Origin of the sequence: Dokdonia pacifica (assembly GCF_900188275.1) — a bacterium.
Lineage (GTDB): Bacteria > Bacteroidota > Bacteroidia > Flavobacteriales > Flavobacteriaceae > Dokdonia > Dokdonia pacifica.
The window spans coordinates 461,371-576,713 of record NZ_FZNY01000002.1; the positions used below are offsets into that span (position 1 = coordinate 461,371).

The 115,343-nt window shown below is 33.9% G+C and carries 101 protein-coding genes and 1 tRNA gene (2 of these 102 only partly in view); 56 read left to right on the forward strand and 46 right to left on the reverse strand.

Features of this window, described 5'->3' with window-relative positions; genetic code table 11:
- The 4 genes from CHB80_RS09265 to CHB80_RS09280 form a co-directional block, all read left to right on the forward strand.
- On the forward strand, window positions 1–1,646 hold the 3' portion of the coding sequence (locus tag CHB80_RS09265) for an ATP-dependent Clp protease ATP-binding subunit (protein WP_089371161.1). It extends 904 nt beyond the left edge of the window; the window shows 1,646 of its 2,550 coding nt (coding positions 905–2,550); its start codon lies off the left edge, out of view; the stop codon is at window positions 1,644–1,646.
- 1 nt (window position 1,647) lies between these two features.
- Window positions 1,648–2,043, forward strand: a complete 396-nt coding sequence (locus CHB80_RS09270; RefSeq protein ID WP_089371162.1) for a PLDc N-terminal domain-containing protein — start codon at window positions 1,648–1,650, stop codon at window positions 2,041–2,043.
- Window positions 2,044–2,118: 75 nt separating this feature from the next.
- The gene (locus CHB80_RS09275) at window positions 2,119–2,499 is read left to right on the forward strand and encodes a hypothetical protein (RefSeq protein WP_143337086.1); all 381 of its coding nucleotides are present in this window, start codon (window positions 2,119–2,121) and stop codon (window positions 2,497–2,499) included.
- 170 nt (window positions 2,500–2,669) lie between these two features.
- Entirely contained in the window at window positions 2,670–3,041 is a 372-nt protein-coding gene (locus tag CHB80_RS09280; protein WP_089371164.1) for a DUF7793 family protein, read from the forward strand.
- Here the strand turns inward: CHB80_RS09280 and hutH are convergent.
- The 4 genes from hutH to CHB80_RS09300 form a co-directional block, all read right to left on the reverse strand.
- Window positions 3,034–4,545 carry a histidine ammonia-lyase gene (hutH, locus tag CHB80_RS09285; RefSeq protein ID WP_089371165.1) on the reverse strand — a complete coding sequence of 504 codons (1,512 nt, stop codon included), beginning with the start codon at window positions 4,543–4,545 and terminating at the stop codon, window positions 3,034–3,036. The two genes, CHB80_RS09280 and hutH, sit on opposite strands and share 8 nt — an antisense overlap.
- Window positions 4,546–4,701: 156 nt before the next feature.
- Window positions 4,702–6,000: an amidohydrolase family protein gene (locus CHB80_RS09290; RefSeq protein ID WP_089371166.1), complete on the reverse strand. Its 1,299-nt coding sequence runs from the start codon at window positions 5,998–6,000 to the stop codon at window positions 4,702–4,704.
- A 4-nt stretch (window positions 6,001–6,004) separates the two neighbouring features.
- Window positions 6,005–8,971 (reverse strand): amidohydrolase family protein, encoded by a 2,967-nt coding sequence (locus CHB80_RS09295; protein ID WP_089371167.1) that lies wholly within the window; start codon window positions 8,969–8,971, stop codon window positions 6,005–6,007.
- Window positions 8,972–9,403: 432 nt separating this feature from the next.
- A complete protein-coding gene (locus tag CHB80_RS09300; protein WP_089371336.1) occupies window positions 9,404–10,480 on the reverse strand; it encodes a DUF3810 domain-containing protein in 1,077 nt (358 codons plus the stop codon).
- Window positions 10,481–10,893: 413 nt separating this feature from the next.
- Between CHB80_RS09300 and CHB80_RS09305 the strand changes: the two genes are divergently transcribed.
- The 7 genes from CHB80_RS09305 (at window position 10,894) to CHB80_RS09335 (ending at window position 17,098) form a co-directional block, all read left to right on the forward strand.
- Complete coding sequence (locus tag CHB80_RS09305) at window positions 10,894–11,343, forward strand: hypothetical protein (RefSeq protein ID WP_218823085.1); 450 nt, start codon at window positions 10,894–10,896, stop codon at window positions 11,341–11,343.
- A 215-nt stretch (window positions 11,344–11,558) separates the two neighbouring features.
- On the forward strand, window positions 11,559–12,341 hold the full coding sequence (locus tag CHB80_RS09310) for a hypothetical protein (protein ID WP_089371168.1): 783 nt from the start codon (window positions 11,559–11,561) through the stop codon (window positions 12,339–12,341).
- 143 nt (window positions 12,342–12,484) lie between these two features.
- Window positions 12,485–13,045 (forward strand): hypothetical protein, encoded by a 561-nt coding sequence (locus CHB80_RS09315; protein WP_089371169.1) that lies wholly within the window; start codon window positions 12,485–12,487, stop codon window positions 13,043–13,045.
- Between the two features lie 144 nt (window positions 13,046–13,189).
- On the forward strand, window positions 13,190–13,783 hold the full coding sequence (locus CHB80_RS09320; RefSeq protein WP_143337087.1) for an FEKKY domain-containing protein: 594 nt from the start codon (window positions 13,190–13,192) through the stop codon (window positions 13,781–13,783).
- 169 nt (window positions 13,784–13,952) lie between these two features.
- The gene (locus CHB80_RS09325; protein WP_089371171.1) at window positions 13,953–14,744 is read left to right on the forward strand and encodes a methyltransferase domain-containing protein; all 792 of its coding nucleotides are present in this window, start codon (window positions 13,953–13,955) and stop codon (window positions 14,742–14,744) included.
- 72 nt (window positions 14,745–14,816) lie between these two features.
- Window positions 14,817–15,482: a hypothetical protein gene (locus CHB80_RS09330; RefSeq protein ID WP_089371172.1), complete on the forward strand. Its 666-nt coding sequence runs from the start codon at window positions 14,817–14,819 to the stop codon at window positions 15,480–15,482.
- A gap of 152 nt (window positions 15,483–15,634) precedes the next feature.
- Complete coding sequence (locus CHB80_RS09335) at window positions 15,635–17,098, forward strand: sodium:solute symporter (RefSeq protein ID WP_089371173.1); 1,464 nt, start codon at window positions 15,635–15,637, stop codon at window positions 17,096–17,098.
- Here CHB80_RS09335 and CHB80_RS09340 read toward each other — a convergent pair.
- Window positions 17,069–17,452, reverse strand: coding sequence for a CoA-binding protein (locus CHB80_RS09340; protein WP_089371338.1), 384 nt, complete (start codon window positions 17,450–17,452; stop codon window positions 17,069–17,071). The genes CHB80_RS09335 and CHB80_RS09340 overlap by 30 nt on opposite strands.
- A 419-nt stretch (window positions 17,453–17,871) precedes the next feature.
- Here CHB80_RS09340 and CHB80_RS09345 point away from each other — a divergent pair, with 419 nt between their 5' ends.
- From CHB80_RS09345 to CHB80_RS09365, 5 genes are all read left to right on the forward strand, one after another.
- Window positions 17,872–18,795, forward strand: a complete 924-nt coding sequence (locus CHB80_RS09345) for a pyridoxamine 5'-phosphate oxidase family protein (RefSeq protein WP_089371174.1) — start codon at window positions 17,872–17,874, stop codon at window positions 18,793–18,795.
- 297 nt (window positions 18,796–19,092) lie between these two features.
- Window positions 19,093–19,557: a (2Fe-2S)-binding protein gene (locus CHB80_RS09350; RefSeq protein WP_089371175.1), complete on the forward strand. Its 465-nt coding sequence runs from the start codon at window positions 19,093–19,095 to the stop codon at window positions 19,555–19,557.
- A 25-nt stretch (window positions 19,558–19,582) separates the two neighbouring features.
- A complete protein-coding gene (locus tag CHB80_RS09355; protein WP_089371176.1) occupies window positions 19,583–21,838 on the forward strand; it encodes a xanthine dehydrogenase family protein molybdopterin-binding subunit in 2,256 nt (751 codons plus the stop codon).
- 186 nt (window positions 21,839–22,024) lie between these two features.
- The gene (locus CHB80_RS09360) at window positions 22,025–23,047 is read left to right on the forward strand and encodes an XdhC family protein (RefSeq protein WP_089371177.1); all 1,023 of its coding nucleotides are present in this window, start codon (window positions 22,025–22,027) and stop codon (window positions 23,045–23,047) included.
- Complete coding sequence (locus tag CHB80_RS09365) at window positions 23,019–23,636, forward strand: nucleotidyltransferase family protein (RefSeq protein ID WP_143337088.1); 618 nt, start codon at window positions 23,019–23,021, stop codon at window positions 23,634–23,636. The genes CHB80_RS09360 and CHB80_RS09365 overlap by 29 nt, the downstream gene beginning before the upstream one ends.
- Here the strand turns inward: CHB80_RS09365 and moaA are convergent.
- The 10 genes from moaA to CHB80_RS09415 form a co-directional block, all read right to left on the reverse strand.
- Complete coding sequence (moaA, locus tag CHB80_RS09370) at window positions 23,620–24,627, reverse strand: GTP 3',8-cyclase MoaA (protein ID WP_089371179.1); 1,008 nt, start codon at window positions 24,625–24,627, stop codon at window positions 23,620–23,622. The genes CHB80_RS09365 and moaA overlap by 17 nt on opposite strands.
- Window positions 24,624–25,532, reverse strand: coding sequence for a bifunctional molybdenum cofactor biosynthesis protein MoaC/MoaB (moaCB, locus tag CHB80_RS09375; RefSeq protein WP_089371180.1), 909 nt, complete (start codon window positions 25,530–25,532; stop codon window positions 24,624–24,626). Before moaCB ends, moaA begins: the two co-directional genes overlap by 4 nt.
- Before the next feature lies 1 nt (window position 25,533).
- Window positions 25,534–25,977 carry a molybdenum cofactor biosynthesis protein MoaE gene (locus CHB80_RS09380; RefSeq protein WP_089371181.1) on the reverse strand — a complete coding sequence of 148 codons (444 nt, stop codon included), beginning with the start codon at window positions 25,975–25,977 and terminating at the stop codon, window positions 25,534–25,536.
- Entirely contained in the window at window positions 25,974–27,044 is a 1,071-nt protein-coding gene (gene moeB / locus CHB80_RS09385) for a HesA/MoeB/ThiF family protein (protein WP_089371182.1), read from the reverse strand. Before moeB ends, CHB80_RS09380 begins: the two co-directional genes overlap by 4 nt.
- A complete protein-coding gene (locus CHB80_RS09390) occupies window positions 27,044–27,277 on the reverse strand; it encodes a MoaD/ThiS family protein (RefSeq protein WP_143337089.1) in 234 nt (77 codons plus the stop codon). The genes moeB and CHB80_RS09390 overlap by 1 nt, the downstream gene beginning before the upstream one ends.
- A 1-nt stretch (window position 27,278) precedes the next feature.
- Window positions 27,279–28,022 (reverse strand): sulfite exporter TauE/SafE family protein, encoded by a 744-nt coding sequence (locus CHB80_RS09395; protein ID WP_089371184.1) that lies wholly within the window; start codon window positions 28,020–28,022, stop codon window positions 27,279–27,281.
- Window positions 28,013–28,357 carry a winged helix-turn-helix domain-containing protein gene (locus tag CHB80_RS09400; protein WP_089371185.1) on the reverse strand — a complete coding sequence of 115 codons (345 nt, stop codon included), beginning with the start codon at window positions 28,355–28,357 and terminating at the stop codon, window positions 28,013–28,015. The genes CHB80_RS09395 and CHB80_RS09400 overlap by 10 nt, the downstream gene beginning before the upstream one ends.
- Entirely contained in the window at window positions 28,341–29,543 is a 1,203-nt protein-coding gene (locus CHB80_RS09405) for a molybdopterin molybdotransferase MoeA (RefSeq protein ID WP_089371186.1), read from the reverse strand. The genes CHB80_RS09400 and CHB80_RS09405 overlap by 17 nt, the downstream gene beginning before the upstream one ends.
- A gap of 722 nt (window positions 29,544–30,265) precedes the next feature.
- Window positions 30,266–30,889 (reverse strand): trimeric intracellular cation channel family protein, encoded by a 624-nt coding sequence (locus CHB80_RS09410; RefSeq protein WP_089371187.1) that lies wholly within the window; start codon window positions 30,887–30,889, stop codon window positions 30,266–30,268.
- Entirely contained in the window at window positions 30,889–31,611 is a 723-nt protein-coding gene (locus CHB80_RS09415; RefSeq protein ID WP_089371188.1) for an RDD family protein, read from the reverse strand. The genes CHB80_RS09410 and CHB80_RS09415 overlap by 1 nt, the downstream gene beginning before the upstream one ends.
- A gap of 35 nt (window positions 31,612–31,646) precedes the next feature.
- Here CHB80_RS09415 and CHB80_RS09420 point away from each other — a divergent pair, with 35 nt between their 5' ends.
- From CHB80_RS09420 to CHB80_RS09470, 11 genes are all read left to right on the forward strand, one after another.
- On the forward strand, window positions 31,647–32,645 hold the full coding sequence (locus tag CHB80_RS09420; RefSeq protein ID WP_089371189.1) for a stage II sporulation protein M: 999 nt from the start codon (window positions 31,647–31,649) through the stop codon (window positions 32,643–32,645).
- Window positions 32,642–33,574: a hypothetical protein gene (locus CHB80_RS09425; RefSeq protein WP_089371190.1), complete on the forward strand. Its 933-nt coding sequence runs from the start codon at window positions 32,642–32,644 to the stop codon at window positions 33,572–33,574. Before CHB80_RS09420 ends, CHB80_RS09425 begins: the two co-directional genes overlap by 4 nt.
- 14 nt (window positions 33,575–33,588) lie before the next feature.
- The gene (locus CHB80_RS09430; RefSeq protein WP_179218124.1) at window positions 33,589–34,353 is read left to right on the forward strand and encodes a DUF4129 domain-containing protein; all 765 of its coding nucleotides are present in this window, start codon (window positions 33,589–33,591) and stop codon (window positions 34,351–34,353) included.
- The gene (locus CHB80_RS09435; RefSeq protein WP_089371192.1) at window positions 34,350–35,564 is read left to right on the forward strand and encodes a DUF4350 domain-containing protein; all 1,215 of its coding nucleotides are present in this window, start codon (window positions 34,350–34,352) and stop codon (window positions 35,562–35,564) included. Before CHB80_RS09430 ends, CHB80_RS09435 begins: the two co-directional genes overlap by 4 nt.
- 2 nt (window positions 35,565–35,566) lie before the next feature.
- Window positions 35,567–36,658, forward strand: coding sequence for an AAA family ATPase (locus tag CHB80_RS09440; RefSeq protein ID WP_089371193.1), 1,092 nt, complete (start codon window positions 35,567–35,569; stop codon window positions 36,656–36,658).
- Window position 36,659: 1 nt separating this feature from the next.
- Window positions 36,660–38,000: a DUF58 domain-containing protein gene (locus tag CHB80_RS09445; RefSeq protein ID WP_089371194.1), complete on the forward strand. Its 1,341-nt coding sequence runs from the start codon at window positions 36,660–36,662 to the stop codon at window positions 37,998–38,000.
- A 99-nt stretch (window positions 38,001–38,099) separates the two neighbouring features.
- Entirely contained in the window at window positions 38,100–39,530 is a 1,431-nt protein-coding gene (locus tag CHB80_RS09450; protein ID WP_089371195.1) for a Kelch repeat-containing protein, read from the forward strand.
- 6 nt (window positions 39,531–39,536) lie between these two features.
- Window positions 39,537–40,535, forward strand: coding sequence for a M64 family metallopeptidase (locus CHB80_RS09455; protein ID WP_089371196.1), 999 nt, complete (start codon window positions 39,537–39,539; stop codon window positions 40,533–40,535).
- A 140-nt stretch (window positions 40,536–40,675) separates the two neighbouring features.
- On the forward strand, window positions 40,676–42,019 hold the full coding sequence (gene purB / locus CHB80_RS09460; RefSeq protein WP_089371197.1) for an adenylosuccinate lyase: 1,344 nt from the start codon (window positions 40,676–40,678) through the stop codon (window positions 42,017–42,019).
- Window positions 42,019–42,258: a hypothetical protein gene (locus CHB80_RS09465; protein WP_089371198.1), complete on the forward strand. Its 240-nt coding sequence runs from the start codon at window positions 42,019–42,021 to the stop codon at window positions 42,256–42,258. Before purB ends, CHB80_RS09465 begins: the two co-directional genes overlap by 1 nt.
- 76 nt (window positions 42,259–42,334) lie before the next feature.
- A complete protein-coding gene (locus tag CHB80_RS09470) occupies window positions 42,335–42,853 on the forward strand; it encodes an OmpH family outer membrane protein (protein ID WP_089371199.1) in 519 nt (172 codons plus the stop codon).
- A gap of 224 nt (window positions 42,854–43,077) precedes the next feature.
- Here the strand turns inward: CHB80_RS09470 and CHB80_RS09475 are convergent, their stop codons facing one another.
- The gene (locus tag CHB80_RS09475; RefSeq protein WP_089371200.1) at window positions 43,078–43,464 is read right to left on the reverse strand and encodes a pyrophosphohydrolase domain-containing protein; all 387 of its coding nucleotides are present in this window, start codon (window positions 43,462–43,464) and stop codon (window positions 43,078–43,080) included.
- A 166-nt stretch (window positions 43,465–43,630) separates the two neighbouring features.
- On the opposite strand from CHB80_RS09475, the gene CHB80_RS09480 reads away from it, so the two are divergent.
- The 6 genes from CHB80_RS09480 (at window position 43,631) to CHB80_RS09505 (ending at window position 48,437) form a co-directional block, all read left to right on the forward strand.
- Window positions 43,631–43,819: a hypothetical protein gene (locus CHB80_RS09480; protein WP_089371201.1), complete on the forward strand. Its 189-nt coding sequence runs from the start codon at window positions 43,631–43,633 to the stop codon at window positions 43,817–43,819.
- 154 nt (window positions 43,820–43,973) lie between these two features.
- The gene (locus CHB80_RS09485; protein ID WP_089371202.1) at window positions 43,974–44,759 is read left to right on the forward strand and encodes a hypothetical protein; all 786 of its coding nucleotides are present in this window, start codon (window positions 43,974–43,976) and stop codon (window positions 44,757–44,759) included.
- 73 nt (window positions 44,760–44,832) lie between these two features.
- Complete coding sequence (locus tag CHB80_RS09490) at window positions 44,833–46,614, forward strand: sensor histidine kinase (RefSeq protein WP_089371203.1); 1,782 nt, start codon at window positions 44,833–44,835, stop codon at window positions 46,612–46,614.
- Between the two features lie 38 nt (window positions 46,615–46,652).
- Window positions 46,653–47,282 carry a response regulator transcription factor gene (locus CHB80_RS09495; RefSeq protein ID WP_089371204.1) on the forward strand — a complete coding sequence of 210 codons (630 nt, stop codon included), beginning with the start codon at window positions 46,653–46,655 and terminating at the stop codon, window positions 47,280–47,282.
- Between the two features lie 228 nt (window positions 47,283–47,510).
- Entirely contained in the window at window positions 47,511–47,927 is a 417-nt protein-coding gene (locus CHB80_RS09500; RefSeq protein WP_089371205.1) for a hypothetical protein, read from the forward strand.
- Between the two features lie 135 nt (window positions 47,928–48,062).
- Window positions 48,063–48,437 (forward strand): response regulator transcription factor, encoded by a 375-nt coding sequence (locus tag CHB80_RS09505; RefSeq protein ID WP_089371206.1) that lies wholly within the window; start codon window positions 48,063–48,065, stop codon window positions 48,435–48,437.
- 221 nt (window positions 48,438–48,658) lie between these two features.
- Here the strand turns inward: CHB80_RS09505 and glyA are convergent, their stop codons facing one another.
- Window positions 48,659–49,933, reverse strand: a complete 1,275-nt coding sequence (glyA, locus tag CHB80_RS09510; protein ID WP_089371207.1) for a serine hydroxymethyltransferase — start codon at window positions 49,931–49,933, stop codon at window positions 48,659–48,661.
- 113 nt (window positions 49,934–50,046) lie between these two features.
- Between glyA and fahA the strand changes: the two genes are divergently transcribed.
- Window positions 50,047–51,339: a fumarylacetoacetase gene (gene fahA, locus CHB80_RS09515; RefSeq protein ID WP_089371208.1), complete on the forward strand. Its 1,293-nt coding sequence runs from the start codon at window positions 50,047–50,049 to the stop codon at window positions 51,337–51,339.
- Window positions 51,340–51,766: 427 nt separating this feature from the next.
- Here the strand turns inward: fahA and CHB80_RS09520 are convergent, their stop codons facing one another.
- Both CHB80_RS09520 and CHB80_RS09525 read right to left on the reverse strand, forming a co-directional pair.
- Complete coding sequence (locus CHB80_RS09520) at window positions 51,767–53,110, reverse strand: sensor histidine kinase (RefSeq protein WP_089371209.1); 1,344 nt, start codon at window positions 53,108–53,110, stop codon at window positions 51,767–51,769.
- Entirely contained in the window at window positions 53,100–54,452 is a 1,353-nt protein-coding gene (locus CHB80_RS09525; protein WP_089371210.1) for a sigma-54-dependent transcriptional regulator, read from the reverse strand. Before CHB80_RS09525 ends, CHB80_RS09520 begins: the two co-directional genes overlap by 11 nt.
- 196 nt (window positions 54,453–54,648) lie before the next feature.
- Between CHB80_RS09525 and CHB80_RS09530 the strand changes: the two genes are divergently transcribed.
- From CHB80_RS09530 to CHB80_RS09590, 13 genes are all read left to right on the forward strand, one after another.
- Window positions 54,649–55,899 (forward strand): efflux RND transporter periplasmic adaptor subunit, encoded by a 1,251-nt coding sequence (locus CHB80_RS09530; protein ID WP_089371339.1) that lies wholly within the window; start codon window positions 54,649–54,651, stop codon window positions 55,897–55,899.
- Window positions 55,900–55,957: 58 nt separating this feature from the next.
- Window positions 55,958–56,635, forward strand: coding sequence for an ABC transporter ATP-binding protein (locus CHB80_RS09535; RefSeq protein ID WP_089371211.1), 678 nt, complete (start codon window positions 55,958–55,960; stop codon window positions 56,633–56,635).
- Between the two features lie 68 nt (window positions 56,636–56,703).
- Window positions 56,704–59,139 (forward strand): ABC transporter permease, encoded by a 2,436-nt coding sequence (locus CHB80_RS09540; protein ID WP_089371212.1) that lies wholly within the window; start codon window positions 56,704–56,706, stop codon window positions 59,137–59,139.
- Window positions 59,140–59,183: 44 nt separating this feature from the next.
- Window positions 59,184–61,583, forward strand: a complete 2,400-nt coding sequence (locus tag CHB80_RS09545; protein ID WP_089371213.1) for an ABC transporter permease — start codon at window positions 59,184–59,186, stop codon at window positions 61,581–61,583.
- 23 nt (window positions 61,584–61,606) lie between these two features.
- Window positions 61,607–64,021 (forward strand): ABC transporter permease, encoded by a 2,415-nt coding sequence (locus tag CHB80_RS09550; protein ID WP_089371214.1) that lies wholly within the window; start codon window positions 61,607–61,609, stop codon window positions 64,019–64,021.
- Window positions 64,022–64,023: 2 nt separating this feature from the next.
- Window positions 64,024–66,402, forward strand: coding sequence for an ABC transporter permease (locus tag CHB80_RS09555; RefSeq protein WP_089371215.1), 2,379 nt, complete (start codon window positions 64,024–64,026; stop codon window positions 66,400–66,402).
- A gap of 66 nt (window positions 66,403–66,468) precedes the next feature.
- A complete protein-coding gene (locus CHB80_RS09560) occupies window positions 66,469–68,874 on the forward strand; it encodes an ABC transporter permease (RefSeq protein ID WP_308489153.1) in 2,406 nt (801 codons plus the stop codon).
- A 29-nt stretch (window positions 68,875–68,903) separates the two neighbouring features.
- Window positions 68,904–71,303: an ABC transporter permease gene (locus CHB80_RS09565; RefSeq protein WP_089371217.1), complete on the forward strand. Its 2,400-nt coding sequence runs from the start codon at window positions 68,904–68,906 to the stop codon at window positions 71,301–71,303.
- Window positions 71,304–71,379: 76 nt separating this feature from the next.
- A complete protein-coding gene (locus CHB80_RS09570; protein ID WP_089371218.1) occupies window positions 71,380–73,776 on the forward strand; it encodes an ABC transporter permease in 2,397 nt (798 codons plus the stop codon).
- Between the two features lie 192 nt (window positions 73,777–73,968).
- Window positions 73,969–76,323, forward strand: coding sequence for an ABC transporter permease (locus tag CHB80_RS09575; protein ID WP_089371219.1), 2,355 nt, complete (start codon window positions 73,969–73,971; stop codon window positions 76,321–76,323).
- A gap of 28 nt (window positions 76,324–76,351) precedes the next feature.
- Window positions 76,352–77,095 (forward strand): GIN domain-containing protein, encoded by a 744-nt coding sequence (locus CHB80_RS09580; protein WP_089371220.1) that lies wholly within the window; start codon window positions 76,352–76,354, stop codon window positions 77,093–77,095.
- A 14-nt stretch (window positions 77,096–77,109) separates the two neighbouring features.
- On the forward strand, window positions 77,110–77,787 hold the full coding sequence (locus CHB80_RS09585) for an ABC transporter ATP-binding protein (protein ID WP_089371221.1): 678 nt from the start codon (window positions 77,110–77,112) through the stop codon (window positions 77,785–77,787).
- A gap of 10 nt (window positions 77,788–77,797) precedes the next feature.
- Window positions 77,798–79,219: a TolC family protein gene (locus tag CHB80_RS09590; protein ID WP_089371222.1), complete on the forward strand. Its 1,422-nt coding sequence runs from the start codon at window positions 77,798–77,800 to the stop codon at window positions 79,217–79,219.
- A 227-nt stretch (window positions 79,220–79,446) separates the two neighbouring features.
- Here the strand turns inward: CHB80_RS09590 and CHB80_RS09595 are convergent, their stop codons facing one another.
- The 6 genes from CHB80_RS09595 to CHB80_RS24945 form a co-directional block, all read right to left on the reverse strand.
- Window positions 79,447–79,770 (reverse strand): hypothetical protein, encoded by a 324-nt coding sequence (locus CHB80_RS09595; protein WP_089371223.1) that lies wholly within the window; start codon window positions 79,768–79,770, stop codon window positions 79,447–79,449.
- A 201-nt stretch (window positions 79,771–79,971) separates the two neighbouring features.
- Complete coding sequence (locus tag CHB80_RS09600) at window positions 79,972–80,721, reverse strand: LytR/AlgR family response regulator transcription factor (RefSeq protein ID WP_089371224.1); 750 nt, start codon at window positions 80,719–80,721, stop codon at window positions 79,972–79,974.
- Window positions 80,714–82,453 carry a tetratricopeptide repeat-containing sensor histidine kinase gene (locus tag CHB80_RS09605; protein ID WP_089371225.1) on the reverse strand — a complete coding sequence of 580 codons (1,740 nt, stop codon included), beginning with the start codon at window positions 82,451–82,453 and terminating at the stop codon, window positions 80,714–80,716. Before CHB80_RS09605 ends, CHB80_RS09600 begins: the two co-directional genes overlap by 8 nt.
- A gap of 95 nt (window positions 82,454–82,548) precedes the next feature.
- A complete protein-coding gene (locus tag CHB80_RS09610; protein ID WP_089371226.1) occupies window positions 82,549–82,989 on the reverse strand; it encodes a hypothetical protein in 441 nt (146 codons plus the stop codon).
- A gap of 79 nt (window positions 82,990–83,068) precedes the next feature.
- A complete protein-coding gene (locus CHB80_RS09615; RefSeq protein ID WP_089371227.1) occupies window positions 83,069–83,494 on the reverse strand; it encodes a hypothetical protein in 426 nt (141 codons plus the stop codon).
- Between the two features lie 336 nt (window positions 83,495–83,830).
- Complete coding sequence (locus CHB80_RS24945) at window positions 83,831–84,295, reverse strand: hypothetical protein (protein WP_229746851.1); 465 nt, start codon at window positions 84,293–84,295, stop codon at window positions 83,831–83,833.
- Window positions 84,296–84,586: 291 nt separating this feature from the next.
- Between CHB80_RS24945 and CHB80_RS09625 the strand changes: the two genes are divergently transcribed.
- Both CHB80_RS09625 and CHB80_RS09630 read left to right on the forward strand, forming a co-directional pair.
- Window positions 84,587–86,200, forward strand: coding sequence for a M14 family metallopeptidase (locus CHB80_RS09625; RefSeq protein ID WP_089371228.1), 1,614 nt, complete (start codon window positions 84,587–84,589; stop codon window positions 86,198–86,200).
- A 9-nt stretch (window positions 86,201–86,209) separates the two neighbouring features.
- Window positions 86,210–87,943, forward strand: a complete 1,734-nt coding sequence (locus CHB80_RS09630; RefSeq protein ID WP_089371229.1) for a M14 family metallopeptidase — start codon at window positions 86,210–86,212, stop codon at window positions 87,941–87,943.
- 526 nt (window positions 87,944–88,469) lie between these two features.
- Here CHB80_RS09630 and CHB80_RS09635 read toward each other — a convergent pair.
- Together CHB80_RS09635 and CHB80_RS09640 are read right to left on the reverse strand one after the other, a co-directional pair.
- Window positions 88,470–88,982 (reverse strand): alpha-ketoglutarate-dependent dioxygenase AlkB family protein, encoded by a 513-nt coding sequence (locus CHB80_RS09635; protein WP_089371230.1) that lies wholly within the window; start codon window positions 88,980–88,982, stop codon window positions 88,470–88,472.
- Window positions 88,983–88,989: 7 nt separating this feature from the next.
- On the reverse strand, window positions 88,990–89,502 hold the full coding sequence (locus CHB80_RS09640) for an adenine phosphoribosyltransferase (RefSeq protein WP_089371231.1): 513 nt from the start codon (window positions 89,500–89,502) through the stop codon (window positions 88,990–88,992).
- 93 nt (window positions 89,503–89,595) lie between these two features.
- Here CHB80_RS09640 and CHB80_RS09645 point away from each other — a divergent pair.
- Window positions 89,596–89,669: transfer RNA gene (locus CHB80_RS09645), tRNA-Arg, on the forward strand.
- Between the two features lie 128 nt (window positions 89,670–89,797).
- A complete protein-coding gene (locus CHB80_RS09650) occupies window positions 89,798–90,007 on the forward strand; it encodes a hypothetical protein (RefSeq protein ID WP_089371232.1) in 210 nt (69 codons plus the stop codon).
- On the opposite strand, the gene CHB80_RS09655 is transcribed toward CHB80_RS09650, so the two are convergent.
- Window positions 90,008–92,896, reverse strand: coding sequence for a type I restriction endonuclease subunit R (locus CHB80_RS09655; RefSeq protein ID WP_089371233.1), 2,889 nt, complete (start codon window positions 92,894–92,896; stop codon window positions 90,008–90,010).
- Window positions 92,897–92,986: 90 nt separating this feature from the next.
- Here CHB80_RS09655 and CHB80_RS09660 point away from each other — a divergent pair, with 90 nt between their 5' ends.
- Window positions 92,987–94,111, forward strand: a complete 1,125-nt coding sequence (locus CHB80_RS09660) for a hypothetical protein (RefSeq protein WP_089371234.1) — start codon at window positions 92,987–92,989, stop codon at window positions 94,109–94,111.
- A gap of 5 nt (window positions 94,112–94,116) precedes the next feature.
- The gene (locus CHB80_RS09665; protein ID WP_089371235.1) at window positions 94,117–94,497 is read left to right on the forward strand and encodes a hypothetical protein; all 381 of its coding nucleotides are present in this window, start codon (window positions 94,117–94,119) and stop codon (window positions 94,495–94,497) included.
- A 29-nt stretch (window positions 94,498–94,526) separates the two neighbouring features.
- Here CHB80_RS09665 and CHB80_RS09670 read toward each other — a convergent pair whose 3' ends face one another.
- From CHB80_RS09670 to CHB80_RS09685, 4 genes are all read right to left on the reverse strand, one after another.
- Window positions 94,527–95,699 carry a restriction endonuclease subunit S gene (locus tag CHB80_RS09670; protein ID WP_089371236.1) on the reverse strand — a complete coding sequence of 391 codons (1,173 nt, stop codon included), beginning with the start codon at window positions 95,697–95,699 and terminating at the stop codon, window positions 94,527–94,529.
- Between the two features lie 119 nt (window positions 95,700–95,818).
- Complete coding sequence (locus tag CHB80_RS09675; protein ID WP_089371237.1) at window positions 95,819–97,387, reverse strand: type I restriction-modification system subunit M; 1,569 nt, start codon at window positions 97,385–97,387, stop codon at window positions 95,819–95,821.
- The gene (locus CHB80_RS09680; protein ID WP_179218125.1) at window positions 97,353–97,583 is read right to left on the reverse strand and encodes a helix-turn-helix domain-containing protein; all 231 of its coding nucleotides are present in this window, start codon (window positions 97,581–97,583) and stop codon (window positions 97,353–97,355) included. The genes CHB80_RS09675 and CHB80_RS09680 overlap by 35 nt, the downstream gene beginning before the upstream one ends.
- Window positions 97,584–97,971: 388 nt before the next feature.
- Window positions 97,972–98,448, reverse strand: a complete 477-nt coding sequence (locus CHB80_RS09685; RefSeq protein WP_089371239.1) for a hypothetical protein — start codon at window positions 98,446–98,448, stop codon at window positions 97,972–97,974.
- A 101-nt stretch (window positions 98,449–98,549) separates the two neighbouring features.
- On the opposite strand from CHB80_RS09685, the gene CHB80_RS09690 reads away from it, so the two are divergent.
- Window positions 98,550–98,801: a helix-turn-helix domain-containing protein gene (locus CHB80_RS09690; protein WP_143337090.1), complete on the forward strand. Its 252-nt coding sequence runs from the start codon at window positions 98,550–98,552 to the stop codon at window positions 98,799–98,801.
- Between the two features lie 19 nt (window positions 98,802–98,820).
- Here the strand turns inward: CHB80_RS09690 and CHB80_RS09695 are convergent, their stop codons facing one another.
- The 7 genes from CHB80_RS09695 to CHB80_RS09725 form a co-directional block, all read right to left on the reverse strand.
- Complete coding sequence (locus tag CHB80_RS09695) at window positions 98,821–99,126, reverse strand: hypothetical protein (RefSeq protein ID WP_089371241.1); 306 nt, start codon at window positions 99,124–99,126, stop codon at window positions 98,821–98,823.
- Window positions 99,116–99,574: a hypothetical protein gene (locus tag CHB80_RS09700; protein WP_089371242.1), complete on the reverse strand. Its 459-nt coding sequence runs from the start codon at window positions 99,572–99,574 to the stop codon at window positions 99,116–99,118. The genes CHB80_RS09695 and CHB80_RS09700 overlap by 11 nt, the downstream gene beginning before the upstream one ends.
- Entirely contained in the window at window positions 99,561–100,151 is a 591-nt protein-coding gene (locus tag CHB80_RS09705) for a hypothetical protein (RefSeq protein WP_089371243.1), read from the reverse strand. The genes CHB80_RS09700 and CHB80_RS09705 overlap by 14 nt, the downstream gene beginning before the upstream one ends.
- A 205-nt stretch (window positions 100,152–100,356) precedes the next feature.
- Window positions 100,357–100,629, reverse strand: a complete 273-nt coding sequence (locus tag CHB80_RS25135) for a helix-turn-helix domain-containing protein (protein WP_089371244.1) — start codon at window positions 100,627–100,629, stop codon at window positions 100,357–100,359.
- A gap of 454 nt (window positions 100,630–101,083) precedes the next feature.
- A complete protein-coding gene (locus CHB80_RS09715) occupies window positions 101,084–102,424 on the reverse strand; it encodes a tyrosine-type recombinase/integrase (protein WP_179218126.1) in 1,341 nt (446 codons plus the stop codon).
- 500 nt (window positions 102,425–102,924) lie between these two features.
- A complete protein-coding gene (locus tag CHB80_RS09720; protein ID WP_089371246.1) occupies window positions 102,925–105,099 on the reverse strand; it encodes a peptidase domain-containing ABC transporter in 2,175 nt (724 codons plus the stop codon).
- A gap of 104 nt (window positions 105,100–105,203) precedes the next feature.
- Window positions 105,204–105,821 carry a hypothetical protein gene (locus tag CHB80_RS09725; protein ID WP_143337092.1) on the reverse strand — a complete coding sequence of 206 codons (618 nt, stop codon included), beginning with the start codon at window positions 105,819–105,821 and terminating at the stop codon, window positions 105,204–105,206.
- Between the two features lie 1,036 nt (window positions 105,822–106,857).
- On the opposite strand from CHB80_RS09725, the gene CHB80_RS25005 reads away from it, so the two are divergent.
- Window positions 106,858–106,992 (forward strand): hypothetical protein, encoded by a 135-nt coding sequence (locus CHB80_RS25005; RefSeq protein WP_262486174.1) that lies wholly within the window; start codon window positions 106,858–106,860, stop codon window positions 106,990–106,992.
- Between the two features lie 26 nt (window positions 106,993–107,018).
- Here the strand turns inward: CHB80_RS25005 and CHB80_RS09730 are convergent, their stop codons facing one another.
- A complete protein-coding gene (locus CHB80_RS09730; RefSeq protein ID WP_089371248.1) occupies window positions 107,019–107,555 on the reverse strand; it encodes a DUF4252 domain-containing protein in 537 nt (178 codons plus the stop codon).
- A gap of 73 nt (window positions 107,556–107,628) precedes the next feature.
- Window positions 107,629–108,717 (reverse strand): BamA/TamA family outer membrane protein, encoded by a 1,089-nt coding sequence (locus CHB80_RS09735; RefSeq protein ID WP_229746850.1) that lies wholly within the window; start codon window positions 108,715–108,717, stop codon window positions 107,629–107,631.
- Between the two features lie 360 nt (window positions 108,718–109,077).
- On the opposite strand from CHB80_RS09735, the gene CHB80_RS25010 reads away from it, so the two are divergent.
- On the forward strand, window positions 109,078–109,209 hold the full coding sequence (locus CHB80_RS25010) for a hypothetical protein (RefSeq protein ID WP_262486175.1): 132 nt from the start codon (window positions 109,078–109,080) through the stop codon (window positions 109,207–109,209).
- 64 nt (window positions 109,210–109,273) lie between these two features.
- Here the strand turns inward: CHB80_RS25010 and CHB80_RS09740 are convergent, their stop codons facing one another.
- The 5 genes from CHB80_RS09740 to CHB80_RS09760 all read right to left on the reverse strand — a co-directional run.
- Window positions 109,274–111,022, reverse strand: coding sequence for a hypothetical protein (locus CHB80_RS09740; RefSeq protein ID WP_089371250.1), 1,749 nt, complete (start codon window positions 111,020–111,022; stop codon window positions 109,274–109,276).
- 113 nt (window positions 111,023–111,135) lie between these two features.
- Complete coding sequence (locus CHB80_RS09745; RefSeq protein ID WP_089371251.1) at window positions 111,136–111,942, reverse strand: DNA alkylation repair protein; 807 nt, start codon at window positions 111,940–111,942, stop codon at window positions 111,136–111,138.
- A gap of 81 nt (window positions 111,943–112,023) precedes the next feature.
- Window positions 112,024–112,977, reverse strand: a complete 954-nt coding sequence (locus tag CHB80_RS09750; RefSeq protein WP_143337093.1) for a hypothetical protein — start codon at window positions 112,975–112,977, stop codon at window positions 112,024–112,026.
- Window positions 112,978–112,980: 3 nt separating this feature from the next.
- Window positions 112,981–114,417 carry an MBOAT family O-acyltransferase gene (locus CHB80_RS09755; protein ID WP_089371253.1) on the reverse strand — a complete coding sequence of 479 codons (1,437 nt, stop codon included), beginning with the start codon at window positions 114,415–114,417 and terminating at the stop codon, window positions 112,981–112,983.
- Between the two features lie 63 nt (window positions 114,418–114,480).
- Window positions 114,481–115,343, reverse strand: the end of a protein-coding gene (locus tag CHB80_RS09760) for a GumC family protein (protein ID WP_089371254.1). 1,498 nt of this gene lie beyond the right edge of the window; only the last 863 of its 2,361 coding nucleotides appear in the window; its start codon lies off the right edge, out of view — the gene reads right to left on this strand; it ends in the stop codon at window positions 114,481–114,483.

The following is a 115,343-nucleotide window of genomic DNA, read 5'->3' on the forward strand; positions in this document are numbered from 1 at the left end:
AGAATGATGATATTATTCTTTTTATAGATGAAATCCATACCATTGTAGGAGCTGGTGGCGCAACAGGGTCATTAGATGCTTCCAATATGTTTAAACCTGCACTCGCTCGAGGCGAAATACAATGTGTGGGTGCAACAACTTTAGATGAGTTTAGACAACATATCGAAAAAGACGGAGCTTTAGAGCGTCGTTTCCAAAAAGTAATTGTCGAGCCTACTACTGTAGAAGAAACGATAGAGATTCTTCAAAATATAAAAGAAAAGTATGAAGAGCATCATAATGTAACCTATACAGACGATGCTATCGAAGCTTGTGTAAAACTTACTAATCGATATATGACAGATCGATTTTTACCAGACAAAGCTATTGATGCATTAGATGAAGCGGGTTCTCGTGTACACATTACAAATATTGATGTTCCTAAAAAGATTCTAGAATTAGAAAATAAACTAGAAGAAGTTCGTGAGCTTAAGACTACGGTTGTAAAAAAGCAAAAGTATGAAGAGGCTGCTAAACTACGTGATGATGAGAAAAATCTTGAAAAAGAACTTTCTGTAGCACAAGAACGTTGGGAGGAAGAATCAAAACTTCATAAAGAAACCGTATCGGAATCTAATGTTGCCGATGTGGTGAGTATGATGACAGGAATTCCTGTAAATCGTATTGCGCAAACAGAAAGTAATAAACTAGCAGATCTCCCTGATACAATTAAAAGTAATGTTATAGGGCAAGATGAAGCTGTTGCTAAAGTTGCCAAAGCAATACAACGTAATCGCGCTGGATTAAAAGATCCTAATAAACCTATTGGTTCATTTATATTCTTAGGTCAGACGGGAGTTGGAAAAACACAACTTGCAAAAGTTCTTGCAAAAGAATTATTTGACAATGAAGATTCTCTTATTCGTATTGATATGAGTGAGTATATGGAGAAATTTGCCATCTCAAGATTAGTTGGAGCACCTCCAGGATACGTAGGTTATGAAGAAGGCGGACAACTTACAGAAAAAGTACGCAGAAAGCCATATGCAGTAGTATTACTAGATGAAATTGAAAAAGCACATCCAGATGTGTTTAATATGCTACTTCAAGTACTTGATGATGGATACTTAACTGACTCGTTAGGACGTAAAATTGATTTTAGAAATACCATCATTATTATGACCTCAAATATTGGAGCTCGTAAGCTCAAAGACTTTGGTCAAGGTGTTGGATTTGGAACATCTACTCGTAAAAATCAAGCAGACGAAAATGCAAAAAGTGTTATCCAAAATGCACTTAAAAAAGCATTTGCACCTGAGTTCTTAAATCGTGTTGATGATGTAGTTGTCTTTAATGCATTAGAAAGAGAACATATTCATAAGATTATAGATATTGAACTTGCTAAACTATTTATACGTATTAAAGATCTTGGATATGATCTTACCTTAACCGATGCTGCTAAAGATTATATTAGTGACAAAGGATTTGATAAAGACTATGGAGCGAGACCTCTTAAAAGAGCAATTCAAAAATATATTGAAGATGCACTAGCAGAAGAGATCATCACTTCAAAACTAGAAGAAGGTGATAGTATCACTATGGATTTAGATAAGAAAACTGAAGAGCTTACTATTTCTATAAAAAAGGCTACAGCCACAGAATCATAACATGAAGCTATCAAAAGCACAAAAAATAGGAATAGGCATACTAACGTTTATGCCTATTCTTTGTTTTATAGGATATATTATTTCATTCGTTTCCATATTTTTTGGTGCTTTTAGCCACCCATCTGATTTTGAATCTGATGTGCCTCCCGACACCTTTTTTGCAGGCTTTGGACTTGCAATGATATTTATGATATTAATGCTCATTTTTGGACTTACGGCACTTATTATGCATCTCATACATGTAAGCAAAAACCAAAAACTTAAAAGTCAAAATAACGGGCAGTTAATATGGATTTTGATTATTATACTCGCAAACGGTATTGGTGGTATTGTATACTATTTTATGGAGATACTTCCAGATCCTAAAGAAGCATTAACACCATCTGAAGAAGGGTAAAATAGTTATCCGTTTTTAAATTCAATAATTTATTTTTTTGCATCTTTGCATCATAGAAATATAAGTCCCCCTCTTATGTTGAAACAGTACGACTTAGACATATGTACAATGTCTATTTATGAGAATTATGTAATCAACCAGATCAAAGAAGGTGTTCATCTGGAAATAGATCATGTAGAATCTCTTGAAAAACTCATAAATAAACATATCAATTATCAACCTTTTGTATACATCTCCTTTCGTAAAAATTCATATTCATTTGATCCTCTAGTTCATCATAGTATCAATAATATTAAGAATTTAAAAACTTTTATCATTATTACTGATGATAAAGCAAAACTAAATATTGTTGAATTTGAAAAACGATTTTCTGAAAAAAACTTACTCGTAGTAGAAAGTCTTGATGAGGCAATTTCCTGTGTTAATGAAATTTTCAATAAAGTAAAATCTGCTTAAAATTTCATAGTTATTTAAGCACATTACATACAAAAACTAACAACCATTAGCTAAAAAATAATGATATGTAATTGATTACTAATCTTCTGAAAAATTGATTTGATTTTTAATTTATTTTACACGAGATTAGCGATAAATTAAGTTGTTAACCCCCCTAACGAATAACAAATTTGAATACTATCGAAACCGATTTTGACTTTGGAAAAGTCAAAATACAAGATGATATTGTGATTGCCGAAATGAAAGAAGGCATTACTTTTGACATCAACTATAACACTGAGTTTCTAAAATTTTGTAAAGACCATTTTAAAGGAAAAACCTACGGTTATATTTCAAACAGAATACATTCCTATTCAGTAAATCCAACAGTATATATTGATACCGCAAAAAACTCCAACATACGAGCAATTGCAGTAGTATCTTCAGATCCTATAAACAAAGGAAATGCTAATATAGAACGTCAATTCTTTGAGCACCCTTTTGAAGTTTTTAGCACTTTAGAGCAAGCAATTGCATGGATGAACGAAACTTTATCTAACTGAATAACACTTCAGTATCTACTTGAATAGAATTCATAAATTCCTTTGTTTTATGAATATCTGTAGAGAACACCCTATCTTTTGTTGCAAAAGGAACTTCTGTTCTATATGCATTAATCATTGATTCTAGAAAAGGAGAGGTCTTTGAAGGTGCTCTAAAATGTAGTGCTTGTGATGCATTAAGTAATTCTATAGCTAGAATTGTTTCTATATTTTCTACTACTTTGTAGAGCTTTGTTGCTGCATTTGCTCCCATACTTACGTGATCTTCTTGGCCATTTGATGAAACAATAGAATCTACACTTGCTGGTGTTGCCAATTGTTTATTTTGACTCACAATACTAGCAGCAGTATATTGAGGAATCATCATTCCGCTATGAAGTCCTGGATTATCAACTAAGAAAGGAGGTAAATCACGAAGACCACTAATAAGCTGGTAAGTTCTTCGTTCACTGATGCTTCCTATTTCTGACATAGCAATCGCTAGAAAATCTAACGCTAGTGCCAAAGGTTGTCCATGAAAGTTACCACCACTTATAATTTTGTCTTCTACAGCAAAAATATTAGGGTTATCAGTAACACTATTCATTTCTGTTTTAAATGTATTAGATGCATATAAAATGGCATCTTTAGTAGCTCCATGTACCTGAGGAATACATCTAAATGAATATGGGTCTTGTACGTTTTCTTTTTCTGTTTTTGCAATCTCACTATCGGCTAGGAATTCTTGTACACGCTCGGCAGTCTTAATTTGCCCTCTATGTGGTCGTACATAATGTACCAAAGGATCAAATGGAGAGAGGTTACAATTAAAAGCATCTATAGAGATGGCTCCAATCATATCTGCCAGATATGACAGTTTATGGCATTTCAAAAGTGCATCTAATCCATAAGCTACCATAAACTGAGTCCCGTTTAGTAGAGCTAAACCTTCTTTAGATTTTAACTTTATAGGACTTAATTGATGTCTTTCTAATACCGCTTTCGCGAAAGCGGGCTCATCGCCCTCCCATACCATTCCTTCTCCAATTAACGGTAAGGATAAATGTGCTAAGGGAGCAAGGTCTCCACTAGCTCCTAATGACCCTTGTGTATAAATCACAGGAAGAATATCTAGATTATAAAAATCAATAAGACGCTCTACCGTATCTATGTGCACGCCACTATGACCGTAACTTAATGATTGTACTTTTAATAAAATCATCAACTTTACAATAGACTTAGGTACATAGTCACCAGTTCCACATGCATGCGAACGCATTAAATTTTCTTGTAACTGCGTAAGGTGTTCATTTTTTATAGCAACATTACATAAACTACCAAAACCCGTATTAATACCATAAAAGGGTTTAGAGTTTCCTTCTATCTTCTTATCTAAATAAGCTCTAGATGCATTAATATTATGACGACTTTCTTCGCTTAACGCAAGGAGTTTGTTTTCTTGTAGAATCGTAGAAATTGTAGCCAGATCTAGGATTGCACTACTTATGTAATGAGTATCTCGCATAAAAAAGATTAGGTTTTAAAAGCATTGCAATTACGTAAAAATAAATAGCAATTACTAGTCGTTAAACAAAGTTATGTAACACACTCATATACAGCTATATAAAAAAAGCGATTACGTTGTAGTAATCGCTCTTAAAATTAAGCTATTATGTAGCTGTTATTTCTTGATTTCTACTTTTTTAGCATAACGCTTCCAAAGCCTTGTTTGATGTGTTTCTAAACTTATATCTCTACCTTGAATAAATGCTCTTGACACTTGGTTTCCTCTCATATCTAGTGCATTTCCTTCACTTATAAACAGTGTGGCATCTTTACCTACTTCTAGTGTTCCAGCAGTAGTCTCTACTCCTAGTATCTTTGCAGCATTCTCTGTAATGAGTTGTAATGCATCTGCGTCACTCATTCCAAACTGCGTTACTTGTCCTGCATAAAATGGAAGGTTACGCACTTGCCAGTATTCTCCATCATATCCTAACGTTACAAGTACGCCTGCATCTGTTAGTAATTTAGGAAGTTTATAAGGTAAGTCATAATCATGATCATCCATAGCTGGTAAGTCCTGTACTCTTTGTAAAACCACAGAAATATTGTTTGCCTTTAGCTCGGCAGCTACTTTGTAAGACTGGTAACCTCCCACAAGAATAACATGTTCAATATTCATTTCGTTTTTAAAGGCGATGACATCCCGTATTTGACGTTCATCATTAGCACTTATAAATAAGCGTTGACTCCCATCAAAAACACCTTTCATCGCTTCAAAAGGAAGGTTTACATCACTAGTTCCTTTTGCGTATGCTTTTGCATTATTCATAAAGGTTTTTAGTTCGTCGATATCTTTTGGATAGTTTTTGTTTGCTTTAAATCCAGGATCTTCGCCTAACCACCATCTTCCTCTAGTCATACTAGATGGCCAGTTTACATAAATACCATCATCTGCTTTTACAGCTGCATCTTCCCAATTCCATGCATCTAATTGTACCACAGAAGAAGTTCCTGAAATTCGACCACCTAATGGACGTATTTGTGCCATCAGCACCCCATTAGGTCGCATACTTTCTACCACTTTAGATTCTGCATTATACGCTATTAAAGAACGTACATGCGGAATCATATTTCCAATTTCATCATCGTCATTAGAAGGGCGTACAGCGCCTACTTCTACGAGTCCCAATGTAGTATTGGTTGCTATAAATCCTGGGTACACATGTTTTCCTTGTGCATTGATTACAGTACCACGTTGTCCTATCTTAGTAGTTGCGGCATCTGCACATACAGTAATTTTACCATTTTCAATGATCAAGATGGCATTATCGATCACAGTCCCATTTCCTATATGCGCTGTAGCTCCTACAATAGTATATACTTCTGTTTGAGCAGGCGCTGGAGTTTGTTGTCCTATTACTACCGAAGCGATCAATACGAACGCTATCGTTATATATTTTGTTAGTGCTCTCATAATATTAATGTATCGTTTCTGTAGTGTCACAATGTAAACGCTGTTTTTCTTTACTCTTTGCAGGTTGCGTTTTTAAACCTTTCTTCTTTTCAGCTAGCATCATCTCAATTAATTTGCTCTTTTCTGCTTTTACATCTTTACGTAATTGCAAATCTCTATTGATATCAAAGTAAACGGTTCCTTCAATAATGGTTTGTTCTGCTTTTGCTTTGATAGATAATGGATGATCTGACCATACGACTACATCTCCATCTTTACCTACTTTAATACTTCCTGTACGATCATCTAAATGAAGTAGTTTTGCAGGGTTTAATGTCACCATTTTCCATGCATCTTCTTCAGAGATTCCTCCGTACTTTACAATTTTACCTGCTTCTTGATTTAAACGTCTTGACATCTCTCCATCATCACTATTAATAGCGACAACTACTCCTGCATTATGCATAATAGCTGCATTATAAGGAATAGCATCATTTACTTCATACTTATATGCCCACCAATCTGAGAATGTAGATCCTCCTACACCATGTGCCGCCATTTTATCGGCTACTTTATACCCTTCTAAGATGTGTGTAAATGTGTTAATTCTAAAATTAAAACGATCTGCTACTTTCATAAGCATATTAATTTCACTCTGTACATATGAGTGACAAGAGATATAACGCTCTTCATTAAGAATATCTACCACAGTTTCCATTTCTTCATCAAAACGGTATGGTTTTCCGCTATTCTTTTGTGCTTCATATTCTTTAGCTCTTGTAAAATAGTCTACAAATACTTGCTCTACTCCCATACGTGTTTGTGGGAAACGACTAAAACTTTGCCAGTTAGATTGTTTTACGTTTTCTCCAAGTGCAAACTTGATAAACTTCTTGTCTTCTAAAAGCATCTCATCTATAGAAGCACCCCATTTTAATTTCATTACAGCTGACTGCCCTCCTATTGGATTTGCCGATCCGTGTAATAATTGGATAGAAGTTACACCTCCTGCTAAGTTTCTATAAATATCACTATCATCAGGGTTAATCACATCAGACATACGAACTTCGGCTGTTGAGTTATGTCCTGCTTCATTAATCGCAAAAGCAGCAATATGTGAATGCTCATCTATAATTCCAGAAGTAACGTGCTTACCTGTACCATCTATAACTCTAGCTCTACCAGCGGAAAGGTTCTTCCCTACTTTGCTAATCTTACCGTCTTTAATTAATACATCTGTATTTTCTAAAACCCCATCGGCTTCATTGGTCCAAACTGTCGCATTTTTAATTAAAATATCTTCTTGATTGGGTTGTTGTTCAAATCCAAAGGCAATGTTAGGATAGGTCATTGACATGATTACCGGAGCTTTATCATCATCCTTTTTCTTATCCTTTCCTTTTTTATCATCTTCAGCGGCTACTCTTGCAGCACTTACAGATTCTTCATCACCATTAGGCAATACTGCTTTTCCAGTAAATCGATCATTGATCACTTGACCTACAAGGCGTACAAATTTATTCCCTCTTCCTGGGAAGGTTAGGTTTACCCAGCCGTTTGCATATTTACCTTCGCTCTTTATATCATCATCACCATCTTTAAGTATAAATCCTGCTTTTCCTCCTGTAGAGTTTTTTACTGCAAGTGTATATGAAGTACCAGCCATACGCATAGTATACGTACCATCAATATCTACAGTATTCATATCTTTTACGACTGTTTTCTGTCCTTGAACCCAGTGTTCATATAATTTGGTTTTAGCTTCAAAAAGCTCACCAGAAGTAATCATAAAATTTGCCCAAGCACCACTTTTTAAACTTCCTATCTCATTACTCTTTCCGAGTAATTGTGCAGGAACAGTTGTCAAGGCAGCTAATGCTTTTTCTTTTGAAAGTCCATGTTTAATAGCTTTCATTAATTGCCCTTTAAACTCTTTTGGTGATTTTAACTTAAAAGTAGTCAGGGCAAAAGGAATTCCGTTGGTTTCAAACTGCTTAGGATTGGTAGGAGCTTGATTCCAGTGACGCATATCTGCTAAGTCTATATATGCTGCAGCATATGGATCTTCTACATCATAGGCATTTGGGAAATCTAACGGAAGAATAAAAGTTCTATTTAATTTTTTAATATCTGCAATTCGTTTGTACTCATTGCCACCAGCAACAATGACATAATTCAATCCAAATTGATCGCCTATTCCGTCAATACGTATGGCATCATACACATCATCGCCTTCAAAGAATTGTGGCAGTGATTTATTTCGCGTAAGCGCTTCCAAAGAAAGATCCTTTGTATTTACATTTCCTTTTTCATACCAATCTAAATCGTGATGTAACTGACGCATTAAAGACATTGCACCCATTTTTGAAGTTGGGTAAGATTGTCTTGAGGTATTACTTTTATCAAAAGAGAAGTATTGTGCAATATTTTGATCAAGCACTCTATTTGCTGTATTGCCTTCTGAATTAAGAGCGATTAATGCTCCAGTACCTCTTGCAATTCCATCATGTTGATGTGTTGCAACAACTGCAAACCCAGCTTCGATGTATGCTTTTGCATCTTTACTACTGTATTCAAAATCATCTATTCCTTGTACTTCTGAACGGATATGGTCATTCCAATAATACCCCTCTCGAGTATTGTCATATTGAGACCCACGACCGCCACCGCCAGCTCGTTTTGGTTTTTTAATACCAAAATTGGTATACATATCTATAAAAGAAGGGTAAATATGCTTTCCAGACAGATCCACAGTAATTGCATTTGCAGGGACTGAAACTGATTTTCCTACACGCACTACTTTTCCATCCTGAACGACTAGTGTTCCGTTTTTGATGGTTTCTGTAGGTGAAGTGTGAATGGTAGCATTTGTGAAGACTGTGTAATTTTCATTTTTAGACTTTACACCGTCATTGGCAGGGAAATAGTCTTGCCCGTACATAACGAACGAACAAAAAACTAATCCTGCTAAGAGGATTTTTTTTAGAAACATAGTATTTAGTGATTATTTAGTCTTTAAAGATACGTGCATCCGTAGGGCTCAGCCTTGTTAATTAAGAGTTTTTTAACATCAAATACATCGCGATGAATCGACAATATCTTGTGGTACTAAAAAATGTATGAAATGATGATGGGGAAACAAAATGATCGCATTGTAATACACACGCCTACTGAAAAAGAAATTCAGTACTATGAGAAGATAAAAAAGTTAACAAAAGACTAAAATTGCTTTCTTGCCTTTTTATTTCTACTACTTCTAAAGTTACGGCTACCTTTTGTTATGTAACTAACTAATGTCATAGCTACAGAGACTAATATAACTGCAATGATTATCTCGTATGCTTCACTTGGTAAATTCATACTTTAAATATACAAAAATATACTGACATCTTCAGGAAATAGTTATCTGAGTAACGATAACTTATTATAAAGCCGAAGGAAAAGATTTATTATAGTTTACTAATAAAGCAACCATATAGCTATAGCTTTTGATTCCTGCTGGTTGATTATTTGCTTTTAAATAATTACTATAAAACAGCTTAAATACAGGTTCTAATGGATTGTCCATTTCATTCCAAAAATCACTGGCTTCTTTATAGTTTTTAAAAATACCGGGATGGATTTGATCGCGTAGTTCTTCTGCTAGCTCGCTATCGCGGCGAAAAACATCATTGAAGCAATACCGTAGGGCGAAGATGCTTCCTGCATATTGAAAATAGGCATTCTCATTATTAATACTCGCTAAAACGCCTACGAAATTGGCTTCATTTTCTTTGGCATAACCTAATTGATGGGCTTGCTCATGACAACTAATTACCGCATGCCTATAATTAGGAACGAGGCCATTAATTTGTGCTTCGTTGGTAATAGGATTTAGATACCCGCTATAGCCCATTACCGAAAGTGGGTAACTCAATAGAGAGACTTTAATACTTTTAGGAGGATAATCTAATGTTGGGAATTGAGATTGTAATGCGCCATAGCCATGTACCGTTTGATCAAAAATCTCCGACTGTGATAAAGGTACCGTTACTTTTATAGTATCATTGGCTGCGAGCTGACTATGAAGTGCATTGCTTTTTGCGATGAGTTTCTGGGTGAGTGTTACTAATTCTTCTGTGGTATATTCACTCTCTATACCTAATGATTCGTGTAATGGAAGTCGGTAATAATTCATTCCCCATAACAAATGAAACGCCCCATAAACTATAGAAGCTATAGCTAACGTGCGAACTGCAAAAGATTTCCAAGTACGGAAACGCCTTTTAAATAAAAGTACAATCTCTCTGAGTATGATCACAATTAATGTAGCATACATCAGATCTCCAAATGAAAATGGCAACCACCCAAATACATACCGAAATCCTTTTGAGATAATAGGATACAACCCATTACTATAATAATTTTCTATAAAGTCAGGAAATAATGCCAGTATACGCACAACACCCATCTGAACAAATAAGAAAAGACCAATAATAAGGAGCGTGCGATTTTTTTTCATTGTGATAAAAGTAAGGAAAAGGAATTTGAAATTGAAGTCAAAACTGAAAATGAAAATAAACAGCATTTTAAATTTTAACCTGTTTCAAGTTCAAGGTTTCAGGTGATAAGTGAGGAAGTATAATAGTATGGTACTCTTAAATAAAAACGCTATATCACTCCTTTACTATTTCTTTTTACGCTTTCGCGAAAGCATACGATTATCTGTTATCTTCTTTTAGAGTCTTTACGACTCTTGAGGCAATTACACTTCTTGACAATTGATACATTTCATGTAATTATAAACAAACGTTGATAACAGATACACAACAATGACGTGATGCCTAAAAACAGCTATAAATGTGAGTGTTATATGTTTTTATAGTATTTTAGGTGATGATATACACTAGTTGTGTGTAATTAAATAAAAAAATCATGGGAATATTTGACAATCTTTTTGGTGGTAACAAAAAGAAGAGTGAGCAGCCAAAGCCAGAACTTAGGTTAGAGTATAATATCATGAACAATATAACATTAGAGACTTGTGATAAATATTCAAATCAAGAGAATTACAAATTGATTGAAAACGGCATTTATAAAGACCTAAAAGATGAAGATGACGCCAATTATAGAATGACCATTTCCTACGAACTTGACTCGGATAATAGTCAATATCCTTTAGAGGATATTTTGGATAAATTCTACTTACATGTTTCCGACTTTTTGGAGTCTGAGAATGATTCTGATTCAAATAAAGTCAAACAAGAATTGGGCGGGACTTTAGATGGCATTAAAAATGCTCAAGAAATCATCGGAAAGAAGATTTACAATCAAGACTTTTTGGACGAAGATGGACAGATAAGAGTAAATTTAAAAATTGAATAAAAAACTACACACAACAACGTGTATAAAACATCGCTAATAATTGCTAAACCGAAAGGGTTATATATCTATTAAATTCGCCAAATTCTTAATTTGTCTTTTTGATAATAGAAAAAATAAAAAACATAAATAGCTGGTTTTGGTTAACCCGAGAAATTAGTGTCTTTATATACACTACATTTCATACACAAAACAGTTATGTGCCATTAAACAAAAGAATGAAAAAAAAGTATACGATAGGTGGAAATTACCAAGTTAATGGTAATACAGAAAAAGAGTTTGAAATAGAATATGACAATCTTCCTGAGAACGAAGAAAACAACAACAAGCTATTGAACTTGCTTAACCATCCTTGGCGACTAATCAAAGAAGGAGGGAAATTAGGTGTAAATGGAATAAAACGTTTTATTACTGTATTGTTTTTATTTGCTTTTTCGAATACTATATTGTTTTTCTATGCTATTAGTCGATTATTCTCAACAGATTTTGAGTTTATGAAACTCTTGTTTGTCTTACTTGTACTAATCATTGGATTAGCAATCACAATCTACTCAACATACAGAACATATCAATATGTGGTTATTGACACTATCAGAGTGATTTATGAAAATTTGTCATCATTTTTTCATAAGATAAGCGAATTAATAATCGATAAAGTAGAGGTTTTATTTCAAGGTAAAATTGACCTGACAGACAATCAACTTACTAAAGCGCTAGATTTTGGAAAAATGGTAAATTCCAAATACCCAAAAACTCCTAAATTTTTGAGAAAAGGAATCATTCTAATTTTAAATAAAATTCCATTTGTAGGAATGCTAATTGACCTAAAAGAAGAGATTTTAAAAGGTAATAAAATTGAAGCAAGTAATAAACTTTATAATAAAATGGACGGGTTCATTTCAAACTCAATATTTGGAAATAATAATACGAAATGGGTTTGGTGGCTACTACCTGTAAATATTATAATCATATTCGTTTTGATAAAATTAAAAATAGGATAAAACGCTACACAACAATGGCTATAAGTAATCATTCTAGTTGGTTAAGACAAGTAACTTTTCTTACTTTTAACTAAATTCCGTTAAATCGGGAAAAACAAAAACAAAAAACGCTACTACTCATACACGAGACCGTTACCTACAATATGAAAAAACAACTCACATTTTTAATCGGAATTTTAATTTGCTTTGTTTCTTGCAACTTTTCGGAGAAGGAAAAAAAAGCGGAAATAAAAATTACTAAACCAATTGTCGAGGAGAAAAGTAAAAAAAATATTGAAGAACAGAAAAAGGAAAATTATCAATTTGTTGAAAATGACAGTATAGCTCATTTATGGCAATCTGAATTGGAATCATTGACTAAAAGTTTCTCGGGCTTCATAGTCAAGACTAAACTAAAACAAAACAACCACGATGAAACTCAAACCGACACGATAAAAACTTTGACTTTTGACAAATCCATTATTGAAGTTTATTCAACAGATGGATTTTATGCAGTTTGGTCAGCGGACATTAAGAATTCAGAATTGCCAATTTGGTCTTATGTCAAAGTTGGAATGAAAAAATATCAATTGGAGAAAACATTAGCTAACCGACTAAAATCTGATACAATCAGACTTGGAAATTTAGAGCAAACATCCGTTTTTGAATTCTATTTTAGTGATGACGAACTTGACCAAGTGAAATTTGAAGGATATGTGGATTAAAATACTGTAGGTAACAATGGCTATAATTCATTGTGGTTTTGTGCCACACCAAAATAAAAGTATAAATCAACGGCCGATTTCTAAGCGGAATAATCCTGCGGATGATTCCACAACAAAATCATACACCAGACCGTTGTAAAACATTTGAAGAAAAAATTGAACATATCGAAATTACTAACAAATCTGACCCTTATTTTGATTTGCGGAATGAGTTATGGACAAATTGAAATAAGAGGAAAAGTGATATCCGAATATACTAAAGAGCCAATTTGGACTGGTTACGAAATTAAACCAAACATAGAAAAACACCCTATTAGTTATTCAAGTGAAGATGGCTCATATCTGATAGAATATTTAGAACCGAACAAAGAATACGAAATAATATTGTTAGTTTATGGTTACGAAAAGCCTCTAAAATACATCGTTAAAACTAATAACGGAATAACCTATAAAGATTTTCTAATTGAGCCAAATTGCAATTGGAAAACAAAAGCTCAAAATGATTGGGATACCTCAAAGGCTCAATTTTTACTTTTCGGTTCAATAGCACCAATTATGAATACTAAAGCTGATGATAGTTTTGAGAAAAAATATGGAATTGAATATTTTGATTTTGGATGCCAACCGCCAACTTTTGAATGCATAATTATGTATAATGAAAAGATAGCAGAATTGATGGATGAAAAGTACGGAAAAACGTGGCGAGATAAAGCCAGAAAAGACATAATTGGGTTATAAAAAACGTTTTAAAACAACGTATATGACTCATAGTTAATTACTTGCTTAATCTAAGTTAAAGCATAATTGTAAGTCCGCCAAATTTTTAAATTTGGCTCGTGCTTAACCGAAAATAATCGCTAATTCACACGCTACAAGCCATATACAAGACCATTAGTAAGATAGTAAAATGAACGACACAACAACAAAATGGAAGCCAGATCTCTACAATGAAAAACATGCATTTGTGTATCATTATGGAGAACATCTTATAAAACTACTTGATCCCAAAAAAGACGAAAGAATTTTAGATCTAGGATGTGGTTCTGGGCAATTGACATTTCAAATAAATGAGTTTGCAAAAGAAACCATTGGGATAGATCAATCTGCCGAAATGATTTCTGATGCCAAATCAAAATTTCCTTCTATTGAATTTCAAGTAGGAAATGCAAGTCATTTCAAATTCAATAAAAAATTTGACTCCATTTTTTCAAACGCTACGCTTCATTGGGTAAAAGAGCACAAAAATGCTATACAATGTATGTATGAAAATTTGAACCCAAATGGTAAAATTGTTGTAGAATTTGGAGGCAAAGGAAATGTACAAACTATAGTCAACCAATTGCGAAGCTCTTTAGCAGATAGAGGTTACACACAACAATCACATCTAGATGTATGGTACTTTCCATCCATTGGAGAATATACAACCGAGCTAGAAGCAGCTGGTTTTAGAGTCGTTCAGGCAACACATTATGACAGACCCACCGAACTTGCAGATGAGCATTCTGGAATAAAAGATTGGATTTCTATGTTTGCCGAGCGCTTTTTTATAGGAGTTCCCGAACATCACATTGAAGATATTAAGAACGAAGTGCAAGAAAAAATGAAAGACCAATGCCTCATCAATGGAAAATGGTACGCTGACTATAAAAGAATTAGAATTGTGGCATTAAAAGAAATATCAGATACAAGTAATCCATAGTTATAACTACGATAAAACCCTATATTAGCATAGAACAAATTATAATTAATGTTTATAAAAACACGATTAATAATGAGAAAAAAAAGTGTTATTGAATTATTAGACTATGCATCAGAACAAATTATTGAACTTGAAAATAAAATAAAAACTGGTTCGGTTGATCGTGTTTTAATTAAAAATGTTTTAGAAAATTTAAGAAGTGCATTAGATTATGTTGCTCATGATATAAGTGATAAACTAAGTTCTCCAAATTCTAGAGTTTATTTTCCTTATGCGAAAAATTTAAATGAATTTGAACGTTCTGTTAAAAGAAATTTGCCAAATCTTGATAAAGAATTTCCAGATATATATAATATAATTAAATCTATTCAGCCTTTTGAGAGTAGTTCAAATTGGCTTATCCTAGTTTGTGGTCTTGTTAACGCTGCTAAGCATCATAACCTCAATGAGATTGAAGAAAAAGATATAATTCATGGATTTATGGGAGGCGGAATGCATCTATCTAATGTTGGAAGTTTTAATATCAAAAATGCAAAGTTAAATGGCTTAAATATAAAATCTATAGTTGTTAAAGAAGGTGAATTAGAAGAGTTAATTCTTGATAATTTTTCTGAATTAGTTTTTTTAAAAAAATCTTTAGTTACATTTTTAGGTGAAGAACATGAAATTTGTGAATTTTTAAAATATGGTCATTCAAATATTAAAAAAATAAGTAATGATATTTATAACTTTATATAATTTTTAAATGAATGATATCTAAGAATAGAGCATATGAAAAATAAAAGAAAAAGATCTAGTAATACATTTTGAATTTTGCCTACTAACTATTCGGGAAATGATAATAGTTACACCTCAAAAACCCTATATTAGCATAGAACAAATTAGAGTTTATGCAACCCTATCAAATCTTACTTCTTATTGCTGGTTACTTCGGTGTACTGATGCTCATTAGTTATCTCACAGGAAAAAGTGGGTCTAATTCAGATTTCTTTAAAGCTGGAAAACAATCTCCTTGGTATCTAGTTGCTTTTGGAATGATTGGGGCATCCCTTTCTGGTGTAACCTTTATATCTGTACCCGGTTGGATTGAAGCATCGAGCTTTAGCTATTTTCAGGTGGTATTAGGATATACCGTTGGATATGCAGTAATAGGATTGGTCTTACTCCCACTCTATTACAAACTCAACTTAACGTCTATTTATACCTATTTAGAAAGTAGGTTTGGAAATGCATCCTATAAAACTGGCGCTTCCTTCTTTTTATTGAGTCGTATTATAGGTGCTAGTTTTAGATTATATCTCGTAGCTAACGTATTACAGCTGTTAGTCTTTGATAAAATGTCTTTTTTCGGAGATGAAGGCGTTCCATTTTGGGTCACTGTCACCATTACCATTTTATTGATCTGGTTGTATACATTTAAAGCCGGAATCAAAACCATCGTATGGACAGATACACTTCAAACTCTATTTATGCTCGTTGCTGTAGGCGTAGCGATTTATTATGTCTCTGAAGAAATGGGGCTTTCTGGAGGAGAGATCATGAGTTTTGTATCAGATAGCGATTTATCACAAGTATTCTTTTTTGATGATTGGAAAAGCGGGGATTACTTCTTTAAACAATTCTTATCAGGAGCCTTTATTGCGATCGTAATGACAGGACTGGATCAAGATATGATGCAAAAAAACCTCACCTGTCATAATCTTGAAGACGCTAAAAAGAATATGTTTTGGTTTACCATTGTACTTACCGTAGTAAATATGGTCTTCTTAGTACTAGGTGTATTATTGACCGTATATGCTGCACAAAATGGTATCGATGCTCATAAAGACGATCTCTTCCCTACCATTGCTGTAGAAAGTGGTTTAGGAGTAGGTCTAGCCATTGTATTCTTATTAGGGCTCATTGCCGCTGCCTATTCTAGTGCCGATAGTGCATTAACTTCCCTTACAACATCTTTCAGTATAGATATACTAGATATTGAAAAGAAACACGACGCAAAAGCACAAGTGCGCATTCGTAAACGCATTCATATATTAATGTCTATCATTTTAGTAGTTGTTATCATTGTTTTTAAATACGTTATTGCAAATGAAAGTGTCATTAAAAACGTATTTACCTTTGCAGGATACACCTATGGTCCTTTATTAGGACTCTATGCCTTTGGGCTTTTTACCAAATGGAAGGTAAAAGATGCTATTGTTCCTGCAATTGCCATTGCTTCCCCTATCCTAGCCTATTTGATTAGTTATCTCTGTAAAAAATATGCTGGATTTGATTTCGGATTCTTTATCCTTATTCTCAACGGAGCGCTTACCTTTTTAGGTTTAGTATTGATTCGTACCCAAAAGAACTAAGGTACACGCAACTTCAAAATTGATATTATTTTCTTTAAGAAGTTTATAAAACTCAGGATTCTCTGTTCCTGGATTAAAGATCACTCGTTTCGGTTGTAATGATACCACATAGTCCATGTACTGATGTTGATGCTTGGGACCTATGTATAAAGTAACCGTATCAATTTTATTTTTATGTGTTTCCGCTTTCGCGAAAGCGGACTCAAACGTAATCACCTCTTGACCATCTATAGTCCCTGATCGCAGTCCTACCGCAATAACTGGATGATTATATTTTTGTAAACGTTGTACCGCAAGATGCGAATATCGAATAGATTTTAGAGAGGCTCCAAGAACGAGCGTAGGCTTAATTATCATAAAACAAAGTTAAAAAATTAAAACACTGTAACAGTATAGAAAATTAGTCGTCTATAGAGTATAAAGTTAACTTTATTGGTTAGACATCTTTTAATTCGTTTTGATGGTTAGTGTTAATTAGAAGTACTGTCTACCACAAAATCCCAGGGTTCCGGACTCTGGGATTTTATTTTTAAATAACTTAAGTTTCACTACAATCAAAATGCGCTAAAACTATATAAATCAGCATAAAAAATTTCTTTTTGTATAGTTTTATTTTACCTAAAAACATATATTTAAAGTACCTACTTTAAACAAATCGCATCGTAATCTCTACCTAAATTTTAAATAATTTATGTAAACAATCAAAGGTTTTACGACTCCTACTAGTATAACTTCGTGATACGGTTTGGATATAACACAAATGAGACGATACTATGGATACTATTTTAAATGAAGGCGAAAAAACGGTACAACGGTTAGCAGGTGTAGAAAAAGAAGGGGCTCGTGTTGCAAGATTAGCTATTAAAAATAGAATAACTCCTGGTCTTTTTCCATATATACAAGGATTACCATTAGCATTTGTAGGCAGTACTGATGCTAAAGGACAACTCTGGTCTTCTTTACTCATTGGTGATATTGGATTTATAGAGGTACCCCACATTCATGAAGTACGTTTTCATATTCCAAAAATTAAAAGCGATACGTCAGATATTTTTTTTAAAAATAGCGTAACAAATGCTAGTGTAGGCATTATGTTTAAAGACCCTTCAGAACGCATACGGTATCGTGTCAATGGTACTGTCATTGAAGCTACAGAGGAGATCATTCGTATTAAAGTAATAGAAGCTTACGGAAATTGCCCTAAATATATCCAAGCTTGTAATATATCTGATATAGAAAGTACTTCTTACTCAGATACTACATCTATACAAGATCAAGCTTTAGGTAACTACGAAAAAGAATGGATTCGCAACGCAGATACTTTTTATATTGCCACACGTGGTTTAGATGGCAGAGCTGATGCATCTCACAGAGGAGGTAATCCTGGTTTTGTAGAGATTATGCCAGATGGAACTCTTAAAATTCCAGATTACTACGGAAATAATATGTTCAATAGCTTAGGGAATATTTATGAAAACCCAAATACAGGGTTACTCTTTGTTAATTTTGAATCTGGAGAAACGCTTCAAATCACTGGAAAAGGAAAAATTCTTTTTGATCAAACAACACCTGGTGATATTGAAAAAAGTGGAAGCACAGGACGTTTTTGGCTTTTTTCTCCAAAACAATGGATCTACACTAAAAACCACCATAAAGCACAATGGGATTTTATAGATTATTCTCCCTATAATCCATAAAATAACACCTTCACTGTATATTCAAGAATACAAAACTATTTTAAAAATAGATTTTCTAGTAATTTATTACTTGATACATTATACCTTTTGAAGGTATCACATTAAAACAACTTCTAGTCTCAAAAGAAGGGTGTCATAAATAAATAGAGTCTTCAATAAATAAAGAATTAGGATATATTGAATCTTACTATTTTTATATCTGATAAACTCTATATCAATGTTAAGGTTTAAAAGACTGATCAAACAAAACGTTATTTTCACTAACTTTAAGATCTTTAATCAAAATAACAAGCAGTTATGGCAACATATAATCTTAAGATTAATGGTAAAAAACATCAAGTAGATGTTGATGAAAGCACACCACTACTATGGGTTTTAAGAGATCATCTTGGAATGGTCGGAACAAAGTTTGGTTGTGGAGTAGCACAGTGTGGAGCTTGTACAGTTCATATTGATGGGAATGCTACAAGATCTTGCGTTACACCTGTTTCTGTGGCTTCAGAATATACCATAACGACCATCGAGGGTATTTCTGAAAACGGAGATCATCCTGTTCAAAAAGCTTGGATTGAACACGATGTTCCACAATGTGGATATTGTCAAGCTGGACAGATTATGAGCGCAACAGCATTACTTAAAAATAATCCATCACCCACAGATGAAGATATAGATAATGCTATGAGTGGGAATATATGTCGTTGTGGCACCTACACGCGTATCAAAAAAGCAATTAAAACTGCATCTAACACAAACCTTAGCTAAGGAAGTTTAACCTAAAATAGTAAAAATGAGCACAACAAAGACAACATTAGGAAGACGTTCTTTTCTTAAGAATGTATCACTTGCCGGAGGTGGATTGGTCATTGGATTTAGCTGGCTAGCTTCTTGTAAAGAAGCTCCTGAAGCTAAAGCTATGGGTATTGAAATGCCTAAAGAATGGTTTGAACTTAATGGCTTTCTTAAAATAGGAGACAATGGTATTGTGACTATTATGTCACCAAATCCAGAAATTGGTCAAAACGTAAAAACCTCAATGCCTATGCTCGTTGCAGAAGAGCTAGACATAGATTGGGCAAATGTTATCGTAGAGCAAGCACCTCTTAATACAGATATTTTCACACGACAAGTTGCAGGAGGTAGTCAATCCATACGTGCATCATGGGAGCCTATGCGTAAAGCTGGTGCCACTGCAAGACAAATGCTAAAACAAGCAGCTGCAGATACTTGGGAAGTACCAGTAAGTGAAATAAAAACCAAAGAAGGGGTACTTATTCATGAAGCAAGTGGTAAAAAAGCAAGTTATGGAGAAATGGCCTCAAAAGCAGCAACATTAGAAGTACCTGAAGAAGTAGTTTTAAAAGAGAAAGCAAATTTCTCTATTATTGGTACTTCCAAAAAGAATGTAGACGGAAAAAAGATTGTAACTGGACAACCACTCTATGGTATAGATACCCAACGTGAGGGAATGAAAATTGCAATGATCGTACAACCTCCTGCCTTTGGAATGCAACTCAAATCCATAGACGATACGGAAGCCAAAAAAATGCCAGGTATCACTAATGTCTTAGTTATAGATGCCTATGTTGACGATCAAAAAATAGGTTTCTTTGATCAAGCTGCATTTCCAAAAATGGCTGTTGTTGTAGGAGATACTACTTGGCAAGTAATGCAAGCCAAAAAAGCGCTCAATGTAACGTGGGAAATGGCACCAGAATATGCAAAAGAGATAAGTGCTTTTGGACGTACCTTCAATGTAAAACGCCCTGTTGGGCTTGAAAACACAAACGATCACATCAAAGCAATGCAACAGGTAAATTCGCAAAAGATCACACTTGCGCGGAAAGATGGGAATCCTGAAAAAGCATTTAAAAATGCTGATCGTGTTATTGAACGAAGTTATTCGTGTCCATTTCTTGCTCACAACACCATGGAACCCATGAATTTCTTTGCAAACGTGACCAATGATAAAGCTGAACTTATGGGACCTATACAAACTCCTGAAGCTATGGAGCATAGTATTTCAGAACGTTTGGATATGCCTTTAGAGAATATTGATATTAAGATGACGCGTATGGGAGGCGGTTTTGGAAGAAGACTCTACGGCCATTTTCTAGTAGAAGCAGCAGTAATCTCTAAAGAAATAGGGGCTCCGGTAAAACTACAATATTCTCGTGAAGATGATATGACCAATGGTGTATATCGCCCTGCATATTATGCAACGTACAAAGCAGCACTAGATGTAAATAATAACCTTATAGGATTTCATGTAATTGCTGGAGGGATTCCAGAAAGTCCGCTGGCAGCAAATCGCTTTCCTGCAGGAGCTATAGATAACTATCTTGCAGAAACCTGGTCTATAGACTCCAATATTACAACAGGAGCCTTTAGAGCACCAAGATCTAATTTTATTGCAGGTGCAGAACAAAGCTTTCTTGACGAACTTGCCGAAGAAATGGGGAAAGATCCTTTTGATTTAAGACTAGAGCTTTTAGAAAAAGCGAAGAATAATCCCGTAGGAGAAAATAATGATTATGATGCTGCTCGTTATGCAGGCGTACTTGAACTCGTAAGAAAAACATCTAATTGGGATTCTGATACCTCTAAAAATCGAGGTGTTTCTGCATACTTTTGTCATAACTCTTATGTAGCACAAGTATTAGATCTCGAAATAGAAAATAACCAACCTAAAATCAAGGATGTATACTGTGCAGTAGATTGTGGTATTGTTGTCAATCCTGATGCTGCTACAAACCTTGTAGAAGGAGGTATCGTAGACGGTATAGGCCATGCAATGTATAGTTCTTTAACCTTTAAAGATGGAAAGCCAGATCAAAAGAATTTTGATACCTATCGACTCATAAGACACAATGAAGCTCCAGAAAATATCAAAGTTGATTTTGTACAAAGTGATACAGACCCAACAGGACTTGGCGAACCTCCATTCCCTCCTATTATGGGCGCTGTAGCAAATGCATTGTATAAAGCTACAGGGACTAGACATTATCATCAACCATTTATGGGAAGTCAAGAATTTAAAGGATAAATAGATACAACCCATTTAATTTTAATACATAAAAATCTTCCTCAAAGCTTTGGCTTTGAGGAAGATTTTTCAAAGTCAACCACCTTAGAACAAGCCCACGAAGTATTCGTAAGGAAGTAACTTTTAAATTTCGAGGAAAATCTCGGAGTATTTAGATCTCGATTATCGAGCAAAAATCGCACAGTAATGACCCATGAATTTAAAAAACTTATCAAGACTGCCTTGCAATGGCAACTCGATGATGTAAAAATTGTGCTAGCTACAGTAGTATCGTTGCAAGGTTCATCGTACAGAAGACCTGGTGTTCGGATGCTTATCAATGATCGTGGTGAATTAATGGGTGCTGTGAGTGGTGGCTGTGTAGAAAAGGAAGTGGTACATCAAGCACAATCCGTCTTTGAAACTCAGCAAGCTAAAACAATGGCATATGATGGTAGATTCAGGTTGGGATGTGAAGGAATTATTTATATTCTAATTGAGCCATTTTATGTTGATTCCGCTTTCGCGAAAGCGTTTACTGAAACATTACAATCTCGAACTACATTTTATTGCCAAAGTTATTACACATTAGATGGCATTGGAGAGCAACTAGAACATACAACTATGGGTTCTCTTGTTGAAATAAATGGTCATAAAATGCCCTTACATCCTAATGCAAAAATTGATACTGGACTTATCCATTTTAAACAAAAATTCCCTCCTATTTTTCAACTGTATATTTTTGGAGCAGAACACGATGCCGTAGCCCTTTGCTCAATGGCAATTAACGTAGGTTGGGAGGTGCATATTATCGCATCCCCAGATGCACAAAAAACAATTCATTATTTTCCAGGTGCAAGTAGTTTAAGTACCCCTATAATTGAACATCTAGATACGTCAAAAATTGACAAAAACACAGCCGTTGTTTTAATGACGCATAGTTTTAATAAAGATGTACAATATCTTATTGCTTTAAGAGAGACAAGGCCTGCCTATTTTGGAATGTTAGGCCCTTCTCATAGAAGAGAGCGCCTTTTTAATGAATTTTTAGAACGATTTCCAGACACCGATCCTACATTTATTGAAAAGATACACGGTCCTGCTGGAGTGAATATCGGTGCAGAAAGTGCGCCAGAAATCGCCATATCTATCATAGCAGAAATCTTAACAATACTAAGAAACCAAAAACCTATTTCTCTTCGTGAAAAAGCAGGAACCATCCATGAGTAATATCGCAATATTACTACTTGCCGCTGGCGCTTCTCGTCGGATGGGACAAGCCAAACAACTTATGGCTTGGCAAGATACTTCCCTTGTTGAACATCAAATAAAAACGCTACTTCCTACAGGAGCTTCTATTCATATTGTTTTGGGTGCGTATGCCGAAAAAATACGACCACTCATTTCTGATTTTTCTGTTACCATATATGAAAACCCTCATTGGGAAAAAGGAATGGGTACGTCTCTTGCTTTTGGAGTTCAACACATTCTAAAAAACACGACAAATACCGCTGGAATATTAATTGCATTGGTAGATCAACCGCTGCTTAAAACTTCTCATTTCAAAACATTGATCGATACGTTTACACCTAATCAACGCCAAATCATTTGTTCTACATCTGATAAGGGTTGGTCAGGGCCTCCCATTATATTTGATCGATGTTACTTTGAAGAACTCATGAAACAAGAAGGTGATCATGGAGCTAAAAATGTAACCAAAAAACATAAAAAGGCAATTACATTTTTAACATTAGGATCTGTATTAGAAGATGTTGATACACCTCAAGCTTTCGCGAAAGCGATTACCCGCCAATTCTAATCATACTGCGATTTTCTGTATGCTCTTTTGGATCATTAAATTGTTCTGGAGTATTTAATCCGCCTCGCATTTTATGCTTTCCTAACATGGCTTTTTGCACTATAGGTCTAATGTCTTTTCCTGCTCTTAAAGGAGTGAGTAAATCACTTTCGGTTGTTGAAAAAAGACAATTTTTGAGTTGTCCATTGGCAGTAAGTCGTACTCGGTTACAACTGTCGCAAAATGGGTTGGTGACTGTACTTATAATTCCAAACGTACCTTTGTATCCTGCAACTTTATAGTTTTTAGCAGTATCATTTGGCGCATCAGGGAGTCTTATTAAATCTTCTTTTGTAAAAGCGGTATGTAATGTATCCAAAATCTCTTTTAAAGAAACTGTCTTCTCTCGGTTCCAACTATTACCATCAAAAGGCATAAACTCAATAAACCGAACATTTACTGGGTACTTCTTTGTAAATTCTATAAAATCAATAATCTCATTATCATTGACACCTTTCATCAAGACTACATTCACTTTTACATTAAAATCTGCTTCTATAAGTTTAAAGATATTTTCATATACTTTATCAAAATAATTACGAAAAGTGATTTTTTTAAATTTAGCAGTATCTAAGGTATCTAAACTCAAATTAATAGTAGAGACACCACATGCTTTTAAAAGATCAATATGACGATCAATACTTACACCGTTACTTGTTATAGATAATGCTACTGGAAGTGTAGCAAGACTCGTTAGTATTTCTGGGAAATCCTTACGCACTAGAGGTTCTCCTCCTGTAAGTCGTATTTTATCAACACCTTCATTTACAAATAGCTGTGCAATCTCAAAGAGTTCTTCGGCATTCATCAAATGCGCATTAGGAGTTAAAGGTACACCATCAACTGGCATACAGTACGAACAACGCAAATTGCAACGTTCTGTAAGAGAAATACGCAAATAATTATGTTTTCTACCAAATGTATCTGTGAGTATGTGTTGTGGTTCTATCATGAATGGGTAGCGCCTTTTAAAATATCAAAAAGATGTAAAATAGCTGGAAAAACAGCTTGCATCGATTCTCTTGCTCCTGCTGTTGAACCTGGTAATGCCATGACTAATGTTTCTCCCACCATACCAGCAACACTTCTAGAAAGCATGGCATATGCCATACGATCCTGTCCATATCTTCGTATGGTTTCTTCAATACCTGGAATAGTTCTGTCTAACAATGGTTTTAATGCTTCGGGTGTTTGGTCTCTAGTAGAAAGTCCTGTTCCTCCAGTATAAATCACTATAGATGTTCCTTGAGATACTTGTTGTTTTAACTGTTTTTGGATGGCATCAATTTCATCAGGAATCACAGTGTACTCTTGAATAGATACATCATACTTTTTAAGTTCTTCTATTATAGTTTTTCCTGATCTATCTTCTTTCTTACCATCTGAAATGGAATCTGAACAAACAATCACAGAAGCTGTTATATTCTTGTTCTTTAATGTATAATCCGATTTGCCTCCTTTTTTTGACAGCAATTTTATCGTATTAATTTCAATACCTTTATCTATAGGTTTTAACATATCATAGAGATTCAGAGCAACAACGCTTGCGCCATGCATGGCTTCAACCTCAACACCTGTTTTATAAATAGTTTTTATGGTACAAGAGATTTGAATATTTAATCCATTTATCTCATATGAAATTCCTGTGTATTCAATGGGTAAAGGATGACAGTCAGGAAGAATTTCTGGTGTCTTTTTTACTGCTAGAAGTCCAGCAGCTCTACTCATTTCAAAAACATTGCCTTTAGGTACAGTATTGTTTTCGATAGCATCTATTGTTTCTTGTTTACTTACAGAAACAATCGCTTGTGCGGTAGCAATACGAAGCGTATTACTTTTATGTGTGATATCAACCATGTTACTTATTTACTTTCCATTGATGTGTTTCATCTTCAAAAATCTCTTTTCCAAAAATGGGCACTTTTGCTTTGATCTCATTGACCAAAAACGGCAATGATTCAAAAACGCCTTCTCGATGTCCAGAAGATACAAATACAAAAAAACAGAGTTCTCCTACTCCTACTCTTCCAATACTATGGTAGATGTGCATGCAGTGTACAGGAAATTTTTCAAAAACGGTTTCCCGTATTTCGTGACAAACTGCATTAGCCATTTCTTGTTGTGCTGAAAATTCGATAGCAGTTACTTTTTTGCCATCGATCTCATCTGCGCGAACTTGCCCTAAGAAGATATCGTGAGCACCTATTCCTGTTTTGGATTGATGATTGGCAATAGATTGTGCAATCTTCTCTGGAGGAATAGCGCCTTCTATAAAAATGTTTTTTACTTTATATTCTTTCATATTTGTTGATGTATCCAATATTTTAATTCATTTGCTCCTTCGCTCAGTGCAACACAGTTTGAAATCTGTTGTTCTTCCAATAAATCAATAGCTTTTTTTGCACGTACTCCTGACTGACAAAAAATAATTTTTTTTGTTGTTTTTGGAATAGTATGTATCTCGTCTAAAAGTGATGAAAGGGGTATTTTTTTTAATCCAGGAAATTCAAATTGTGGTTGTTCATGATCTTCACGAACATCAATCCAACACACACCTTCATCGGTGAGATTCATTTCAGATAAAGAAACAGATGCTATTGTTATGCAATCTCGAGTAGTTATTAATTCCAATTCTTCAGTGTAAATTGATTGGATAATTTTATCATTTCTTTCTATTTCAATGACACGTCTATCATTTGTCAATACATTTATATACAACAATTTACCAGAAAGCACATCGCCTATCCCTAATACAATTTTTAGGACTTCTGTAGCTTGCATGATTCCTATTTGACCTGGTAAAACTCCTAAAACTCCTATCTCATTACAGTTTGGTACTTCTCCTGATTTAGGAGGTTCTGGAAAAAGACATCTATAAGATGGACCTTGCTTATAATTAAAAACAGAAACTTGACCTTCATATTTGTATAAAGAACCATATACCAGTGGTTTTTGTAGTTTACAACACGCGTCATTAAGAAGATAACGGGTTGTAAAATTATCGGTGCCATCTACTACAATATCATAACTAGCTAGAATAGTCAAGCAATTTTCAAGTCCTAATACCTCAGGGTAAATAGTAATGTTTACGTCTTTATTTAAAGACTCTAATCGTTTTTTTGCTACAGCTGCTTTATTTTTTCCAATATCTTTTTCGGTGTATAGTATTTGTCGTTGTAAATTAGAAAGTGAAACGGTATCAAAATCAACAATTCCAAGTGTACCTATCCCAGCGGCAACAAGGTATTTCAATACAGGGCATCCCAAACCTCCAGCACCTATAACAAGTACTTTAGCTTTGGTCAACTTCTGTTGTCCTTCTATACCTACTTCTGTAAGGCTAATATGTCGTGCATAGCGTTCGTTCATTATCCACCAGAAAAGGGAGGGAAAATATCCACGTCAAATGCTGTGAGTATTTCGTTTCCTTTTATTATTTTATTGTTTTGTGCTAATTGGTATACGTTTTCGCGAAAGCGTATATCTAATCCTTCAAGTTCTTGTTTTAAGGCTTCGGCAGTATTAGAAGTCACTGTAATTGTTTCTTCCTTTTTGCCAAAAAGTTCGGTCAAACGACCGTGATATTTTAAAGTAAGTTTCATATTAAAAAAATAACAACTTCATGGAGGCACTCACAAGTACTACTCCTAAACAATATTCTAAAATGCGATTATTCCATTTACGGCTACCTAAATAGCCTCCTGCAAGACCTCCTAGAACGGCAATAAACACCATAATGCCAGCTACAGGAAGTAAGGTTACTCCGCTACTAAACTGACCAAGAAGTCCTGAAAATGAGTTTACCCAAATAAACAATGCGGAAACAGCTGCCGCTTCTTTCATATTCCCCCAATGCAACAGTAGTATAATAGGGGTCAAAATGATACCTCCTCCAATACCAATAAGTCCGGAAAAAAAACCAACCATAAGTCCCAAAATAAGGGCCTGTAGAAATTTGACTGTCTTTAATTCACGATGTTTATGTGTGCGTTTCCAGAAAATACGAGCGATTGCAAATAGCAATAAAAATCCTAGTATTTTCTTATACAACAAGGGTTCTACGGTTATTGTTCCACCTATAAAAGCTGCTGGAATGGAGCTAATAGCAAAAGGGACAAATAGTTCTTTTTTAAAATGTCCTGCTTTATAATAATGATAAAATGCAATACCAGCTACAAAGAGATTAAGTAAAAGTGCTGTTTGTTTCATCATTGTATTGGGAAAGCTAAAAAGTGCCATTAAAGCCAGATATCCACTTGCTCCTCCATGTCCAACACTAGCATACAAAAATGATACTACTGGGAGTATTAGCAAAAACACAATCCATATGGAGGTTTCTATTCCCATAATTCTGAATGTGCATTCAATTGTTTTTGTAAAAGAAGTTCGGTTTGACTCATAAGTTCTTTAAAGAAAACGAGTAATTTCATTCCGTAAGGAGTTACATAGGCGCCTCCTCCTCCTGCGCCTCCTTTTTGTAAACGGACCACTTCGTGATTTGCGAGCGTATTAATCTGATGAATTAACCGCCATGCCTTTCTATAAGAAATGCCTGTTTCGCGAGAGGCGCCAGATAGTGAACTTGTTTTCTCTATAGCCATAAGCAACTGTACATGGCCTTTACCCATCCATTTATCGCCATTTATCTCAATCCAGATTCTATTTCTAATTTGAACTTCCATAGGGTAAGATTAAGGTTTCTACTAAGTTTCCTTTGTCTACTTTTTTTATTTCTTCAGGGATACAAACCAATGCATTTGCGGCTGCAAAACTAATGACTGTAGATGAGCTCTGATGATCTAGAATTTCTACTGAATTTTTATGAACTCTCGCTTTGAGAAATAACGTTTTATTAAATCTATTTTCAAAGGGTTCTGAAATAGGTAATTGAACACGCATTAATCCAGAATGTGAATTCCCAACGAATCTATCAATGAATTCAATGACATACACATAGAAGCACGTTAATGTAGAAGCAGGGTTCCCTGGAAGTGCAAATACGTATGTCGTATCTTTTTTACCAAAAAATAGTGGTTTCCCTGGCTTTTGCAATACTTTATAAAATAATTGTTTGACGTCTAGATTTTGCAATGCAGTGCCTACAAAATCATAATCTCCTACAGAAATGCCTCCAGAAATTAATACAATATCCGAGGCTATCAAAGCGTCATGTATAATCGTTTCAGTGTCTTTTAAAGTATCTTTTGCATAATGTACAGAGACTCTCTGGATTCCCTGTTGATGCAATGCTGCTTTTAAAACTTCACTATTACTCTCATATATTTGCCCCTCTTTTAATGAATTTCCTGTGGTCACTAATTCGTTTCCGGTAACAATAATGGTGACTTTAGGGGTTTCATACACCTGCACTTTTTCAATTCCTAAGCTTTTAAGTAGTCCGATAGATACTGGAGTCATGTAATGTCCTTTAGGTAAGGCGTTGCTTCCTTTTGAAATTTGGCTCCCAATGGCTCTCATATGCTGTCCAACTAGGGGTGCAAAATCAATAATAAGTTCAGTATTCTTTACTATAGACTTTTCTTGCATGACAACAGCATCTGCATTATCTGGGATCATTGCTCCAGTAAAAATTCTAACGGCATCACCAGGCTTCATTTTAAGATTGATAGCATCGCCCGCTTTTATTTCACCTATAAGGTTATAGGATGTTGCGGTGTTTTCGCTTTCGCGAAAGCGTACTGCATATCCATCCATATTAGATTGTTTAAATGGAGGTAAATTAATAGGAGCATCTATATGTGTTGCCAAAATGAACCCCAAGGCATCCTCTACGCGAAGTGTTTGCTTCTTCTTAGAAGCAAAATTTTGTTCTCTAATTTGTTGTATGGCTTGATGTACCGATATCATATAAAAGCGTTATGCACACACGAATATAACGAAAAAATTTATTAAATATGATCATTAAACATCAACTTATACACTTCAATAATTTACTCACTAACAAATAGTTACATGTAATATCGAGTTAAATAATTGTTAATCATTCTATGGAAATAAAACTTCAAGTAAACAATAGTGTCTATATAAGTAATAGATCCAAATTTCAAAAAGAGATTTATAAATTAGTTAGAGATGAGTAGGCATCTTTTAATTTGTTTTGATGGTTAGTGTTAATTAGAAGTACTGTCTACCACAAAATCCCAGGGTTCCGGACTCTGGGATTTTATTTTTTCAAATCAATCAAAAACAAATAGTTAGCTTATTTTCAGGTTAAATAATTGTTAATCTTGTTAACAAACTGAAATTTTGGCGAAGTAATTGCGTCTATAATAGTAACAATCAGAAATTGATGAAGAACATTTTTATAAATTATTTGAATTAGCCTTCTTACATTATAAAAATTACTCAAAATATACTTGATTGAATTAAGCTAAATATAAGAGCCCTCTATACCAAGAGGGCTTTTTTTATGGAATCATTTTCCAGATACCTATTCTGAAAATGCGATATACGCTTTAACGCTTCGCTCTCCTGATGGTCCTGAACCTACCTTCCGACAGATAAGTCTCACAAGTTCGCTTTCGCGAAAGCGTATGTATATCAATACTACTATATATTGGCATTAGTATTTACGAAGAAGGCACTTCTTTTTTATACAATCTTGGTAATTTCCATTTAAAAACAACCGCTAGAATACGAATTGTAATAATCACAGAACCAGAAATAATCATGGCTAAAGTTTGAGATACTTCAAATCTATAAAGCACCAAATAGGTTACAGCACCCACAATACAAGCTGTTGCATATATTTCTTTATGAAAAATAATAGGAATTTCATTACACAGAATATCTCGTAATACACCACCAAAACAGGCAGATATGGTGCCTAATATCACACAAATAAGCGGATCTAAACCAAATGCAAGACTTACCTGCACACCAGTAATGGTATATAAGCCTATTCCTATCGTATCAAATAAAAATAAGGAACGCCTAAAGTATTTAAGCTTACTTCTAAAAAGCACTGCAAATACAGCTGTAGCAAAAATAACAGTAGGAAATACTTGATCTTGCATCCATGTAACAGGTGTTTTTCCAATAAGCACATCTCGCAAGGTACCGCCGCCTATAGAGGTTATAAGCGCTATAATAAGGATTCCAAATGCATCCATACGCTTATTCATAGCTGTTAAAACCCCAGAAATAGCAAAAGCAATAGTTCCTAAGATATCAATAAGCGTTATGATTTCCATTATTGCTGTGTGTAGTAGTTATAATCTGAAATCACGCGATCTACAAATTCAATATTAGATTCTTCTGGCTGAACACCCATTTTCTTTTTTAATCTTTCTGCGAGCAAAATAATCACATTATGATGATTATTACGCTTTGCATCAACAAACAATGTTTTTATAGTTTGTACATCTCTATCTGTAAACACAGTAACCTGAGGATAGGTAGGCACATAATCAAGAGGTAAGGTAACCAACAAGCTCTCTGATAGATTGACTCTTTTTTTCTGACTGATTACTGTTGTTCTAGCCGCTCTATCTCCTATTCGTTGTCCTTTCTCACTTAATAATATACTCACCACCGCAATTCCGCCAGTAGTAGCTAGAATGTCTATCGTACGCATAATCCAACGTATTAAGAAGCTTCCAAATCCAGGTTTTGAACCGTCTAGTTTTACAACTCGTAGTTTCATTGCTGATTTTCCTGGAGTTTTACCATCCCAAAAGGATTCAAAAAATAAGTGATACAAAAAAGGAGGTAATCCAATAATTAAATAATACGTCCATAAATCTCTACCATCAATAAGGTCAACATCTAAAGCCGAAAAAATAAGAGCTATAAATATATAATAGGCTACTATAATTAGAAAATCAATCAAGAATGCGAGTATTCTATCCCCTATTCCTGCTACATTTTGATAAATACTTACATTTTGAGCTGTTTCTATTTGAAAATTATCCATTTATTCTCTTTCTTTACTTTCTAATTTTTTATTAAATGCGTGAAGCGGCTTTTGTTAAGCAAAATAAGGATAAATGGTTGAAGTTTGAAAATGTTATCAATAACAAAAGTCAAATACATCCCGATGAACTCTCCAGTCTCTATATAGAAATAACTGATCATCTCAGTTATGCTCAGACTTTCTACCCTGGTAGTAAGACTTTAGACTACCTTAATTATATCGCATCACAATCGCATCAAATCATTTATAAAAGTAAAAAAGAGTCTAGTAAACGCTTTATTACATTTTTTACCAAGGAGTTTCCTCTTTTGATGTACCAATATCAAAAACAACTTCTTATTGCTTTTTTAGTATTTATGCTATTTACAATCATAGGTGCCTACAGTGCCGCAAATGACGGAGCATTTGTTAGATCAATTCTAGGTGATGGCTATGTAAATATGACACTAGAAAACATAGAGAAAGGTGATCCAATGGGAGTTTATAAAGAACAAGGGGAGTTTAATATGTTTTTAGGAATTACTATCAATAATATTAGATTTGCTTTAATCACCTATATCTTGGGAACTATTTTTTCTATAGGTAGTCTTGTAAAAATTATGGAAACTGGAATTATGTTAGGTAGTTTTCAGTATTTTTTCTTTACAAAAGGTTTAGGATGGGAATCTGTACGAACTATATGGATACATGGAACCATCGAAATCTCTGTTATCATTATTGCTGGATGCGCAGGAATGGTTTTAGGGAATAGCATTATGTTTCCCAAAACATATACACGTCTAGAATCCTTTATAAGAGGTGTTAAAAATAGCTTGAAAATTATAGTGAGTACCATTCCATTTTTTATTATTGCCGGTTTCTTAGAAGGATATGTAACCCGCCATACAGAAATGCCAGATTGGTTAGCCATACTTATCATAGGAGGTTCACTCGCTCTCATTGTTTTTTATTACGTGATTTATCCAAGACAGTTATATAAAAAACAACAAAATAACCATTTACACATTCCAAAAATTCCTACCATAAACGAATGATACCAACCCAAAATTATATAGAATTCAAACGTAAAAGAGAGTTTGGAGATATTATTACAGATACTTTTAAATTTTTGCGCCAAAATTTTAAAATGATATTTAAAATTCTAGCTAAGACAGCTGGAATTCCTTTTGTGTTTTTTGTAGTAGCTCAAGTATATTATAATACCCTCACCTTCTCTACAGCATTTATTCAAAGTAGCAATGCCTTTGGCGCTTTTGAAGTGACATCGATACTTGTAAGTGCTATATTTATGTACGTGTTTTTATTTTTATATTTCTCATTTTTATTTACAGGAGTTTCGTGTATAATAAAGTCATATATCATAAATAATGGGGTCATAAAAGAAACAGAGGCAATTGATAATATCCGCGCAAAAATAGGTGGTACATTACTTGCTGGGATTGCAAAGTTTTTCATTCTAGCGCTTGGGTATATTATCTGTTTTATTCCTGGAATTTATTTTTCTGTACCATTATATTTATTATTTGCCGTTTTTATTTTTGAAAACAAGAATGTCTCTGATGCACTTGGTAGAACATTTGATTTAGTAAAAGAAGAATGGTGGATAACCTTTTTTACAATGTTCTTAATAGGACTTATATGGTATGTTGCCAGTTTTGTGGCTAGCCTACCAGCATTGATTTATGTTTGGTTCCAAACATTTACATCTATACAAGAAATATCATATACAGAACCTGATGAAATGTTTGACATTGTATCTGTTATTATCACTTCTATATCAGCAGCAATACAGTATATTATGTATGTTATTGTTCCTATAGGAGCATCATTTGTGTATTATAATCTAAATGAACGTAAACATCAAACAGGTACGCTAGAAAGAATAAATTCTATTGGAGCATCTGATGAAGAGGAAGATGACATGACCAATGGTAGTAGTAATGGTAATTTTGGTAGATTATAATGAAGCAGAGCATTGTGTGTCTTTTCATTTTTTTAAGTTCGCTTTGCGCGAAAAGCAGCTATGCTGCACTACCGTATGTACCCACTCTTATACAAGAAAGTACTGATACTGAGATTTCACAAGAACTTCAAAAAGATACGTCTCCACTCTCTCCAATTACACTTGATAAAAATAAAATAGAAGAATATCAAAATGATGAAGATTTTAACTATGTAGAAGTTTTTGAAGAAGATACTAGATGGAATAATATCAAACAATGGTTTTATGATATTCTGAGTAGTATCTTTGATTGGATATTTGAAGATCAAGAAAAAGCTGTAGGAGCTTTGTCTACCTTTATTAGGCTATTACCTTACATTATTGGAGGCATCTTACTTATTCTAGCTATATGGGCATTTTCAAAAATGGATAGTGGTGAGATACTATTCAATAAAAAACCTGCATCCCAAGCATTCATGTCTGATGATGAAGAGCTTATCAAACACGAAGATATCCAATCACTTATTGACAAAGCAATTGCTGCTGGAAACCATAGACTTGCCATACGATTTTATTATTTACATGTACTTCAGAAAATGAGTGGAAAAGAGTTAATAGATTGGCAAGTGCAAAAAACAAATCACGAATACATTTATGAGGTAAAAGACCAAAATGTACGCAAACAATTTAGACGTGTCACAGATATCTATGATTATATCTGGTACGGAAATTTTGAAGTAGATGCACAATCATTTGAAAAAGCACAATCTTCATTTTTAACATTAACAAACACACTATGAGTAAAACATTCAAAATACTTGTTGGTGTGTTATTAATGCTTATTGCGGCACTTGTCTTTTTAGAGTCTAGTCAGAAAGACCCTGTAAATTGGTTTAGTAGCTATGCAACAAAAGATAAAATACCATATGGTACTTTTGTACTTTATAATACTCTTAAAGAAGCTAGAGGCGCTGATGATTTTAAAGAAATATCAAGACCTCCCTATGAATTTCTATCTGATAGCAACCATCAAAAAGGAACCTATTTTTTTGTAAATGATTATATCAGTTTTGATGAAATCGAAGCCTTGCAATTATTAGATTGGGTAGCTCGTGGCAATACATTGTATATAGGAGCACGTGGTATAGGGAAAACTATTTTGGATACACTCTCCTTAGAAACCGATTCTTATTATCAATTAGATAACTTAGATAGAAAGCCTTTATTAGAACTTGCGCATCCTGACCTTGTAACAAAAGTTCCTTATGCCTTAGATCGAGATATACAGACTTCCTATTTTGAAGAGGTAGATACTCTTAATACATATGTTTTAGGAATGTACGACTATAGAAAAGATGAAGACACGCTCTCATTAAATGCTCCTAAAGTACATTTTATAAAACAAGCCTTTGAAGAAGGAACTATTGTAATACATCTTATGCCTGATGTATTTACCAACTATTTCATGCTTCATAATACCAATTACACATACACCGAGGCTGCTTTAAAATATCTTCCCGAAGAAGGACCCATTTTCTGGGACAACCACTATAAGAATGGGAAAACGCTACAAACCTCTCGTTTACGTTATTTATTAAGTAATAGGTATTTTAAATGGGCCTATTATATGCTTATTATTGGTGTAATTCTTTGGATATTCTTTGAAGGAAAACGTAAACAAAGAGCTATACCAATTATAAAACCGTTACCAAACCAAACACTTGCTTTTACAAAAACTATTGCAGGAATGTATTATGAAAAGCAAGATCATAAAAGTATTGCTTTGCATCAAATCAATCACTTTATGGAATACATAAGAGAGCACTATTTATTACAGACTTCAGATAGAGGACTTGATTTTATAGGAAGATTGGCTTCAAAATCTAATAATACGCAAGAAGACACAAAACGACTCATGGATTACATTACTGCCATTGGTCAGAAATATCCAATTACACAAGAAGAATTATTAAAATTAAATAAGCTTATAGAAGCTTTTAAAACTAAATAAACATGGACGACGTAACAGGAACTGGAACACCAGAAGATGGAAAAGAAAACACGCCATTACCACAAGATACTCCTTCGGCAACTCCAGAAGAAATTATAGAAGATACAACGAGTACTCAAGAGAATCTTACGTTTACGAATAGAATTCCGTTAGAAGAATTACGTAATGCTGCAGATAAAATACGAGAAGAGCTTGCAAAAATTATTGTAGGACAATCTGAGTTTATAGAACTTCTTATTGTTGCATTACTTTCTGATGGTCATGTACTTATAGAAGGGGTTCCTGGAATTGCAAAAACAGTAACTGCCAAACTATTTTCAAAAACGCTTGACACACAATTTAGTCGTTTGCAATTCACACCAGACTTAATGCCAAGTGATGTATTAGGAACGTCTGTACTAAACATGAAAACGAGTGATTTTGAATTCAAAAAAGGACCTATCTTTTCTAATATTGTTCTTATTGATGAGATCAATCGTGCGCCTGCCAAAACTCAAGCGGCATTATTTGAAGTTATGGAAGAACGTCAAATAACTATAGACGGTATACGTTATCCAATGGATCCTCCGTTTATGGTATTAGCAACTCAAAATCCCGTAGAGCAAGAAGGAACTTATGCACTTCCTGAGGCACAATTAGATCGTTTTCTATTTAAAATTAAAGTAGACTACCCTTCATTAGAAGAAGAAGTATCTATCTTAAAAAATCACCATGATCGTAAAGGTGTTATTGCAAAAGATACTATTAATGCAGTATTAAACCCTACAAAACTAGCGACCTTCAGAGAACAGACGCAAGCTGTTATGATTGAGGAAAAAATCCTTAATTATATTGCAGAAATTGTGATGAGCTCTCGTAAGCATCCGCATTTATATTTAGGAGGTTCTCCTCGTGCATCTTTAGCTATTATGAATGCAGCCAAGGCATTTGCAGCAATCGCTGGTCGTGACTTTGTAATTCCAGAAGATGTAAAGCGTGCCGTAGTACCTGTAATGCGTCATCGTATTATTCTATCTCCAGAAAGAGAAATGGAAGGAATGACACCTGAACAAGTAATTGATATGATTGTACAATCCATAGAAATCCCTAGATAGATTGGCACTTATTCGTTTTATAAAATCTTTATTTGTACGACATAGAATTTTCTATGTAATCGCCATTATTGGGGCACTTTACCTTATTTCAAATTGGTTTCATTTTCTATTTCCAATAACAAACCTTTTATGCTTAGGGCTTGCTGTTATATTTTTTATAGATTGCTTGGTCCTTTTTCGCGGAAGCGAACCCATAAAAGCGCAACGATTACTACCTGAAAAATTTTCAAATAGTGATTTAAATGAACTTAGTGTAAATATTCAAAACAAATATCCCTTTGAAATTACGGTAACCATTATAGATGAAATCCCTGTACAATTTCAAAAAAGAGATTTTAAAAAAACATTTCAAATTCCTGCAAAATCAAACCAAGAATATGTCTATAAGTTACGCCCTGTAGAGCGTGGTGAGTATGTATTTGGACATCTTAATGTATATGTAAGTAGTCCGATTGGTATTGTAAAAAGACGTTATCGCTTTGAAAAAGATCAAATGGTAAAGGTGTATCCTTCATTTATTCAAATGAAAAAGTATTCCTTTCTTGCTCTAGATAATAGACTCACGCTGTATGGTATGAAAAAAATACGTCGTATTGGACATACCATGGAGTTTGAGCAAATCAAAGATTATGTAATAGGTGATGATGTACGTACTATTAACTGGAAAGCTACCGCAAAAAGAGCAAGCCTAATGGTTAATCAATACCAGGATGAAAAGGCACAACCTATTTATACGATTATAGATGCGAGCCGAACTATGAAAATGCCATTTGATGGTCTTACCCTACTCGATTATGCGATTAATAGTACACTAGCCTTTTCTAATATTGCACTTAAGAAAAAAGATAAAGTAGGACTGATCTCTTTTGCCGAAAATATAAAGAATCATGTTCCGGCAAGTAGTAAAAAAACACATCTTAATACAATTCTAGAAGTATTATATAATACCAATACAAAATTTTTAGATAGTGATTTTAGCACGTTGTATACACAAATCAAACGTAAGGTTACACAACGTAGTTTACTACTTCTATACACCAATTTTGAACATATTTCATCTTTAGAAAGGCAACTCATTTATTTAAAAGCGCTTTCGCGAAAACATGTATTGGTGGTTATCTTTTTTCAGAATACAGAACTGGACGAGTTATTACATACAAAAGCAGAAGATCTGGAGACGGTTTATCACAAAACCATTGCTCAAAAAACAGATTATGATAAAAAAGTAATGGCAAAAACACTTGCAAAATATGGTATCCAAACCATTTTAACCAAACCTGAAGATCTTACCGTCAATACTATAAATAAGTATCTAGAAATCAAAGCAAAAGGGCTTATCTAATTTATTTTGTTTTCTAGTTTTCAAAAAATTCTTTTAAAAAAAACGCAACCTTTTTCTTGTAATTCAGATAAGTAGGTATAACAACTTATTTCTTGAATTATGAAAAACCCTTTAATATATTTTACAAGTTTATTACTAATTATCAGTAGTTTTTATAGCTGTCAAAACGACGATGACACTACCATAGATCCGACTACTACTACACCAGAAACACTAGATGTAGCAACGATTATCGAAGTAATAACTAACAATAGTTCTGATGGAGTTTGGGAAATTGAACAAGCACTATTAGTGAAACAAAATAATAACAATGTTACCCTTACAGGAAGTTATGTTGTAAGAGATGATGTATTTACATTTACAGAAGGTGCAAATCAAACCATTCAACTTCATTGGAAAAAAGGATATGATATCAATCTGCAAGCTCAAAATACGCTAGAAGCAGGTACAGATAGAAATGCATCTTCAGAAAATTTTGTAATAAACATAGATGCTGAAACTGGTATTCTTTCCACTCCAGATAATAGAATAACAGGAAATTATGTTCAGGAATCTGGTGAGATCACACTTATCATTGGTGCTGTAAATTCTAATGATACATTAAACCTAAACATGAATCCTAAAAATCAATCTGAGTACCTAAGCATTCCTACAACCCTATCAGATCCACAAGAATTATTCAGTTTTAGTACAGGAGTCCCTAGAGTAGGTTTTAAAGTATCTCAATCACAAAACAGTCTCTACATTACTAATAGAAATGATCTAGAAGGATTAGGAGCTCAACAAGCGTTTAAATATGATTTAAGTAATCATACTGCAACTTCTATTGAGTTTACACTACAAGATTTTGCAACTAAAAACATTGAATTTATAGATGGAAAAGTTCTAAGTCTAGGAGGAGCTAGATTTCAAGCATTAGACTATGAATTAACAGGCGTAGAATCATTTATTGAAATAGACCCATTTACCACACTCATATTTAATGGTACAGCTTCTTTAGACGATACCGTTTATACCTTTGGAAATTATGATAATAGTAATATCATTTCAACATGGCGCATAGGGGATGCCAGTACACAACCATTAGCAACCATACCAGCTCCATCTGATATCGCTTTTATGGATGGTGAAGTTATTGATCAGGTCTTATATATATTTGGAGGTTGGGATTCAGAATTTGATGGATCTGACACTTTATATACATATCATATAGATACTGGAGCTCAAAATCAGATACAACTTCCTGTTATCATTCAACAAGCCTACACATCTACTGTAGAAAACCTTATATATGTATTAGGAGTAAAACCATTTAACAGTGAACAAAATCAACAAAAAGTTTTTGGAGTTTATAATACGCTAGATAGCAGTTTTGAAGAAATAAGTACAGATAACTTGGATGTCATTTTAGTAAATAAGAATATTGAACAATTTCAAGTTACTGGTAATAAGGTATATTTTGTAACTTCAGAAAATCTTGGCGCACCCAATGGTTATACTAACAGCGTATATGAAGCTACTTTAAACTAATCATTTATGAAAACAATAAAAATCCTTTTTGTAATTGCTATCGCCCTAAGTATGTATGCATGCTCTGGAGATGACAATGATCGTTTTAAGCCTGTTCTTGCCGAAGATGTTACATTTTTTGAAGATGGTGAAGTAGAAATGCTTTTTGAAAATGCAGGACCAAATGGTATTACGATGGTATTTATAGGTGATGGTTATGTAAAAGAAGATTTAGGAGAAATCTATGGCAGTTATAGAGCCGATGCCGAGCGTTATTTTGACTACCTCTTTAGCAGAGAACCATTTGCTAGCTATCAAGAACACTTTAATGCCGCTATCATATATACAGAATCACAATCACGCACTATTCCAGAAAACGAAAGTGTAGATAGTACTGCACTTGGATCCTATGCATACGAAGGATGGACCGGTAGAGACTTCTATGCTTCTGATTATGATAAACTCGATTTTTATAAAAACAAATTACCCATAGGATACCGAAACAATAGCAATATTTTAATAGTTCTGAATGGACGTGGTGGTGGGAATGCGTGTTTTGGGTGTGATGTTGCACACTCAGGAAGTACTTCCCAATTTACAATGGTACATGAAGTAGGACATTCTTTTGGTGGATTAGGTGATGAATATGAATTACAAAATCAAACCACTCCAAATGTCTCTTTTATTCCTAATCTAGATAATACAGATGACCTCTCTCAAATCAAATGGAGTCATTTTATTGACCTTCCAGGCTATGCAAATGTAGGAGCATATGAAGGGGGTGGTTATGTATCTGAAGGAGTATGGAGACCACAAAATGAAAGTATTATGAGAGGTGGCAGTAGTATATTTGCCGACCTCTTTAATGCCCCTAGTAGAGAGACTATTGTAAAAAGAATTTATGAAATACGCGGAATTCCATATGATTTTGAAACATTTTTAGCAAATGATGTGGTCACTAGATCGGCAATTTCTACCCAAGGAAAATCCGTAAACACACAAGTTCTCTATGGATGCATGCATTAGATTAGCCATAAATTGATGTAAAAAGGATGTTAAGAGATGAACATCCTTTTTTTATGAACATATCCTAACTTTTTATAGGTTATAATTCTTATGCTATCATAGTGTTTTTTATCTTTGCCCCTTATTTAAAACTACATCATATGTCGTTGTCACATTTACAAGCCATCTCACCTATTGATGGTCGTTATGCATCAAAAACAGAATCGCTTGTACCCTTCTTTTCTGAAGAAGCACTTATAAAGTATCGAGTTAAAGTAGAAATAGAATACTTTATCGCACTATGTGAATTACCATTACCCCAATTAGAAAGTATTGATAAACATTCTTATATCGCTTTACGCGAAATATACTCAGACTTTACTACCCAAGATGCACAAGCTATCAAAGACATTGAAAAGACAACCAATCATGATGTAAAAGCTGTTGAATATTTTATCAAACAAAAATTTGATACCCTTCATCTTGCAGAATATAAAGAATTCATTCACTTCGGGCTTACCTCTCAAGACATTAATAATACAGCAATTCCATTAAGTCTTAAAGATGCTGTAAACCAAGTGTATATTCCACAATTATTAGAAGTTGTAGATCACTTAAAACAACTAGTAGATGAATGGAGTTCTATCTCATTACTAGCACGTACACACGGACAACCCGCCTCTCCTACTCGTTTAGGAAAGGAAATTGAAGTATTTGTAGTACGTATAGAAGAACAATTGAATCTATTAAATGATATCCCAAGTGCTGCAAAATTTGGTGGTGCTACAGGAAATTTTAATGCTCACAAAGTAGCCTATCCAATGATAGATTGGAAAGCTTTTGGAAATAGTTTTGTACAAGAAACCTTACGCCTACATCACTCCTTCCCTACTACACAAATAGAGCACTATGATCACATGGCTGCATTATTTGATGGCCTAAAGAGAATCAATACCATTATTATTGACCTAAATCGTGATTTCTGGACCTATATCTCTATGGAGTATTTTAAGCAGAAAATCAAAGCAGGAGAAGTAGGTTCTAGTGCAATGCCACATAAAGTAAATCCAATTGATTTTGAAAATAGTGAAGGGAACTTAGGTATTGCAAATGCAATTTTTGAACACCTAGCTGCAAAGCTTCCAGTTTCAAGATTACAACGTGATCTTACTGATAGTACAGTATTACGTAATATAGGAGTACCTATAGGGCATACTGTTATAGGGTTACAATCTACTTTAAAAGGATTAAATAAATTACTCCTTAATGAACAGAAGATAGCACAAGATCTAGAAAACAATTGGGCGGTAGTGGCAGAAGCAATTCAGACGATATTACGTCGTGAAGCCTATCCAAACCCATATGAAGCGCTAAAAGAATTAACACGCGTAAATGAACACATCACGCAAGAATCTATTGCTGCATTCATAGATACCCTTGACGTAAGTGAAGCTATAAAAGGAGAGTTAAAAACAATCACTCCAGAAAACTATACAGGAATTTAATGAGACTTTTAAAACTCATTTGGGATTTTAGAGGCCCTGCAGGTGCACAAACAGCAGTGCATCATGAAAAACATCTGAAAGAGTTCGCTTTCGCGAAAGCGTTAACCACTCAAATCACAGGTGTAGAAGATATTAGCGAGCTTCATAGCATTGCCTACTTGGTCGTTCAGGAAGATGAAATGCGCCCTGTAAGAGACGCTCTAAAACCACACAGAGGACAAGTATACACTGAAAATTAATAGTTCGGCACAGATATTGGTTTCTATCTCATATATTTGCACGCGCGACGCTAAAAAAACTAATAAATTATATACAATGAAGAAAATGATTCTTATCGCATTTGTTGCTCTATTTTCTGCGACAACATTTGCTCAAACCACAAAAGTAGGTACTGTAGATGCCGATTATACGTTATCTCAAATGCCTGAGCTAAAAGGTGCACAAGATGCCCTTAAAGTATACAATCAAGACCTTGAAAAACAATTAGCTGATAAATTAACTAATTATGACAAGGTATATAAAGCTGCAGAAGCTGGCTTTGCTGCAATGACAGATGCAGAGAAAAAAGCAAAACAAGAAGAGCTGGCTACATTAGAAAGCGATATCACAAAATTTCGTAACAACGGAACACAGCTTGTACAATTAAAACAAAACGAATTATTACAACCTCTTTATCAAAAAATTGGTGAGAATGTTGCTATTGTTGCTAAAGAATTAGGATACACTCAAATCCTAAACATTGGAAATAATAATAATTTAGCATACATAGACCCAACGCATGATATTACTTTAAAGGTACTTGCTAAAATGGGAATTACTGTAAAACAAGAATAATCGCTTTACAAAATAACATCAATAAAAAAGCCATTCATAATGAATGGCTTTTTTATGTGATAGAACTACTGTTTGAGTAGATATATCATTTTAAAATAGAGGTTTATATGAGTGCTCTGTATATCTCAATAGTATAAAAAGTACTTTCAATTCCTAATAAAAAAATCACTTTGCAATAAAAAAGTCTATTTTCTATCAACGAGCATCTTGATTGGTCTATACTCTTATTTCTCTAGGATTTCTTTAATATTTGGTTTAAAGTAATTAGGACCTTTTAGCACTTTTCCATCCTCACGATAAATCGGTTTTCCATCTTCTCCTAACTTACTCATATTACTACGTTGAATCTCATTAAAGACTTCTTCTATCTTATCTTGCATTCCATGTTCTATAATGGTACCACATAAGATATATAGCATATCCCCTAAAGCATCTGCTACTTCTACTAAGTCTCCATCATTAGCAGCTTCCAAATATTCTTCGTTTTCTTCCTTCATTAAATTAAAACGAAGTAGATTTTTCTCTTTGGTTAATTGTGCAGTAGGAGTTTCTTCTATTCCTAATCCAAATGCACTGTGAAATTCGTGTACGGCAGCTATTTTGTTCTTCATACTAGTACCCGAGAAGGCGGGTATCCTTTTTTGCCCCTACTCCGACTATGCACTTCGACTAGCTCAGTGCGACACTCAGCATAAATTACGGCGGGTATATTATTAATAATTTGTTCGTAAATATACGAGCTATGTCGTATTTTTGAAGTCTCTAAAATACCACAAAATGTTTAGTACTGGACAGTTGATTTTTGTTATTTTCTTTGTTGTTGCATTTATAGCTTTTATAACCTATTCCTACCGTAAAGATGCTAAACTTCATAAAAAAGAATACAAAGGTTCTCGTTGGATACTTCTAGGATTCATTGGTTTTGTTGCCTTACTTTTTGTCATTAAGTATACACTCAAAGGATAACGTTTTATCGTTATTTATAGTTTTTGATCGATTTTATTTTTTGTACTTGTAAATTTCTCATAGCTTGTTAGGAGAATATACCCGATAATGGGTATACCGACTACTACAATTGTCTATTAGTTTAGCAACATATTAATTATAAACAAAATAAAAAATGGAAAAAGAAAGCAATTCTGATAACCTATTATCTAGTATTGATTATAATAATGATAAAAATTGGCAATTTATAATTGCCAGCCAAAATTATGGAACCACTTATGCTATTTATGCTAAATTCACTATTATAAAAGAGAAAGACGGAGAAACAAGGAGAGAAATTCAATTCAAAATCCGAAACTATAAAGGTCAAATACAATTAGGTATTTATGATGTGATTTTTAACAAAACAAATGGACAAATTGATATTTTAGTACAAGCATTAAATCGTACTAGAACAACAGAATCATATAATTTTAATTTCGAATATAAAATAGGAGACAAAGACAATAGACTTAAAATAGTAAGATATTTAATACCTATGTTTCTTATTGCTCCTAATAAAGAGTTTAGTAAGAAAGACTTAGATTCATTATGCGATAGAGGTAGTGGGATTTTTTGTAAAAAATATAAGTATTTTGATGAAGAAAGAAATAGAGAAACAACATTTATTTGGTATGCAATTTATAAATCGATATTTAATTTTGAAGATGATAATATTATAAATGAATCTTTTTGTGTTTTTTGTGATCAAAAGTATAACTCAAAAGCTTCGCAAATAGCACATAATCATACAGGTATAATTGATACTGAATTTTTTCACGTAGATGGTGATAATTTTGTAATAGCAAAATATGATTATGATGAAGATCCAAAGGATATAGCTCAAAATTTTGATGGTACTTTTACCCTCGCTGGATTTAGATGTAAACAAAGTACCTTAACAGTAGATACAAACAATTAATTACAAATTGAATAAATATTTTTTTTGTTTATTATTTTTAATAGCTATCCATATACACGCACAAGATGTATCTATGGATAGCTATTTACGTTCTTTAAAAAATCAAGAATATACTACTAGTCTACAAAATGCTAGTACTTTTAAAAATGAGAAGAAATCTATTCTTGCAAAAGAACTTATACATCTTATAACTACACGAGAAATAGATAGTATAGACATAAGTAGAATTACAAACGAAGATGATATTATATATCTTCAAACTCTATATAATGCATATGTGTATAGATATCAAGATATTCAAGACAATTTAGAAGCATATAAATTATTTTTAAAGGCACTCAAAATAGCTGAAAATGAAAATAATACTTTAAAAAAACAAAATGCACTTATAGGAATTCTAGATGTTTTTGCTTCTGAAATATTTATAGGTAGTAAAATGTACTTAAACTATTTAGAACAATTCACTGAACTCAATACAGATGTTTATGATGATGTTTTAATTTTCAATTATAATATCATTTTTAGTTCAAAAGCAAATGAGGATTTATGGGTTGAAGATTCTTATATTTCTTTTACTAATGCTTTAGAACAAATTTATAAAAATGTACCAGCTTCACATCCTTTATATACTTATTATTATAGAGAAAAAGCTTTACAAGCTAGACTAAAAGAAGACTTAATATCTTCTAATTCCTATTTTGAAAAAGCTCTAAAAACACTTGAAAATGATACTTATAGAAATGAATTAAAATCTGATATTTTATGGCAAATTGCATTTAATCATTATCAAGATGAAAATTATGAAATTGCCTATGAATATCTCATAAATAAAATTGGATATTCTAAAAAATTAAAAAATCAATTTTACAATGAACGTCTAAAAGCATATATCTTATCAGAAGAAAAAAAATACGATTCCGCATATTATTTTCTCCGAAAGACTATAGATATGGAATATAAAATAGGGTATCAAAACAATTCTTTAGAATCTTCAATTTTATCTGTAGAAAATCAAACTGAAAAACTAAAAAACGATAAGTTAATCATTAATAACCAACGACGTAAAAACCAAAACATAGCTCTAGGATTAGGTGGAAGCCTTGTGGCTGTATCCATCATTGCCTTCTTAGTGTACCGCAACACCAAACGAAAACAACGCATTGCAGAGCAAGATCGCGAACTCCAAATACAGAAAACAGAAACGATTCTGAAGGAGAAAGAAATCGAAACTATTAACGCTATGATTTCTGGACAAGAAAAAGAACGCCTACGACTTGCTAGTGAATTACACGATAATTTAGGAAGTACACTAGCTACGGTTCGTATGCAAGTAGAAAATCTAGAACGCAACCTTGATAAAGTAGATGATCCAAAAGCCCTACTTCAAAAAACCAATGCGCTCGTTAATGAAGCCTACACAAAAGTGCGCTCCATCTCTCATGAACGTAATAGTGGCGTCCTAGCAAAAGATGGGCTCTTACCTGCGATTCAAAAACTAGCAAATACTGTTTCTTCCAATAATAATCTTCAAATAGAAGTACAAGACTTTGGGCTGGAAAATAGAATCGCTAATGAATTAGAAATTACCATTTTTAGAATCATTCAGGAGTTAGTGACTAATATCATTAAACACGCTCAGGCTACAGAGGCTAATATCTCGCTTACCCAACATGACAACGAACTCAACATCATGATTGAGGATAATGGAAAAGGGTTTAAGGTAGGTAAACTCAAAGAAAAAGACGGTATGGGCTTGGGTAGTATAGAAAGACGTGTAGAACACTTAGAAGGTACGATGGAGGTAGATAGTGCTCTAGGTCGTGGTACAAGTATAAGTATAGACATCCCATTATAAGAATACCATTATATTTATAGCATAAATAATACATCCTTATGATTACAGTTGCCATTGCAGAAGATCACCAATCCCTTATAGACGGGATATCATTACTTTTAAAGTATGAAGAAGGTATTTCGATTATTGGAACTTCAAATGATGGTAGGGATCTATTAGATATTGTACGTCTCAAACAACCTAAGGTGGTGATTATGGATATTCGAATGCCTAAACTAGATGGGATTGAGGCCACTAAAATCATCATGAAAGAATTTCCGCATACTAAGGTTATTGCCTTTTCTATGTTTGATCAGGACCAGGCAGTCATACAAATGCGAGATGCAGGAGCCAAAGGGTATATTCTTAAAAATAGCCCGCTAGAAGAGATTTTAAAAGCCATACATGCGGTAATGCAAGGAAAAGTATACTATGATACTGGCATCGATCAAAGACTATTTGATGACGCTTTCGCGAAAGCTAAAACACCAAAATCCGTATTATCAAAAAGTGAACGAGAAATCCTACGCTTAATCGCACAGAATAAAACCTCTTCAGAAATCGCCGATATACGATTTACAGCAGTCTCTACTGTAGAAAAACATCGTAAAAATATGATGCGTAAACTAGGGCTAAGTGGCAAAGGGGAACTTCTTAAATATGCAATAGAAAAAAAATACGATTTTTAAAAAAGTTCATATTACTTTTCTCTTCATACACTATTTGTAATCAACACATTACAAAAATACATACGCTTACCACTTAAAAGTGGTATTCAATTTTCTACTTATAATTTAATAGTGAATTATGGTTTTACCACATAATTTGTATCTTAAAAACGCAAAATACCCTATACTAGGTATTTTTTTAACTAACCATTATAGTTACTTTTAACAAGTAAAAAATTACAACAAACCATGAAAAAAACAATTTTATTTGCCGCGTTTCTTATGTTATCAATCTTCCAAGGATTCTCTCAGGATCGAGATTTCGACGGTCTTTGGGAAGGTGTTATGGAAAAAGAAAATGGAGAAAAATATACCCTCTCTTTATTTATAGAAGATAATAATGTATACGGAGTTACAACCGATAGCGATGGCGATTTAGTAAAAGACAGACAATTTGAGGTACAGATAAGCAAAGGATATGGGGAACAACTAAATTTTTTCTGGATCAACAAAGGGGGAGTTTGGACAGAAACACAGATGTTTTCCCTTTCCTATTCTTCTGGTTCAGAATTGTCTGTTTATCATATGAGACATGTGTCAAATAAATCAGACGAAAAAGACGGAAATACCGATTGGGGATACTTTTCAAAAGGTACTCTTAAATAAAAAGACACAGAAGATCATTAGTGGAAAAGGCGGGTTATTCTTAGTAATAGCCCGCCTTTTATTTTACTAGTACTTTTTCACAAATACCTAGTGATGGGTATTTTATCTTCTCTTTATTCTCTCTAGTTTTAAACTATGAATGTAACCCAAGAAATCATAGCAAATATCGAGCAAGCTTGCTCTCAACATCAGAAATTAAACATACACCAAACGCTTAAAATCATTACAGCATATAGAGCTATTTCTAATGACCCAGAACTCATAGATAAAATACTTCATCTTATTAAAATATATAGTAAACAAGAGCTTTATTCTAATGCCCTATCTGCTAGACAAAATCAAATTTTTAATTTGATTGGACTTGATTTTTCTTCAAAAGAAATTGCAGATATGCTCGCTATTAGTGAAGCTACTGTAAGTACCCATAGAAAAAATATTATTAAAAAACTACAAATCTCAGGTACAGGTGCTTTACAAAAGATGGCATATCAATATCTCCACAAAAAATAGGAGAAACAAATACCCGAAAGAGGGTATGTTTTAATGGGTATAGTATACCTACTTTTAGGTAGTTTACATACCTATATTGCCATGGAAATAGAATTTGCTATTAGTATTACGGTTACCTATGTTTTAATAAAGATAGACTTCTCGCTATCTATAAGTAAAGATCAAACATAAAAGAAGCCCCATTTTGGGGCTTCTTTTATATATAATATCTTATAAAATAATTATGCTACAAATAATGGCTTATCTCCCATCATTGCATTTACTTTAGAAGCAATTGCTTCTAAAGCTGCATCATCTTCATGATTCATGATAGCCTCATCAATAAAGTCTACAATGATTTGCATATCATTTTCTTTAAGACCTCTTGTTGTTATTGCTGCAGTACCTATACGAATACCAGACGTTACAAATGGTGATTTATCATCAAAAGGTACCATGTTTTTATTTACGGTAATATCTGCCTTTCCAAGCGCTGCTTCGGCGGCTTTTCCAGTAATATCTTTATTACGAAGATCAATAAGCATCATGTGATTATCGGTTCCTCCAGAGATAATATCATATCCTTTGGCAACAAATGCAGCAGCCATTACTTCTGCATTTTTCTTTACTTGGATCATATAGTGTAAGAACTCATCGGTGAGCGCTTCTCCAAAAGCAATTGCTTTAGCCGCGATGATGTGTTCTAAAGGCCCTCCTTGATTTCCTGGAAAGATTCCACTATCTAATAGAGAAGACATCATACGTGGTTTTCCGCTTTTAAGTGTAATTCCAAATGGGTTTTCAAAATCTTTTCCCATTAATATTAATCCGCCTCTTGGCCCACGGAGGGTTTTATGAGTGGTTGTCGTTACTACGTGACAATGCGGAATTGGATCTGAGATAATTCCTTTAGCGATCAAACCTGCTGGATGTGCAATATCTGCCATCAAAATAGCATTTACACTATCTGCAATTTCGCGAAAGCGTGCATAATCAATTTCACGAGAATACGCACTAGCACCTGCTATAATCATTTTTGGCTTTTCACGTAAAGCGATCTCTTGTATTTTATCATAATTTAAACGTCCTGTCTCCTTCTCTACTCCATAAAATACAGGATTGTATAAACGTCCTGAAAAATTAACAGGAGATCCATGAGTTAAGTGACCACCATGAGAAAGGTCAAACCCTAAAAAGGTATCTCCAGGCTTTAAACATGCATGAAAAACAGCTGTATTTGCTTGAGATCCTGAATGTGGTTGTACATTAGCATAGGCGGCGCCAAAAAGCTCTTTTGCGCGTTCTATAGCAATCGTTTCTACCTCATCTACTACTTCACAACCACCATAATAACGTTTACCTGGATATCCTTCGGCATATTTATTTGTAAGGACTGATCCGGCGGCTTCCATTACTTGGTCGCTGACAAAATTTTCTGAAGCAATTAATTCTAAGCCATCTAATTGGCGTTCTTTTTCTTCTTGTATTAAATCAAAAATAGCTGTGTCGCGTTGCATAATATATCTTATGTTAAAAAGAGTTGTAAAAATAACATAAAGTCTTTATTGCAGTACTATAAAATCCTATATTTGGGTAGTAAAATTTACTAACATCTTATTAAGAACCATATATGCCACTATCTGCTAACAATCCCTCGATAAAAACTTGGCTAAATACTCCCAAGAATACTGATTTTCCCATTCAAAATATCCCTTTTGGTGTATTCCTAACACGTGATGATGTCATTACCATTGGTACACGTATAGGAGATTATGCTATTGACTTAGGTGCTTTGCATCAGCTAGGTTATTTTGAAGGAATTCCACTTACTGATGATATTTTTCTACAAGACACTCTAAATGATTTTATTGCCGATGGTCGTAAAACATGGCGACTGGTACGTAATCGTATTTCTGAAATTTTTAATGAAAGTAATGACGCTTTACGCGAAAATAAAAAACACCGTGAGACTGTTATTTTTGACATGAGTGAAGTAGAGATGCAGCTTCCTGTACAGATAGGTGATTATACCGATTTTTATTCTAGTATTGAGCATGCTACCAATGTAGGAACCATGTTTAGAGGAGAGGAAAATGCATTGATGCCTAACTGGTTACACTTACCTGTGGCATATCACGGTAGAAGTTCTTCTATCATTCCATCAGGAATTCCTGTACATAGACCACAAGGACAAAAATTACCAAATGGTGCTACAGAGCCTATTTTTGGGCCATCACGTCTGGTAGATTTTGAATTAGAAATGGCATTTATCACCACTGCTGCAAACAATCTAGGAGAATCCATCACAACAAAAGATGCAGAAGAAAACATTTTTGGTTTGGTCTTATTTAATGACTGGAGTGCTCGTGATATTCAAAAATGGGAATATGTACCTTTAGGGCCTTTCTTAGCTAAGAATTTTGCTTCGTCTATCTCTCCTTGGATTGTGACTTTGGATGCCTTAGAGCCTTTTAGAGTAGAGAGTCCTAAACCTAAAAAGGAACTCCTTCCCTATTTACAATATGAAGGAAAGAAAAGTTTTGACATAAAATTAGAAGTAGCTTTACAGCCAGAAGGAAAGAAAGAAACGGTTGTAGCAAAATCTAACTTCAAATATATGTATTGGAATATGAGTCAGCAGTTGGCACATCATACTGTAAATGGATGCCCTGTAAATGCAGGTGATATGATGGGTAGCGGAACATTATCTGGACCTACTCAAGATTCATACGGATCTATGCTAGAATTATCATGGAGAGGGGAACGTCCTGTTCGTTTAGATGAAGGTGGAGATCGTAAGTTTATAGAAGATAATGACACTGTGATTATACGTGGGCATTGTAAAGCAAAAGATACCCCTCGTATCGGTTTTGGTGAAGTATCTACTAAGTTATTACCTGTATTCCAACCGAAAACGAAATAAGACTCTAAAATAAAAAATAACCATTACCAAAACCGTAATGGGTGGTTGTCCTGATAAAAATGTAATTTTTAATACGTTTTTATCAGGACTTTCCGTTTTAAGGAACCTACCAAGCTACTTCTCGTAATCCAACCGAAAACGAAATAAGGTTTCCTAAATATAAAATATATACCCAAAACCATAATGATGGGTAGTTATCATAAAAAAAGAGTACATTTTCTAGTACTCTTTTTTTATAATTTTCTGTTACTCGGATATCAAAAAGCGTAATTTTTAATACGTTTTTATAAGGACTTTCCGTTTTAAGGAACTTAAAAAACTACTTTCTTTTTTAGACTATTACATTTCAAAGTACTAAAACAAATACTTAAATATTTATTTTGGCATTATACGCTTTCGCGAAAGCGTATATCAGATTCACAAAGATTTAAAACACCAAACTAAATACCGAACCTTCCCCTTCAATACTTTTAACGATGATTTTTCCTTTGTGAAGTAACATAATTTGTTTACACAAACTTAAACCAATACCGCTACCCGTTGCTTTACTAGTAAAGAAAGGCACAAATACATTTTCTAAAATATCTTTAGGAATACCAGAGCCGTTGTCAAATACTCTAATAACAATATCTCGGTTTGAATTTTGAGCAGCCTCTACTATTATTTTAGCATTTTCAATTTCTTTACACGCATCGACAGCATTTAATAATAGATTAATTAAAACCTGCTCAATAAGATGTGTATCTATATCTAATTCTAATTTGGGGGTTGCTACTTTAAAATCTATAGCGATATTTTTTGCTTTAATGGATGGCTCCATCAGCAATTGAATATTATTAAACAATTCTGATACTCGAATTCTTTCAAGATTCAAACTTGTTACTTTATTTAAACTACGATATGTTTTTGCAAATTGTAAAAGTCCTTCGCTACGATTTTTAATTGTTTTAATACCAGAGTTAAGATCTTCCAATTCTAATTGCGTGCTTTCAGGTTCTTGAAGTGCAACTTGTAAATTCTGATGAAGTGTATCTGCCAATGAAGAAATTGGAGCAATACTATTCATAATTTCATGGGTCATCACACTCAATAATTTCTTCCAAGATTCTGATTCATTCTTGTTTAGTGTATCATCAATATTCTGAATAACAATAAGCTTAAAGGCCTCTTCTTCTACTTGAAAAACAGTATCAGAAATTAAAATTTTTATAGATTCATTTTTCAATGCAATCGAGATAGAGTCTGGTGCTCTGTGATACATTTCAAAAACAGTAGCAAATAATTCTGGTTTTCTCGTTTCAACAAATCGTACGTTTTTAAAGGTAGGTACATCTAAAATCTCTCCAAAAGAATCATTACTCCAAAGTACATCACCGGTTTCCAAGTTATAAGCAATAATACCTATATCAACCATCTCTAAAATTTTCTGGAGATACACATATTGCGCTTGATTTTGAATATTTATTTCTTTTATCGTACGGTTAATTTCATTGAATCCTGTGTACAAAAACCGAATATCTTTAGGTCCAATATCTTCTGGAAACCATCTTGAAAAATCACGATACTTCACAGCTTCAAAAAAATCGTCCATCGCAGTGAAACGTCTTTTTACAAAGCTATAGGTATTTATAAGCAAGTATATTATCGCTATACTAATAATAACAGCATAGGTGTTATTAGCTATCTCTAATGTATAAAGCAATCCTTGAATTAGACCTACAATAATTGCAATTCTAAAAAAGAGTTTAAGAATGTAGCTTCTATAGTTCATATTTTTCTAATCGTCTATATAACGCTGCTCTGGTAATTCCTAATTCTTTTGCAGATTTCGAAACATTGCCTTTGTGTTTTTCTAAAACAGTAAGAATGGCGTTTTTTTCAATATCATCTAGGTTTAAACTTGTGGTCTCAATGCTTTTTTTGGTCACCGAACGTTCTATAGATGAAAAAACGAGATCTTCAGGTTTTAAAACAGATCCGTCTGTCATGATGACCGCACGTTCTAAGACATATTGAAGTTCTCTTACATTACCTGGAAAATCATGTTTCTTCAATTTTGAAATAAAACCACTATCAAAAGAGAACGTATTCTTATTATACTTTTCGGCATATAACGAAACGAAGTGTCTTGAGAGTTCTGTGATATCTGTACCACGATCTCTTAAAGGAGGAATAATAATATCTACCGTATTAATCCTATAAATCAAGTCTTTTCTAAATTTACTTTCATCGGCTAATGTACTTGGATCTACATTTGTAGCACAGATCAGTCTAATATCAATAGGAATAGCTTCATTAGACCCCAAAGGAGTAACTTGTCTATTCTGTATGACGGTAAGTAAACGTACTTGTTGACCTAACGTAATATTTCCTATTTCATCTAAAAAAAGTGTGCCTCCATTTGCAGCTTCAAATCTTCCCATCCGATCTTCTCTTGCATCTGTAAATGCTCCTTTTTTATAACCAAATAATTCGCTTTCAAATAGTGTTGATGTTAATGCACCTACATCTACTTTAACAAAGGGTTTATCTTTTCTATTTGAGTTATCATGAAGTGCTCTAGCAATTAAATCTTTACCTGTACCATTTTCACCAAGAACAAGTACATTTGCATCGGTTGGCGCCACTTTTTCAAGCTTCATAAAGACATCTTGCATGGCATCACTTTCCCCAATAATTTCAACACTAGAACTATTTAAAGATGTTGATTTAGAGCTTTTAGTTTTCTTCTTATCTAGTAACGTCTTTATAGTCTCTATGATCTTTTCATTCTTCCATGGCTTCATTAAAAAATCTGAAGCACCTTCTTTAAGACCTCTAATAGCTAAATCTATATCGGCATAAGCAGTCATAAGAATGACTAAGGTTTCTGGTTTTTGTTTTTTAATCTCGTTTAGCCAAAAAATACCTTCATTTCCAGTATTGACTAGCCCATTAAAATTCATATCCAGAATAATCACATCGTAATCGGTTTTTTCAATTTGTGACCTAATATTACTTGGATTTTTTTCAGTAACAATGTTTTTTGCTAGTGGCTTAAGAAGAAGACGTAATGCAGTAAGTACATCTGCATCATCGTCTATAGCCAATATCGAAGCGTTTTTTAATACCATTACTACAATATTACGATTTTATATCAGCTTGTAAAAACAAAAAAAATATAGTTCGAAAAAGTGTACACTTTCGGACATAAAGTGTATCAAAATCGGACACTTTTATTTTTTCAAAAAACCACAAATTAATGATTATCAAATGCTTAGTGTTTTGGCATCATATTCACTAGTTAGAGGTATAACCAAAAAAACAAAAATGGACGTACCAATTGAAAAGAAAAAATTCTCAAAACAAAAATTGCTAACTATAGGTGGTATTGTAGCAATCCTTGCATTGATAGCTTATGTTATTTTTCAAACATCTGGAGGTTCTAAACTCAATGTAGAAAAAGAACGGATTTCTATTAGTACGATAAAAAAGGATGTATTTCAAGAAAATATTCCTGTAAATGGGATCGTATTACCCATTACGACCATCTATTTAGATGCACTAGAAGGCGGACGTGTAGAAGAAAAATTTGTTGAAGACGGCGCAATACTAAAAAAGGGAGAACCTATTTTAAGATTATCAAATACAGATTTGGAGTTGAGTCTTATTAATCAAGAGACCTCTGTTTATAATCTATTAACGCAAATGCAAATCTCTCAAAATGCAGCACGTCAAAATACAATTAATAGACAGAATCAATTTACTGATGTAGAGAATAATCTTATTGAAGCAGAGCGTGTATACAATCTAAATAAGCGTTTATACGATAAGGGAGCAATTGGTCGACAAGATTATGAATCATCAAAAAATAATTATGACTACCAGACTGAGCGTATGAAACTCGCAAAGCAAGTGCTATCTGAAGATTCTATCTCTTCAAAACTTGAAATAAACCAAGCGAGAGATTCCTATGCTAGAACACAAAGCGCTTTAGAGTTAATGCGCAAAAAGGTAGGAGATTTAGTAGTGCGTGCTCCGATAGATGGGCAATTAACATCTTTAGATGCAGAAATTGGACAGTCTATAAATAAAGGAACTCGCCTAGGTCAAGTAGATGTTACCACTGGATATAAGGTAAGAGTAGATATTGATGAACATTATATATCAAGAATATATACTGGACAAACAGGAACTTTCACTCTCAATGAAAAGTTATACACCTTAACGATAAAGAAAGTCTTTACTCAGGTTACCAATGGCCGTTTCCAAGTAGATATGACCTTTGAAGGTGAAGTGCCAGAAGGCATACGAAGAGGACAAAATCTACAGATTAGAGTAGCCCTAAGCGCTGAAAAACAAGCGGTATTGATCCCTAAAGGTGGCTTCTTTCAAAAAACAGGAGGTAATTGGGTCTTTAAAGTAAGTGAGAATGGAGATAGTGCCTACAAAGTAAATATACGATTAGGAAGTCAAAATACAGCATATTACGAAGTGATAGAAGGATTAAATCCTGGAGATAAAGTAATCACATCAAGCTATGACTCTTATGGTGATATCGATGAACTGATTTTGAAGTGATCTGAAAAAAAAATAATACTGAATATAAAAACAAGAATAGCTAATAAAACTTAATACAATGATACAAATTACTGACTTAGAAAAATTTTATAAAACGGAAGAGGTACAGACTATTGCCTTAAACAAATTATCATTTGAAGTTAAGAATGGAGAATTTGTAGCCATCATGGGGCCTTCAGGTTGTGGTAAATCTACATTGTTAAATATCATAGGACTTCTAGACGACCCAGACGGAGGGAGTTTTCAATTTAATGGCGAGGAAGTTTCTAATTATAATGAGCGCAAACGTTCTGAATTAAGAAAGCACAATGTAGGTTTTGTATTTCAGAGCTTTAACTTAATAGATGAATTGACTGTTTTTGAAAACGTTGAGTTACCTCTTATATACACTGGCGTAAAACCTGCCGAGCGTAAAAAACGTGTAGAAGAGGTATTAGAAAAAATGCAAATTATGCATCGTCGTAATCATTTTCCGCAGCAATTATCTGGAGGGCAACAACAACGTGTCGCTGTAGCACGGGCGGTTGTAAATAACCCAAAATTAATTTTGGCCGACGAGCCAACAGGAAATTTAGATAGTACAAATGGTAATGAAGTAATGGATTTACTTATAGATCTCAATGAAGCGGGTACTACTATCATTATGGTGACACATAGTGAACATGATGCTAAATATAGTCACAGAATCATCAGAATGTTAGATGGTCAAAAAGTGACCGAGAATATCTTGGTGTAATCATCAATCATCAATCAATACTTGCATCTAGCAAACAATCAAAAAACGAACAGTAATTCTTTTCAATCATGCTTAAAAATTATTTCAAAATAGCGGTTAGAAACCTTCTTAAAAACAAGGGCTTCTCATTTATAAACATTTTTGGCTTGAGCATAGGTGTAGCTGCCTGCATTTTAATTTCAATTTATATTTTTCACGAAAGTAGTTATGATAAACACGTTGCTAATTCTGAAAACATATACAGATTAAATCGTGATTATGTAGATGGAGACCGTGTTGACACTGGCATACATTTTTCAGCAAATACCGCACCTACACTCATAACAGATTTTGAAGAGGTAGAAAACGCAGGAAGACTAATGTCTAATGGTTTGTTTTGGGGAGCTGGAAGTAATGAGATTCGTTTTGATGGAGAAGACACTCAATACTATGAAGAGAATTTCACCTATGCAGATCAAGCTATCATTGATATTATGGATGTTCAAATGGTGTATGGACAACGCAGAACAGCACTTTCAAAACCCAATACGATAGTTATTTCTGAAACTATAGCAGAAAAATACTTTAGAAACCAGAATCCTATTGGACGCAGTATGTATTTAAATGGTAACAATGAAAGACCATTTAAAATAACTGGAGTCATGGAAGATTTTAAGAGTAATTCTCATTTAGATTTTGACTTCTTTATAACATTAAAAGATGTAGAGTTCGGAGAAGGAGAGCAAACACGATGGTTTCAAAACAATTATTTTACCTACGTGACGCTGAAACCGGGAGTAGATATTCCTGCATTTGAAGCTAAGATGAATACTATATTGATGGAAAAGTACATAAAACCATCATATAAATTAGCAGGATTTGCTGGATGGGAAAATGCAGAAGAGAAAGAGATCACAAACTTACAACCATTAACCGCTATTAACCTCTACTCTACACATGTAGATTATGAATCAAATTCTCGAAACGATATAAAGATTATTTGGATTTTTGGTATTGTAGCATTGTTTATTCTCATTATAGCTAGTATTAATTTTGTAAATCTCTCTACTGCAAAATCTGCTAATCGTGCAAAAGAGGTAGGATTAAGGAAAGTAGTTGGTTCTTCACGAACACAACTTATAAGTCAGTTTCTGGTAGAATCTATATTAATCTCGTTAATTGCTTTTATTTTAGGTATACTCTTATCAGCCCTATTAATGCCGTTGTTTAGAACAACGTCTGGAATAGATCTTGTTATACCATGGTCTAATATTGGCTTTATACCTACTGCCATAGGTGTATCTATTATTGTAGGTATTCTTGCAGGTTTGTACCCGTCTTTTTACCTCTCAAGTTTTAACCCTATAAATGTGCTTAAGGGAAAGCTTAGTTCAAAAAGTAAATCTGGCGGATTAAGAAGTAGCTTGGTGGTATTTCAATTTACAGTATCCATTATTTTAATTGTTGGAACGCTCATTGTTAACCAGCAAATGAATCATATTTTAACTTCAAAAATTGGTTTTGAAAAAGATCAGGTCGTTCAAATCTATAGTACCAATGCATTAAATGAACAGGTAGAAACATTTAAAGAAGAACTTAAAAAACTACCTGGAGTAAACAATGTCACTATTAGTGATTATTTACCCATTAATGGAACAAAACGAAACGGAAATAGTTTTGTAAATGAAGGAAGAGATGGTCTAGATGAAACGATTCCTGGACAAGCTTGGGTTATTGATGAAGATTATATTGAAACTATGGGTATGACCCTAGTGAATGGACGTAATTTCATTAAGGGCAGAACTTCAGATGAACAAGCCGTTATTATGAACCAAGCGATGGTAAAAGCGCTAAGGTTAGAAGATCCAGTAGGAAAACGAGTATCAAGATATGGACAGCTTTGGGAAATTATTGGAGTGGTAGAAGATTTCAATTTTGATACCATGAAAACTACCGTGAGACCTCTTTGTTTTTTTAGTGGTATAAGCCCTTCAATTACTTCCGTTAAAATTAATACGAATGATGTTTCTGCAGTCTTAGCATCTATGGAAAACAAATGGACAGAATTTGTTCCTAATATGGCTTTTCGTTACGAGTTTATGGATGCTTCATTTGCAAAAATGTACGATAATGTAAGTAGAATAAAAGTCATATTTACTGCCTTTGCCATTCTAGCGATATTAGTGGCTTGTCTAGGCTTACTGGCACTATCTGCTTATATGGTAGAGCAACGCAATAAAGAAATGAGTGTTAGAAAAGTTTTAGGCGCTTCTATACAAACCATTTTTAAACTATTAACAGGAAAGTTTTTAAGCTTAATCTTAGTAGCACTAGTTATCGCTATTCCTATCGCTTATTATTTAATGAATACATGGTTACAAGATTATGAATACAGAATAGAAATGTCATGGACTGTATTCCTATTTGCAGGGATTATGGTTTTAATTATTGCACTAGCAACTATTAGCTATCATGCCATGAAGTCAGCTTTAATCAGCCCGGCAAAGGTATTAAGGTCAGAATAAATCATCAGCAAACAATCAAAAACGAACAGTAATTCTTTTCAATCATGATTAAAAATTATTTCAAAATAGCGTTTAGGAACCTTCTTAAAAACAAGGTATATTCTCTAATTAATATATCTGGTTTGGCTATTGGTATGGCAGCTACTATGTTAATAGGGCTTTGGATTTTTGACGAACTTAATTACAACAATTATTTTAAAGATAAAGCGACCATAGCACAAGTATTTCAGCATGAATCTGCTAATAATATAGTAGATACAGGTCCTGCTATCCCAAGACCTTTAGAGTTTGCTCTTCGTGAAGATCATGCCGATAATTTTAAACATATTATTATGGCATCTTGGGAGCAACCGAGATATCTTAAGCATGGCGAAACCAACATTAATCGTTTAGGTCATGCTATACAAGAAGGAGCTACAGAAATGTTGAATTTAGAAGTAGTTGAAGGGGTTAGAGATGGTTTAAAAGAAAAGAATTCTATTATGATTTCTAAGTCTACTTCAGCATCATTATTTGGGTCTGAAACAGCTATAGGCAAAATCATTAAAGTAAATAACCAGCACGACCTAGTAGTGACAGGAGTTTACAACGATATCCCTGAAAACAACTCGTTTAGTGATGTAGACTATTTAATCCCTTGGAAACATTATATCAGTTCTCAAGAATGGATTGAAAATGCTAAAACATCATGGGGAAATAACTCTTTTCAGATGTTTGCTCAGATTAATGACAATACTACTATGGAAGCAGTAACATCAAAGATCATTGATGTTAAAAAGAATGCTTCTCCTGAGGAAGCAGAATTTAATCCTCAGATTTTTTTATTCCCAATGGATGATTGGCACTTACGAAGTGATTTTGAAAACGGAGTACAATCTGGCGGACGTATAGAAAATGTATGGTTATTTGGAGTGATTGGTATTTTTATCTTATTACTAGCTTGTATCAATTTTGTAAATTTAAGTACAGCACGTTCTGAAAAGCGAGCTACAGAAGTAGGGATACGTAAATCTATAGGCTCACATCGTGGTCAACTTATTTTTCAGTTTCTAACTGAGTCATTCTCTATAGTCCTTTTAGCTTTTGTAGTTGCCATTGGGATTGTATTAATAAGTCTTAACGGGTTTAATAATCTTGCTAGTAAAGCAATTATCTTTCCATGGAGTAATGGCATGTTCTGGCTAGCTTCACTCCTATTCATTTTAATAACTTCTGTTTTATCAGGAAGCTATCCAGCATTGTATTTATCATCTTTCAATCCAGTATCAGTATTAAAAGGGACTTTTAAAGCTGGGCGTTATTCTTCATTACCACGTAAAGTTTTAGTAGTGACTCAGTTTACAGTATCTATCGCACTTATTATTGGAACATTAGTGGTTATTAACCAAATTCAATTTAGTAAAGACAGACCTGTAGGCTATAATAGGGATGGGCTTATTCAGATTCCTGTTATGAGTTCTGAGTTTATTGGTAAGCATGAAACCATGCGTACTCAATTTGTTGCATCAGGTGGAGCCATAAGTATGACGACCATGAGTGGTCCTGCTACTCAAGTCTGGTCTAATAGAAGTGGTTATACTTGGGAAGGTAAACCTGTAGGGTTTCAAGAAGATTTAGCACATACCTCTGTAAATTATGATTTTGTAAAAACCTTAGGTTTAAAACTCGTTGAAGGTAGAGGATTTTCTAGGGACTTCCCAACAGACTCTAATGCTGTAATTCTTAATAGTACAGCGGTGAAATATATGGGAATTAAAGACCCCATTGGAAAATATATCAGAGATTCAGATGTAGATGATCCATTTACACCATTAAAGATTATAGGAGTTATAGATGATATGATTGTTCAGTCCCCTTATAGCCCTGTAAAACAATCAATGTATGTCTTTGAAAAGTATGGGAATATTGCTTTTTATGACCTACGATTAAATCCAGCTAAAAGTACAAGCGAAAACTTAGCATTGATAGAAAGTGTTTTCAAAAAGAATTTTCCTAATACACCTTTTGATTATCAATTTGTAGATGAAGAATTTGGCAAGAAGTTTAGAGCAGAAGAGCGCATTGCTAGTTTGGCAAGAGTATTTACTCTCCTGGCTATTTTTATAAGTTGTTTGGGACTTTTTGGTTTAGCATCTTTTGTTGCAGAACAACGTACCAAAGAAATTGGTGTCCGTAAAGTTTTAGGAGCTTCTATTAGTCAATTATGGATGTTATTATCCAAAGATTTTATAAAGCTCGTAGTTGTTGCACTTTTAATAGCATCTCCAGTTGCCTATTACATTATGGGACAATGGCTGCAAAAGTTCAGTTATCGAACCTCAGTCACGTGGGATGTAATTGCTATTGCTTGTTTTGGGGCTTTAATTATCACCCTTATTACAGTAAGCTTTCAAGCAATTAAAGCAGCCACATCAAACCCTGTAAAGTCTCTAAGAACAGAATAAACACTCACAATCAAAAAACAATCATGATTTATAATTATTTCAAAATAGCACTCCGTAACCTTTGGAAAAATAAAGTGTTTACATTCCTAAATATTTTAGGACTTAGTGTCGCCTTTTGTGTTGCTACTTTACTATCCATAGCTTCTCTAAACAATTTAGCTGAAGATCAATTTCATACAAACAAAGACAATCTTTATAAGGTATATGCTACCGAGCAAACTTCTAAAGGCCCCGAAGAAGTATCATCTAGATCTACACCATTTGCACCTACACTAAAAGATGAAGTTCCGGGAATAAAGAAAATCACACGTCATTTAGAAGAAAATGTAGTGGTTTCCTATGAAGATAAAGAACTGCAACTTGATGTCAGTTATATAGATCCAGACTTTTTTGAGATGTTTTCTTTCCCAGTAATAAAAGGAGAAAACACATCACCTCTTTCACAAAAATCATCGGTCGCTTTAACGCAAGAAACAGCAAAACTCTTATTTGGAAATGAAGATGTTATAGGAAAAACAATTTTACTACAAGGGCAAGATGCCAAAGAACCATTTATTATAAGCGCCATTCTAAAAGATATTCCAAAAGAAAGCTCAATGGGCTTTGATCTGTTAGTTGCTTATGAAAATAACGCATATTACAAGCAAACATTAGACGATTGGAGTAGCAGATTCCATAGTGTATACCTACAACTAGACGAAGGAGTAACGACACAACAATTTGAAGAACGCACAAGAGCATTTGTAGCACAATACTATCGAGAAAATATAGAAAACGCTATCCGAGACGGTGTTCAAAAAGATGCAAATGGACAATATTATCAATTACGCTTATTTCCATATGTAGATTCGGTATTTACAAAGTTTAAAGGAGGAATTGCAAAAACTTCTCGAATTATGCCCTATCTGATTTTATGTATTGCAATACTCATCCTATTTATTGCCAGTGTCAACTTTATAAACATGAATGTAGCTAAAGGAGGACAACGCTTACGCGAAATCGGAATGCGAAAAACACTAGGTGCAACAAAATCCCAACTATTCATTCAGCTTTGGGTAGAAAGTCTTTTTGTTTTTTCAATTTCCATCATTCTTGGATTGTTATTAGGCTATGCACTTCTCAATGATTTTCAAACACTATTCAGAACTAGCGGAACATTTGGAACCTTACTAAGTCCAGAAATCCTAAGCTTATTTGTTATTGCAATTATCCTTATAACGCTTATTGCTGGAGGTTATCCTGCCCTACTCCTTAGTAAATTAGGCACTCTTAAAGCATTAAAAGGAAAAATGGAAGCGAGAGACAGCAACCGCCTCAGAAATACATTAATCGTCATACAGTTCAGTATTGCCATTTTACTCATTAGTGGCACACTCGTATTAAATAAACAAATTGATTTCTTACGACATAAAGACCTAGGATTTGATAAAAGCAATGTCATCTCCATTCCGTTAAATGGTAGTTTAGATAGTTATACCGCATTAAGCAGATTACGCAACGAATTACAAAGCGAACCAGAAATTCTAAGCATTACTGCTGCAGATAATAATCTAGGTTCTGGAAGAGACGGTAGTGGATATATGAGTATCTCTGGGTTTGATTATGAAGGAAGAAGTATAAAAACACATAACCTCACTGTAGACTATGACTATATAGAAACCTTAAACCTAGAATTAGTTGCTGGTAGAAGCTTTGACAGACAATTTGCCACAGATAGTCTTGCCATGGTCATCAATGAAACAATGGCTAAAGAATATGGCAAAGAAAACCCATTAGACGTTGTTGTTTCATTTGACGATAGCATTAGATACAAGGTAATTGGTGTTGTAAAAGATTACAATTTCCAAGGACTAAAAAAAGAAGTGGAACCCCTTACCTTCTACTTAGATCCTAATGTAGGTTATTATTACGCTTTCGCGAAAATAAACCCAGATAAAGCTGTAGGTGCGTATGATAAAATAGAAAAAGCATGGAACAAAATAGAACCCGAAGCCACATTCTTAGGTTCCTTTTTAGATGAAAATATAGATAGAACTTTAAGAAGAGAAAAAGTCCTTACCAAAATTATTACAAGCGGATCTATCGTAGCGATTCTCTTAAGCTGCATAGGACTATTCGCCATTTCTATGATTGTTGTCAATCAAAGAACAAAAGAAATTGGGGTTCGAAAAATAGTAGGTGCTAGTGTACCAGGTCTTGTAAAATTACTACTATCAGACTTCTTAAAACTTGTAGTCTTAGCCTTTGTAATTGCGACACCCATAGCATGGTGGATGAGTTCCAAATGGCTAGAAGATTACTCGTATAAAATTACCCTTAATCTTGGCGTATTCATTATAGCCGGTCTCATAGCTATTATTATAGCCATGCTTACCATTGGTTATAAAACAATGCATGCGGCATTACAGAATCCTGTAAAATCATTAAGAACTGAATAATTATGTTCAAGTACAATCTTAAAATAGCATTTAGAAATTTCAAAAAATACAAAAGTAGTTTTGTAATTAATATCATTGGGCTCTCAGCTGGAATAGCCTGCGTACTGTTTATCTCTCTATGGGTACATGATGAAATGAGGGTAGATAAATTTCATGAAAAGGAAAAACAGTTATATCAAGTATTGTCCAATATGACCCTCAATGATGAAACAAAGACCTTTGTAGGTAGTCCTTTTCTATTAGCAGATGACATAACTAAAGAATTTCCCGAAGTAGAAGCAGCTACAGCAATCAATGCTGATTTTGCAACTCCAGAAGGTGTTTTTACTCACGGAGATAATAATCAAACAGCTAAAGGATTATTTGCCTTGCCTAACTTTTTTGAAGTATTTTCTTTTGATGTATTAGTCGGTGATCAAAATCAAGTACTACAGAACAAGTATAATCTAGTAATCTCAGAAGAGTTAGCAAAAAGATTATTTAAAACCAAAGAAAACGCCATTGGCAAAACATTAAATTGGAATTATAAATGGACAGACGGAAATGGAGAAGAAACATTAGTTGTTTCTGGAGTTTTTAAAACACCACCTGCTCATTCTACAATGAAGTTTGATTACGTTGTCCATTCTGAATTATTAATCGATTCAGATAGATGGGCTGGAGATTGGAGCGGCCATTATGCAAAATCTTATTTAGTGTTAAAAGAAGACACTAATATTTCTAATTTCAATCAAAAAATTGCGAACTATCTAAATACCAAAAGAGATGGTAAATTCAAATTTACATCTTTTGTTCAAAAATTTTCCGATAGATATCTCAATCTACCTTATGAAAATGGTGTTCAAGTAGGTGGTCGTATTGTTTATGTTAGATTATTCATCAGTATAGCTCTTATCACATTACTAATAGCCTGTATCAACTTTATTAATCTTACTACTGCACAAGCTAGTAGAAAAATGAAAGAGGTAGGGGTTAAAAAAACACTTGGAGCCAGTCGCAGATCATTAGTATATCAATATATGAGTGAAGCACTCATTCTAGTAATTTTATCAACAGGAGTAGCCTTACTTTTGGTATTTTTATTTCTTCCAAAATTTAATGCAATTACCGATAAAAATATCCTCTTAAATTTCGGAAGTAATCAACTATTCATAATTACACTCATTATCATCGTTACAGGTTTTTTAGCTGGAAGTTACCCAGCTTTTAGACTTTCTTCCTTTAAGCCTGTGACCACTTTAAAAGGAGAAACGCCAAAAACGGTTTGGGAATTCTTCCTAAGAAAAGGACTTGTTGTCTTTCAATTCACCATTTCAATTGTATTTATTATCAGCATTTTAGTAGTGAATAAGCAAGTAAAATATATGCAAACTAAAAACCTGGGGTACAATAAAGAAAATGTAATTCAATTTGAAATAGGAAGTAATATTGAAAATCCTGAAACACTACTTAATGAATTAAAAAACATCACTACGGTTCAAAGTGTAGGGTTTACAAATGGAGAATTCTTAGAAGGGACAGATAACAATGGTGGATGGATTTGGCCTGGTAAAGATTCTGAAGACTATAGATCTTTCCAAGCGCCTAGAATGGGTTATGGTGCTATTGAAACGCTAGGAATGAACATTATTGCGGGTCGTTCATTCTCAAAAGAGTTTAATGATAACTACAACAAAATTATACTCAATGAATCTGCATTAAAATTAATGAGCCTAGAAAACCCTATTGGTCAGATGTTAAAAAAAGGAGAGGCTCAACAAGAAATCATTGGTATCGTTGAAGACTTCCAATATGGTTCATTGCATAAAAAAATAGAACCACTCGTTATAAGATTTAGATCCTATGGGAACAATATTCTGGTTAAAATCGCACCAGGTACAGAGCGAGAAACGCTTTCAAAAATGGAGTCTATTTATACAAAATTTAATCCTGGGTATCCTTTTGACTATTCCTTTATGGATAGCAATTATAACAAATTATATGCTGCAGAAATTAAAGTAGCAAATCTTTCAGACTTCTTTGCAATACTAGCTATTATCATTTCTAGTTTAGGACTTTTTGGACTAGCAACATTTACAGCAGAACGAAGAGCTAAGGAAATCGGAATTCGAAAAATACTAGGATCTAGCGTATTGGGAATTGTAAAAATGCTATCAAGTGAATTTGCAAAAATGGTTGGTTTTGCTGCATTAATTGCATTTCCAATTGGATATTGGTTGTGTAGCAAGTGGTTAGATAATTTTGGATATGCTATTGAATTAAAATGGTGGTTTTTTGGTTTAGCAGGTTGTATCACTATGCTTGTCGCCATGATAACAGTAGGACTCCAATGTTATAGAGCTGCTACAGCAAATCCTATACATGCTATTAAAACAGAATAAATATCAATCAATCAAAATCAAATCATCATGATCAAGAATTATTTCAAAATAGCGTGGAGAAACATCATGAAAAACAAGGTGTTTTCTCTTATCAATGTGATAGGACTTACCATTGGTCTAAGTGCATCATTTGTCATTGGTTTAATGATTTTTTACGATGCTACATTTGATAATTTTCATAAAGATGGTGATCGTATATATAGAGTAGTCACAGATTTTAAAGCTCCAGAAGGTCAATTCTATAATCCAGGGGTTACCCTTGCTTTGAAAGATGCTATAAAAGGCAACTCAAACTTTGAAGTGATAAGCGAGTTCTACATAGAACGCCCTATGAAAGTAGAGAACAGAGCAAACAACCTTGAATTTAAATTACCAAAGTTTGCCATTTTTGCAGACCAAGATTATTTTAAAATTTTCGATTATACGTTTATAGCAGGAGATCATACCAATACATTAAACAATCCCAATGAAGTTATATTAACTAAAGAACGTGCTGAAAAATATTTTCCAAATACAGAAATCTCTGATATTATTGGTAAGACTCTTGTTTATAACGATTCTATTAATACTACCGTAAAAGGAATCGTAGAAAACTTTGAAAATAGAACAGATATTGTTTTTCAAGAGTTCATATCACACCCTACTTTACTTCAAACAAGGATGCGAGAGAACATTATCAGAAAGAATTGGAATAATACCAATTCTAGTTCTCAACTGTTTGTAAAACTAACGCCAAATGCTGATATCGCCTCCATTAAAGAACGCTTTAAAAGTATTGCTACAGAACATGCTGATGAAGAAGATATAAAATATAATCAAGAACGAATTTTTCAATTACAGACATTAAACGATATTCATTTTAATGAAAACTATGGAATCTATGATTGGTCTAGTGGACAAGCAAGTAAATCCTTATTAAAAAACTTAGCACTTGTAGCGCTCTTCCTACTATTATTAGGTTGTATTAATTTTATTAACCTAAATACAGCACAAGCGACACAACGTGCTAAGGAGATAGGCATTCGTAAGACCCTAGGAAGTTCTAGAAAACAATTGATTAGTCAGTTTATGGGAGAAACATTTCTATTGGTTATAATAGCCGCTCTCCTATCACTATTACTATCAAGGTGGTTAATTAATGTCTTCTCTGATTTTGTCCCAAAAGACTTAAGCTTTGAATTATTTAAAGCCCCAATTGTTGCTATGAGTGTCATCGTTCTTTTAGTGATCGTAACATTCTTATCAGGATTCTACCCCGCAATGGTTCTTTCAAAATTTAATACCGTATCTGTATTAAAAAACCACCTAGCAGTTGGAGAAAAGAAAGTAAAGCTTAGAAAGTTCCTAACAGTATTCCAGTTTACAATTGCACAGGTCTTTATTATTGCTACACTTTTAGTTGGTAAACAAATAAATTACTTGTTGAGTAAAGACATGGGCTTTAAAAGTGATGCTGTCATCTCTACTTTCAGACCCATTGGAGAAAGTGGACTTGATAAAATGGAATTATTTGCAGAAAAACTACAATCTATTCCTGAAATAAATAAGATAAGTCTGGGTAACTACACACCAGCTTCTTTTAGCTCAAATACTACTACCATGACAAGAATAGACAATGGTAAAGAGATATACGGTGATATACAACTGCTACATGGCGACACTAATTATTTAGAGCTCTTTGAGATTGATTTATTAGCTGGTAGAACGAGGCTTAATGATACGATCAAAGAACTGGTTATTAATGATACTGCTCGTAAATTTTATGGATTTAATACGCCAGAAGAAGCAGTAGGGCAAACCCTTACATATGAAGATGAAGCACTCCCAATAGTAGGAGTCATGGAAGATTTTCATCAACGTTCATTAAAAACGGAAATTAAACCTATGAGTTTTTTAGGTGATTTTTACAGAGGGAATTGGACCTACTTTTCACAAGCTCACATTGCTTTAAAAAATGAATCTTCAGATAATTTAGAAAATACGATTACTAAAATCGAAAATGAGTATAAAGCTATTTTCCCAGGGGAAGCATTTAGAATGCAGTTTTTAGATGAAACCATAGAAAATTTTTACAAGAGAGAGCAAAAGATCTCTAAGCTCTTAAATTGGGCAACAGGATTATCAATTTTAATAAGTTGCCTAGGGCTTTTAGGTTTAGTGATTTATACTACAAATAGACGTGTTAAAGAAATTGGAGTACGCAAAGTATTAGGAGCATCACTATTTCAAATTAATACACTTTTATGTAAAGAGTTCCTCATTTTAGTCACTATTGCTTTTGTTGTAGCCTCACCTCTAGCCTGGTATGGTATTCATAATTGGCTTCAGGATTTTGCATATAAGACCTCTATTAGCTTTTGGGTATTTCTAATAAGTGGTTTAGCAATGATCATCTTTGCTTTATTGATCATAAGCGCAAAAACATTACAAGCTGCAAATGCAAATCCTGTAAATTCATTACGATCAGAATAAGTCTCACACCCATTTAAAAATAAATAGCAATGCTTAAGAACAATCTAAAAATAGCGTATAGAAGTCTTAAAAAAAACAAGATATACTCATTTATCAATATTGTTGGCCTAGCGTTAGGAATTGCTGTAACGATGATTATTGGTCTGTGGATAGCTGATGAATTTGATTACAACAATCATTTTGAAAACAAGGATCGCATTGCTCGTATAATGCAACATCAAACAGTTAATGGAGAGGTACACTCTAATGAAACTATTCCCCTTGCATTAGAATTTCAATTGCGAGATCAATTTGGAGATGCATTTACACATATTGTAATGTCTTCACGTAATAATGGACGCTTTCTTTCTGTAGACAATGAAGTGATTTCTACTAGGGGCCGTTTTATGCAAGCAGATGCTCCAGACCTTTTAAATCTGGAAATGATACAAGGAACCCGCAATGGATTAGAAAAAATAAACTCCATTTTACTTTCTGAATCTACAGCAAAAACAATTTTTGGCAACGAAAACCCAATAGGTAAATCGGTTATGTCAAATAATGAACATGCCATGGAAGTAACAGGAGTATATAAAGATATCCCTAGTAATAATAGTTTTTCTAATCTCCAGTTTTTAATGCCTTTCAAACATTGGATGAATACTAGATGGAGTTGGTTAGAAAATCAAGATACAAATTGGGACTATAATTCTTTTGACCTCTTTGTAGAACTATCCGAAAATGTAGATCTCACTGCTGTAAATACTCGTATTGAAAATGTAAAAAAGGATAATGACCCACGAGGAGATAAATTTGACCCAAGATTATTTGTATTTCCAATGACCGACTGGTATTTGTATTCTCAATTTGAAAATGGTGCTCAAGTTGGAGGTCGTATTGATAATGTTTGGTTATTTGGTCTTATTGGCCTTTTTGTGCTCATCCTTGCAAGTATAAATTTTATGAATTTAAGTACTGCACGATCTGAAAAACGAGCACTCGAAGTAGGTATTAGAAAATCCATAGGTTCAACACGTAGACAGCTCATTCATCAGTTTTTGAGTGAGTCATTTCTAGTGGTATTATTAGCATATATCATTGCTATTGGATTGACTTTACTTTCCATCAACTCATTTAACACCTTAGCAGGAAAAGAAGTTGTTTTTCCTTGGCTTAATCCCTTATTCTGGGGAGTTTCAATACTCTTTATTATACTCACGGCATTAATCTCTGGAAGTTATCCTGCCTTATATTTATCATCATTTAAACCCATTAAAGTGCTTAAAGGAACTTTCAAAATGGGGAGAAATGCTTTGCTTCCGCGAAAAGTGCTTGTTGTAACTCAATTTACGGTTTCTATTGCATTGATTATAGGGACACTCGTTGTCAAAAACCAAATCGATTATAGCAAGGATAGGCCTATAGGTTTTGAAAGTTCACAGCTTGTTCAAATACCCACATCCAGCCAAGAATTTCAAAATAAGTATGAAGTAATGCGTAATCAGTTTATAAACTCAGGCGTCGTTACTCAAATGGCTTGGGGAAGCAGTCCCTCTACACGTATATGGAATTATTCATCTGGGTATGAATGGGATGGAAAACCTCTAGATTTTGATGAGAGCCTTGCACAAATGGGAATCTCTTATGATTATATTGATGCGCTCGAAATGAAAATAATTGAGGGGCGTTCTTTTTCTAGAGAGTTTACTACAGATTCTAGTGCTGTTATTCTCAATAAAACTGCGGTAGCCTATATGGGAATTCAAAACCCTGTTGGGAAATACATCCGAGAGACAGAGCCAGGACCTAATAGTGTGCCTATGCAAATTGTAGGTGTGGTAGAAGATGTGATAAATGAATCGGCTTACGAACCTGTATCACCACAAATGTATATGTTTGGAAGTGGCTATGGCGGATTCTATTATTTGAGACTTGATCCTGATAAAACAACTAGTGAAAGTCTAGCTACTATCGAAAAAATATATAAAGCAAATTTTCCAAACCTTCCTTTCAACTACGACTTTGTAGATGAGGAATATGCACAAAACTTCATTGCCGAAGAACGCATTGCAAGCCTTTCTAGTGTATTTACTTTACTCGCTATTCTCATAAGCTGTTTAGGTCTATTTGGACTCACATCTTTTGTTGCAGAACAGCGCACTAAAGAAATAGGGGTGCGCAAAGTATTGGGGGCAACAGTTACAAACCTTTGGATGCTGCTTTCAAAAGATTTTATCATCCTTGTTGGCATAGCATTATTACTAGCAGTACCACTCACCTACTATTTTATGAGCGATTGGATTGAAAAGTTCTCTTATCGCACAGACATTTCAATACAGGTATTCTTGATTGCTGGATTCGGCGCTATGCTAATTACAATGATAACTGTAAGTTTTCAAGCAATTAAAGCAGCCATAGCCAATCCTGTTAACTCATTACGATCAGAATAAATGAGATGAGGGTACTTCATATAAAGTGAAAATAAGTGTACGCTTTCGCGAAAGCGTACACATAAAACTAAGAATCATGATTAAAAACTATATCAAAATAGCATTTAGAAATTTTTGGAGAAATAAGCTTACTAGTTTTATCAATTTGGTGGGACTTTCCTTAGGTTTAGCCGCCTGCATTTTGATTACTATGTATGTTTCTCACGAAAAGAGTTATGACAGTTTTCATAAGGATTCGAAGCGCATTTTTACTGTTGTTGGTAAATTTAAAATTGGTGATGACGATATCAGAATGACAAGGCTTAGCTCCATTGTCGCTTCGCAATTAAAAGAAAATGATCCGAGTGTAGAGGATGCATTTCGATATTATGAGCATAATCAATCGGTAAGCATAAAAACAAGTGCCTCAAGTAGTGAAGTGTTTTCTGAAAATAACCTTGCCGCAGCTGATGCCAATTTATTTTCCTTTTTCTCTTTTGATTTAATAAGAGGAAATCCTACTGATGTTTTGAAAACTCCATTTTCTGTAGTTCTAACAAATAAAGCTGCTGAGAAGTATTTTGCGAAAGCGGACCCTATAGGAAAACAACTTATCATACAACAGGATAGTACTTATAGTTTTACGATAACGGGTGTTATGAAAGATTTTCCAACGAATTCTTCTATACAATCTGATATGATAGTCTCTATGTCTAGCCTATCATCCATGAAGGAGACACAACCTTTATTAGCATCAGAACGATTTCAAGGAGGAAGTTTTGCAACATATGTCAAGCTGAATGATCTTACGAAAGTAACTGCTGTAGCCAATACTGCTGTACAACTTGATAAACTTAGTAATGAAGAATCTACCACTACATATGCATTGGATTTATTTACAGATACCCACGCCCAAACTGCAAATACAGGTCGTTTTGATTATTTAAAGGTATTTCCAATAGTGGCTTTGCTCATTTTAATTTTAGCACTTACAAATTACATAAGCCTTACTACAGCTAGAGCAGGTACAAGGGCAAAAGAGGTAGGCGTGCGAAAAATAAGCGGAGCTAATAGAAGAAGTCTTGCGATACAATTTTATATAGAATCAGGGATTTTTGTTTCTATTTCTTTCTTACTAGGAATCGCTATCAGTAGTATTTTTAAAGATCGCTTTTTAGAATTATTAAATATAGAAATTGGTAATGCCTTTTTCTATGACAGATCATTTATAACTGCACTAATAGGTCTGTTTATTTTTGCTGTTTTTGTTTCTGGTGTGTATCCAGCCATTGTATTATCGTCATTAAACCCTGTAAAGAATTTCAAAAATAAATTAGCAAAAAATACAGGAAGTGTATCTGTTAGAAAAGTATTTACAACATTTCAATTTACCATTGCAGTATTACTTATTGTTTGTGGTATTGTCATGAGTACACAATTAGAATATATGCGTACGAAGGATACTGGTTTACAACGGTCTAATGTCATGATGATTCCCATTGAAACTAGTATTGCAACTAATGCTAATACATTAAGGAATAAGGTTGAAAATCTTTCTGAAGTCGCACAAACAACAGTGGCTATGAACAAGATGTATGGTGGCTACAATATTTATTTTGCATCAAAAGAAAACAGTGATGAAAATTATAGTGTATCCACATTTAATGTAGATGAACACTTCATAGAAACATTAGGAGTTTCTTGGTATTTAGAACCGGAAGAAAGGACTGCATTTTCAGAAAATAAAAAAGTAATTATCAATCAAAAAACAATTGACGAATTAGGATTAAAACAAGATCCAAGAGGTGAGCAAATGAGTTTTGGTAGTCAATTTTTTGAAATCGCTGGTGTGGTCAAAGATTTCAATTATACATCTTTAGAAGTGCCTATTAAACCTCTGGCCTTTTTTGTGAGTTCTGAGGCCTCTGCAAATAAGAATATGATGGGTACTTTTAGTACGTGTCTATATGTAAAGTTTCATGATGAAGTAGCGTTATCTGGTTTACTGGATAAAATTGAAAACATCTATTCATCTCTTGATGAAACAACACCTTTTACGTATCAATTTATGGACGATGCATTTGATACACTCTATAAAGCCGAAGAGCGTTTATCATCTATCTTTTACATCTTCATGGTACTAGCATTAGTAATAGCTAGTTTAGGGCTTCTGGGGTTAATTACTTTTGCTTCAGAGCAACGTGTAAAAGAAATAGGTATCCGCAAAGTTCTGGGTGCTTCTATTTCCGAAATAGTCGTCTTATTATCTACCGACTTTATAAAGTTAGTAGTATTAGCCATTATTATAGCGGTTCCATTGGCATGGTATTTTGCAGATAGTTGGCTTAATTACTTTGCTTTTAGAGTTGATATGCCATGGTGGTCATTTGTAATTGCAGGATTAATAGCTATTAGTATTGCCTTAACTACGGTTAGTTTTCAAGCGATTAAAGCGGCTATTGCAAATCCTGTTAACTCGTTGCGATCAGAATAAATTTATTTTTTTACAAAGAGAACCTTTTTTAAGTGTTCGATTTTGAACAAGAAGTGTATCAAAATCGAACACTTTTATAGTTGTGGGTATTTGTAAATATTTAAATTACAGATATTTACATGTTTGGCACAATCTTCACTTTATAGTTATCGAATTCATCAATCAAAAAACGAATAGTCAAAATAGTAACCCATGTTTAAAAATTATTTCAAAATAGCGATCAGAACCTTATTAAAGCATAAGGGATATAGCTTTCTAAATATCTTTGGTCTGGCTGTAGGTATTACTTGCGCAAGTTTAATCTTTCTTTGGGTAGAAGATGAACTTAGTTTTAATACAAACTTTGATAAGCAAGATCAAGTATTTTATGTACCAACTAACCAGCAGTATGAAGGAGAATGGAGAACATTCTATTCTACACCTGGTCCTCTAGCGCAAGATCTAAAAAATGAAATCCCAGGAATTATAAGAGCCACCCGCTCTAGTCCACAAGAATCTTTGTTTACGGTTGGAGATAACGCTATTATAAGAAGAGGGCGCTATGTAGATGCAGATTTCCTTGAGATATTTAGTCTAAATTTTATCGAAGGTGATAGAGCCAATGCATTCAATAATCCAGAGGCTATTGTTTTAACTCAGGAAGTTGCAGAACAACTTTTTGGGAAAGAAGAAAAGGCTCTTGGTAAGATTGTTAGAATAAATGATAAGGATAATTACTCAGTTACTGGAGTTATTGAAAACTTACCTAAAAACATCACCTTTAAGTTTGATTGGGTAGCTCCTTTTGAGCGCTATCAGGAAGGAGAAGATTGGATGCAATTTTATGGAAATAATTTCTCAGATACGTTTGTTGAATTATCACCTGAAGTAGACTTTGCTACTGTAGATGCAAAAGTGCGTCAATTAGTTCAGCAAAAGGATGAAAATAGCAATACCTATGCCTTCTTACATTCTATAAAAGATTGGCATTTACGATCCAAATTTGAAGGAGGGAAAATCATTGGTGGGCGTATCTCTTATATACAATTATTTATCATTGTTGCATTTGTGATTTTATTGATTGCCTGTATCAACTTTATGAATTTATCTACCGCTAGAAGTGAACGACGTGCCAATGAAGTAGGTGTACGCAAAGCTATGGGTTCTAGTAGAGGAAGACTCATTGCACAGTTTATTTCTGAGGCTGTTATTTTATCTTCTATTGCCACCTTAGTAAGCCTTATATTGCTGGCCATTTTATTACCGCAATTCAATCAAATCATAGGAAAAAACTTAACCCTTGGATTATCGCAACCCTTGCATATTATATCATTAGTAGGCGTAGCTATTATTTGTGGATTATTAGCAGGCTTATATCCTGCGTTTTATTTATCATCCTTTAAACCTGTTGAAGTTTTAAAAGGTTTAAAAATCACAGAAAACTCTGCAGTTTTTATACGAAAAGGATTGGTGGTAGGTCAATTTACAATATCTATTGTTTTTATTATTACAACCATTTTAGTGTATCAACAAATACAGCATGCAAAAAGCAGAGAACTTGGCCTAGATAAAGATCAATTATTATCTATGCCTATAGACGAAGATTTTATTCCAAATTTTGATTTAGTGCAACAAGAATTGATTCGAACAGGTTCTGTTGAAAACGCTACTTTATGTAATTCTGAGCTTCTATCTGGAGGGAATAATGGTTCTGGTTATCGTTGGAAAGGTGGTACAGATACAGAAGATGTTTTAATATCTTCTAGAAATGTAACGGAGAGTTTCTTTGAAACAACAGGCATGGAAATCATAGAAGGAAGAGGGTTTAGTACAAATGTTGAAGCTGATAGTTCTAATGTTATGATTTCTGAGTCTCTAGCAAAAATGATGGGAGATACAGATCCGATAGGAAATATTATTATCCGAGGAGATAATGAAATGACAGTGATTGGTGTTGTTAAAGATTATGTATATGGAAATATGTATGAAGCTAGTGATCCTGTATTATTCATGCATTTTCCAAGCTACGCACGTCATATGTTTATTAAAACAAAAGAAGGTGTTCCTTTGGATAAAGCTCTCGCTGATATTGAAGCTATTATGAATAAACACAACCCAGCGTATCCATTTGAATATACCTTTATAGATGAAGCTTTTGATGCTAAGTTTAAAAATGAACAGCTAATAGGAGAACTATCTCAGATTTTTGCCATTCTTGCGATATTCATTTCTTGTTTAGGTCTATTTGGTTTGGCTACCTATACAGCAGAGAAGCGCCGAAAAGAAATTGGGGTACGTAAAGTATTAGGTGCTAGCATTACAGCTATTGTAAAATTATTATCTAAAGACTTCTTGAAGTTGGTTTTAATCTCTATTGTAATTGCCATTCCAATAGCATGGTATTATATACAAAATTGGCTTCAGGATTATTCCTACCGTATAGATATCAACTGGTGGGTATTTATTATAGCTGGGCTATTAGCCATCGTGATTGCCATGTTTACAGTGAGTTTCCAAGCAATTAGAGCGGCTATTGCTAATCCAGCAAAAAGTTTAAAAACAGAATAAATCAATCAATCAATCAAAATAAAATCATATGAAACCTATAAAAAGTATCGTCATTGTACTCTTGATTTGTATAAGTCAAGGTTTAAATGCACAAACAAAGAAAGATGTAGCATCATTTAACAAGGTCATTATCAGTCCTCATATAGAAACCACCTTTGTACAAGGAAATGAAGAGTCTGTAACGATTCTAGACAATGCATTATCAGATAATATTGTAAATATTGAAGTAAGTGGAGGCACGCTTAGAGTTTATTTAGATGATGCAAAAGTAACAACCAAGCACATCAAAGTCGTTAAAGACGGTATGAAGAAGAGTATTCCTCTTTACAAAGGAAAAATATTAACCATCAAGGTAACCTATAAGGATATTGATAATTTATCATTACGAGGAGAACAACGTACTGTTTGTGAAAGCTCTTTGGATGTTGAGACTTTCAAACTCAACATTTATGGAGAATCAGAAGTATTTTTTAATGAAATTAACTTCAAAGATTTTGATGTAGATATTTATGGAGACAGTCAATTAACCATTCAAAAAGGAACAACTGAACATCAAAAAATAACTGTATATGGTGAAGGGGAAGTTGACCTTGCTTCCGTAGATAATACCACATCAAAATTGAAAGCCTATGGCGAAACTGAATTTAGAGTACAAGCATCAAAACGCATAAAATTCTCTGCCTTTGGAGAAGCAGAATTGTATTATAAAGGAACGGCAAAAGTAAGTAAAGGATTAAGTTTCGGAGACTCAAAAATCAATCGTATCGATTAAATAAAATTAAAAAAATGAACACAAAACTTTTAAGTTTAAACCTAGCATCTCGAACGGTAAATTCCGGGAGTAATAAAGTCACACTGTTAGATAAAATTGACCTGCAAGTCAACGAGGGTGAGTTTATATCATTAATGGGGCCATCTGGATCTGGCAAGTCTACCCTACTCAATTGTATCGGAATGTTAGATAGTTTTACAGGAGGTGGATATACTTTTTTAGGAGAGCCTGTACATAGCATGAAAGAAAAAAACAGAAGCAAGTTATATAAAGAATATATTGGTTTTGTATTTCAAGCGTATCATCTTATTGATGAATTGACGGTCTTAGAAAACATCGAAACACCATTATTATATAAAAATATAAAATCATCAGAACGCAAAGCTCTAGTAGCAGACATGCTCGATCGATTTAATATCGTAGGTAAAAAAGATTTATTCCCATCACAACTAAGTGGAGGACAGCAACAATTAGTAGGAATTGCAAGAGCATTGATTTCTAAACCCAGACTAATCTTGGCAGATGAACCAACAGGAAATCTAAACTCCAAACAAGGAGAAGAAATCATGGAACTATTTTCAGAATTAAATAAAGAAGGAGTCACTATCATTCAAGCGACGCACTCTGAAAGTAATGCCGCTTATGCCTCTCGAATTATTCATTTACTAGATGGAAAAATAATCTCAGAATAACTCAAATAATATGATACGCACCTATCTCATATATACCATCATTAGCTTGATGGGATGGGCAAGTTTTGCTCAAAACCAGATTGACAATACCTACTCCCTAGAAGAGTGTATACGTATTGCGCTAGAAAATAACCTAGATGTAAAATCAGCGAGTATACAAGCTAATTCTGCTAAAGTAAATCACCAACAATCAAAAGCAGATTTATTACCGAGTATTAATGGTAATTTTAATCTAGGAGTCAATACCGGTAGAAGTATTGATCCATTTACCAATGATTTTATCAATCAAGAGCTTACCTTTTCTAATGCTGGATTAAGTATAGATGCGACGGTTTTTAATGGATTCAGATTGATCAATACTACTAAGCAAAATCGTTTAAATAGGAAAGCTTCCGAGATGGAACTGGAAGCAGCCAAACAAGATATTACCCTACGAGTAACGCTTGCCTATTTGCAAATTCTAAACAGTAAAGCCGTTTTAGAATTGGCAGAAGCTCGATTAAAAACCACTCAACAACAACTTAAAATTCAAGAAGATTTTTATACAAACGAATCTGGTAATCCTGCAGATTACACAGATATCTTAGGACAAGTAGCAAATGATGAAACCAGTATTGTGGTTGCTCGAAATAACTGGAATAACGCCCGATTAAACCTGATGCGATTACTAAACACGGGAGATATGATTGCCTTAGAAACAAAAGATTTTATCTTAGAAGTTTCTCCCTATGAAACCTCTGCCGATGCTATCTACCAAGAAGCTTTACAAAACTGGATTACATTTAAAGCAGGAGAATTACGTATTGAAGCTGCAAAAAAAGGAGTAAGTATTGCTAAAGCCCAATATACTCCTACAGTATCTGTTTTTGGAGGTGTAAACACCAACTATTCTAGTGCTGCACAAACCTTTACTGCTACGGGAATGAGCATTGTAGAAACTGGAGATTTTGTAAGCTTAGACGGACAAAATCTACCCGTTTTGAGTGAGCAAACTAATTTTGATGCACAACGTATAGGCTTTAGAGATCAATGGGATAATAACCTAAATACCGTGGTTGGGCTTTCTGTACAAATTCCTTTTTTTAATGGATTAAGAGCTTCCAATAATGTAAAACTTGAGAAAAATAGAGTAAACGAATCTATGGTGGCTTTAGAACGTACACATATAGACATTAAAAATACCATTACGCAAGTTCACTTTGATATGACTACAGCTTATGAACGTTATGAAAGTTTACAAAAACAGGTAGAAGCCTATCAGGAATCGTATCGCGTGAATGAAATCAGATTCAATAATGGTATTTCTAACTTTCTAAACTATATCACTAGTAAAAACAACTTAGACAATGCGCAAGTAAACCTTGTGAACGCACAATATGAATACCTCTTACGTGTCAAGATTTTAGAGTATTATAGAGGGAATTTCAATTAAAAAATCTTTTGTAAAAGGAAAAAGGCCATCTCCCCAGACAGCCCTTCCGATCAATATAATCTCACATATGTAACAAATCATTAATAAATCATATTGATCAAACAGGCAATACTATGCTAATTCACCCCTTATGTTTTTTTGAATTAATATTAGTAAGAAGATGCCTGTTTTTAAAATGTATACGCTTTCGCGAAAGCGTATACCATACAACCCCTAAGAGTATATTTTTAGAAGTAACACTCTACTCCTGAATCATTAATATTTATAGTTGGTCCATCTGAAGATGAACAAAAACGCGTGGTATTTGTACCATCTGGTGTTTCTATAGAAACAATAATGGCAAAAGTCTTCGCACAACCAGGAGCTGGATCATCAATCAAATCTGCATTTAATGGTATCACTCCCCTATTCTTAGGTTTATCTAGAATGCCTTGTACAATCTCAGTGACATTGCATGCAGGTCTTGTAGAAGAACCTGGTGTATCCCAAGAATAAATCGCCGAATGAACTTTATATCTATATGCCCCCATAATAGTTCTAGTATATTTCATTCCCGCGAAGGCGGGAATCTCACGTTATTTGCTTTTAATTTCTAGATTAAAACTACAGAAGAAAAGGAGGTAAAAATGGAAAAATGGAATGAGACGCTACTTTTTACCCATAAAACTGGAATAAGATGGTATGAAAAATAGAAGTATAAAAAAGGTGAGCATTAAATCACAAAAAAACACAAACACCTAACAAACAACGAATTACCGAAGTGTTCGCATGCGCTTCACAATATCTTTATAGGTGTCGCTAAGGGTAACCTTATGATTTCCAGACAGTATAATAAGATTATCTGCTAAGATGATCTCTTCAATTTTTTCAAGATTGGCTATATAATTTCTATGTGTACGACAGAAGATATTATTATCTAATAACTTTAGAATTTTTGTGAGTGAGATCAAAATCACAAACTTTTCTTTTTCGGTGATAATATTACAGTACTTCTCCTCTACTTCTATATAAATGATATCTGTAATACGTACTTTTTTTAAGGATTTCCCTTTCTTAATAAACAAGTACTCATCACTAATCACCGTATCCTCTTCATCTCCTAAAAACACATCCTGTTGCGCATAAAACTTCTCTACCGCCATTTCTATAGCATAGAGTAACTCTAGCTCATTAAAAGGCTTCATTAAGTAACTAAAAGGCTGTGTAAGCTTTGCTCTCTGGAATATCTGACGATCTGTAGAACTTGTCAAAAACACAAAAGGTTTAGAGGCATTAGGCACTGCATTAATGGTTTCGGCAAAAGCAATTCCATCGGGCACACCATTCAAGAAAATATCAATAATAACAATATCAATTTTTTTAGAACTATAAAATAGAGATAACGCTTCTTTTAGTGTTGTCGCCACACCAACAACCGTAAAGTTATTTTCTTCAAGAGTCTTTACAAGCCTATCACTCTGAGCAGGAGTATCTTCTATGATAAGTACATTGATATTATCCATTAGGAGGAATTTTAGATAAAGATACAATCATTTTTGTACCTTTTCCTAACGTACTTTCTATAAAGAAATTTCCATTATTTTTTTTGATCATTGACTTGCATAATTGCATTCCTAAACCAGAACCTATAATATCTTTATTTTCCTTTTCTGAAGTCACAATAGTTTCCTGTAAAAGGTTTTGTCTTGTGGCCTCACTCATACCTATCCCCGTATCTTCTATCACTAAATCACAAAACCCCTCATGGGTATGTTGTGTATATATTTTGATAGAATCTTCAGGTTTTGAAAACTTAATCGCATTATCTATGATGTTTCTTAAGATAATTTTTAATGATTCCTGATCTGCAAATACTTTGTCTTTTTTAGGAATCGTATTTTCAAACTGAATATTCTTTTCTGACAACAAGGCTTTATAATTATGAGCTACATGCTCTACAATAAAAAACAAGCGTAATTCTGCAATTTCAAAAAACGATTGTTTGGTTTGCAATAAAGCCCAGTTTAATAGATTGTCTAATAAGTTATAAGCCCCATTTACAATAGCACTATTAGAATGTAATAATGTATTTACTTTTTCTAAGTTTTTAGCTTCTAGGTTATCTACAAGATCTGAATTACTCATTTTTAATGCATTTACAGAAGAACGCAAATCATGACTTACAATAGAAAATAGCTTGTCTTTGGTAGCATTGAGTTCGTCAAGGTTTTCTTTTTGCTCACTAATAATCTTGTTGGTTTTTACCTTCTCTCTGTAGAAATAAACTCCAGTTCCTAATAATAAAAGCAAGATAATAGAAGAGTACATCAACCCATCCTTTTGTGCTTCTTTTACCTTATTTTCAGCTTCTAGCAGACTTACTTCCTGTTGCTTTTGCTCTACCGCAATACGTTTTTCAAGCTGTAAAACTCTAGCTACTTCATTTTGATCATGTAATGAATCCTTCCATTGATTATGCTCTTCAATATATTGATAGGCTTTTTCGGGTTGATTTAAATACTTTGCTATCTCATACATATTATGAGTAGTCCCAATTTTCACATCATAATCATCGATATACCTAGAGAACTCATAAGCCTTGCTATAATTTTTTATTGCCAGACCTGTAGAGTCTAAATAATCATAATTAATCGCTAAATTCCCATATGCAATAACTAAAGCAATGGTATCTCTTTTCTCTTCTAAATATGCTAAGTTTTTTTGTATATAATTATGCGCATCATGATATCTATCAAGTAGCATATAGGAAGTGCCTATATTTCCTTCTATACTATTCCTATTGATACCTAAAAGCTCTTCATTGGTAATTTCTTCGATAGGCAATAAGTAATCTAAAGCCTTCGTATAATCTTCTTGCTCTATCGCAATGGCTCCTAAAAAAATCTTTGTATGAAGGTAATAATCAAAATCTTCAGAAATGTTTAAAAACTCATTTTTCGATTCATTAAATACTCTCTTTTTATAAAAACTATACCCTCGTAAAAAATGTGTGAAATTATCTAATTGAATATTTTTAGATGTTAAACTTAATTGTTTACTCGTATATAATAAGGTAGAATCCCATTCTCTTCTTAAGAAAAAAGATTGTGCTTTTTTAAAATTAAGCTCACTAGTATATGGCTCTGATTTTTGTTTGATTATTTTTTCAAAGTCGCTGTATTCCTTTTTCTCCTGAGAAAATAATAGCAAAGGAAAAAAATAAAGTATGCAAAAAATTAGTATTTTATATTTCATAAAATAATTTTAGTAACAATGTAACTAAAATATAGGACACAAAAAAAGTAGAGAATATTCATCTCTACTTTTTAAATTATAAAATATTAATATGTCTATGCAGGTGGTTGAACCGTTGCTTTTTTCCCTGAAGACGTAATTGGATCTATATCCATCAAATATATCGTCACTTCATCATTCACTTGTAATGATGTACAGCTATATTCTGCGATAATCGTATATTCATATACATAGTCAGGGGTTTCTTCTGGATAATCATATTCTAAGCAAAACTTTGTATTTGCAGCATTCACCATAAAATTAAGAGCAGGATTCTTTTTAGCGTTTATATAGTTAGCATCTATATATACATTAAATCTAAATTTTATGATTGGAAAATTAGCATCTTTCGTGACAGATACATTAAAAGGATTCGGTAGAAATGTACTCGTCACTTTATTAGCTCCTAATGAGCTATTTAGTACTTTATCACCTTGAATAGCTTTAGAGGCAATTTTTGTTGTAAAATCAGATTGTACAATTGTTTGTGTGTTCATAGTAATTAGATTTTAGGTTAATTATTAATAAGTAGGCTTATGTAATGTATTTAATAAAATATATAGGGATTAATGTTTATTACGCAGGAGGCTGCACAGTAGCTTTCTTTCCAGAAGAGGTAATCGGATCGGTATCCATAAGATAAAGTGTAATTTCAGCACCATCTTGTAAAGATGAACTTACAGAATTAGCTGTAATAGTATATTCATAGACATACTCAGGTGTTTCTTCTGGATGATCATACTCTAAACAAAATGCGGTTCCTGCATTATTAGACATGAATTTTAAAGCAGATGTATTATTGGCATCAATATATACTTTAAAGCTAAAGTTTATAGTAGGCGTTGAGTTTTTTATTACCGAAATATCAAAAGGGTTTGGTAAAAACTCATTGGTCACTTTATTAGGGCCTAGAGAACTATTAGAAATTTTAGCTCCTTTTGTCGGTACCATACTACTGATTTTAATTGGGAAATCTGATTGCGAAATGGTTTGTGTGTTCATAATACATTAGTTTTGGGTTATTAATTGTATAAGTAGCTTTTCACAAATAAAGAATAAAGAATTCGAATATTTGAAAAAAAATGGCATGAAATACATAATTATAGGCATGAAAGTACTAAAAACATGGTATAAGATCTATATTTTGAAGAAAAAACTTACAAAATCTAACTTCTTCACACTGAAAGGATAAGCTCTAAAATGACATAATTTGTTAAATTTCCTATTATCCTACCCTACTCTTGTTTTCAAGTAGAAAAGAACATTCTTTTTCCTCATTCAAGCCGTATCCCTTTGATAGAAAGGGTTTATAGTACGCAACGTTACGTTTCTTAAGATCTATGAAGCAATGAAGTCGAGTTGCTTCCCTTCTTTTTGGGCCTTTGCGTCCATAGCTGTACCCACAGCAATACCAATACCAATACCCATCCCGATAGGAATTCCAATGGCTAAGAATGCCATATTATCTAACGCTACACCAAAGGCTACCCCAAAAGAAACACCAAAAGCAGACATTCCAACGGCCATCCACATATTGCGATAATAGCCTTTGGTAACCAATTTTAGTTTTTGTTGAAGTAAAGTCAATATTTTAAACTGTCGTTTGCGAAGTTCTTTGGTGAGTATATTTTGAGAGGTGATCCCATTTAGATGCACGATGTGCTCATTGATTGCCGTAATAACTTCTTCGGTAAGTTCTCTTTCTCGTAGTTCACTTAACAAACTTTGAAAGGTTGTTACCTTCTTTTTAAGCTTGTCATCATCAGTTGGCGATACAGCAATATTGAGTTGAGCGATTTCCATGGGTGTAATTTTATAAACGTTACTACAAGATAAGTAGTTATTTGTAAAAGGATGTTACAGGTTATTTTCTTATTCTTTTTATATGCTTTCGCGAAAGCGAACCCCCAAAATGTTAATCCCTCTTAAAAATTCCTTAATGCTTCTTAAAAATTTCTCATTAAATAGTACTTTGAGCAACATAAAGGAAATGAAACCTAGATCCCGCTGAAAAAGCGGGATTAGCTCAACTTACAATTTTGAATTCACCCTTCGGGTTTTTCTAAATTGAGTTTCACTAATAAACCAACACTAATGAATTACAAATCACTATTCTCACTCCTTGTGGTATGCGCGATGTGCTTTACAACCCTAGCACAAACCGACTATCGCAATGAGCAGCAAGTCAATGCTGCACTTAACAGTATCGCCTCTAAAGGCGGTGCAAAAGCGACACTCACTTCCCTTACCAAAACCAATGGCGGAAAAGATATCTGGATGCTCACACTCTCTGACGGCTCTCCAGAAAGTCATCCCGGTATTGCTATTATGGGCGGTGTACAAGGAGATCACCTATTAGGAACTGAGCTCGCTCTTAATATGGCAGAAAGCATCGTTACCAACCATCCTGAGGTGCTTAAAAAGACCACCTTTTATATTTTCCCGAATCTAAGTCCAGATGCGACAGCACAGTATTTTGCAACCACCAAATTTGCGAGACAAGGCAATGCAACTCAAACAGATGATGATCGCGATGGAAAATTAGATGAAGATGCCTTTGAAGATCTCAATCGCGACGGACTCATTACCATGATGCGTGTAGAAGATCCAACGGGAGATTATCGACTATTAGAAGAAGATAATCGTATTCTGGTCAAAGCAGATCCAAATAAAGGAGAACGCGGTACCTATAAAATCTATACCGAAGGACTTGATAATGATAAGGATGGTGTCTTTAATGAAGACGGTCTTGGGGGTGTATACTTCAATAAGAACTTTACCTTTAATTTTCCATATTTCACCAAAGGATCGGGAGAACATCCTATCTCTCAAGTAGAGCACCGTGCCCTACTTGACTTCTTATACACCCAATGGAATCTATATGCGATTCTTACGTTTAGTGATGCCAATAACCTTTCGACGCCACTGAAATACAATAAAGGAGGTGCTTCTAAAAGAGTGGTGACCAGTATTCTAAAAAACGATGAGGCGATTAACAAAATGCTTTCTGAGGCGTATAATAAACTGGTTCCTAAAGAAAATGCACCCAATGGTGCTGCACAAGGCGGCAGTGCTTTTGAGTGGAGTTACTTCCACTTTGGAAGACTAGCCATGAGTACACCAGGATGGTGGCCGAAAAAGTTTGAAGGTGACTCGGTAAACAAAGCACCTAAAAATGAGAAAGCCAACTTCCTTGCCTATGCAGAAGCAGAAGGGATACAAAATGCGTTTATTCCGTGGCAAGAAGTACAACATCCAGATTTCCCAAATCACAAAGTAGAAGTGGGCGGAATGCATCCTTTTGTCATGAAAAACCCTCCGTATGCTATGGTAGATAGTATTTCTAAGAAGCATACTGATTTTATATTGAAAGTTGCTGAGATGCAACCTGAGCTACAATTGGTGAACTTACAACAAGAAAGTGTAGGTAACAATCTCACTAGAATCACAGTAGATTTACACAATAATGGTCTCTTACCTACGCATACAGAAATGGGTGATAAATCCCGATGGCTTCGTAAGATAAATGTGTATCTAAAAACTTCCGGTAAGCAACAGCTTATTTCTGGAAAGTCACGACAGGTTATTGAAAAACTAGATGGAGATGGTACACTCACCATGAGTTGGCTCATCCAAGGTTCAGGAAGTGTCACTCTTGAAGCTACGGTTCCGCAAGCAGGAACTGCCACAAAAACTATCAACTTATAAACCAATCAGATGAAAAAATATATACTTACAATCGCATGTGTTCTGATGGTATCCGCTTTCGCGAAAGCGCAATCAGCACAAGACATATTTCAAGCCGTAGGGACGCCTTCTAACCCAAAAGTGAAAATTTCTTTTAACCAATATTACACCTCGGAAGGATTGGCTGCCTTAGGCAAAAAAATAACCGATGCGCATCCAAATTTGGTAAAGCGTATGTCTATTGGAAAATCGACACAGGGACGAGATATTTGGATGCTAGCCATTACCGATTACAGTACGGGAGACGCCGATCGCAAACCTGGTTTTTATCTAGATGGTAATATTCACTCCAATGAGATTCAAGGAGGTGAAATCAGTACATATACCGCTTGGTACTTGACGGAGAGCTTCGGAAAAGTACCGTATATCACCGAGATGTTGAAAGATCGTGTGTTTTATATTGTTGCTACTATCAATCCTGATGCACGGAATAACTATATGAAAGAAGCCAATACGAGAAATACACCAAGAGCAGGGATGATTCCGCTAGATGATGATAGTGATGGGCTTTTTGATGAAGATGGATTTGATGATCTAGATGGTGATGGGTCTATTACACAAATGCGTCGTAAGAGCACTACGGGTGATTTTATTTTAGATCCTAGAGATCCTAGAAAGATGATTCGTATCAGTCCAGATGATGTCGTGACTGGGCAACGTTATGAAATGCTAGGTGGTGAAGGAATTGATAATGATAATGACGGACGTATTAATGAAGATATTCCCGGATATTATGATCCGAATCGTGATTGGGGTTGGAAATGGCAACCGGATTATGTACAGCGTGGAGCGTATAAATATCCGTTCTCTGCTCCAGAAACTAGAGCCGTAGCCGATTTTGTAAAAAAGCATCCAAACATTGCTGGTGCTCAGAGTTTTCATAATAGTGGCGGTATGATTTTAAGAGGGCCTGGTGCCGAAGAAGATCTTGCTACGTATAATCGTGCAGATATTGCTATTTATGATGCGATTGGTAAAAAAGGAGAAGAGTTATTGCCAGGCTATAACTATCTGACCGTATATAAAGATTTGTATTCTGTATTTGGCGGAGAGCTAGATTGGTTTTATGGTGGTCGCGGGATTTATACGTTTACCAATGAAATCTTTACAGGTTTTGCGTATTATAAAAATAAAGATGGTGGTTTTGATCAAATCTATGCTGCCGATAAAGATTTATTATTAGGTGATGGATTTACACCGTATAAAGAATACAATCACCCAACCTATGGACTCGTAGAAATAGGTGGTTTTAAAAAGAATACAGGACGTGCAACGCCCGGATTTATGCTAGAGGAAGAGGCGCATCGTAATATGGTATTTGTTTTCTATCATGCATTTCATATGCCACATTTGTCTATCGGTGATGTTTCTGTAAAGTCATTACCAAATGGCTTAAAAGAAGTAACGGCTACGATCGTAAATGATCGTTTGATGCCTACCCACGCAAGTCAGGATTTAAAATACAACATTGAGCGCCCTGATTACATTTCCTTGTCTGGTGCAAAAGTATTGGCAGGTATGATTGTACAAGATGCCGATTTTAATGTAACCACAGAGCAAAAAAATACACCAGAAACCATTCGTGTAGCCAATATTCCGGGTAATAGCACCGTGATGGTACGTTGGATTGTAAAAGGTGGAAATAACCTCACTATTAAAGTAGATAGCGCCAAAGGTGGTGTTGTAGAGCAGCGCGTGAAGTAGCTTACTATGTCAAACTGAGCCTGTCGAAGTTTTTAATCTTTTGATGATTTATAGCCCTTCGACAGGCTCAGGGTGGCAATCTAATTATTAACTTGATGAGATTCTGAAACAAGTTCAGAATGACGTACCTCATTGTCCGTTCGAGCGCAGTCGAGAACCCTCATTAAGAGCTAGTTTCTTAGTAAACCTCTCGACTGCGCTCGAGGAGACATATGATCAATTATTTTAGAAGATTCAAAGCAGGTTGACCTAAGAAAATGTTACGTAAAAAATGAATTGAAGCGAAGGAATAAGCAAAAATCCTCGCAAGGAAGAAGCTTATAAGCAACTAAAATTGGATACATATTTGATCGTTCTTAAAAGCTCATACCCTTATTTTTGCGCCGTAGTGAAAGAAATTTTTAGTAAAAGTTTCTTACGTCTTGATTTTTTTGATTCGTTTTTTCATCAAGGAAAAAATGAATACCACAAATTAGAATGTAAATACGTATGTAGCAAACCTCTTGACTGCGCTCGAGGAGACATTCTATTTTATCTTCCGAAAAGTCATACTAATACGACCATCAGTTGCATCAGATTTAGGAATTGCATGTTTCCAGAGGTCTTGCAGTTCATTTGTCATATAAATAAATGAACCGGAAGGAAGTGCAAAATCTTTTGTGATGCTTTTATCTTCTATGTTTCGAAATCGTAAAACCCGAGTAGCGCCTAAAGAAATAATACCAACACCCGTTCCTTCTTCTAAGATGTCTGTTTGATCAGAATGAAATCCCATACTCGATGTACCATCGGAATAATAATTAAGTAAGCAGTTATTGGGTTTAAACTCCAATACATCTTCAATATCTAATGCAATACCATTTAATAAAGGCGTAAATGCTTGATGTACATACTCCATTTGTGAGTAGTTATAAGCCTTCCCATAACTAGCTGTTTTTCGAGCAGACATACGCTCATCCCAAATCACTGTAGATTGCAATACCGCAAACAATCGTGAAGGATCTTCAATAAAATTCTCTATGTAGGTAATCCCTTCCATACACCTATTAATACGTAATTGCCGCTTTAATCATTTTTCCTTCTAGTTTGTCTTTTCCTGATAAAAAACTGAGTTCGATTAAGAAGTTACATTGCACTACTTCGCCTCCTAAGCGTTCTATTAATTTCACAACAGCAGCCGCAGTGCCGCCAGTCGCTAATACATCATCGTGTAATAAAACCTTATCACCGGGTTGTATGGCATCTTCGTGAATTTCTAAGGTATCGGTACCATATTCTAATGCATAGCTCTGAGAAGCGGTTGTATACGGTAATTTTCCAGGTTTACGTACAGGAACAAAACCTGCATTCAATTCTTTGGCAAGAACACCTCCAAAAAAGAAGCCTCTAGACTCCACTCCTACTACTTTATCTATGTGCTGATCGCCTACCAGTGCTAGTAATTCTTGACTCGCTTTCGCGAAAGCTGACGCATCCCCAAGCAATGGAGTGATATCTTTGAAGATAATTCCTTCGGTTGGAAAATCCTGTATATCACGTATGTAATTATTTAGTTTCATTTTTTTTAAAAAAGTATTTGCAGGCAAGATAAAAAGAAATATATTTGCACCCCGAAACAAACAAACATTATTTTGTTGTTTTGGAAAAACAAAGGCCTCGTGGCGCAACTGAATAGCGCATCTGATTACGGCTCAGAAGGTTACAGGTTTGAATCCTGTCGAGGTCACGATAAAAATCCGCATATAACTGATAATTAGGTTATTGCGGATTTTTTATTTGTAGTTGTGTCACTTTCTGTGTCACTCTACAATGAAATACGTCATATTTTGATATCTTTAAAGAAATCACACTATTATGGCAAATATCTACAACTACGTTATCGAAAATGTTTTTTCTCCATTTGACAGACAAACAGGAAATGCAACATATTCCGAACTCAAAGAATTAATACCAAATGACCAACTTACTTTAGTGGAGGCACACGAAAAATCAAATGCTCCAATGCCTTTTAGTTTAGATATCGAGGATGGAAACAATCATTACTTAATTGAACGCATCAAATAACTACGGTGCAGATATCCCACTAATAAAGGTTTCAACGAATTTTAGGATTTTTGAAGTCACTCTTTCGGATTTTGCTTTTCGCTCCTTCAAACTTGGTCTTTGGTTCATCAAATCGACAATATCGTCACGTAGTGGCTTCTTTTCTGTGAATAGGTAGTCACCGATTACTTTTTCCAGTTTAGTTGCATCTAGGTCTTCTTTATCGCTGAGGTCTTTTATAGCTCTCATCTTTTCGATACTGATGAAGTTTGCAAACTCATCACCAATGTCCTCTGAATCTTCGATTAGTGGTAAGTGCTGATTGATAAACTTCTCAATCAATTCTCGCTTACTACGTAATCTCGTATCTCCAGCGATGATATCATAAATGGCTTTCTCTTGCTTTTCTTTGTCTTCTGGAGTTGCATCCTTCAGTTTTGCTAGTAATTTCAAAATGTATGCAACGTTAATTTCGTCACGGTGTATCAATTCCAGCTCAAAATCTATATCCTGAAGTATCGATACTTTTTCCTTTGCATCGTGGCTCTTTACTTTATCGTATAAATCCAGATACTTGCTTTTATAGTCTTCAAATGTCTGTTCGTTTACGCTGAGGTCGTCAAAGGTGAACTCCGTAAACGTGCTAAGAATATTTTTTAAACGCATTAGCTCTCTAAATGCTTTCGCAAAAGCTAGTTCTTCCTCTTCATCCTTCAGATTGTTTACACTGTTAACCGTAGGTGCTATTTGCAGTAATGCGATAAATGCTGCGTTCATCTTTTCAACGTACTCTTCGTACGGCTGCATTATAATTTCGTCCTTTGCGTTGATGTTTGAGAACAAGCTTATTGCTTCATCGGTGCGTTCTTTTAGATTTCTGAATGCTACGATATTCCCTTGCGACTTTAATTCGTTTAAAATTCGGTTAGTTCTGGAATAGGCTTGTATTAAACCGTGATAGCGTAAGTTTTTATCAACGTAAATGGTATTTAGCGACTTGCTATCAAAACCAGTTAAAAACATATTGACCACCAGTAAAATATCTACTTGCTTATGTTTTACTCGCTTTGCGATGTCATTGTAATAATTGTAAAATGACTGCGAATCTTTAGTACTGTAATTTGTAGCAAACATTTTATTGTAGTCACCTATGAAACCTTCTAAATGTTCTCTGGTGTGCTGGTTCTTTTCAGCTGTTCCATAGCTTGCTGATGGTTCTGCCGCCATCCTTCGGCCCAGCTCAGGAGGACTCCCAAACTCATCATCTGTCCAAGTGTCACCTACAGCTTCTTTATCGTCCTCATTTGCGTTGTATGAAAATATGGTTGCTATTCGTAGGTTGTGTTCTCCTGCTTCCTTTTTTTGCTGGAATAGGTTGTAGTATTTGATTAAGGTATCAACATTGCTCACGCAAAAGATAGCGGTGAATTCTCTACTGTGAGTTTTCCTATTGTGGTTTGCAATGATGTAGTTAGAAATGGCATCTAAACGTTCAGGTGCTTCCATTACTTCCTTCTCATCAATCGCTTCTACTTCGATATCCTGAATGCCGTCTTTCTTTTTAAACGTCTGGATATACTCTACTGAGAATTTAAGTACGTTCTCGTCACGAATAGCATCAGTAATCACATACTTATGCAAATCTTTATTAAATAGCATCGCAGTAGTACGCTTGCCGTATTCGTTCTTTCCTGCGTTATCTTCAAAAATTGGTGTGCCTGTAAAGCCAAACATCTGACTATTCTCGAAAAATCCTTTAATCGCTTCGTGTGTTTTACCAAACTGTGAACGGTGACACTCATCAAAAATAAACACGACACGCCTATCTCTAAGCGATTCCATTTTTTTGATATGGCGTGATTTGGTTACTGCGGTATTGAGTTTCTGTATAGTAGTTACTATCAGTTTTGCATCTCCAGTTAATTGCTTTACCAGTGTTGAGGTATCGTTCGTGCCGTCAATACTGCCTTTACTAAAGCTATTAAATTCTTTGGTAGTCTGGTAATCTAAATCTTTTCTGTCTACCACAAAAACCACTTTATGCACCTGTGGCATCTGTGTAAGTATCTGACTTGTCTTAAACGATGTCAATGTCTTACCTGAACCTGTGGTGTGCCAGATGTAACCGTTTTTTGTTGTGGTTTTAACAGTATCAATAATGGCTTCTACTGCGTAAAACTGATACGGACGTAATACCATTAAGTAACGTCCCGACTCATTCATCACAACGTACTTGCATATCATTTTTGATACGTGACAAGGCTCTAGGAATATCTCAGAAAAGTCTGCGAGCTGTGTGATAAGCTTATTCTTTGTATCTGTCCAGTAAAACGTTTGTTTAAACGAACGAGCTTTTATAGGACTGTTTGCGTAGTACTTGGTATTGACTCCGTTGCTGATTACAAACAACTGTATAAACTGAAACAAACCAGCTCCAGCTCCAAAACTGTGACGCTCGTATCTGTTAATCTGATTAAAGGCTTCTTTGAGTTCTAAACCTCTACGTTTTAACTCAATTTGTACCAATGGTAAACCGTTTATGAGAATCGTAACATCGTAACGGTTTTTATATTTACCTTCTATAGTGACTTGCTGTGTTACCTGATACTGATTTCTACACCAGTGTATCTGGTTGATGAGTTCTATAGTTTTATTTTCACCTTTATCATTTACATAAGGTACACGGTCACGTAATATTTTTGCACGGTCAAAAATTGACCCTTTATTAATGTAGTTAAGTACTTGCTTAAAATCTTGCTCTGATAAGGTGACCTTGTTATGATTTTCTAGCTGTGTTTTTAAATTGGACAACATCGAAACCTCATCTACTATCTCGACCTTTTTATAACCTAATGCTACTAGCTGCGCAACTAGGTTATTCTCTAATATTTGTTCTGGTTGTGTTGTCATTTACAATTAAAATAGCAAAATAATCATAATTATAGAATAACTTACTTAGTAATTTCGTTATTTTGTAAGTTGTAATTCTCTAAACAAGTATTGGAAAATAAAAAAGAAATATTTGCACCACGATTTGATGGTTCTCGATTTGAGAATCATACAATGCCTTTGGAGCTTTTAGAAGATTTAAAAGTATTGCAGGAAATGACTGTGGAGATGGCAAAAGCTCTTTATTTAGAACAAAATACCGACAGACAGAGAGTACCTAAAAACTTTACGCAAGGAATTTCATTTGAGTTAGAAGGTCTTCAAGAAGGTAGTACTATACCTAAGATTATTATGACATTTGCACTTGCAGGTATGTTTCCAGAAGCTAATGTTACTTATTTTGAACAGGCAAGCGAACACATTAAGGAAGTAGTACAAATTGCATCTGAAGATGGGAATATTTCTGAAAATGCGCCATCATCTGTTTTGGCCTATTTCAATAGGTTTGGAAAAAAACTTCGTGAAGATGAGCATATAGAATTCCGTCCTGAACATAGTGATAAAAAAGCTCGCTTTACCAGAAATACACGGAGGAAATTAATTTCGGCATCTTCTACCTCGGGAGAATACACTGAAGACACAATGCTGAGAGGTACTTTGTGCGAAATGGATAAAAGCAAATTATCTTTTCAAATAGAAACTCCGAGTGGAAAAAAAATCACTGGTTTTTACGATGAATTGCAATATTCTCAGTTTCTACAAGCTTTTGGAGCTAGTCAGGGAAACCAGAAGGTAATAGTCAATGGTCTTGGAAAATTTTCCTCCTTTTCTAAACTCAAAGAAATTAAAAGTGTGGAAGAGTTGATATTGCTTGATGAAAATGATTTGGGTTACAGATTAGACGAACTATCTCAATTAAAAGATGGTTGGCTCAATGGAGAAGGGACAAAGCTTAGTAAAGAAGCTCTAAAGTGGTTTGAATTGAAATTTGAGACCTTTATTGAAGCATTAGAAGTGAATACATATGCGTATCCTACACCTGATGGAAATTTACAATTAGAATGGTCTAATGAAGATTTAGATATTGAGCTGGTTGTGAATCTTGAAACTAAAACTTCTGATTTACAAATTATAAATCATACGAATCCTTCAAATGAAACAAACATAATATTGGAGCTGTCTGAGGATGATAGTTGGTCTGAGTTAAATACTCTTTTAAAAGAGCATCTTAGCTAAATTTTATGGAGGAAAATACGCTCTTACATAGACAGGTACATCCATCATTTATACAAGGTGACAGACTTTCATCCTTAGTTTTCTCTTCGCAAACATTTAAACCTACACCTAAAGATGAAAAGTGTTTATCAGTGTATAATGGAGATAAATATCAACCAGACGAAAGCTATGAACATTATGTAGATACTGAAATGGAATCTGTTGGTGTGGTTTCTGTCTCTTTACAAGAATGTAACGATATTGAATTACCTGTAGTTGAAGATAACATCCCTTTTGATGGTCATAGTTTTATAGACTACCGAGACAAATCAAACAGTCAAATTAAGAAGAAAGCTACTTTGCTCAAGAAAAAAGCAACTGAACGAGGATGGCAATACAGACCTTAACTCAGTGTCTATACTTTTCGAATGCTTAGTTACAAAAACATTTTTTGAAGTAAGGACTCCTTAAGTTTTGCAGAATCATTTACAAGACTATCTAGAACATTTATTCTTAAATCTAGTTTTTTAGCAAAAGACGATACTTTTTTTTGCTCATCAGGGTGAGGAATTAAGAATTTTGCTTTTGAGTAATCTTTGAAGTAGATGTGAGGAATTGTGCTACCACTTACATATCTCTCAAATCTCATATTTTGAAGCAATTCGTATAGAAATCGTAAATCATTTTCTTCAATAGTCCTTATTATATCAAGCGTACCCAATACTGAAGAGTAAGCATCACAAAGCAACACTCGACCGACTCCAGCTCCATCTTTAACTATTGAAATATACTCTTGTTCTTCAGTATAGAAATCTACTTTTTGCAAGAAACCAGTTGCTCCATATATTTTAAAATCACCACCATCTTCATCTAAACTATTAGCTGCGATATTTGACGATGTCTTATTTGAAATCTGAAAAAGAGCCTTCTCTTCCCACTCAGGAAAATCACTACCATCTTCTTGCTTAAAGCGTATTTCTTGTGAAAATAGCTTTTGCATTATGCTGGTTTTGTAATCTTCTAAGGCATCTTTTTTGGCTTTGAGTAGTTTGATGCGTTTATCAATAGCTTTTAGGAAATTGGCTATTTTTTGTTGTTCATCTATTGCGGTTGTTGTTATGACAACTTCACTCAGTGTACTTTGACCAACATTATATCTTGTGCTACCACCACTCTTTTTCATTATCTCAAGCCTAGACTGTCTAGTTTTTAATAGATAATTCATAAAGAAAGGGTTGTAATCACTTTTCTTTTTTCCACGAATAACAAATCCACCAAAAGTTGCTGGTCGTTGTTCGTCTATGTAGACATTAGCTTGTCCTACCTCAGCTCTAGTCTCACTACTTCTTTGAAAAAGAATATCTCCATATTCAACAATATTCTTTTCAAACTCATCTTTTGAAATATTTACCGAATCATTTATCAAATCGTGTACAATAAAATCATTTTCAATAATATCTAAGACGTTTATAAACTTATAACCGAATCCATAATTTTCTTTACCAGCGTTGACTCCATTTTTAAATGTCATCAACTGTTCTAACGAGGTTTCAAACCAATCCCCATCAAACTCAGGAAAACGCAGCTCTGGCTTTAGTTGTTCTGACATAGCGAGCTGGTTTTTTGCGTGAGGGATAGAAACGGCATCCTTTTGTGAGTATGCGAACAAAAGATATAGTGGATAGCCCGACCTGATAAGGTCACGCCCAAATAGTTGTTATACTTCATCTAAAAAGGCGTTGCGATGTTTAATTCTTCACAATAGCCTGCAATTTCTTCATCTACTTCGGCTAATTGTGCCTCTATAGTTCTGAGTCTTGTGGTCACCGCATCGAGGTCAATGATAACCTCATCTTCAAACGTATCTACATAACGAGGTATATTGAGGTTGTAATCGTTATCACGTATTTCTTGTATGGTGACTACGTTGCTGTATTTGTCCTTTTCGGTTCTATTGCGGTAGGTTTCTACAATTTCCAAAACGTCCTGCTCTCGCAGTTCGTTTTGGTTCTTTACCTTCTCATAATGGTCTTCACCACTGGCATCAATAAACATTATGGTATCGTTTGCCTCACGGCATTTTTTGAGTACCAGAATACAGGTAGGAATGGATGTACCGTAAAATATATTTGCTGGTAAGCCTATAACGGCATCTAGTGCGTTCAACTCCTCGATGAGGTACTTACGTATTACGTGTTCTGCTGCGCCACGATACAGGACACCGTGAGGCAATACACACGCCATTGTACCATTATCTGCTAGCTGGTAATACATATGGGTTACAAATGCATAATCTGCCTTTGTGTTAGGTGCTAGCTTCCCAAACTGACTGAAACGCTCGTCTGTACTATTGAGTGGATTTTTATTCCCTTTCCAATGTGCTGAAAATGGTGGATTTGCTACAATCGCCTCAAAACGATATACTAAATGCTGAGGTTCTTCTAATGTGTTTTCCTGACGTATATCGAACTGACGATAATGCACATCGTGCAGTATCATATTCATACGTGCGAGGTTGTAGGTGGTACGGTTTAATTCCTGACCGTAGAACTCACTCACATCTGCTTCTTTGGCTACACGTAATAGCAATGAACCCGAACCACAGGTTGGGTCATATACTGATTTTACTTTGGTTTTTCCTATAGTAACAATTTTGGCTAATATGGTAGACACCTGTTGAGGTGTGTAGAATTCTCCAGCGGTTTTACCAGCTCCAGCTGCAAATTTACCGATTAGGAATTCATATGCATCTCCCAGTACGTCACTCTCGATATCTTCTAATCTAAAATCGATTTCATCTAGTGCATTGATAATCTTTACGATAATCTCGTTCCTTGCGCCTACTGTACGTCCTAGCTTTGTTGAGGTTAGGTCTAAATCTTCAAAAAGTGCTTCAAAATCATCTTGAGACTCGCTGTCCATCGTGCTTTGCTCGATGTGTCTTAGGATTTCTTGAAGGTCGTCAAGTATGTATGTGCTTTCTCCTTCTACTTTTGAGCTTCCTTTGCTGGCTACAGCTGCAAATAATTCTTCTGGTTTTAGGTAGTACCCTAATTTAATGAGTGACTCTTCACGAATTGCCTCAAGTGTTTCAGCGTCAGTCACTTGCGTGAAATCAGTAACTTCCTCACCTTCAAGTAGTTGATTGGCATAAAGCTCCTGTTTTTCAGATAGATACTTAAAAAATATGAATCCCAAAATGTAGTCACGGTAATCATCTGGATTCATTTTACCTCTCAGGAGGTTTGCTATTTCCCAGAGTTTACGCTGTAGGAGTTGTTTTTGTTCTTCTGACATTCGGTTGGTTAGTTTCTTTAATTAGGTCTTTTACTTCAACTGATAGGATTTCTGCAATAGCAAACAATACTTCTAGTCTGGGCTGTTGTCTGTTCTGGACATAGCCATTCACCATATTGTAGCTTTTGCCTAGCTTCTCTGCTAGCCATATCTGCTTGATTCCCTTCTCGTTGAGTACTTCTTTTATCCTGTTCATTGTGTTCAAGATTTGAACAGCAAAATACTAAATTGTTAATAACCTATCGAATTTTGAGATATAAAATGTATAAAAAATGATATTTTAACTTGATTATCAAGTAGTTGTGTTATTTTGAGTTATTAACAAAAATCTGATGAATGACTCTGAGTGAATATTGGCTAATGGTATTAAAAACAAGGATTTAGTCTAAAAACGATAGCAGTTATACCCGTGCGTGTAGGTGCAATAAGGGATGTTTAATTTCCTCATATTTTTGAAAAAAAAATTTCGGAGCACTCTGAACTGCGATATATGGTTTTGTTTTTAGCCATATGTAAGAGCGGTGACCGCAAACAAAAAAACCTCAGCGATTTGCTGAGGTAGGTAGGGAGGTAGGTGTTGAAGCTTAATCCCATCGATGACGTAAACCACGTCCTCCAGCTGTAAAAACACCACCAAACACTTCTAAAGGCGCAAATACATTTACTGCTAAACTGGGGTCATCTACATAAATGAATCTACGCTTGTTTCCTGCTTGTGTTGTGGAAATTGGTGCTACTCTTATATTGTGAACAGACCTAACTTTTGACATATCCCACGCAGTATTGTCTCCAAGTTTAGTATAAACTGTCATCTGGTTACCAACTATCTCAAACCTGTAATGCTGCGTAAAATTGGCATCGCTATTAAATTTACGACCTTGCCATTTTCCTTGAATACCTTGCAGTACCTCATCTGCATTTTCAATAGAGATTTCTTTCTTTAACTTGAACCCGAAATCTTTTTCGTCTCCAGTAATATAGCTTATTAGTGGAATACCGATAACAAAAAATAGAATTATTGGTATACCAAATTTTAATGCGTTTTTCTCTGTTTTAGTCATTGCTTATTTGATTTTGATAACACAAATATATCAAAAATAGGTTGTTCTCAACCTGTTACGGACAATTGGTGATTTCCAATGAGTTGTGGAGACTTTTGTGTATGTCAAAAATTGAAGAGAAACAAAATGCAATAGATTTCTGCACCGAATTTGGAAAGCATCTAAGAAAACTTAGGAAATCTAAAGACCTAAGCATCGAAGAAATAGCCTATAAAGCTGGTATCGATGCTCAAAACCTTAGAAAGTACGAATTAGGAAAACAGGAAATGAAAATCTCAATGCTAAAACGTATCTCACTCGCTTTTGATATGTCACCTAGCGAGCTTATCGATTTTGAGGAAAGTCAGAATTGAGATTTATCATTTTCAAAACTTAACGATTTGCAGCGGTCATAAGCCTCTCTGATATTCCAAGGTAGTAATCGCAATAATCAGGATTCTCGCTTAAAATCTCTTTGAGTTTTTCCACTCCCACTTGTTTATGGTGTTCTACTCCTGTAATTATCATTTCTGTGTACAGGACAATTTTAGTTTTAGTTTTCCAGTTATCACGTGTACGTGGGATTGCGTTTAATAGTAAATTAGCCATAAGTACTACTTTAGCCTTGTTTATATTCTTTATTCCCATTAAGCTTTTTATTCTTAATACTTCTTCAGTTAGTTCTCTATTATATTTCATTTTTTCTCGGCATTAAAAAGTTAGTGTAGGCATCATTTTCAAAAAGTTTATATAATTCAGCTCTGTTATATAACCACCCATATTCTTCCATAGCGTATTGAGGGTTTTCAACAAAATTCTCTTCATACATCTGTCTTTGGTAGTCATAAATTAATTGAAACTCCAGTCTTGAAAAGTATAAAGTCTCGTGAGCATTTGGTGATTCAAAAAGCTCGTGTAAACGATTCTCATAATTCATTAAAACGTAGATTCTAACTATCGTTTCGTTGTTTACTATCCATTCTTCAAAAAGTTCTTTTCTTGATTGCGCTTCAATTGAACAATCAAGTCCTAACGCATCATTAAACTCACCAACGAGTCGGCTGGTGCTTAAATCCTCAAAAAGCTTTTCATTTCTAATTATATATCGTTTAATCACTTCTCTTTGGGTATCATTAAATCTCTCCATTATCGATAGGGTTTTTCATTAAATAATTTATTGAGCAAGCTTTATTCTGGACTGGCTCGCAATACAGTCTGTAATTCTGAGTACTATCTAGGTATTTCTCTAAAATTCGGTTTATGATTGGTTCTATATATTTTGGCTCATAATCTGCCATCAAATGCACGTGATTACGGTCTGACTTATCTAATTCTGTAACATACCAATATTTCACTTCTGGTGTAGCACCAGTTATCTCACTTACAATTTGCTGGTGATAGTGGTAATCATATTTATCTTTAGTTGTGTAGGCTATTTTTGTTTTCCAAGGATAACTATACACTGTATACTTTCTAGGTTGTTTCAATTCGAAAGCATCCAGTAAAGTATACTTTATGTAATATCTGCGACCTTTCTTGTATATGCTACCTTGTTCACTGTGCTTCTCATAAACACCTTTTACCATATTTTTCAAACTTCTATAGCTTATACCTTTTAGTTCAACTAAATCTTTTAGTGAATACCATATATCTAATTTCTCATCATTCTTAGCTTTGATTATCTCATCAAATCTCTTTTTATCTATTTCTTTATTTACATTCATATACTATTTTATTATTTCTACTATTATTTGACAACAAGGCATACGTAGGACTTGTCTATTTAATAAATAGTCCAGTTAGGTGCAAAAGGAAATACTTTGCACGTATTTTTTTTAGTTTGCCTTTATTTACTAGGTCTAGCAGTTGAAAATAATTTTGCCGTGACCGTATTTAGGGTTCAAAAGTTTGCCCCTAATTATTGCGAGTTTAAGCGACTCGCTTCATAGAATCCTGTACGTCCTCCCATTTGTAGTAAACTCGAGTCCCAACCGAAAAAGCTGGTAAGACCCCTTGCTTGTTCCACTTGTTTAGGGTAACAAAGCTCACGTTTAACAGCTCACTGGCTTCAGTTCTAGTTAAGAGTCTTCCTGATTCATTTGGACTGCTCAAATCGCAGGATTCTATTACTTCTTTTATTATTGTTTTTAATTCGCTTACCAATTCGTCTAGGCTCGCATTTTCTATCATTATATTTCTCATTACAAAGACTTTTAATATTATTAATTAATTACGGGACATACCTTTCCACCCTCCAGAAAGTCCCATTTTCTAGATTATTACAGTTCAATCTTTGTTTGTTTTGATAAAATACCAGCCGAAGCTTCAATTGGCTGTGTAAGGAAGTAATGCGCATTAAAAACTTACACTACAAATATAGTAAGAAAAATCAATGGTATCAAGGGCTAACACGCTATATTACAATATGTTAATTGTTTTATCTAAATTAAAAATGACATCATCTGTGAAGTACTGAAAAACAAGGAAAAGTTATTTTAGATAGATTAAGATGAGATTCTGAACCAAAATAAAATCAAATTTTAACATTTTGAAGTATCACTTTTTGTCTTTTTGAGGTTAAAATCAATTAAAAATTACTCTTAATTTTCACTCAAAACGTCAGATTTTGTAAATCCAATTAAAAAAGTTTAATGTTTTACTCATTTACTACTCTCAAATTCCCTTCAGAAAAGAATTTGTGCTTTCCAATCTTTTCAGCTCTCTCAAGGTGGCTCACTTTTATGTAGTTGTAGAACACTTTTTCGCTACTGTGACCAGAAATAGCCATAATATCAATAGTGGGCATACCGCTGAGGTATGCGTTAGTACAAAACGACCTTCTTGCCGTATGGTTTGCTATTAGCTCAAACTTCTTGTTATTATGGATTACCTTTTTACCTCCTTTAGTGATTTCTCTGGTCTCTATCTGGTCAATCTCAGCAAGTTCTGCAACTTTCTTAATACAGTAGTTGATGTGTTGGTCTGGCATATGTTGAGGTGGGTTTCCTTCATACTTACCTAAAATTTCCTCCACCATCCAGTTTACAGGAATTGCAATCGATTTTTGATTCTTCTTAGTAACTACTTCAATAAATTTCGTTCCGTTACGAGTGATAACATTCTTAGCTGTAAGTCTATTGAAGTCAGAAACACGAAGTCCTGTATTTGCTCCAATTAAAAATAAATCCCTAGCTCTATCCATTAGCTCTGGAGTCATACGCAAACCGTGTTTGTTCAGGTATGTACGTTCTTTGGATAAATCGTAATTGTATAACGTTATCAGCTCATCATTAGATAAAAACACATTATGCACTTGCTCTGCTGGTTTACTAAAGTAGCGTTTAGAGTAATCCATATTACTGTGAAGGTCACGCTCAAAAGCTGCTCCCATTATCGTTTTGAGTATCTTGATAATAGTGCCTACATAATTTGCTGAGTAATTTTGTTCATACAACCACGTCACAAAATCATCGTAAAAGTCTAATGTGATTTTATTGAAGGTCAATTTATACTGCTCTTTGTGAAATGTTGTAAGCTTTGAAAATGTATTGCGGTAGGTTCTTAGTGTTCCAGCTCCTAGTGGCTTTCCTGTTGTAGGCAGTGGGTTCTTTTCATAATTAGAAAGAAACCACTCAAAAAATGGTAATAGCTCTAAATTCTCAATGTCACTTTTGTAAACTCGCTCAGGAAAAAGTACCTCATCGCAGATATCCTTTAGCATATCATTAGATACTTCCCTATTCTGGTTTGTACGCAAATCTGAATAAGACCTATTTAGGACAGTCTGGACTTCATTAAGTTTGTTATTGATGTCCTGTCTGTCCAGCTCGCTTGCTACATTCTTAATACGCATCTTGGTAGTATCCCAGTTTTTACTATTAGAAACCTTTAAACCTGTACTATACCTCAACCTTTTGTTAGCTCCATAATTAAATACTAGCTGAATACTCACATTTTTTCCTGTTGCTGGACGTAGTTTAAATGACAATTTTGACATACTCAATGAATTTACTGTAAAGATAATAGAAAAAGTGACACATATATAACCTTGTGTCATTATTTGTGTCACTTTTTAGTTTATCAAAAAAAATTTTAAAATCTGATAAAATCTACAATATCTCGATAAAGCTTATATTTAATAAGGTTTTTTGTAAAGCATCCATATAAACTGAGATTAAGTGAAGTAAACTAAGAAAAATACATTTGTGACCCTGTCGAGGTCACGAATAAATTAAAAGCAAGCTAAAATGAATAGCTTGCTTTTTTATTTTAGATAGATTTTAATTTTCAAAGCGGAGCTTTGTCAGGATCACCGTAGGTAATCCTGTTCGACAGGATGCCACCGCACCTCCTCGCCCCTTATTATATAAGATCCTCAGGATCTTATATAGCCATTCGGTCGTTGTCGAGGTCACAAAACCCAAGAAACCAGACCTTCAAGATGTGGTTTTCAATTTTTATTTAATAGTTATAAGGAATAGTCATTTCTAGTTTTTCTCATATGGAACTAGCCATCCAACAATCCTTATAAAAGCTAGATAATTTAAGTAGTTCTTGATGGCTGTGCGAAACAACAGATTTTTTATTCTCAATAACACAAACTTTATCTGCAATTGTCCATATTGAGTTCAATCTATGTGTAATAAATAAAATAGTAATATTTGGTTTCAAAATACTAAGGATATTAAAAACAAAAGACTCTGTTTTTACATCCATTGCGGATGTAAATTCATCAAGTATCAAAAATTTAGGTTTCTTATAGATTGCCCTTATTAATGCTAGTATTTGCTTTTGACCGCTAGATAAATTAATTCCTTCCTCTCCCACTATAGTTAAATAACCATTTGGTAGTCCTTCAATAAAGGTGTTAAATCCAAATTCCTGACAAAAGGATTCAACTTTTTCTTTGTTGTCCGTTTCTCCTAGTAATATATTATCTAAAACATTTCCATTAAAAAGAGTGATGTCCTGTGAAATAACACCTACTCTTTTTCTCCAACTTCTATTAGAAATGTTGCTAAGTTCAAAACTTCCATTGACAGATATCATTCCATTATCATAATAATAAAGTTTTTGAAAAATTTGACTTAAAGTACTCTTGCCACATCCGCTCTCTCCTATAATAGCAAGGCACTCACCTTTATCAATAGAAAAATTTATGTTCTGTAATAAAGGTGTTCTTCCTGGGTAATTAAATCTTAGTTCTTTAATTTTTAATGATATATGATTTCCATCAAAATTATCATTTCCATCTTTCTCATTATTTAAAGATGCTAATTCGAACATTCTATTAAATGCAATTTGTGCCTCATTGATTGGAATAAATACTAAAGCTAGATCAGAAACTGTGGTTAAAAGTGATCCAGCAATACCTAAAATAGCCACAAGTTCTCCAATTGCCATACTTGAACTAAGAACTAGATTTGCGCAGTAAGAAATAACTACAATCATAAATAATGTTCCAAGAAGTCCTGAAAGTAGATTTAATTTGATATTAATTTTACTTAAATCAAAAACTTTATCTTGATATGTACTGTATATATCTCTATTAATTGCTTGAAAAAATTCTTCTTTATTATTATTCTTAATAGTCGCGATGCCATGAATTGAATTTATGTAGTTACTTTCACTCATAGCATATCCTTGCATGGTTGCCTTTTGTGCAAATATTATTTTGTCATTAAACCTATTTATTATTAGATAGTAAACAGGCAGGCTAAATGTAATAATTAACCCTGTTTGCCAAGAATAATAGTAAACGACTGACAAAGAAGTAATCGTGACTAAAACATTAATGATGGTAGATCCAATTAATTTAGAAATGACTTTTTGTATTCTTTGAGTATCATTTAATCTCGCTACTAATTCTCCAACTTTTCGATTGTCAAAAAAAGATTTGGGAAGATAAAGCAACTCCTTATAAAACCTATCTATAATTCTAACATTGAAATTTTTGAACTGAGAAATTATAAAATAATCTCTCATGAATATTAATAATGCTCTGGCAGTCAAAAGTAAGGTAACTAAAATAATTGCGATAACAAGTTTATTAATATTTCTAGAAGGCAAAATTTCGTCTATGAGTTTTTGAGAAAACACTGCCATTATCAATCCTAGAAGAGATACAATTATACCTAAAAAGAAACTAAATACTATAAGTTTAGAATCATCTTTGATTAAACTTAGAAACCATTTTCTTTTCAGATATTTTTTTTTAATTGTTTCAGTTTTCTTTGGTTCTATTAAAAGAAGTGCTTTAGAGACCCATATATTATCTAATTCTTCTTTAGAATATTTAACTATTCCATACGCCGGATCCCCAATTATAAAATGATCTCCATTAAATCCATAATTGACTATATAATGTTGTCTATTAGTATTCATTACAACGTGTAATATTATTGGATTTTTAAGTTTTGTTAAAAATTCTATATCTGCCGTTCCTGCTTCCACATTATATTCTAAAGACTCTAATGCATGTAGTAATCCGAGTAACGTTGTACCTGTAATTGTTGTACCACTTAAATCTCTTAAATTTTGTAGCGATTCCTCCTCGGAATAGAATCTAATAATTGATGATAAACAAGCAACTCCGCAATCGCTTTGACCTAATTGTAATACAAAAGATTTTTTAATTCTTTTTGATAAAGTATGATTACTCTTAAATTTCATTATTAATTATTTAATATCTAATTATAATTTTTCATTTATATATGATACGTAGTTCATTGTTATATTTTTACTATAAATAACATTTAAGAAATCTGACGCATAGACTAGTTGTTATTAATGAAGGAAAACATAAAAAATAGCACCCAAAGAGCTAAAGCTGAACCATAGGATAAAGTTGTGGTTATTAATCCATTGCTAAAACCGATATTGGATTCTTTACTCACGAAATAACCTATAAGAAAGCAATAAGCAACTTCAAAGAGATTAATTTTTTTTAATGGGTATATATAAATAGGATTTATATGGTAACCTGTTATATTTAACCCTGAAAATGGGTAGAAATTCTGTAAATATTCAATCCCATAGTTATCAATAAAGTAATTAAACCAAATCATTTTGATTAAAATCGCAAGCAGGAAAACATATTCTGCCTTGACTACAATCTTAAGTATAGTCTTATAAGGCAATTCTATTTTTGTCAGGTAAAACCCAACATTTAAAACAAGCGCAATTATCAATACCCGTAAAAACAGTGCAATTGGAAGTAAAGCATAATTTACCCATGATAATTTCTTATTATACTCTATAAAATCTTGAACGTAGTAGGTTCCTAATTGATCTTCGATAAATTGTTTAACAATTTCAAATTTATCTACGGAAACATCAAAAAAAATCTGCATTAATACAGAGAGTATTAATAATAAAATAATCTGTTTTTTCATTCTAAAAAAATTAAAGAACCACACAATATTAATATTGCATGGTTCACCAATTAAAATCAATTACTGCTCATTAGGACCACACGTTGGGCACAGTTCACAGTTTATACTCAACCAAGTTAAGTATCCCAAACCTAAGCCTGAGATCCATAGAGGTGAAGTTGATAATCTGTCGAAAATCTCGCAGTAAGTTTCACCTCCTTCTAGAGCTTCCATTTTGTCTAAGCTTATAGATTTCATAATTTAAATTTAAATGAGCCTACTCTTTTCATGGATTTTCAGCATCCTCCATACTTATCATACATTTTAATATTGGACAATAAACCAAATACCTACACTTGAAAACCAAATGAAAATATGGTGTTTCATTTCTAACATAATACTGTCATATTTTTATAGATTTTTTTTGTCATGACTCGAGATCTCCAATAATTATGAGTTAAAAGAAGACTTAGTATAGGAAAGACACAAGACCAAATAGATAAGTGCAGTGGGTTATTTCAAAAGCGTGCCAGTTTTTTTAAAAGTGTCTTCTCCTAATTAATGTAATATCAAATTCAGATCTATATTTATAGAGGTTTCCTACATTCATGAATTTTTAAAATCACAAGAACGTTATGGACTTATTACATTAGCTAGAACATATAGAAGAGAGTTTTGGTTCTATCACATCTATATTAATTGATTTCTAAGAATTATATCTTTGGATTTAAAAACACTGTTAATAGGTTATATATTCTCAAAGACGATTATCATTCAAGCAATATATTTCAAATTTAGATTTGTCTTAAACAACCGAAAAATTGAAAAACTTATGTCCCTTAGAGATGTAAAAGTCAATCATGTTATTATACAATGATGGTTTTTCAATTCACTTAATTATTAGAGAGAGTTCAGAAGGTGAAAGACATTTGTAAATAAATAATGGAGAATGGATAAAACTTATATTAAGATTAATAGGCAGTAGCGGTATTTATATATAATGTTAGATAAGGAAGGTAATATCATTGATTACCTCTTAACCAAGTGAAGAAAACATATGAATTTTCAATCATTTTTGATTAAAATGATTACTAATAATGGCAAGCCAGAACTAATTAATATAGACAAGATGTCACAACACCTCCTCACCTTACCACCCCCATTACCAAGACTATGGATAAATCTAGAATGATTTCTAAAGGTGTATATTGGAACAATTCAATTTTGTATAATCCCTGGAGTACTAGAGCTCGTATTCGTAAATTGATTTATCAATCCATCACCTAGTTTATCAAAATCTTTATTTGCTACCATTTTCCTTATTTGCACAGGGTCAAAATTTCCATTAAAATAAAAAAAGGAGCCTTTTGTTGCATCATTTTTATACACGAGAATTTCTTTTACTACATCACCTCGCTCTCTTATGGAGATCACATTACGTTTATCGTTATCATTATTACGGTATACCTCTATAAAAGAATTACTAGTTATTTTCGTCATCTGTTCGTTTAAGTAACTGGTACGTTCTGAAGTCTTACTTGGAAATTCCATATAACGTATATCCTTGGTATTACCTATAAGTGTATTGGTTTCTGGTGAGATACTACTTAAAAGTGTAAACATAAATCTTGGTACACGAACCGCTTTTACTTGATTTTCATTTTTATGGGCATTATAAAAAGCGTCTATAGAATTATAGCTCCCGCAAGAAGTAAGTAAGGCAATACCAATCAATAACAGTAGTCTTTTAAACATAAAGTAATTTTTAAAATTGTTCTAAATATAAGTAAGTAAATAGACAATTTTAGAATTAGACTCCCTAAGTGTATTAAAACGCTTCAGCAATAGTAAAGTAGAAATAATTAGAGCTTTGTCCGAATCCATAGTCAAATCGCAGATTCAAATTCTCCGTTTTATCTAGTTTAAAACGTATCCCAGCCCCATAGTTAGGTCTAAAATTAGAAAGCTTAAAATTACTTACCGTATTTGCTACATCACCAGCGCCTACGAAGGCTACGGCACCCCATCGAGAGTCTCCAAAAGATCTACGATATTCCATTTGACCAGCCATCAAATGTCTGTCTACATATCTTCCTTCTCTATACCCACGCATGATTTCGTTACCTCCTAATAGTGCCAATTCATTAAAAGGGACATCACCGCTTGAAAAACTTCCAAGTAACTGAAAACCTAAAATATCTTGTCCACTTTCTGATAACCCTAGGAAATGACGAACATCAAAACGTGTTAATTGAAAAGCATGTGTTCCTCCCAACGCTTTCCCATATACGCCATAGGTGGCTTCTATATACCAACCATTTTCTGCATTCAATATGTTATTCCTACTATCATATAAGATAGCAGCTTCAACCCCTGAAGAAGTACTTCCATTAAATCCTGTGATATTATCTGGACCAACTGCGATGGCATCTTCTTCTTCAAATGCAACATTTGAAATTGTATTGTAGCGTATACCAGCTCCTATAAAAAGGTATTTCGCAAACATCTGCTTTAAAAAAATAGGCTCAAATAAAAATTGATAGTAATTATATTCCAGTTCGTTTTCTTTAGGGCTATCACGTCCTATCCCATAAAATAAACGTGGATAGTTTTGAAATAACAAATTACCCTCTATGACCCATTTTTCTTGATTTGTAAACACTTCGAAACCAGAATAAAATATAAACTGATTATTAAGAGTATATCGAATAGACATAGGAATATTGGAAGCTCTTGTCTCTTCACCACTACCATTAAATTTAAAAAGGTATTTAGCACCAGTTCCTATAGCTAGGTTTGTTTCTGGGCTATACGTCATCACTGGCGCTGCAATAAACTTTTGTAAATACAGTGTCGAATCTTTCTGATGTGCCTTTTTATTAGGGTAAAAAGTGAAGAACTCTGCTATTTTTTCCAAATTTTGGCCTTGTACCCATTGAAAATTAAAAATAATTAGAGCAAATAGAATAACGTTTCTTATAGTGATTAACTTCATTATAGATTAGATATTGGTACTGCAAGTTTAACATCTTTTCATTTAGAATCAGACTAAATGATAAATTTTAACGTATCCCAAAGCTTTTTTAAGCTCCATTAAATGGCTCATAAAATGTATCTTAATTGTAAGTCTATTTTTTTTATTAAATTGATGAGAATTTAAATCAAAACATTATGGGTGTAGGAGCAATTTTTTTCGGGAGTCTAGCAGTTTGCTTAGTATTAGGCATTATGGCAATGATTCAAGGAGAATAATTTAATAATCATTAAAATAAAAATTATGAAATTAACTCATTTTAACGCGTTAAGCAACTACGAATTACCAAAAACATCTTCTATAAGTATTCAAGGTGGAAGCGGCACTGTAACTGTTCTGGATACAGATATGGAATCTATTGTAAAGCAAGATTAACTCATTATATAAAAGTCCATTTCTGTAGTAGAAATGGACTTTTATAATATATAGCTTTTCGCAATTACTTAATTCCTAAAGCCTTTTCAAGGAATAGCAATCCTTCGTTATTATTTACTTTTAATCCTGTATTTATAAATTTCATCATTTCTTGATAGGCTTCAAAACTCTCTTTATTATTTGTAGGTGATGTATCTGCATCTGGATAATAGCATGTAAATGCATGTAAATACCCTGTGGATCCTGCTTTAATCCCTAATGCCGAATTGGCTGTTGTTGTTACTTTATATTTAGTATACAATAATCTAGGAGTATTTTTATACTTGCTTGGTTGTTTTGGATAGCTCCAGGTCAATGCATTTTCTATAGGAGCACTTTCAAAAATTTGGAGCTCTGGAACTCCCACACAAACCCCATCACAATTAAATCCAGTACAGAATTTCCCATCTAAACATAAGTCCATTCCTAATAAGGAAGCAATATCACTTCCTACTGCTGCTCCATTCTCACCCGGAACAAAAGGAGGTCCTTGTACATTATCAAAAGCTACGATATTAAAATTAGTGTCTTTATTGTTTAATTGTAAAAAGCTCATTAGTTGTGCCACCCCAGAATTATCGGTAGGTCCACCATCTGCAAGGCTTACCCTTTGTGTAGTAGCTAAATTACTAACAGAAGTACCATCATCTGCAACATTGTATTGTGCAATTCCATTTTGCAAACTAAAATTTAATGCTAAGTTATCTGCGGCATAGGATCTATCCCAACCACCAGATATGTTCTTACTAGCAGCAAAACCTAAAGCAGCACTTGAAGCTGCAGCAGCATGCAGCACTTGAACTTGATCACTACGAATATCAGTTTTTATGGTAGCTGGTACTGTATTTGGATGATCTGCAACTTGTGAGTATGATAGACTAATGGATTTACCTGTTCCTAATTCTGGAAAAAATGGAGGGCTTTTCAAATTTAAATTAGGACTATTAATACTAGAAAAGGTTACTGGTGTTACATCTGGTACAACGCCATTACTACAGGAACCTCCATGTTTTCCATTAGTGCTTGCAGCACCATGAAGACACGCTTGATAATATTGATTATAACCTATTCCTGAAAGGCCTCCTGCAGCATTTAAAACTACATTATTGGTTAGCATCGTAGAAGCTATAAGCAATGATTTATCAGTCGCCCATTTCTGACGCGTTCCATTAAGTGTTAAACTACCTAGAGGATAGTCTTTAAAAACTAAGCTTTTAATAGCTTCTTCCCATTTTATATGTTTTCCAGCATAATATGTCAAGACACAACCTGTATAAGCTTCTCCACTTACTGTACTACAATATGGACCAAAATCTAAAAAAGACGCTTTATTAAAAAGGTTTTGTTGACCTCCTAGCCAACCTCCATGCATTGTATTTCCCCAATTATTGAGCGGTATCGTTTCAATATTTGTTACAAATTTTGGAGAGTACACTAACATGGTACTAAACCAACTCCCGCCTGAATTAGATCCAATACTCTGTACATGCTGAAATACATTTTCTAATTTGTTCCCATTATTTTCCAGTAAAGATTGGGTCCATGCCGTATGTGCCGTATGCGCACGCCATCCACCACCTGCAAATGCCACATGAATATTGTCTGGTGGAGATGTTTCTACTTCAATTATCTGTTCAGGATTCTTTTTAGATTTTACATCAGAAGTAAGCTCATCACAACTTATACTAAATAGTAACGTAGCAAATAAAAGAGCCAGGTTTCTAAACTGGGGGAATACATTTTTTTTAAATGAGACAGTTCGTATTTTTTTCATAATATATGAATTGGTTAGTTGTATAAAATGCTTTTAATAAAGTATTTAAACATTCACTTATCAAGAACACGAGGAAAAACTAACGTATTATAAAAAAAAATAAAAGGGTGTTTTTACCTGTTTTTTTCTATAGTTCGCATCCCTTTTTTAAGAATATAAAGGGTCTCTTTAGAAGGGGTGCCTTTTTGCCATTTTGTATGTATAGATTGTACCCAATCAGGTTGTGACTTACTTGCATCATTTAACCAGTTTCCTACAGAATCTCGTACATACTTAGAAGTATCTGATTTTAATAGCTCTAAAATAGGAAGTCCTCTTTCTGGATGTTCTTGTAATTGTGGTATTTTCTTGGTCCACACGCCTACGGGTCTTAGGACCTCAGCAGCATACCTACGTACGTTCTCATCGGTACTCTTTGCCCATTTAGTTAATATCGTAATAGCAGTCTCTAGATCATCTATTAAGCGTTCTTTAGTGGCAAAAATAACTACTTCACGCAATCCAAAATGAGCATCGGCAGCATAGGGTTGCATGGCAGTGAGTAAGGTTGCTGTAGTATCATAAAAAAGACTTTCTGTCCAACAAGCCCAACATCTCACAATATCACTAGAGTGTGTGGCTAAGTGCGCTTTCGCGAAAGCGGTATCAGAAAGCTGCGCAAAGGTCTCTCCTATTACTTTGGTATTACTATTTGCCGTAGGCTTCTTTTGGGCATGCACGGCAACTTCAAACGAAGAATACCACGCCATCTTATCCAAAGGTTCTAATACCGTTTTTAACAATGCCAATTGATCTACAGCCAACCATTCCATAAGGTTTTTGGTTTCCACTTTTCCAGCATTTAAGTATGCTAGTACTTCAGGGTTTAGATCTTTAAGACTCCTTGGGCCTTTTCTGTTTACAATATGTTCTGGTATCATATAATGAAGGTATCAAATTTGAGTTAATTCTTAAAAAATCTAGAAAAAATAATTAGATCTATTAAATATTTCTTCCTTCTTTTAAAAAGTTACCTTCTTAAGGTCCTGAGCTAGTTGTTGTGTAAATAAATGGGCGCCTTCCTTATTTAAATGACTGGCATTATAGAAAAATTCTTTTTTAAATGAGAGTTCGTTTTGAGAATAATCTAGAAATACTAAACTATATTTTTGAGCTATTTCTCTGTAAATTTCCATGGCTTCCTCCCTATTTTCTACATACTGCTGACCAGCAATATACTCTGGAGCATATACAAAGGTTACTGTGATACCATCGTTTTGACATTCTTGTATAAAACGCTCTAATAATGTTCTAGTGTCTGGATGAAATTTAATTCTATATTTTTTTTCACTGGCTAATAAACTGTCTACACTAGCATCCCACTGTAGGTCAAAACTTCTAAATCCCTTTTGTCTAAAGTTTTCGCTAGTATCTTCTGGATGTAATAGATACGTATTTGCTTTTTTAATAGTCGCTGTTCTTCCTGCATAACGTATAAAAGGTATATAATAATCGGCTTTACTAAACCCTTTATAACCCGATGTATACACTGCCATGTTTTTATTCCATAACATATAGGGCAAGAATTGCTCTTGATTATATAAGTCTTCTCTTTTTTGTAGCGTAAATGCATCTACACTTACTATAATATGACGGGGTTTCTTATTATGTTTTATGTATTCTAAATGTCGTAAATATTGTATTCTAAAATTATGACCATCGACACCAAAATTATATGTCTTTTTTCCAAGATAGGTTTCTAAAATCTCAGGATTGATTTGTACCCAAGCTCTAGATGAACCATAGATCGCAATATCTCCATCGATTTTATTTTCATAAATCGCATTCCAAACTTCATATTCACCATGCATGCCATGATCTTCTTTTAGGGCATTAGAAATCAAATAGTCCAATGGATAACTCAGAGCTACTAAAGGCAAGATGAGATACAATAATTTCAGTAAAAATCTCCTCATCACTTAAAATTGAAAATAAATAAATTGTTGCTCACTTCCTCTAAACCATAGTATTGCAAGAGCTATCCCATAGTATAAGGTATAACGTAGTCCTTTTTTATGTTTTGTTCCTATTATCTGAATTGCATAGGTTCCTTCTCTCCCTACCCATTCTATGATTAAAAAACATATAATAAGTAACAACTCTTGTTTTGGAATTACCTCTGGGTATTGAAATAATGAAGAAGAGAAAATAGTGGTAAGATATTGCCATGCATGGGCTATATTTTCAGCTCTAAAAAAAATCCATGCTAACATTGTCAATGAAAATGTACTTATCATTTTAAAGATATCATTTACACTAGGTACTAATTTTCCTTTGGCGACAATCTCTATATGATTTCTATTTTTTTTAGCCAATAGTAACGGTAAGAAGTATAAAGCATTTAACATACCCCATACAATAAATGTCCAATTAGCACCATGCCAGAAACCGCTTATAATAAAAATAATAAAGGTATTCCTTACTTGTTGCCAGACATTTCCTCTACTGCCTCCTAAAGGGATATATACATAATCTCTAAACCAAGTGGACAGTGATATATGCCAACGTCTCCAGAATTCTGCAATACATCTGGAAAAATACGGAAATGAAAAATTCTGTTTTAAATCAAATCCAAAAAACCTAGCAGTACCTATAGCGATATCTGAATAACCTGAAAAATCTCCATAAATCTGAAAGGTAAAAAGTACTGCTCCTATCACTAATGTACTACCAGAAAGCTCCTCTGAATTCGTAAAAATATAGTTTGCATATTCTGCGCAATTATCGGCAATCACTACTTTTTTAAAAAGTCCCCATAAGATTTGCTTTACCCCATCTACTGCTTTTGTATAAACAAAGGTTCGTTTTCTATAAAATTGAGGTAATAAATGGGTAGCTCTTTCTATAGGTCCTGCTACTAATTGCGGAAAAAAACATACAAAAGCAGCAAAACCAATCATATCTTTTGCAGGTTGTAACTTCCCGCGATATATATCTATCGTATAACTTAAGGTTTGAAAAGTGTAAAAACTAATTCCTACGGGTAGGATAACCTTAAGAGAGCTTGCCGTAAACTCTTGTCCAACTAAAGAAAATGCCGAAATAAAATTATCTAGAAAGAAATTATAGTACTTAAAGAATCCCAAAATCCCTAAGTTGATACTTATACTCAACCATAATAAGAGCTTCTTGTGTGACTTTTTTTGCTTTCGCGAAAGCGTATATCCCACATAATAATCTACGAGTGTACTGAGTAGTATTAAAGATAAAAAACGCCAATCCCACCATCCGTAAAAAAGATAACTAGCAATAACAATAAGTACATTCTGAGCTTTATTATTTTTTTGAGGAATGCACCAATAGAGGGCAAAAACAATAGGCAGAAATATGGCAAAATCTAATGAATTAAAAAGCATAACTACCGTTTGTTTTTATAAATTTCTATCAAAATTGTGTATCCTAAACTTTTTTGATAAGGATCACTTATTTTTTACATTATATCCATAACCATAGCCATATGCGCCACCCATATTGGTAGAGGCATAATTTAATAAAACAGCCATATTTACTAATCTTCCTTCTTGGTAATACTTCTCAGGGATACTCAATAATCGTTTGTCAGAAAAGTTTTCTTTTACAACATATACTGTTAAGTCTGCAAATTTGCTTATTAATAACGTATCGGTTACTAGACTCACTGGGGCTGTATCTACCACAATGTAATCGTAGTTTTTTTCCAAATACTCAAACATGGTTTGTACCCGTTCATTCATTAATAATCCTGATGGATTAGGAGGGATTACACCTGGAGGAATTACACGTAAAGGATCTTCTCCTTTTTCGGTATAAATAATATCTTCAATACTTATGTCTGTACTCATGATATAATTTGTAAATCCTGTGGTCGCTTTTCCATTAGGTAGGTCTATGACTTCATGAAATTTTGGAAATCTAAAATCTGTTCCAATAAAAGCTACTTTGTGACCAGATATAGCAAGTGTCTTTGCAATATTAGAGGAGATAAATGTTTTTCCTTCTCCGGAAACACTGGAGGTTGTGAAAATAATTTTTCCTGTTGGTTTCTCAACACCAGCTAATAGAAAGTTGATATTGGTTCTCAATATTCTAAAAGCCTCTGAGACTGGACTTCTACTCGTCTTATCTATAGCAAATTGATTTTTATATTTGCCTTTAGGTATGGTCCCAATAATAGGAGCAGATACGAGTTCTTCTAAGTCTCTTTTAGACTTTACATTGGTATTGAGTAATTCTCTTATATACAATACTACAAATGGTAAAAAGAGGCTTAATACTGTAGATAAAAAGTAGGTACTGCTTTTAT

Excerpts from the sequence above, each read along its gene's own strand:
- CHB80_RS09495 (WP_089371204.1), top strand. The coding sequence starts at position 46,653 with ATGATTACAGTTGCCATTGCAGAAGATCACCAATCCCTTATAGACGGG.
- CHB80_RS09335 (WP_089371173.1), top strand. The coding sequence starts at position 15,635 with ATGCAACCCTATCAAATCTTACTTCTTATTGCTGGTTACTTCGGTGTA.
- CHB80_RS09470 (WP_089371199.1), top strand. The coding sequence starts at position 42,335 with ATGAAGAAAATGATTCTTATCGCATTTGTTGCTCTATTTTCTGCGACA.
- CHB80_RS09750 (WP_143337093.1), bottom strand. The coding sequence starts at position 112,977 with ATGAGGAGATTTTTACTGAAATTATTGTATCTCATCTTGCCTTTAGTA.
- CHB80_RS09455 (WP_089371196.1), top strand. The coding sequence starts at position 39,537 with ATGAAAACAATAAAAATCCTTTTTGTAATTGCTATCGCCCTAAGTATG.
- CHB80_RS09465 (WP_089371198.1), top strand. The coding sequence starts at position 42,019 with ATGAGACTTTTAAAACTCATTTGGGATTTTAGAGGCCCTGCAGGTGCA.
- CHB80_RS09700 (WP_089371242.1), bottom strand. The coding sequence starts at position 99,574 with ATGGAGAGATTTAATGATACCCAAAGAGAAGTGATTAAACGATATATA.
- CHB80_RS09670 (WP_089371236.1), bottom strand. The coding sequence starts at position 95,699 with ATGTCAGAACAACTAAAGCCAGAGCTGCGTTTTCCTGAGTTTGATGGG.
- CHB80_RS09655 (WP_089371233.1), bottom strand. The coding sequence starts at position 92,896 with ATGACAACACAACCAGAACAAATATTAGAGAATAACCTAGTTGCGCAG.
- CHB80_RS09270 (WP_089371162.1), top strand. The coding sequence starts at position 1,648 with ATGAAGCTATCAAAAGCACAAAAAATAGGAATAGGCATACTAACGTTT.
- glyA (WP_089371207.1), bottom strand. The coding sequence starts at position 49,933 with ATGCAACGCGACACAGCTATTTTTGATTTAATACAAGAAGAAAAAGAA.
- CHB80_RS09330 (WP_089371172.1), top strand. The coding sequence starts at position 14,817 with ATGAGAAAAAAAAGTGTTATTGAATTATTAGACTATGCATCAGAACAA.
- CHB80_RS09740 (WP_089371250.1), bottom strand. The coding sequence starts at position 111,022 with ATGAAAAAAATACGAACTGTCTCATTTAAAAAAAATGTATTCCCCCAG.
- CHB80_RS09395 (WP_089371184.1), bottom strand. The coding sequence starts at position 28,022 with ATGGGAATAGAAACCTCCATATGGATTGTGTTTTTGCTAATACTCCCA.
- CHB80_RS09410 (WP_089371187.1), bottom strand. The coding sequence starts at position 30,889 with ATGGAAATCATAACGCTTATTGATATCTTAGGAACTATTGCTTTTGCT.
- moaCB (WP_089371180.1), bottom strand. The coding sequence starts at position 25,532 with ATGGTTGATATCACACATAAAAGTAATACGCTTCGTATTGCTACCGCA.
- CHB80_RS09665 (WP_089371235.1), top strand. The coding sequence starts at position 94,117 with ATGGAGGAAAATACGCTCTTACATAGACAGGTACATCCATCATTTATA.
- CHB80_RS09610 (WP_089371226.1), bottom strand. The coding sequence starts at position 82,989 with ATGAACACACAAACAATTGTACAATCTGATTTTACAACAAAAATTGCC.
- CHB80_RS09640 (WP_089371231.1), bottom strand. The coding sequence starts at position 89,502 with ATGAAACTAAATAATTACATACGTGATATACAGGATTTTCCAACCGAA.
- CHB80_RS09550 (WP_089371214.1), top strand. The coding sequence starts at position 61,607 with ATGATTTATAATTATTTCAAAATAGCACTCCGTAACCTTTGGAAAAAT.
- purB (WP_089371197.1), top strand. The coding sequence starts at position 40,676 with ATGTCGTTGTCACATTTACAAGCCATCTCACCTATTGATGGTCGTTAT.
- moeB (WP_089371182.1), bottom strand. The coding sequence starts at position 27,044 with ATGAACGAACGCTATGCACGACATATTAGCCTTACAGAAGTAGGTATA.
- CHB80_RS09580 (WP_089371220.1), top strand. The coding sequence starts at position 76,352 with ATGAAACCTATAAAAAGTATCGTCATTGTACTCTTGATTTGTATAAGT.
- CHB80_RS09535 (WP_089371211.1), top strand. The coding sequence starts at position 55,958 with ATGATACAAATTACTGACTTAGAAAAATTTTATAAAACGGAAGAGGTA.
- CHB80_RS09725 (WP_143337092.1), bottom strand. The coding sequence starts at position 105,821 with ATGAAAAAACAGATTATTTTATTATTAATACTCTCTGTATTAATGCAG.
- CHB80_RS09415 (WP_089371188.1), bottom strand. The coding sequence starts at position 31,611 with ATGGATAATTTTCAAATAGAAACAGCTCAAAATGTAAGTATTTATCAA.
- CHB80_RS09505 (WP_089371206.1), top strand. The coding sequence starts at position 48,063 with ATGAATGTAACCCAAGAAATCATAGCAAATATCGAGCAAGCTTGCTCT.
- CHB80_RS09380 (WP_089371181.1), bottom strand. The coding sequence starts at position 25,977 with ATGAAAGAATATAAAGTAAAAAACATTTTTATAGAAGGCGCTATTCCT.
- CHB80_RS09635 (WP_089371230.1), bottom strand. The coding sequence starts at position 88,982 with ATGGAAGGGATTACCTACATAGAGAATTTTATTGAAGATCCTTCACGA.
- CHB80_RS09570 (WP_089371218.1), top strand. The coding sequence starts at position 71,380 with ATGATTAAAAACTATATCAAAATAGCATTTAGAAATTTTTGGAGAAAT.
- CHB80_RS09360 (WP_089371177.1), top strand. The coding sequence starts at position 22,025 with ATGACCCATGAATTTAAAAAACTTATCAAGACTGCCTTGCAATGGCAA.
- CHB80_RS09480 (WP_089371201.1), top strand. The coding sequence starts at position 43,631 with ATGTTTAGTACTGGACAGTTGATTTTTGTTATTTTCTTTGTTGTTGCA.
- CHB80_RS24945 (WP_229746851.1), bottom strand. The coding sequence starts at position 84,295 with ATGGAAATCGCTCAACTCAATATTGCTGTATCGCCAACTGATGATGAC.
- CHB80_RS09275 (WP_143337086.1), top strand. The coding sequence starts at position 2,119 with ATGTTGAAACAGTACGACTTAGACATATGTACAATGTCTATTTATGAG.
- CHB80_RS09595 (WP_089371223.1), bottom strand. The coding sequence starts at position 79,770 with ATGAAATATACTAGAACTATTATGGGGGCATATAGATATAAAGTTCAT.
- CHB80_RS09490 (WP_089371203.1), top strand. The coding sequence starts at position 44,833 with ATGGATAGCTATTTACGTTCTTTAAAAAATCAAGAATATACTACTAGT.
- CHB80_RS09440 (WP_089371193.1), top strand. The coding sequence starts at position 35,567 with ATGGACGACGTAACAGGAACTGGAACACCAGAAGATGGAAAAGAAAAC.
- CHB80_RS09290 (WP_089371166.1), bottom strand. The coding sequence starts at position 6,000 with ATGAGAGCACTAACAAAATATATAACGATAGCGTTCGTATTGATCGCT.
- fahA (WP_089371208.1), top strand. The coding sequence starts at position 50,047 with ATGCCACTATCTGCTAACAATCCCTCGATAAAAACTTGGCTAAATACT.
- CHB80_RS09540 (WP_089371212.1), top strand. The coding sequence starts at position 56,704 with ATGCTTAAAAATTATTTCAAAATAGCGGTTAGAAACCTTCTTAAAAAC.
- CHB80_RS09605 (WP_089371225.1), bottom strand. The coding sequence starts at position 82,453 with ATGAAATATAAAATACTAATTTTTTGCATACTTTATTTTTTTCCTTTG.
- CHB80_RS09590 (WP_089371222.1), top strand. The coding sequence starts at position 77,798 with ATGATACGCACCTATCTCATATATACCATCATTAGCTTGATGGGATGG.
- CHB80_RS09355 (WP_089371176.1), top strand. The coding sequence starts at position 19,583 with ATGAGCACAACAAAGACAACATTAGGAAGACGTTCTTTTCTTAAGAAT.
- CHB80_RS09345 (WP_089371174.1), top strand. The coding sequence starts at position 17,872 with ATGGATACTATTTTAAATGAAGGCGAAAAAACGGTACAACGGTTAGCA.
- CHB80_RS09575 (WP_089371219.1), top strand. The coding sequence starts at position 73,969 with ATGTTTAAAAATTATTTCAAAATAGCGATCAGAACCTTATTAAAGCAT.
- CHB80_RS09730 (WP_089371248.1), bottom strand. The coding sequence starts at position 107,555 with ATGTTTAAAAGACTACTGTTATTGATTGGTATTGCCTTACTTACTTCT.
- CHB80_RS09615 (WP_089371227.1), bottom strand. The coding sequence starts at position 83,494 with ATGAACACACAAACCATTTCGCAATCAGATTTCCCAATTAAAATCAGT.
- CHB80_RS09305 (WP_218823085.1), top strand. The coding sequence starts at position 10,894 with ATGGGAATATTTGACAATCTTTTTGGTGGTAACAAAAAGAAGAGTGAG.
- moaA (WP_089371179.1), bottom strand. The coding sequence starts at position 24,627 with ATGATAGAACCACAACACATACTCACAGATACATTTGGTAGAAAACAT.
- CHB80_RS09530 (WP_089371339.1), top strand. The coding sequence starts at position 54,649 with ATGGACGTACCAATTGAAAAGAAAAAATTCTCAAAACAAAAATTGCTA.
- CHB80_RS25010 (WP_262486175.1), top strand. The coding sequence starts at position 109,078 with ATGAAATTAACTCATTTTAACGCGTTAAGCAACTACGAATTACCAAAA.
- CHB80_RS09565 (WP_089371217.1), top strand. The coding sequence starts at position 68,904 with ATGCTTAAGAACAATCTAAAAATAGCGTATAGAAGTCTTAAAAAAAAC.
- CHB80_RS09325 (WP_089371171.1), top strand. The coding sequence starts at position 13,953 with ATGAACGACACAACAACAAAATGGAAGCCAGATCTCTACAATGAAAAA.
- CHB80_RS09630 (WP_089371229.1), top strand. The coding sequence starts at position 86,210 with ATGAAAAAATATATACTTACAATCGCATGTGTTCTGATGGTATCCGCT.
- CHB80_RS09500 (WP_089371205.1), top strand. The coding sequence starts at position 47,511 with ATGAAAAAAACAATTTTATTTGCCGCGTTTCTTATGTTATCAATCTTC.
- CHB80_RS09705 (WP_089371243.1), bottom strand. The coding sequence starts at position 100,151 with ATGAATGTAAATAAAGAAATAGATAAAAAGAGATTTGATGAGATAATC.
- CHB80_RS09295 (WP_089371167.1), bottom strand. The coding sequence starts at position 8,971 with ATGTTTCTAAAAAAAATCCTCTTAGCAGGATTAGTTTTTTGTTCGTTC.
- CHB80_RS09450 (WP_089371195.1), top strand. The coding sequence starts at position 38,100 with ATGAAAAACCCTTTAATATATTTTACAAGTTTATTACTAATTATCAGT.
- CHB80_RS09405 (WP_089371186.1), bottom strand. The coding sequence starts at position 29,543 with ATGATATCGGTACATCAAGCCATACAACAAATTAGAGAACAAAATTTT.
- CHB80_RS09600 (WP_089371224.1), bottom strand. The coding sequence starts at position 80,721 with ATGGATAATATCAATGTACTTATCATAGAAGATACTCCTGCTCAGAGT.
- CHB80_RS09650 (WP_089371232.1), top strand. The coding sequence starts at position 89,798 with ATGGCAAATATCTACAACTACGTTATCGAAAATGTTTTTTCTCCATTT.
- CHB80_RS09755 (WP_089371253.1), bottom strand. The coding sequence starts at position 114,417 with ATGCTTTTTAATTCATTAGATTTTGCCATATTTCTGCCTATTGTTTTT.
- CHB80_RS09695 (WP_089371241.1), bottom strand. The coding sequence starts at position 99,126 with ATGAAATATAATAGAGAACTAACTGAAGAAGTATTAAGAATAAAAAGC.
- CHB80_RS09350 (WP_089371175.1), top strand. The coding sequence starts at position 19,093 with ATGGCAACATATAATCTTAAGATTAATGGTAAAAAACATCAAGTAGAT.
- CHB80_RS25135 (WP_089371244.1), bottom strand. The coding sequence starts at position 100,629 with ATGAGAAATATAATGATAGAAAATGCGAGCCTAGACGAATTGGTAAGC.
- CHB80_RS09715 (WP_179218126.1), bottom strand. The coding sequence starts at position 102,424 with ATGTCAAAATTGTCATTTAAACTACGTCCAGCAACAGGAAAAAATGTG.
- CHB80_RS09520 (WP_089371209.1), bottom strand. The coding sequence starts at position 53,110 with ATGAACTATAGAAGCTACATTCTTAAACTCTTTTTTAGAATTGCAATT.
- CHB80_RS09555 (WP_089371215.1), top strand. The coding sequence starts at position 64,024 with ATGTTCAAGTACAATCTTAAAATAGCATTTAGAAATTTCAAAAAATAC.
- CHB80_RS09585 (WP_089371221.1), top strand. The coding sequence starts at position 77,110 with ATGAACACAAAACTTTTAAGTTTAAACCTAGCATCTCGAACGGTAAAT.
- CHB80_RS09390 (WP_143337089.1), bottom strand. The coding sequence starts at position 27,277 with ATGAAACTTACTTTAAAATATCACGGTCGTTTGACCGAACTTTTTGGC.
- CHB80_RS09525 (WP_089371210.1), bottom strand. The coding sequence starts at position 54,452 with ATGGTATTAAAAAACGCTTCGATATTGGCTATAGACGATGATGCAGAT.
- CHB80_RS09310 (WP_089371168.1), top strand. The coding sequence starts at position 11,559 with ATGAAAAAAAAGTATACGATAGGTGGAAATTACCAAGTTAATGGTAAT.
- CHB80_RS09435 (WP_089371192.1), top strand. The coding sequence starts at position 34,350 with ATGAGTAAAACATTCAAAATACTTGTTGGTGTGTTATTAATGCTTATT.
- hutH (WP_089371165.1), bottom strand. The coding sequence starts at position 4,545 with ATGCGAGATACTCATTACATAAGTAGTGCAATCCTAGATCTGGCTACA.
- CHB80_RS09625 (WP_089371228.1), top strand. The coding sequence starts at position 84,587 with ATGAATTACAAATCACTATTCTCACTCCTTGTGGTATGCGCGATGTGC.
- CHB80_RS09485 (WP_089371202.1), top strand. The coding sequence starts at position 43,974 with ATGGAAAAAGAAAGCAATTCTGATAACCTATTATCTAGTATTGATTAT.
- CHB80_RS09560 (WP_308489153.1), top strand. The coding sequence starts at position 66,469 with ATGAAAAACAAGGTGTTTTCTCTTATCAATGTGATAGGACTTACCATT.
- CHB80_RS09680 (WP_179218125.1), bottom strand. The coding sequence starts at position 97,583 with ATGAACAGGATAAAAGAAGTACTCAACGAGAAGGGAATCAAGCAGATA.
- CHB80_RS09720 (WP_089371246.1), bottom strand. The coding sequence starts at position 105,099 with ATGAAATTTAAGAGTAATCATACTTTATCAAAAAGAATTAAAAAATCT.
- CHB80_RS09745 (WP_089371251.1), bottom strand. The coding sequence starts at position 111,942 with ATGATACCAGAACATATTGTAAACAGAAAAGGCCCAAGGAGTCTTAAA.
- CHB80_RS09300 (WP_089371336.1), bottom strand. The coding sequence starts at position 10,480 with ATGAAAAAAAATCGCACGCTCCTTATTATTGGTCTTTTCTTATTTGTT.
- CHB80_RS25005 (WP_262486174.1), top strand. The coding sequence starts at position 106,858 with ATGAATTTTCAATCATTTTTGATTAAAATGATTACTAATAATGGCAAG.
- CHB80_RS09425 (WP_089371190.1), top strand. The coding sequence starts at position 32,642 with ATGATACCAACCCAAAATTATATAGAATTCAAACGTAAAAGAGAGTTT.
- CHB80_RS09545 (WP_089371213.1), top strand. The coding sequence starts at position 59,184 with ATGATTAAAAATTATTTCAAAATAGCGTTTAGGAACCTTCTTAAAAAC.
- CHB80_RS09400 (WP_089371185.1), bottom strand. The coding sequence starts at position 28,357 with ATGGAAGTTCAAATTAGAAATAGAATCTGGATTGAGATAAATGGCGAT.
- CHB80_RS09675 (WP_089371237.1), bottom strand. The coding sequence starts at position 97,387 with ATGTCAGAAGAACAAAAACAACTCCTACAGCGTAAACTCTGGGAAATA.
- CHB80_RS09420 (WP_089371189.1), top strand. The coding sequence starts at position 31,647 with ATGCGTGAAGCGGCTTTTGTTAAGCAAAATAAGGATAAATGGTTGAAG.
- CHB80_RS09315 (WP_089371169.1), top strand. The coding sequence starts at position 12,485 with ATGAAAAAACAACTCACATTTTTAATCGGAATTTTAATTTGCTTTGTT.
- CHB80_RS09685 (WP_089371239.1), bottom strand. The coding sequence starts at position 98,448 with ATGACTAAAACAGAGAAAAACGCATTAAAATTTGGTATACCAATAATT.
- CHB80_RS09475 (WP_089371200.1), bottom strand. The coding sequence starts at position 43,464 with ATGAAGAACAAAATAGCTGCCGTACACGAATTTCACAGTGCATTTGGA.
- CHB80_RS09690 (WP_143337090.1), top strand. The coding sequence starts at position 98,550 with ATGTCAAAAATTGAAGAGAAACAAAATGCAATAGATTTCTGCACCGAA.